The organism is Nonomuraea sp. NEAU-A123, assembly GCF_018603905.1.
Lineage (GTDB): Bacteria > Actinomycetota > Actinomycetes > Streptosporangiales > Streptosporangiaceae > Nonomuraea.
The window spans coordinates 228,000-338,878 of sequence record NZ_JAHFZZ010000002.1; the positions used below are offsets into that span (position 1 = coordinate 228,000).

The window sequence follows — 110,879 nt, forward strand, 5'->3', positions numbered from 1 at the left end:
GCGGCTCGGCCAGCGCCGTGAGCTCGGGGGAGACGTCCTGGCGTACGGGATGGACCGCGCCGGCCCGTACGGCGACGAACTCGGCGAGACCACCGGGCTCGTCCACCCCGTACAGGCCGAGCGAGCGGCAGACGTGCGCGTTGCCCGACGCGCAGGCCCGGCACGGCGGGACGGTGCCGCGGTCGGCGCAGGCGATCAGCGGGCGGACCGCGACCTGGCTGCCCACGGGCGGGCCGCCCGGCGCCCTGGACTCCGCGACCGTGCCGGCGAACTCGTGGCCGAGGATCACCCCCGTCTCGGCGCGGGCGTGCTGGCCCCGCAGGATTGCCAGATCGGATCCGCAGATGCCGACCCTGGAGACCCTGACCAGCACCTCCCCGTCCGAGATCTCCGGGATCGGGGTCTCCTGCTGGGCGAGCCGATCCACCCCCGCCCATGTGACCACCCGCATGGAACACTCCTCGTTGCAAATGTCGCAATAGCTATGCTGCATTTGCAATATATCCGAAGCTTCCGCTTACCATGGCACAGGGTCTGGACCTTGAAGGAGTGGCAGATGGAGATCATCCGGGTTGAAGCGCGGCACGTCGGCCGGTCGATGTGGGGCGACTTCTGGCAGCAGCAGAAGAGCGTCCGCGGGCCGAGCCCGATGAACGGCTTCCCGCGGCGTGGTGACGGATGGTCCTGGTACACCTGGCCACAAGGCATCGTCGTGGTCCGGGTCACGCTCGCCGACGGCACGACCGGGCTCGGCTACAGCGAGGACGGCATCGGGGCGGCGACCACCATGGTCAACGAGCACCTGGGCCGCATCGCGACCGGGCTGGACGCGCGGGCGAGCGAGCAGATCTGGGAGCAGCTCTACCGCTCGTCCATCGTGTACGGCCGCAAGGGCGCCGCCATCGAGGCGATCAGCGCGATCGACATCGCGATCTGGGACGCGGTCGGCAAATCGCTCGGCCAGCCGGTGTACCGGCTGCTCGGCGGCCCGCACGGCAAGCAGGTCCGCGCGTACGCCAGCAAGGTGCAGCCCGACGACGACCTGGCGCAGGTGCGGCGCATGGCCCGCGACTACGCCGAACGCGGCTACACCGGAGTGAAGGCCAACTGGCCGTACGGCCCGGCGGACGGGCGGCGGGGACTGCTCGCCAACCTCCGCTACATCGAGGCGATCCGCGACGAACTGGACGACGACATCGAGCTGATGAGCGACGCCTACATGGGCTGGGATCGGCCCTTCGCCGTCGAGATGCTCCGCGGCCTGGTGGGTCTGGGCCTGCGATGGGTGGAGGAGCCGCTGATCCCCGACGACGTCGCGGGGCACGCCATGCTCCGCGGCCTGGGTCTCGTGCCGATCGCGACGGGCGAGCACGAGTTCACCAGGTACGGCTTCCAGCACCTCATCGACGCCGGCGCCGCGGACGTGCTGCAGCCCGACGTGCACCGCGTGGGCGGCATCACCGAGCTGCGGCGGGTGTGCCAGATGGCCTCGGGTTCCAGCATCGAGGTCGTCCCGCACGTCTACTCCGCCGCCACCCTCCACGTGGTGCTCTCCCAGCCCGACTGCACCTGGATCGAGCACCTCACCAACCCGTCCTTCTGGGGCCTCGACCAGCGGGTCGAGCCGCTGTTCCTGGGCGAGCCCGAGGTCGTCGGCGGGATTCCAGAGCTGCCGACGGAGCCCGGGATCGGGTTGCGGGTCAACGAGAAGGCGCTCCCCGAGCTGGCCGACTGGGTGGACTGATTGCTAAGTGGGGACTTCCCCATTTAGTCTGTCCCGCATGACACTAGACGCCGACGATCGCGCGGCCATCACAGAGCTGATCTCCCTGCACGGGCACCTGTTCGACGACGGCGAGCTGGACCGGCTGGACGAGCTGTTCACCGCCGACGTCGTTTACGACGCCTCGGACTTCGGCGTCGGATCACTGGAGGGCGTGGCGGCGATCAGGGAGGCCGCGCTCACACTGGGCGCGGCGAACCCCGTCGGCCACCACGTCACGAACGTCGTGCTCACCGAGATCGCCGACGGTCAGGTCCGCGCCCGATCCAAGGGGATCAGCATCATGGCGGGCGGCGGCGCCGGAAGCGTGATCTACGACGACGTCATCTCGTACGGCGACCAGGGGTGGCGGATAAGCCACCGCAAGATCATCGCCCGCCGGGCGCCCCTCGGCGGGCTCACGGCCCCCTGAGCGTGGCGGAACGAAAACGTCCGCGCCCGCTCACCGGACAAATCTGGTCATACCGGGTGGCAGGGTCGAACCAGGACTCTATAGGATCCGCGAAAGCGCTTTCCCATACCCGGGGACAACTGGTCGGTCCTGCTCGGGGCGTCGGTCCTGTCCATGATCCCCCTTGTCGCGATCTACCTGATCTTCCAGAAGTACGTGATGAACGCCAACCTCGGCGCGGGCCTGAAGGACTAGGGAGCCGTCACCGGCCCTGCAGCCGGAGCAGCGCCCGATACATCGCGGTAGGCGTCGGCGGGTCGGGGAGCGGCTCCGCACCCGGCCCGGCGAAGGCTTGGAGCAGGTATCCCAGCAGCCGCCGGTAGGTGCCGGGCGCCGCGTCGGCCGTGGCGGTGATGACACCCGCGCAGGCCATCAGCAACATCACGAGGTCCTCGGGCACGAAGTCGGCGCGCAGCCGGCCGGTCGCCTTGGCCCGGTCGATCAGCTCGACGAAGCCGTGATAGGCGCGGGCGCGCTCGGCCTCGAACTCCTTGGCCGTCGGCAGGCTCAACGTCAGCAGGTCGGCGAAGCCGCGATCGCTGGCCTGCATGGCGCACACCGCCTCCAGGTAGCCGCAGAAGCCGTGCCAGGGATCCGGGTCGGCCAGGGCGACGCCGACCGCGTCGGCGTAGGCGGCCATCTTGTTGTCGAACGCGGCCGCGATCAGCTCGTCCCGGGTGGGGAAGCGCCGGTAGAGGGTGGCGATGCCGACCCCGGCCTGGCGGGCGACCTCCTCGATGGGCGCGTCCAATCCCTGCTCGGCGAAGACACGGCGGGCGGCGGCGATGAGGCGTTCGCGGTTGCGGGCCGCGTCCGCGCGCAGCGATGGCGGGGTAGTCACCTCCCCAGCATACAAGTGGAGCGAGCCCTCCGATTATGCTGTTACGCTGATTCATAAATGGAGGGAACCCTTCATTTACTTCTGGAGGAAGGACCGCCCATGCGCGCTCTCGCCGTTACCGCCGTTCCCGGCAGCCCCACACTGACCGAACTGCCCACCCCGGCTCCCGAGGCCGGCGAGTTGCTGGTACGCGTCGCCGCCACCTCCGTCAACGGCTTCGACGCGGCCACCGCCGCCGGGATGCTGCAGGGGATGATGGAGCACCGCTTCCCGCTGGTGCTCGGCAAGGACTTCGCCGGCACCGTCGAGGCCGTCGGCTCGGACGTGACCGGTTTCACGGCCGGTGACGTGGTGTTCGGGGTGGTGATGAAGCCGTTCCTGGGCACCGGCTCGCTCGGCGAGTACGTCACCGTCGCAGCCGGCTACGGCGTCACGCGCGTCCCCGGCAAGCTCGGCGTCGCCGAGGCAGGCGCGCTGGGCCTGGCCGGCACGGCAGCGCTGACCGCCGTCGAGGCCCTCGACCCCCGGGGCGGGGAGAGCGTGCTGATCGTGGGCGCGACCGGCGGGGTCGGCGCGCTCGCGCTCCAGTACGCCCAGGCCCGCGGCGCCCAGGTGATCGCCACCGCGCGACCGGGCGCCGAGACCGACTTCGTCCGCGACCTGGCCGGGGACGGCATCGAGGTGGTGGACCACAGCGGCGACCTGGCGGCCCAGGTCCGCGCCCTCGCGCCCGGCGGGGTGTCCGCCGCCCTGCACCTCGCCGGTGACGGCGCCCTGGTGGCCGACCTGGTGACCGACGGCGGGCGGTTCGCCTCCACGTTGGGGTTCGCACCCGAAGGCGACCGGCTCACCGCGACCGCGGTCATGGCCGACCCCACCGTCGCCATCCTGGACCGGCTGGCCGCCGACGCCGTGGACGGTGCCATCCGGGTGCCCGTCACCCGTTCCTACCCGCTGGCGGAGGCGGCCCAGGCGTTCGACGACTTCGGCGCGGGCGCCATCGGCAAGCTCGCCATCACCCTGAGCTGAGGACCTTGCGCCTGCCTACGCAGGCAGAGCCGGTCCGCACCGACTGATGTACGAAGAGTCCCTCTCTGATCACGATGGGTGACGGTAGATTTCCCGTGTGGCGAACGGAGCGGATTTTCGCGAGGCCGGGATCGGAGCCGGGCGGCGGCGGCGTTTCGGCGGCCCCGCCGCCGGCTGCCCCTATCCCGGACTGATGTCCTTCCGCACGGAGGACGCGCGCTGGTTCTTCGGCCGTGATCGGGCGGTGGCCGACCTGGTGGGCCTGCTGGCCGATCCCGAAACGGCAGGCCATCCGGCGATCGTGATCGGCCCTTCGGGAGTGGGCAAGTCCTCGCTGCTGCGAGCCGGTCTGGCCCCGGCCGTGCTGCGAGGAGCGCTTCCCGGCCGCCGGCCCGGCCGGCCGAGTGTGGCGTACCTGACGCCCACGGCCCGGCCGATGCGCGAGCTGGGCGGCGTCGACTCCCGCACGCTGGTGATCGTCGACCAGTTCGAGGAGCTGTTCACGCTCTGCGAGGACGAGGCCGCGCGGCAGGCGTTCATCGCCGAGCTGTGCCACCGGTCGGCGGCCGGGCTCGCGGTGGTCCTGGGCGTGCGCGCCGACTTCTACGGCCACTGCCTGGCCCACCCGCCGCTGCTGGCGGCGCTGCGGGCGCGCTGCCTGCCGCTCGCCCCGATGGCGGCCGGGCAGCTCCGGCAGGCGATCAGCGAACCCGCCGCCGTGGCGCGGCTGGCCCTCGAACCCGGCCTGGTCGAGCTGCTGCTGCGCGACGTCGGCGCCAGGACCAGCGGCGCCTGTGACGCCGGGGCGCTGCCGCTGCTGTCCCACGCCCTGCGCGCCACCTGGCAGCAGCGGACCGGCAGCCTGCTCACGGTCGCCGGTTACGAACGCACCGGCGGCATCCGGGGCGCCATCGAGGTCACCGCCGAGCACGCGTACGCGCAGCTCGACGCGGCGCGGCAGCAGGTGGCCAGGCACACGCTGCTGCGCCTGGTCCACGTCGGCGACGGGGTGGCCGACAGCCGCCGCCGGCTCGCCCGCCACGCGCTGACCGGCGACGAGGCTGTGGAGGTCGTCGTCGAGGCGTTCATCCGGGCCCGGCTGCTGACGGCCGACGCCGAGTGGGTCGAGATCAGCCACGAAGTGCTGCTCGACGCCTGGCCCCGGCTGAAAGGCTGGATCGACACCGACCGGGCGGGGCTCCGGATCAGGCAGCAGCTCACCGATGCCGCCGAGGCGTGGGATCACGCGGAACGCGACGACTACCTCCTGCTGCGCGGCCCCCACCTGACCACGCTGCGCGAATGGGCCGACGCAGCGCCCGCCGGCGCCCTCACCCCTGTCGAGTGCGCCTTCCTCACCGCCAGTTGGGAGGGGCAGGAGTCCGAGCGGCTGGAGACGCTGAGGCGTAACCGCAGGCTGCGCCGCCTGGTCTGCGGCCTCGCGGTCACGCTGGCGCTGACCGTGGCCTGCGCTGTCGTGGTGGTCGGGCAGACGGGACAGGCACAACGGAGTTCCCTCGCCGGGCGGCTGTCCGTCGAGGCGGCTCGGCTGGCCGCATCCCGGCCGGAGGTGTCGGCGCTGCTCGCCGCGGCGGCCGTCGAGCAGGACCGCACGCCGCAGTCGCTCGGCGCGCTGATGAGCACGCAGGCAGGGGGGTTCGTGGCGCGCCTGGCCGGGCACAAGGCTCCTCTCTGGGGAGCGTCCTTCAGCGCTGACGGCTCGACGCTCGCCACCGTCGACCACGGTGGCCGCGCCTTGCTGTGGGATGCCCGCCGGCGGACCGTGCTCCATACGCTGGAAGACCTCTCCGCACGCCTCACCGCCATCGCCATCAGCCCGGACGGCCGCCTGGTCGCCGGGGCGGGAGACGACCGACGGCTGAGGATGTGGGACGCCGGGACGGGCCGGGTGCTGGCGACCCGCCCGCTGCCGGGCGGCGCGGCGATGGGCGGGCTCTCCTTCGATCAGAAGGGCGCGACCCTGGCCGTGGCCGGGACCGGAGTGGGGTTGTGGCGGGCCGGCGACCTGCGGGCGCTGCCGTCTCCGCCGTGGGGGGCCGACTCCATCGAAGGGACCGCGTTCAGCCCCGACGGCACCCTGCTGGCCGCCGCGGGCCACGACGGGAGGCTGCGGCTCTGGCGCACCGACGGCGAGGGCGGGCCGCCGGTGACCCTCAAAGCGGGCGCGCACGCGGTGCGCGACGTCGCCTTCAGCCCGGACGGCACCCGGCTGGCCGCCGCGGGCGACGACGGTGCCGTACGACTCTGGCGCACGTCCGACTGGCACCCGTCGGGCGTGCTGACCGGGCACCGCGGCACCGTGTGGGACCTCGACTTCCGCGGCGACGGCCGGCTACTCGCCACGGCGGGGGAGGACCAGCGGATCCTGCTGTGGGACGTGGCGGCCGGCCGCCGGCTCACCGAGCTGACCGGCCACAGCGCCCCCGTGCACGCGGTCGCCTTCCCGCGCCGGGGCACGCTGCTGGTCAGCGCCGCCGCCGACACGACCGGGGCCATCTGGGACACCGCAGGCTGGGAGGTCCGCGGCTGCCCCGAGCCGGAGTCGGTCGCGGCGGCATGGGGACCCTGGGGGCTGGTCACCGGCGCCGTCGACGGCGTCGTCCGCTATGGCGGACCGGCCGCCGCCACAGGACTGTGCGGGCAACTGCCTCTGCCGTACCCGCCGATCAGCGGCCTGGCCAGGGGCGGGAAGGACGGCGACCTGCTGGCGGTCGGCGCGGACACGGGACGGATCCGCGTCTGGGATCTCCGGCACCGCACCGAGCTCTACCGGCTCGACCACCCCGGCCCCGGAGCCGCGGACCGGAGCCGGGTCGCCATCAACCCCGCCGGCGACCTCGTGGCGGGCGGCTATGGCGAGGAGATCCTGGTGTGGCGCATCACCGCGGGTCAAGCCATCAGGACGGACACGTGGACGGCGTCCGGGACCGTCGGCGCGCTCGCGTTCGACCCCGGCGTGCGGACACTGACGACCGGCGAGGACCGGGCCGTCTACCTGCGGCGGCTCGGCGATCCCGCGTCGCGGCAGCTCCTCGTGGCCGGCACCTCGCCGATCACGGCGCTCGCCTACAACGCGGACGGCACCGTGCTGGCGATCGGCTCCGACGACGGCACGGTGCGGCTCTGGCAGGTCCAGGGGCGGCGCGAGCTGTTCGCGCTGTCCACCCGCCAGGGCGCCATCCGGGCGCTGGGCTTCGCCTCCGGCCGCCTGGCCGTCGTCGGAGCGCACGGCACGCTCCGCTGGTGGGACCTGGACGAAAGCGCGTCGCTCCGCCGCGCCTGCGACATCGCCTCCGTGCCCGAGCCACAGGAGTGGGCGCGGCTCGTCCCCAACATGAAGAGCCTTTCGCCGTGCGATCCCGTCTAGTGTCAGGTCTTCGGGTGGTCGAAGCCGTCCAGGATCGCGGTGAGCAGGTCGGCGAACTCCCGCGGGTGGGTCTGGTACGGGGTGTGCCCGCCGGGGAACTCCTCGCACGGCACCCCGAAGCGCTCGCTCAGGACGTGCGCGGGCCGGTAGTAGGGGCGGCCCACGCTGTCGTGGCCGGTGGCCAGGCACCACGGGATGGTGACCGTCTCCAGTGCCTTCAGGTCGGGCTGGTAGGACAGGAACACGGACAGCTCGCGGGTGAGCAGGATGTCGACGTTGCCCATGAGCCGGAACATCCCGCCCGGCTGCCGGCCGGTCACCCGGCCGGCCAGCGCGGCGCCGCCCATCGCCACCCGCAGAGCGCCGGCGGTCACGGCCCGCCCGGTGGGGTTGGTGAACAGCCGCGGCGCCTTGGGCAGGGTCATGGCCGAGAACGCGGCGAACCCCTGCATGGACCCCTCCCGCTCGGCGATGCCGACCAATTCGTCGAAGGCGCGCTGCTCGGGACTGTCCCGGCCCTCGGGCAGGACTCCGACCAGCGGCGGTTCGTGGACGACCGCGCCGCGCAGCCGGTCGGTGTGGCGGCTCAGGAGCTCCACCGTGATGATCGCCCCGGCGCTGTTGCCGAAGACGAAGGCGCGGTCGATGCCGTAGTGGTCCAGGATGGCGACCACGTCGGCCGCCTGCCGCGACACCGCGAGGGACGCGTCCGGTTCCACCAGCGGGCTGCGTGAGTTGCCCCGCCGGTCGAACGTGATCACCGTGAACCGCTCGGCCAGCGGGGGCACCGCGTCCGCGTACATGCCCGCGTCTCCGCCACCGCCGGAGACCAGCACCAAGGGCGGGCCTTCGCCGGCGACCTCGGTGTGCAGCCGCGCCCCGGGAACCTTTACTGTCTGCACCATAGCCTCCATTTTCTACACTGTAGAAGTGACTCTACGCCGTAGAAAGGCCTTGGGTGGCTGGGACGTCAGCGGGTTGCCCGCCGTGGCCGGTCGGGGACCGACCAGTGGGCCGGGCGGGTGAGGGTGGGCGACAGCTTCGTGGCGCCGTCGCCCTTGGCCGCGTTGAGCTGCGGCTGGGTGAGGAAGATGCTGCCGGTGAGGTCTGCTCCGCCGAGTTCGGTGCCCCGGAGGTCGGCGCCGATCAGGTCGGCCAGCCGCAGGTCGGCTCCCCTGAGGTCGGCGCCGATGAGGTAGGCCCCTCTGAGGTCGGCGGCCCGCAGGTCGGCACCCTTGAGCTTGGCTCCGATGAGGTCGGCGCCTCTGCGGTTCTTGCGGCGCGGGGTTCCGGCCCGGACGAGCTCGCTCGTACGCAGCAGCAGCTTGTTTACCGCCTGCCGGTGCGCGGGCACGTCCACGACCAGGAGGTCGTCGGCGTCGCCGCGGCTGAGACGTGTGGTCTCGTCGAGGGCGGCGCGGAGCTCGTCGTGGAGCTCGCGGGCCGGGTCCAGGGTCAGTGCCTCGGTCAGGTACCACAGCAGCTCGTGGAGCTGCCGCACGACCGGGAACACCGCGAACATCTGAGTGGCCGTCTCCGGAGCCCGCCGCCAGTCCCGCCCGCTGAAGGTGACCTGGGAGACCTTCTGACCGGCGCCGAAGCAGTCGTAGACCGTGCAGCCCGGGAAACCGCGCTTCCGCAGGTCGCGGTGGATGCCGCAGCGGAAGTCAGTCTCCAGGTTGGGGCACGGCTGTCCGGCGTTCTTGTCGATCGCGAAGTCGGCCGAGGCGGCGAACGGCAGCGCCACGCAGCACAGTCCGAAGCAGCTTTCGCAGTCGGCCTTCAGGGAATCGGACAAGGTCAGGCATCTCCTTCTGGGGGCTCAGGGTCCCGAGGGTACCTCAGCCCTCATCAGCGAGCCCTCGGCCATGGCGAGTTCACGACACGTCTGGATCTAGCCACCTTTCCGCGTAGACAACCCCAGATCACGACCACTAGGAATTCGGTAGCTTCTCTTACCAATTCGCTGGAGGTCGTCAATGCTGCGTGGGCGAAAGGCGGTGGCCACCGCCGCGGCGGTGCTGGCCGTCTCCGCGCTGTCGGTGCCCGGCGCGCGAGCCGGCACCGAGCCGGCGACCTCGGGGCTTGTGCGGGGTACGGCCGGCGGTGAGATCACGCTCATCACCGGCGACCAGGTACATGTACGCGCCATCGACGGCGGCCACCAGGCGGTGACGATCACCCCGGCCCCGCGCGCGGACGGCTCCGTGCCGAACTTCCAGGTGCTGGAGGCGGACGGTGAACTGACCGTCATCCCCGACGACGTCGCCGCCCTGGTCCCGCAGCGTCTCGACACCGAGCTGTTCAACGTGTCGGAGCTGGCCGAGGACGGCTACGACACCGCGATCCCGCTCATTTTGACCTACGACGGCAACGTCACCAAGGCCACCATCCCGGCCGTCAAGCAGCTCCGCACCTTGGAGAGCATCGGCGGCGCGGGAGTGTCACTCGCCACCCACGACGCGGCCCGTTTCGGAGCCGCGCTGGCCGGGCTCGCCGCCGGAACCGCAGCCCGTACGGCGAGCCCGCTGGCGGGGGTGTCGAAGATCTGGCTCGACCGCAAGGTGGAGCCAGTGCTGGAGAACAGCGTGCCGCAGATCGGCGCGCCCGAGGCGTGGGCGGCGGGTTTCGACGGTACGGGCACGACCGTAGCCGTGCTCGACACCGGCATCGACGCCGCCCACGCCGACCTGGCCGGGAAGGTCGCCGACCAGCGCGACTTCACCGGCGAGAACGTGACCGGCGACCCCCACGGCCACGGCACCCACGTGGCGAGCACCATCGCGGGCTCCGGCACCGCGTCGGACGGCCGCCGCAAGGGCGTGGCGCCCGGCGCCGGCCTGCTCAACGGCAGGGTTCTGGGCGGCGACGGCACCGGCCAGCTCTCGTGGATCATCGACGGCATGGAGTGGGCGGCGGGGGAGAAGCACGCCCAGATCGTCAACATGAGCCTGGGCAGCCGCGTCGCGGGCGGGCCGCTCACCTCGGCCGTGTCGCGGCTGTCCCAGCAGTACGGCACGTTGTTCGTGGTGGCGGCGGGCAACGACGGCTGTGACGGCTGCGTCGGAGCCCCCGGCGACTCCGCCGACGCGCTGACCGTCGGCGCGGTGGACCGAGACGACAAGCTGGCCGTCTTCTCCAGCAGGGGCCCGATCGCCGCGGACGACTCGGTCAAGCCGGATGTCACCGCGCCGGGCGTGGAGATCACCGCCGCCAGGTCGGGCGGTGGGTACGTCACGATGTCGGGCACCTCGATGGCCACCCCGCACGTCGCGGGCGCCGCGGCGCTGCTGCGGCAGGCGCGCCCCGACCTGACGGGGCCCGAGCTGAAGTCCTTGCTGATGGGGACCGCCAAGCCCACGCCGGGCACGCCCGCGGACGCGCGGGGCACGGGCCGGATCGACGTCGCCGCGGCGCTGAAGGGCGCGGTCATCGCCTCGGCCGGTTCGGTGAACTTCGGCGACCTCGCGGAAGGCGCCGGCAAGAGCGTCACGGTGAAGTACCGCAACCTCGGCAAGGACCCCGTCGAGCTGGATCTGAAGGGCGCCGGCCCGTTCACCGCCGAGCCCGGCACGGTGACCGTGCCCGGCGCCGGGCAGGCCGAGGTGAAGGTGACCCTCAAGGCCGCGACGCCCGGCCTGCTGCGGGAGGAACTGTCGGCGAGCGTTCCCGGCGGCGCCACCGTACGGACCCTGCTGACCGCGAGCGTGGAGCAGCGGCGCGTGGAGCTGAGGGTACGCGGGGTCGCCAGGGACGGCCGCAACGCGCGCGGCGGGTTCACGGTGCTCAACCTGGACGAGGGCACGTTGGTCGGGCGGATTCTGCCCGGCGACCCGGCCCAGCCGTGCACCGAGCAGAAGTCCGGCACCGGCACCTGCCTGCTGGTCAAGCCCGGCACCTACTCCGTGCTCGGCCACATCTTCACCATGCCCGCCACCCAGGACAGCACGGCGTCGGGCAAGCCGCTGAACGAAAGTCTCGTCGGCGACCCCGAGATGAAGATCACCGAGGACACCGAGGTCGTACTCGACGCCCGCAAGGCGGTCGAGGTCGCCATCGAGACCCCCGACCACAAGACCAAGCGGAACATGGGCGCCGCGGCGCAGCTCGCCTGGTACCGCGCCGGCGAGAAGGGCACGGCCCTGCGCGGCGGCACCAACATCTCGCCCGGCGGGCAGGTCGAGGAGCGGCTGTTCATCCAGCCGACCAGGAAGGTCACCAAGGGCACCTTCACCGTCGCCACCCGCTGGCGGCTGGAGGCGCCCGCGATCACCCTGACGGCCCCGGGCCTCGCCCTGAACCCCCAGTACTACGACCCGGTCTCCTTCAGCGACTACGCCACGGAGTATCCGAAGCTGGACGGCACCGAGCTGTTCCTGGCGGTTGACGCCGGGCGCGGCACGGCCGAGGAGATCAAGGCCCGCGACCTGCGCGGCAAGCTGGCGGTCATCCGCCGTACCGACGGCGTGCCGGTCTCCACCCAGTCCAACGCGGCCGCCGCCGCGGGAGCCAGGATGGTGGCGATCTACAGCGACCACCCGGGGGCGGACATCACCTCGGGGGGGACCGGCGTCAAGCTCACGGTCCCGACCGTGCGGCTGACGCAGGAGGAGGGCCTGAAGCTGGTCGAACGGCTGCGGCGGCTGCCCGTGCCCGTCCTGGCCAAGGGGATCGTGGCCAGCCCTTACACCTACGACCTGTACCTGCGTGAGAAGGGCCGGGTGCCGGACTCGCTGCGGTACGTGGTGCGCGACAAGTCGCTGGCCCGCGTCGAGTCGGGCTATCACAGCCAGCTCGCGGACGACGTGACGGTGAACGAGGCGCGGTTCGTCTTCGAGCCGTGGGACACCTCCTCGATCTCCACGAACCGGCCGCTGGCCAAGACGCCGCGTACCCAGGTCCAGTACTTCACCCCCGACCCCGACCTGCGCTGGAGCGCCTCGGCGGGCAGTCCTGAGCGGTTCTACAACACGATGTGGCCGCACGTGGACACCCCGCGCATGGCCCTGTCCTCGCCGGAGTTCCGCAGCTACGAGGCGGGCGAGCGGGTGGAGCGCACCTGGTTCAAGCAGCCGCTGCTGCCGGGCGTCAACCCGCGCAACCCGCTGCGCAGGGAGGGCGACAAGTTGCGCATCTCCATGGAGGGCTTCATCGACGCGGACCGCAACTACGGCGATGCCTACACCAGCCCGTTCGAGCACGGCATGAAGACTGATTTCCGGCTCTACCAGGGCGACAAACTGCTCCAGCAGACCAACTACCTGCCTTCGGGCACGGTGACCCTGCCGGCGGAGAAGTCCGCGTACCGGATCGAGTACGACGTGCGCAACGAGGCCACCTGGGCGAAGCTGTCCACGCGTATCCGGTCGGTGTGGACGTTCGGCTCGGAGCGCACGGCCGCCGCGACCACGGTGATCCCGCTGCTCCTGGCCGGGATCGACGCGCCTGTCGACCTGAAGAACCGGGCCCGCTCGGCCAAGCTCGGCGTGTCCCTCTACCGCCAGGAGGGAGCGGTGCCGAGCGCGGTGAAGCAGGTGTCCCTGGAGGTGTCCTACGACGACGGCGCCACCTGGCGGGCGGCCCGCCTGCGCGCGAAGGGCGGCACGAACTACGAGGCCACGCTGGAGCCGCGCCCGTCGGGCTTCGTCTCGCTGCGACTCAACGCCTCCGACGTCGACGGCAACACCCTCTCCCAGGAAGTCATCCGCGCCTACGCGGCCCGGTGACACACAGACCCGCCGAGCGGATGGGCCACCCCCTCCGGCTCATCCGCTCGGCGTTTCTTTTACCGGCGGGTTCTGGGATCAGCGGCTGGACGCGCTGGCCACCGAGCCGGCGCGCGGCAAACGCGAACGCCGCGCCCCTGGCCCGCCATCGAGAAACGAACACGCATGATCGACATCATCAAGCGGCTCGAACACGTCCACCGCCAACTGGAGGACGGCGACGAGCTCAAGACCCGTCATACTGCGCCGCCACTACGACGCCGGCATCAACGACGTGTGGGACGCCTGCACGTCCGCGGAGCACATCCCCCGCTGGTTCCTGCCCATCGAGGGGGACCTCCGGGCCGGCGGCTGCTACCGGCTCGAAGGCAACGCCGGTGGGGAGGTGCTGGCCTGCGAGCCACCGCGCCACCCGGCATGTGGCAACAGTACGGGCCGGGCGCGGAGCCCGACGCCCGGTGTTCCGCACCCACCGCCGCGGTTCACGGTCAAGCGGGCGGTGGAGCGGTGGTGCCTCGGACGACGAGCCGGGCATCGAGAATGAGCTCGCGGGAGGGGAGCCGGTTGTCGTCCAGACGTTCTACCGCGGAGCGTACGGCAAGCTGGGCCATCTGCTCGGCGTCCTGACGCACGGTGGTGAGGTCGATGTGAGACAGATGAGCTATATGGCTGTCGTCGTAACCGACCACCGAGATGTCTTTCGGGACGTTGACACCCGCGCGGCTGAGCGCGTGCATAAGGCCCATGGCGCACCGGTCGTTGCCGGCCAGCACGGCGGTGGGCAACTGGTGGTCGTGGCGTAAGGTCTCTCCCGCCTTCACCCCGGACTCCTCGGTGTGATCCCCGGGAAGCACCCGGATCTCTTTCTCCAGCCCGTGCTCGCGCATGGCGGCGCGGTACGCGCGACGGCGTTCGGCGGACCCAGGGCCGTTGCCACCGTCGATGTGGACGATGGCGCGATGGCCGAGGCCCACCAGGTGATCAACGGCCTGACGTATGCCCTTGTTCTCGGCGGTGTGGACGCTGTCGACGCCGGCACCCGAAACGCGTCGTCCCACGACAACCGTGGGGGTGTGCTCTCCCACCTCGGCGAGATATTCGGCCTCGGCGTTCGGGCCGAGCAGGATCAATGCCTCGCAGCGGTGGCCCAGCAATGCCTCCACGACCTTCCGCTCGTTCCGAGCCGGACCGAGCGCGCTGAGCAGGACTTCGTAGCCGAGCCGCTCCGCCTCCACATAGATCGCCTCGACAAGGTCGGCATGGAAGGCGTTGCGCACGTTGATCATCACGCCAAGGACCATGCTGCGATTGCGGGCGAGGAGCCGTGCCGCGTTGTCCGGGCGGTAGCCGAGTTCGTCGGCGGCGCGGAGGACCCGGTCACGCGTCTCCTTGCTCGCCCCCGGCTCATTGCGGAACACGAGTGAGACCAGCGCCCGTGATACGCCCACCTGTGCCGCGACATCCGCCATGGTGGGTCGCTTGGTGCGCGTCGAGACCCTTGTAGCGGATGACCCCGTTTGCTCCAACATCAACCCTTTTTCCGATGTGCACGCCTTGTTGCAAGCTGTTGACATTCGGTGTGACCGAGTTCATAGTAACAGCCACTAGAGCGCGCTAGTAGAGCGCGCTCAATGTGAAATCGGATGAAGACATGAAGCCTCGCGAGTCGCCGATGCCTCCTTGGATTACTTGATCGGCAAGAAGGATCATCCCGAAGCGACGGCGAACGGCGGCGTGGTCGCACTTGCCGCGATGCCTGCGAGGCCCCTTCGTCGGCTCGGCTACGAGGACACCACGCAGATCGCCGGACCCTAGCTCGCGCGGCGCACAGACCGTCGAGGCAGTCGGAAGGTTCGATGGGCCGGCGCGCCTATCGCCATCGACCAGGCCGTCAAGGGCATGGCGACCCTAATTGGTCACGTTCTCAGCATGTCCTTATGTCAGGACAAATCTCATCAGCAAAATGTCAAGACATCCTATTGACAGAGCACTTCTTCCGCAGGTTACATCGCTCGAAGCGAAGCCGGTTTCGATGCCGGCCGAACGCACCAAGGGCCCGTTCCAGCCCACCATCGCCCGAGAACATCTCGCTGCACCCCCTGATCCACAAGGACCGTGGTCGCTCCCCGGGAGAGGTAGAACCAAGTGCCGTACTCCATTCGCAGATCCTCGACAAGCTGGCATGTCGCAAACTGGCGCGCTCTAGTGCTCGTCCCGATCATCGTCCTCGCCCTGGCGAGCTGCTCGAATGGTTCGGGCACCGCACAGAACACGCAGTCCACAGAGACCGCGAAGGCCGCCTCGGCGGCAGGGCTGCAGTCCGGGCTCGGCAGCCGGGCCAAGAACCGCAAGATCACGTTCCTGCTTTCCCAGGATCCCGGTGACTCCTTCTGGGGCACCATCTCGCAGGGCGCCAAAGACGCGGCCCAGATGTTCAACCTCGAACTGAACCTGCAGACCAGCCAGGGCGACCCGTCGAAGTACAACGACCTCATCGGCAGTGCCGTCGCTGACAAACCCGCCGCCATCGCGGTGGTGATCGACGACCCGAAGCGCTACACCGAGAACGTCTGCGCGGCCTCGAAGGCCGGCATCTCGGTGCTCGCGTACAACATCACGCAGGAGGGCGAGGTCGCCGCGTGCACCTCGGGCTTCGTCGGCCAGAACTTCGAGGAGGCCGGATACCTCCTGGGCCAGCGCCTGATCTCCGAAGCGAAGCTGCCACGCGGAGCCAAGGTCTTCACCCCGGTCGAGTTCCCCGAACAGGTTTACGCCATCCAGCGCAACGCCGGGGTCCAGAAGGCTCTGGACGCCATCGGCGCGAAGACCGAGATGGTCGCGACCGGCATCGACGACGCAGGAGCCCTGGACAAGATGAGCCAGTACCTGCTCGGCCACAAGAACACCGCGGCGATCGTGCCGCTGGGTGGCACCCCGCATCGCAACGTCGAGGCGGCGATGTCGGACGTCGGGGTCAAGGTCCCGGTGGTCGGCTTCGACCTGTCCAAGCCGGTCATCGACGGAATCAAGAGCGGGGCCATCCTCGCCGCCGCGGACCAGCAGCCCTATGTCCAGGGTTTCCAGACCGTGGCGCAACTGGCGCTGCAGCTCGACTTCGGCCTCAGCCCCGCGACCATCAACTCCGGAGGCAGCGGCCTGGTGGACAAGTCCAACGTCGCGGTCGTCGAGCAGCTGGCAGGCAAGATCCGCTGATCGGATCGGCAACTTGAGGGGCGGGCCCGCACCCGCTGCCGGGCCGCCCACCGGTCACATCCGCGACGGATATGGGAGAGCCAAGCATGAGCAAACCGACCAGCGACGGAGCGCCGTCGCCGACCTTGGGCGGGACCATGGAGGAACATGACCTGGCGGCGGCGCCCGCCGGGGCGGAGCTGACGGCCCCGGTGCAGCGCACCATGGCGGACTCCGTCCCGAAAGGCCGCAGTGAGCAGTTCGGCGGATGGCTGCGGCTGATACGCGGCCGCGGCGCGCTCGAGATCGGCATCATCTTCGTGCTGGTGCAGATCGGTTGCGTCGTCGCCTATCTGATGGCCCCGGACAGCTTTCCCTACCTCTCAGGGGCCAACTTCAACGTACTGAGCCAGTCGATCCCTGTGCTGGCGATCCTGGCGATCGGCGCGGGCGTGCTGATGATCGCGGGCGAGTTCGACCTTTCGCTAGGGATGAACTTCACCCTCTGCGCGCTTGTCTTCATCCATTGGTACTCCGATGGGAACGTGCTCGGCGCGTTCGTCGTGACCTTCGCGATGGGCATCGGCATCGCGCTGCTCAACGGCGTGATCGTGACCAGATTCAAGATCCCGTCGTTCATCGTCACCTTGGGCATGATGCTGTTCTGGGACGGCGCCGCGTTGTTCTACAACGGCAGCTCGGCCGCACGCATGCAGCGCGGCGAGACCCTGCAGACCATCTTCGCCGGGCAGGTGGGCCCCTTCCGCGGTCAGGTCGTATGGCTGGTCCTGGTCGCGGTGTTCTTCTGGGTGCTCATGCACCGGCACAAGCTCGGCAACCACATCTTCGCCGTCGGCGGCAACGAGTCCGCGGCTCGTGCGATATCCATCAACCCGACGCGCATCAAGTTGATCGCCTTCGGGATCCTCGGGCTGTGCGTGGCACTGGCCTCGATCCTGGTCGCGGTGCGGACGCAGTCCGTCCAGCCCGGCACCGGCCGCGGCATGGAGCTGCAGGCCATCGCGGCGGCCGTCGTCGGCGGCGTATCGCTGCGCGGCGGCAAGGGGAGCGTCCTCGGCATGGTGCTCGGTGCGGCACTCATTCTCGTCCTGCAGGACATCCTGCTGCTCTCCGGGGCCCCAGGCTTCTACCTCAACCTGTTCATCGGCGCGATCATCGTTTTCGCCGCCGTCTTCAACCGCCTCATCGAAGGGAAAGCGGAATGAGCATGTCGGCGCCCTCCGGCCAGAACGGAGCGGACATGTCCACCTCCGCCCCGGAGCCGACCGGAGAGGTTCTCCTTGAGTTGTCCGGCATCACCAAGCGATACGGACCGAACGTCTGCCTCAAAGGCGTCGGCTTCCAGATCCGCAAGGGTGAGGTGGTCGGGCTGCTGGGCGACAACGGCGCCGGCAAGTCCACGCTTGTCAAGATCATGTCTGGTGTCGTCAAGGCGGACGGGGGAGACTACGCCTGGCGGGGGAGGAATCTGGCCGCGCCGACCCGTCAGGAGACCGAGAAGCTCGGCGTCGAGACGATCTTCCAGGACTCCGCGCTGGTCCCGTCGCTCACCATCACCCGCAACATCTTCATGGGCCGCGAGCTCACCAACGCTCTTGGCCTGATGAGGCTGCGCAAGATGGACCGCATCGCCGCGGACATCCTCGACAGCGTCGTGACCATCGAGGGCATCAAGAGTCCCCGCCAGCTTGTCGGCTCGCTCTCCGGCGGGCAGCAGCAGGCGGTGGCGATCGCCCGGGCCGTGCACTTCAAGCGCAGCCTGCTCATTCTCGACGAGCCCACCAGCGCACTCGCGGTCCGTGCCACCGAAGCCCTGCTGGCCTACCTCACCCGGCTCAAGGGCGAGGGCGTCAGCTCGCTGCTGGTCACGCACAACCTCCACCATGCCTACGAGGTGTGTGACCGGCACATCGTGATGAACCACGGACGCAAGATCCTTGACACCACTCGCGAGCAGACCTCTGTCAAGGAGCTCACCGCCGCAGTGGTCGAGGGGGAGCTCGGCCTGCAGCGCTACCGCCAGTCGCCTACCTGATCACCGATTCGCTTCCCACCTCTGGAGATGATGTTGAGCACTGCCGCCGACACCAGCCCCCTGTCCCGGATCCGGCTGGGCACGGCCCCCGATTCCTGGGGCGTATGGTTCCCCGATGCCCCGAACCAGGTTCCCTGGTACCGCTTTCTCGACGAAGTGGCAGCGGCCGGTTACCGCTGGATCGAACTCGGCCCGTACGGCTACCTGCCGACAGACCCCGAGCTGCTCCGCGAGGAGCTCGGCCGACGCGGTCTGCGGCTGTCGGGAGGCGCGGTCTTCTCCGGTCTCCACCGCGGCCGGGAGGCACTGAAGGACGCCATCCAGGAGTGCCGCGCGGAGGCCAGGCTGCTCGCCGCGCTCGGCGCGAAACACCTGGTCTCGCTGCCCGAGGGCTACACCGACCTGGACGGGAAGATCACGCAGCCGGTGGACCTGACACCCGGCCAGTGGAAGGACCTCACCTCGGGGATGTCCGAGCTGGCTCGCGTGCTCCGCGAGGAAACCGGCGTGGAGCTGGTCTTCCACCCTCACGCCGACAGCCATGTCGACACCCAGGAGCGCGTGCTGCGGTTCCTGGAGGACACCGACCCCGAATTCGTCTCGCTCTGCCTCGACACCGGCCACATCTCCTACTGCGGCGGGGACAACATCGAGATCATCCGGGCGTTCCCCGAGCGGATCGGCTACGTGCACCTCAAGCAGGTGGACCCCGAGATCGTCCGGCAGGTCCGCGAAGAGGACCTGTGCTTCGCCGAGGCCGTCCGCCGTGGAGCCATGATCGAGCCTCCCACCGGTATTCCCGACATGGAGCCGCTGCTGGCCGAGCTCGGCCGGCTGGACGCCGACCTGTTCGCGATCGTCGAGCAGGACCTCTATCCGTGCCCGCCGGACACTCCGTTCCCCATCGCGACCCGCACCCGGAAGTACTTCAACGGCTGCGGCCTCGGACCGCGTACCTGACCGGCATCTCTCCACGAACTCGAACACGCAAGGAGCCAATGTGGCAATCAAGGTCGGTGTCATCGGGACCGGCAACATCGGGACCGACCACGTGACACGTCTGGCGTCCCAGGTCGTCGGGTCGAAGGTCGTCGCCGTGTTCGACGTCGACACCGCCCGCGCGGAGCGGGTCGGCGCGGGGGTGGGCGCCGTGACGCGCGCGACCGCGCTGGAGGTCATCGAGGACCCCGTGGTCGACGCGGTGGTCATCGCCTCGCCCGGCGATCTCCACGCCGAGCAGGTCCTGGCCTGCATCGCGGCGGGCAAGCCCGTGCTGTGCGAGAAGCCGCTCGCCACCACGACGGCGGATTGCCTCAAGGTCGTCGAAGCCGAGGTCTCATCCGGCCGACGGCTGATCCAGGTCGGCTTCATGCGCCGCTACGACCCCGGTTACAAGGTCGTCAAGGACGCGATCGACAACGGCACCATCGGCGAGGCGCTCCTCGCCCACATGGTCCACCGCAACGCCGTCGTGCCCGATTCCTTCACTAGTTCGATGGCGATGACCGACTCGGTCATCCATGAGATCGACACCACCCGCTGGCTGTTCGGCCAGGAGATCGTGCGCACCACGGTCGTCGCCACCAAGCCGAGCCCGCTGGCCGCGGCCCACCTGCGCGACCCGCAGATCGTGCTACTGGAGCTGGCCGGCGGCGGCGTGGTCACCGTCGAGGTGTTCGTCAACTGCCAGTACGGCTACGACGTGCGCTGCGAGGTCGTGGGGTCCGCGGGCGTTGTGGCATTGGAGACCCCGGGCGCCAATGCGTTGATCCGCGATGGACGGCGCATCGAGACGGTCCCGGCCGACTGGCGGGTCCGGTTCGGCGCGACCTACTTGGCGGAACTGCAGGAGTGGATCAGCGGATTGCTCGCCGGTGCCGTCGCAGGGCCGAGCACGTGGGACGGCTACGCGGCCACCGCGGTCGCGGAAAGCGCTGTCGCCTCACTTGAGTCGGGCGCGCCCGTCCCGGTCGGTCTGGTCGAGCGGCCCGGCCTCTACACCTGAGAGGAAACCGACAATGAAGATCGCTCTTGACCCGTACATGATGCGCCGTACGCCGCTGCTGGAGCTGCCCATGCTCGTCGCGGAGCTGGGCTACGAGCACATCGAGCTCTCGCCCCGCGAGGACTTCATGCCCTTCTTCCTGCACCCAAGGGCCGACAGCCACACCATCGCCGCCTTCAAATCCGCCCTCGCCACAGCGGATGTCAAGCTCGCCTCGGTGCTACCGCTGTACCGCTGGTCCGGACCCGACGAGGAGGAGCGCCAGGCGGCCGTGCGCTATTGGAAGCGGGCCATCGAGATCACGGTCGAGCTCGGCTGCAACGTCATGAACTCGGAGTTCAACGGCCGTCCCGAGCAGGCGTCTCGGAGCGAGGCCATGTTCTGGAGGTCGATGGAGGAACTGCTTCCCGTCTTCGAGCGCGAGGGAGTGGAACTGCGCCTGGAGCCGCATCCCGACGACTTCGTCGAGGACGGCAAGACCGCCGTCGACATGGTGCGGGGGATCAACTCTCCGCTCGTGTCGTTCCTCTACTGCGCGCCGCACACCTTCCACCAGGGCGGCAACATGACCGAGATCATGGAGTACGCCGGCGATCTGCTCACCCACCTGCACGTCGCCGACTCCTTCGACCATCGCGCGTCATCCGGCCTGCGCTACATCGTCAACCCGCCGGGCTCGACCGCCCGGGTCCACCAGCACCTGGACATCGGTCAGGGTGAGGTCGACTGGGACGCATTCTTCGGCACCCTGGGGCGCCTCGGATTCGACGGCACGATGACCGCATGCGTCTTCGCCTGGGAGGACCGGGCGCGGGAGTCGAGCGTGTTCATGCTCCAGGAGATGGCCAAGCGGACTTCCTCCTGGTGAAGGAGCATCTGGAGGTCCTCGCCGTGGTGGAAGATCTACTCTGTCCTCTAGCATGCGACACGTGGCTGAAGGACAGTACCTACCACACGGCATCCCCCCAACGGTGCCCAACGTCGCCCGCATGTACGACTACTACCTGGGCGGCAAGGACAACTTCGCGGTCGACCGGGAAGCAGCGGACAAGATCATCTCGATTGTTCCCAGCGTCCGCTCCACCACCAAGGCCAACCGCGCCTTCCTCGGCAAGGCCGTGTCACTGCTGGCCAGGGCGGGTGTGCGGCAGTTCGTCGACATCGGCGCGGGGCTGCCCACCCAGGACAACGTCCACCAAGTCGTCCAGCGCGTCGCGGCCGACGCCAGGACGGTGTACGTCGACAACGACCCGGTCGTCCTCGTCCACGCCAGGGCGCTGCTGGAGGACAACCCCGAGACCAAGGTCATCGGCGGCGACCTGAGGCGACCCAAGGAGCTCCTCGCCGATCCGGACCTGCGCGAGCACATCGACTTCGGCCGGCCCGTCGCCGTCCTGATGTTGGCCGTCCTGCACTTCATCCCCGACCACGACGAGGTGGACGCGATCGTCGAGACGGTCCGCCGCGCGCTCGTCCCCGGCAGCTATCTGCTGCTGTCGCATTTCTACACTCCCGACGACGAGCAGGACACCGTACGGGCGGGCGCGAAGGCCTACTCGTCCACCAACGCCGGCTCCCTGACCGCCCGCTCGCTGACCCGCATCAACGGCTACCTGTCTGGGCTCGACCTGATCGAACCCGGACTGGTGCCGGTGCGGACCTGGCGACCGGCCTGGGAGGAGGAGGCCGTCGTCGACCTGTCTGTACCGGACCTGCTGGGCGCCGTGGGCCGCGTCCCCTGAGCCGGAGATGAGCGAAGGGAGGCTTCGGCCGTGGCAAGGGACGAGCGGGTGCTTCGGCACTACGCGTTGAACGACGAGGCCGGTCGCCTCTGGGCCACCGCCCGTGGCGAGCTCACCCGCCGACGTACCTGGGACATCTTCGCGCGGTTCCTGCCTGAGCGCGGGCGGGTCGCCGACATCGGAGGCGGTCCGGGGACGCACGCGTCGCATCTCGTCGGACTCGGCTATGAGGTGGTGCTGGTCGATCCGGTGCCACGGCACATCGACCAGGCCGCCGCCGATGCCGGCTTCGCATGCCGTCTCGGAGATGCTCGTGATCTTCCGCTGCCCGACGCGAGTTTCGACGCGGCGCTGCTGATGGGCCCGCTGTATCACCTTGCCGACGCCGCGGACCGGCAGTTGGCGCTGCGGGAGGCCTTCCGGGTGCTGTGACCTGGAGGCCGGCTGCTGGCCGAGGTCATCAGCCGGTACGCGTGGATCATCGACGCCACCGCCCAGGGCCGTCTGACTGATCACGGTATCTGGGACACGTTCGATCTGAATCTGCGTACGGGGGCGAGCAACACCCCGGACCGGCCTGACGAGGTCTTCTGGGCGTACTTCCACCGGATCGAGGAAGTGGTACCTGAAGTGGAGCAGGCCGGGTTCATCCACGAACGCCTCCTGGCCGTGGAGGGGTTCGCATCGTCGCTGGGCAACCTCAAGGAATCGCTCCAGGAGCCGGAACATCTGCTGCGAGCCCTTCGGCTGATCGAGTCCGAGCCATCCATGTTGGGGGTCAGCGCTCATCTGATGACGGTGGCGTCGAAGCCTGGTTCAGTCCGTGCCGGACACCAGTCCCACCCGGTAGGCGAGGACGACCGCCTGTACGCGGTCGCGCAGCTCGAGTTTCGTCAGGATCCGTGACACGTAGGTCTTCACGGTTTCGGGAGTGATGAACAACGTCGCGGCGATCTCCGCGTTCGACAGACCGGCGGCGATCTGTTCGAGCACCTCGAGTTCGCGGCGGGTCAGCGCTCGCACGATCTCGTCCCTGGCCGGGCGGGAGGTGTCGGCGGGGCGGAGCCGTTCGGCGAAGTGGCCGATGAGAGTGCGGGTGACGGCGGGCGCCAGCAAGGAGTCGCCGCGGGCGATGGTCCGGACGCCGTTGACCAGCTCCGCGGGTGGCGCGTCTTTGAGCAGGAAGCCGCCGGCTCCGGCCTTGAGGGCTTCGTAGACGTACTCGTCGACGTTGAAGGTGGTGACGACCAGGACTTTCGCCGGGTCGGCGGTGTCGGGGCCGGTCAGTTGCCGGGTGGCTTCGATGCCGTCCAGGATGGGCATCCGGATGTCCATCACGACGACGTCTGGGCGCAGCCGCCGGGCGGCCTCGACTGCCGCGCGGCCGTCCGCGGCCTCCCCGATGACGTCCATGTCGGGCTGGGCGGAGAAGATGGTGATGTAGCCGGCGCGTACCAGTGCCTGGTCCTCGCAGATGAGCACCCGGATCGGCGGGTCCGTCATGGGTTGCTCCCGAAGGGGATGAGGGCGCGGACGCTGAACCCGCCGCCGGGCCGGGCCGTGGCCACCAGTACGCCATCGAGCAGGCGTACCCGTTCGCGCAGCCCGTCCAGACCTCGTCCGCCCGACGGCACCATGGATGCGGCATCGGTGGGTCCGTCGGTGGTCACCTCGATTTCGAGGTGATCGTCGTGGTGGTGGACCGTGACCGTCGTGGACCGTCCTGTCGCGTGCTTGATCGCGTTGGTGAGTGCCTCCTGCACGACCCGGTAGGCGGCCAGTTCCACGTCGACGGCCTGCGGTCGCGGGTCTCCGTGTTCGGTCAGCTCGACGGGCTGGCCGGACAGCCGGGCCTGTTCGACCAGATCGCCGATCCGGCCCAGCGTCGGCGTACGGTGCGCGACCGCCGAATCGCCGGTCGCCTCCAGCACGCCGAGCAGGTGCCGGAGTTCCGTCAGTGCTCGGCGGCCGGTGTCGCTGATGGCGGCCAGTCCGTCCGCGGCGCGCTCCGGGGCGCCGCTGATCAGGAACTGTGCCGCGTCGGCCTGGACCACCATGGCGGTCACATGGTGGGTGACCACGTCATGGAGTTCGCGGGCGATACGCGCGCGCTCGGCGGCCGTGGCCACGTCCGCGCTGAGCCGCCGGAGCTCGGCCTCTTCAGCCCGCCACCGGCGCATCCCGGCACCAGCCAACCAGCTCACCGCCAACGCCAGATAGAACGCGAGGAAGTCCTGGGCTCGATCGGGTGACCCCAGGCTGTGCAGCACGACCACCAGCACGCCATAGCCCGCGGTCGACACCGCTACGAGGCCGCGACGGAACCGGGCCTGATGGGCTCCGGCGGCGTACAGGGACAGATAGAGCCCGATGCTGGCGAACGTCGGCGGATAGGCCAGCGCCTGATGCAGGGCGAAGGCGGTGCCGATGACCGCCAGACAGGCCGCGGGCCAGCGGCTGCGCATCGCCAGCGGCGCGGACTGAGCCAGGGTCAGCGTCACGGCCAGCGCGTCCGATGGGCGCCTGGGCAGGTCGCCGAGCTGCGCCGAGATGGTGGACAGTGTCGGCTCGAACGCCAGGAGCGTGAGCACCGCCGCGAGCACACCATCCTTCACGGACATCGGGTGGGCTCGCCACCAACCTGGCCAGGAACGGACAGAACGTGTGGCGTTCGCGAACACCGCGCAAGCTTAACGGCCGCCACGGCGCATCGGCACCAGGTCGCCGCGTCGGCGGGCGCGGCGGAGCATCGGGACGGCGAGCAGCACGCTCACGACGACGGGCACGATCGACGCCTCGAGCCCGAACTCACCACCGGTCAGCAGCGCCGGGCCTGTGACGTGCGTGGTCAGCAGCCCGGGTGCCACATGGCCGGAGACCGGGATGCCGAGCAGTCCCTCGGCGGCGTTCCAGGCGAAGTGGAGTCCCGCGACGAACCAGATGCTGCGCCGCCAGAGGTAGGCGGCACCGAGCAGGACGCCCGCCTCGAGGGCGATCGCCAGCGAGCTCCACGCCGTGGCGCCCGGGTTGGCCAGGTGCATGCCGCCGAACGCCAACGCGGTGATCGCCACGGCCGCCCGGCTGCCGCACAGCCGTTCCAGGGCCTGCAGCGCCAGACCACGGAACATCAGTTCCTCGGTGACCGCCGCGCCCACGGACACCGCGGCCATCGCGAACACGACCGGCAGGACGTCCCCGGACGCCCAGGTGAACGAATAACCGCCGAAGGCCGCGATCAGCAGCGCGGAGACCAGGACGAACCCCAGGCCGATCCCGGCGCCGGACAACGCCTCCCGCCCGGCCCGGCCTCTGGCGATCTCCGGCGTGGGCCGTCCCGCGACGAAGCGCATGACCGCCCAGTAGACGGCGACCGCGGCGCCCGCGCCCAGCACGGCGAGCACCGGCGGTCCGCTCGCGGCCACGGCCGACACCGCGCCGACGCCGAGCAGTCCGGCTAACAGCCAAGTGAGGGGAAACCGGGCGATCCTCCGCATCCGGCCGCCGCCCGGGTGCGCGGGGTGCGGGGTGGCTGTCGTGCTCATGGTGACCTCCGTTGATGGTGGTCGCGCGGTCGGCGACCCAGCGGAAACGTTATGAGCGCGACAGGCGTCAGCGGATCACCAGCGAGTGGACGATTCCGGTAGCTCTCACGGGGGATGCGAGACCCCGTCGGGATTCGCTAGCTCACCAGCGCCGACGGGTCGCGTTCCGGTGGGCCGGCGGGCCACCACTGGCCGTCGCGGTCGGTGAACGGATACCAGCGGCCGTCGCGGCCGTAACGCAGTTGCCGGGCGCCGATGGTCCAGCGGTTGCGCCATGCCTCGACCTCCGGTGGGTGCTCGCCCTCCCAGCCGGCCCGGAGCAGCGTCCGGGCCCTGGCCAGGTCCTGCTTGGGCGGGGTCCAGGCCGATTCGAGCGCCTCCAGTCCGTCGGCGCCGCCGTACCGCCAGGCCTGGACGGCCGCTTCCAGGCCGAGGTCGAGGCCGTGGGCGGCGGCCAGCCGTACCCGGTCCTGATATTCGGTCAGTACGGCCAGCCGCCCGGTGAGCAGCAGCTCGCGGGCCCGGTCGGCGGCTGAGGCGGCGAGCACCTCCAGGGCGGCCACGTCGACGCCGGGTGCGGGCTCCAGCCCGAGCGGCGCGAACGCGACGTCGAACGGCGGCGGACCCGGCAACGGCGGCACGCCCAGCCCGAACGCCACCGCGGCGGGAGTGCCGGCCTCCTCGGGTGCGGGGACGTCGCGGCCCTGCAGCGCCTCGATCAGCTCCCGCTCGCCCCGCCCGCGCATGAGCAGCAGGACGAACGGGTCGGCGTCGAGCAGCCATGACGCCTGGTAGCACAGGGCGGCGGCGTGCTTGCACGGGTGCCCCCAGTCGGGACAGGAGCATTCCGGTTCGAGTTCGCCGACCGTCGGCAGCAGCGGGACTCCGGCGTCCTCGGCGTCCTCGACCAGGTCGTGGGGCATGTCGCCGTCGAGCAGCGCCGCGATGTGCCCCGCCTTGGCGGCCACCTGGTCGAGGAAGCGCTCCCAGTCGGGGGCGGCGAGCTGCTCGACGTGGACGACGGTGTCGTACTCGCTCTCGCTGACGGCGGCGATGCGACCCGGACTGACGGTGATGGGACCGACCTGTCCGGCCTTGGCGTACGTGCGGCCCTTGCGCAGGAGGGTCTGGTCGAGGGAGGTGTCCTCGATGGCCTGGATCCAGGCGCGGCCCCACCAGGAGGTGGCGAAGCGGGCGCCGGCCCGTTGCGAGGGGAATGCCGGAAATCCTCGGACAGCGTTCATCTCAACTCCACCAGGGCGGCGAGTTCCGTGTCGGTCAGTTCGGTGAAGGCGGCCTCGCCCGAGGCCAGGACGGCGTCGGCCAGCGAGCGCTTGGCCGCCAGCATCTGGGCGATGCGGTCCTCGATCGTGCCCTCCGCGATCAGCCGGTGCACCTGGACGGGCTTGTCCTGGCCGATGCGGTAGGCGCGGTCGGTGGCCTGGTCTTCGACGGCCGGGTTCCACCAGCGGTCGTAGTGGATGACGTGGTCGGCCCGGGTGAGGTTCAGTCCGGTGCCGGCCGCCTTGAGCGACAGCAGGAACACCGGCGCCGCCCCCTCCTGGAAGCGCCGCACCATCTCCTCCCGCTTCGGCACCGGGGTGCCGCCGTGCAGGAACTGGGTGGCGACCCCTCGATCCGTCAGGTGCCGGTCGAGCAGCCGGGCCATGGCCACGTACTGGGTGAAGACCAGCACCGCGCCGTCCTCGGCGACGATGGTGTCGACGAGTTCGTCGAGGAGTTCGAGCTTGCCGGAGCGGCCGGTCAGCCTGGGCGCGGCCTCGTGCAGGTAATGGGCCGGGTGGTTGCAGATCTGCTTGAGCCCGGTCAGCAGCTTGACGATCAGGCCGCGCCTGGCCATGCCCTGGGCGCTCTCGATCTGCCGCATGATCTCGCGTACCACCGCCTCGTACAGCCCGGCCTGCTCGATGGTGAGCGCCACCGGGCGGTCGGTCTCGGTCTTGGGCGGCAGTTCGGGCGCGATGCCGGGGTCGGACTTGCGGCGGCGCAGCAGGAACGGCCCCACGAGCCTGGCCAGCCGCTCGGCCGCCACAGAGTCGCCTGACTCGACCGGTTTGGCCCAGCGTGAGCGGAACCTGCCCAGCGAGCCGAGCAGCCCCGGCGTCGTCCAGTCGAGGATGGCCCACAGCTCGGACAGGTTGTTCTCCACGGGGGTGCCGGTCAGCGCGACGCGGGCGGCCGCCGGGATCTCGCGCAGCGCCTTGGCCGTGCCCGAGGAGGGGTTCTTGACGTGCTGGGCCTCGTCGGCCACCAGCAGGTCCCACGGGTGCGCGGCGAGCCGCTCGGCGTCCATCCGCATCGTGCCGTATGTCGTCAGTACGAAGCCCTCATCAGCCAATGTCCGGCTATTTCCGTGAAATCGGCGGACAGGGACGCCCGGAGCGAACCTGGAGATCTCCCGCTCCCAGTTCCCCAGCAGCGAGGCGGGGCAGACGACCAGCGTGGGACCGCCGCCCCGGTGCAGGTGCAGGGCGATCAGCGTGATCGTCTTGCCCAGGCCCATGTCGTCGGCCAGGCAGGCGCCGAGCCCGAGCGACGTCATCCTGGCCAGCCAGCGCAGGCCCTGGAGCTGGTAGTCGCGCAGCCGCGCGTCCAGACCTTCCGGCGCGGCGATCTCCTCGGGCTCGGACAGCCGGTCGCGCAGCTCGCGCAGCCAGGCGCTCGGCTCGACCGGCACCTGCTCGCCGTCGACCTCCACGGTGCCGGTCAGCGCGGCGCCGAGGGCGTCGAGGCCGGTCAGCGGCTTGAGGTCGCGCTGGCGGGCCTTGCGGGCCAGGTCCGGCTCGATGAGCACCCATTGGTCGCGCAGCCGTACGACGGGCCGGTGCGCCTCGGCGAGCCGGTCCATCTCGGCCGCGGTCAGCCGCTCGCCGCCCAGGGCGAGCTGCCAGTCGAAGCTGGTCAGGTGATGGCCGCCGAGGAAGGACGGCAGGTCGGACGGGGCACTGTCGCGCTCGCCGACGACGGCGCGGGCGCTCAGGCCGCGTACCAGCTCCCTTGGCCAGTGGACCTCGACACCGGCCGCGCCCAGGCGTTCGGCGGCGCCGGCCAGCAGGTCCTCCACGTCGCCGCCGGACAGGGTCAGCTCGTCGGGGACGGCGCTGTCGAGCAGGCGTTCCAGCCGGGCCCAGGCGCGGGCGGCCCGTCTGATGGCCAGCGTGGCGTCGATCCTGGCACGGGGGCCGAACCCCGGGTCCCTGCCCTCCCACAGGTCGGCGGCGTCCACCACCAGGGACGGGTCGGCCAGGCTGTGCAGCTGGACCACCGCCCGGAACTCCGCCTGCTCCAGGCTGTCGGCCTCCAGGCGCAGCGACAGGCGTACGCCGGAGTCCAGTCCCGCGGACACCTCGTCGGCCCAGGAACGCAGCCGGGGCACTCTGACCGGTTTGACGGCTGCGAACGCCGAGGTGCCGGTGGCGCGGACGGCGCCGGGGGAGCGCGGCATCGCGTCGGCCACCGCGTCCAGGAACGCCCGCACCAGCGACTCCGCGTCCCTCAACCGCAACCCTTCCGCGCCGTCGCGGGTGGGCCGTTCAGCGCCTTCGGGCCGCCCGCCGTCGTCGGTGGTCCACCCCTCGAGGGGTACGGACCGCGCCGCGGCGGGCATGGCGTCGGCCAGCTCCCGGATGCGCTGTACGTCGGCCGTGTCGAACGGCCCCGCCCGCCAGGAGTCGAAGTCGCCCGCCGAAACCCCCGGCAGGATCCGCCCCCTGGCGACCAGTTGCAGCGCGACCAGCGCCACCGCGCCCCAGAACCGCGCCGCCGGATGGGCACCCGCGTCACTCCTGGCCCTGGCCAGCGCGGCCACGGCGTCGGCGACCGGGACGCGGGTGGCCCCGGCCTCCAGAACCCGCAGCTCACCACTGTGCTCCTCGACCACGGTCACCGTGGCGTCCCCGTCCGGGGAGAGGAAGGCCATCCGCCCCTCCCTGGGCGGGTCGCCGGGCTCGAAGACGACCGCCTGCCGTACCAGATCCGTCATTGGGCTCACGGCCGTACAGTGTACGGTACAAAGCACCTGTGGTTTACCACAGGCGAGATCTGCCGCCCACCTCATTACCGCCATATTGGATCTTGATTAGCCTCTACAACATGACTGATTGGCTCATCGCACTGATGGAGACTCTGGGCGCCCCCGGGGCGGGCCTGGCGATCGCGCTGGAAAACCTGTTCCCACCGCTGCCGAGCGAGGTGATCCTGCCGCTGTCGGGGTTCACCGCGAGCAGGGGCGAGATGGACCTGCTCGACGTGCTGGTGTGGACCACGGCGGGGTCGGTGTTCGGGGCGCTGGCGCTCTACTGGGTGGGTGCGCTGCTCGGCCGCCGCCGCACGCTGGCGATCGCCGCCAAGCTGCCGCTGGTGAAGGTCTCCGACATCGAGAAGACCGAGGCGTGGTTCCTCAAGCACGGCAAGAAGACGGTGTTCTTCGGGCGGATGATCCCCATTTTCCGCAGCCTCATCTCCATCCCGGCAGGGGTGGAGCGGATGCCGCTGCTCACCTTCACTTTGCTCACAACCGCCGGCAGCCTCATCTGGAACTCCATCTTTGTGCTCGCCGGCTACTACCTCGGCGAGAACTGGTCGCTGGTGGAGGCCTACGTGGGAGTCGGCACGAACGTGGTGATCGGCGTGGTCGTGCTGGCGGTGCTCGTCTTCATCGGGGTACGAGTGGCCGAGCGACGCAAGGGACGACATGCGTCCCGTCGCTGAGGGGCTGCGGCTGCTGGTGGCGGTGTCGCTGGGCGCGGCCACCGCCCTGGCCGATCTGGCGTTCCTGCTGGTGGCGCTGCCTTTCCTGGGCTATCCCAACACGCGGGCGATGGCCAGGCGGCTGGTCCTGCTGGAGACGCGGCGACTGCGCCTCGACCCGGCGGACTTCGACGTGGGCGGGCGGGCCACGCGCTATCTCGCGCTGCGCGTTCCGGTCGGGGTGCTGGGCGGGCTGGTGGTGGGGCTGCTGCTGATCGGAGTGGTAACGGGGGTCCGCGTCACCTGGGCCTGGGGGACCGGAGGCACCTTCGACGACATCGAGCCCACCTGGCCGATCCTCATCTATTTCGCCACGATCGGGCTGCTGCTGCTCTTCCTGACCCTCTCGGGCGTGGTGGGCGTACACGCGCTCGAGCAGCGGCTGGCCCGCCGCGTGCTCGGCCCCGACCCGACCGAGAGACTCGAGCGCAGGATCGTCGAGCTGGCCGAGAGCCGGGCCGGGATCGTGGCGGCGGTCGACTCAGAGCGCCGCCGGATCGAACGCGACCTGCACGACGGCCTCCAGCAGCGCCTGGTCGCCCTGTCGATGCTGATCGGCCGATCCCGGCGCGGCCGTCCCGAGCTGCTGGACCAGGCGCACGAGGAGGCGCAGCAGGCGCTGGCCGAGCTGCGCGAGGTGGCTTGGCGGGTCTACCCGAGCGGCCTCGACTCCCTTGGCCTCGGCGAGGCGCTGGCGGGGGTGGCCGAGCGATCGAGCGTGCCGGTCAAGGTCTCCTGCGACCTGGCCGCGCGCCCGCCGATGGGGGTGGAGACGGCCGCCTACTTCGTCGTCTGCGAGGCGGTGACCAACGCCGCCAAGCACGCGGGAGCCACACTCATCACCGTTGACGTGCACCGGGAGGGCACAATGATCGTCGTGCGGGTCATCGATGACGGCCGGGGCGGCGCGACCGCCTCGGGCAGCGGCCTGTCGGGGCTGGCGCGCCGGGTAGCGGCACTCGACGGCGGATTCCAGCTGGTCAGCCCGGCGGGCGGCCCGACGACGATCGTGGCGGAGCTGCCGTGCGGGTGATCCTGGCCGAAGACTCGACGCTGCTGCGCGAGGGCCTGCTACGGCTGCTCGTGGAGGAGGGCCACGAGGTGCCCGCCGCCGTGGGCGACGGTCCCGCCCTGGTCGAGGCGGTGGCCGCCCACGGGCCCGACATCGTGGTGGTCGACGTACGGATGCCGCCGACCCACACCGACGAGGGCCTGCGCGCCGCGCTGGAGATCAGGCGACGCTGGCCCACCGTCAAGGTGCTGGTCCTGTCGCAGTACGTGGAGAAGAAGTACGCGACAGAGCTGATGAGCGGTGATGTGGAAGGTGTCGGATATCTGCTGAAAGACCGGGTGGCGCAGGTGGCCGACTTCCTCGACGCGCTCGACCGGGTGGGCGCCGGGGGAGCGGCGTTCGATCCGGAGGTCGTACGCCAGTTGCTGGCCCGCACCACCCAGATCGATCCGCTGGCCCGGCTCACCCCGCGCGAGCGCGACGTCCTCGAACGCATGGCCCAGGGACTGACCAACGCCTCGATCGCCCAGGCCATGCACGTGTCGCAGAGCGCCGTGGAAAAGCACGTCAACTCACTGTTCGACAAGCTCCATCTCTCACACCAGACCGGCTACAGCCGCCGCGTGCTGGCCGTGCTCCGCTTCCTGGAGTCGTGACCGGTGTGTTCCGGCGTCGAGGTCAGGTCCCCGGGCGATGACCGCATCGCCGCAGGGCACGATCGCCCATGGCGGGGCCTGTCACGAGAGCTGACGGTTGCTGAGCCGGCAGCCGCTCGGGCGCTCGGGACGGTCGCTGGTCCAGCCGGCCTCAGCTGCCCATGCCTGATAGTCCATGAACGTCCCCTTGGCGAGCCCCTCCGCGCTCTCGGCCGCGATCGCGACATTAGCCGCCAGAACGGTCCCGGTCCGCGGGTCGAGGACGGTGGCGAACCGCTGCGCCACCTCGTCGTCGGTGCCGAACTCACCGGCGAAACCCTCGCTCTTGATGAAGGTGACCTCGATGCCCGGACGTCCCAGCGGATCGACGATCGAGCCGTGCACCTTGGTCGTCGGCAGTCCGGCGAGGAGACGCAGGGCGGCTGCCCTGACCGCGGGCCTGACCGGGAGCTCCAGCAGAACGGAGGAGGTGGCGAGAAACGCCTCGAAGCTGGTCTTGGATCGGCTGTCCTTACGGGCTTCCCAGAAGGTTCGCAGTTTCTCCCGGAGCTGTCCGGGGTCGCTGGGCAGCGCCGCGAGGTCGGCGAGCGTGAGTTCATCCAATCGTGAATCACCGAGCACGCCGCTGGGCTTGGCCGCGCGTGTGTACACGCACTGCGAGGGCTTGGACCGCAACCGGATCTTCCTGCAGTCGCCCGCGGAGGTGCCCGGCGTGCACACTCGCTGGACCGTCACCGGAGAACCCGCCGTCCGCCACGCGCGCTCGTCGGCCTTGGTCGCGGGACGGACGAACTGCTGCCGCTGCTCCGCCTGGACCGGGTCGTGGGGATCGCGCGGCTGCCAAAGGTCGATCCGCGACGAGATGAGGACATTGAACGTCTCGCCGCCCGCCCGGACCCTTGTCAGCCCATTGTTGAGCAGTGGCCTACGCCAGTAGGCGCCGCCCTCGTCCGGCTGTTTCGCGACCAGGTCCGCCAGCCGGAGCAGGACATCGTTGCCGCTGGCCGGCACGAGCATCGGCGTGGGCGCGGCGATCACGTTCGACACCAGCGTGACGACGGCCATGACGATGGCGACCGTGGCCGCGGCCGCTCCGAGGGTCCATCCCCAGACGAGGCCGCGCCGATGCGCTCTGCCTGGCCGTACCGGCTCCTGCTGGGCGGCGGACAGCCGGGCGTGGGCCTGCTTGACCACCTCCGCCGAGGGTGGCGGAGCGTCCGGCAGTGATCTCGCCAGGAGGCGCAGCTCATCCATGGGTCTCCTCCAAAGGGTTGACGTCGCCGAGTGCCTTGCGGAGCTGCTTGCGCGCCCGGTTGAGCCGGGAGGCGACCGTCCCCGCCGGGATCTGAAGGGCGGCGGCGACCTCGGCGTGGCTGAGTTCGCCCAGCGAGCTCAGCAGCACGACGTCGCGGTCCCCGCGGTTGAGCCCGGCCAGCGCCCCCGCCAGCTTGCCGGTCAGCTCGCCCGCGGCCACGCGGGCCAGCGCGGCGTCCTCGTCGCTGCGCTCGGCGCGCCCGGCCATCCGGCTGAGCGCCTTCCATCTGCGGATCTCGGTACGGCGGTGCCGTGCGATGAGGTGGGTGGCGATGCCGTACAGCCACGGACGGACCCCGCCACGCGAGGCGTCGTAGCCGCCCCGATAGGCCGCCAGGAACACCTCGGCCGCCAGGTCGTCGGCGGTGTCGTCGGACAACCGCCTGGCGATGTAGCGGTGGATCTCGGTGAAGTGCGCGTTGAAGATCTGCTCGATGTCCACCCGCAGATCGGGTGGGTCGGCCAGGTCAGGTGGAACGGCCATGCAGGCGTCTCCGCTGAGTCAGGTGAACGATGGACGCCCCTTCTTGCCCGAAGTGCCGCGATGCTTTCACGGGCCTCTCACCCATGTCTGCCGGATCCGTTCAGGTCACCGCCTGCCGAGAAGGACAGGCGGCATGACGTCTGTGCGGCTGCCTGGTTTCGCCATTGAGGAGTGTCAGCGTTTGTCGGCCGTTTGAACAGCACCTACCTCGGCGACGTCGGGGCGGGGCTGGGGTCAGCTTCGTGGGCTAGCGGCCGGTTCCGTGCGGAGGTGGTTGCCGGGAAGGGAACAAGATCGCGCTGAGGAGGTACGGCGTGCGGCCGGGTGCGGGCGTGTTGGCCAGCCGGTTGCGCAGTACCGCGAGCAGGTCGGCCAACATGGCGGTGAGCTCGTCCGGGCTGAGCCACAGGGTGCCCTGCCGGTAGGAGACCGAGTCGGCGACCGGGTTGGCGCCGTCGTGGTCCAGGTAGGCGTTGAACTCGGCGATCAGGACGGCCATGGCCGTGGCGAATCCCCGGCGGTGGTCGTCGAGCGACAGTAGGTCTTCTGATTTTTTCTGCGGGGATGTCGAATGGCGTCGAGCCCGTTCGTAGCCAAGGTGAGAGGCCGGCAACGAGCCGGTCACCACTCACCGGAGGTACACGATGTCCGCCATCACCGTCGCTCCCGCGAAGCCACTGATCATCGGTGGCCTGACCGCCGCGGCCGTCGCCGCCGCGGCGACCGCGACCGTCGCCGCGGCGGGTGAGTTCGCCGGGATCAGCCTCGTTGTCGGCGGCGCGCCGATCCCGGTGTCCGGGTTCGCCGTGCTGACCGTCATCTTCTCCGTGATGGGCCTGGTGCTGGCCCTGGTCCTGGCTCGCTCGGCCCGCCGTCCGCGCACGGCGTTCGTCCGCACCACGATGGTGCTCACCGCGTTGTCGCTGGTACCGGATGTGCTCGCGGACGCGTCCGCGGCCACGAAGGTGCTGCTGATGCTGACGCACGTGGTCGCCGCCGCGATCGTGGTCCCGGTCATCGCCCGCCGCCTGTCCGCCTGATCCTTTCCAAGGAGCACACCATGAATCAGGAGAACGTGAGCGCCACCCTGACCGTCGCCGTGCCCGCCGCGAGGGTGTTCGCGGTGCTGGCGGACCCGACGACCCATTCCGCGATCGATGGCACCGGCTGGGTCAACGAATCTGTCGACCAGGCGCCGCTGACCGAGGTGGGGCAGATTTTCCGGATGGACATGTATCACGCCAAGCATCCAGACGGTGACTACCAGGTGGTCAACAAGGTCCAGGTGCTCGACCCGCCGCGCGCCATTGGCTGGCTGACGGGGTATGAGAAGGACGACGGTCACCTGGAGTTCGGCGGCTGGATCTGGCGTTACGACCTTGCGCCGCTCGGTCCGTCCGAGACTGAGGTCACGCTCACCTACGACTGGTCGGCGGTGCCGCAGTTCAGACGGGAGTACATCCAGTTCCCGCCGTTCGGCCCTGACCACCTCACCAACTCGCTGCACCACTTGGCCGAGCTTGTCTCCGGCAGGTGATGTCGTCGGCCAAGATGACCAAGGAAGCGAGGAGGCGACGCTCTTCGGGGGTCCAGGCGTCCATGATCTCCTCTAGGCCGCCGACGATCGCCTCGCGTTCGTCGTCGAGGCGGGCTCGCCTTCGTCGGTGATGCGGAACTTGCGGGCGATGCCCCCGTCGGGGTCGGGGATGCGTTCGACCAGTTCGTCGCGGAGCATGGCGGCGGTCTGCCGGTTGAGGGTGGAGGCGTCCAGGCCGAAGGCCTCGCTGAGCTGGCGGATGGACATCGGGCCCTCCACCCGGATGCAGCTGAGCAGGATGTAGGCGCTGCGATCCAGGAGGCCGCCCTCACGCCGGGAGCGGGCGGTCAGATTGTGCCGTCCGAGGAGCATGGTCTCGTATTCGACCAAGTGGGTGGGCTTGTCCGGCCTGCTCATCGGCGGCGGCACCGCCCTCCTCGCCGCTAACAGAAAGTGATGCAGTCGGGATTTGGAATGGGCATTGACGTTCCGGTGTCAGTCAGCTTCCCAGACCGTCGGTCGATACTGAAAAGGTTGACGGTGCTGCTCGCTTCGTTTGCGACGAGCAGCCACCGCCCGCTCCGATGAATCGAGAAGCTCCAAGGCTTCTGACCCCCGCAAGGGGTTCGCTGGACAAGCGCAAGCAGGCCGGTTTTCTGGTCGACCGAAAAGACGATCAGGGTGTTTTCACCTCGATTTGAGGCATAGACGAAGCGGCCATCGCGGCTCATTGCCAGCTCGGCGGCGCTCTTGGTCCCCGCGTAATCGGGCGTATCAGTGGACAGGCTCTGGCGGTGCGTCAGCAGCCCCTCCCGCGGATTCCAGTCAAGGGTCTGGATGTCCGCCGTCAACTCGTTCAGCAGGTAGACGGTCCGGCCGTTGGGGTGGAACACGATGCGCCGCGGACCCGAGCCCGCCTGCGTCGCGTAAGGGGTCATCCCGTCAGAAGACAGAGCGCGGGTTGCGCGATCGAAGCCATAGACGAAGACGCGGTCGGCGCCGAAATCCGCGACCAGCGCGAACCTGCCGCTTGGATCGATGACCACGTCATGGGGGTGCGGGCCTGCCTGCCGCGCGTTAGGACCGGAACCCGTGTCCTTCATGACGGACACCGGCGAGCCGAGTCCCCCGTCCTTCCCGATCGGGAGGGTCGCGGCGAGGCCCGCCTCGAAGTTCGCGACCAACAGCGTGTCCGAGGGCCTGTCCACGCCGATATACGACAGGCCGCCGCCGCCCGTGCCCCCCGCATCCGTCTTCACCGCACCGCTCTGGCTCAGCGCGCCGGTCGCTCGATCGATCGTGAAGACGTAGACGGTCCCGCCGTCTTCTCCACTGGCGACGTAGAGGACCGGACGGGTCGGGTGCATGGTCGCCCAGTTTGAGGTGGCCTCACCCACGGGGCCGATCAGCGCCATGATCCCGCGATCGGAGTCGAACCTGGCCCCATAGATCTGGGTACCCTTCCAGGTACTGATGAAGAGGAGCTCCGGTGTCCCCTTCGCCGCCGCCTCCGCGGTCGGTATGTCGGCGAGCAGTGGTACGGCAGCCGCGGCGGCAGAGGCCGCCACCACCGCACCCAGCACTCCCCTGCGGGACGGCCCGGTCGTTCCGTCCGTCATGGCCTCGTTGGAATCCGACATCGATGACAACCTCTTTCCTTCTCGACGACAAAAGCCGAGGGCCGGCGTTGTGCAACCGGCACAGGCTCGCCGGCCCTCGGACTGAAGAGATGCACCCCGCGAGACTCAGGCCCGCTTCTCCGCCGGACGGCGGGCGGCGAGACCGAGGTGCTTCAGAGCGAACTTGTCCAGCCAGGACAGCAGTCCGTTCAGGATGAGCGTCATGACCACGAGGACGATCAGGCCGGCGAATTCGGCCGGAGCGTCGAGGTTCGTGGCAGAGGTGAACAGTTCGTGGCCCACGCCGTTGGAAGATGCGATGAACTCGCCGCCGATGACGCCCAGGATGGTCATCGGCCCGCCCAGCTTGAGCGCCGCGAAGAACGGCGAGGCCAGTGTCGGAATCGTCACATAGCTGAGCACGTGGTGCCTGCGTCCGCCCATCACCTGGACGATCTGGACGAGTTCCCGCTCCCGCAGCCGCAGGCCGAGGTAGAGGTTGTAGAACACGATGAAGGCCACGCCGGTAGCGGCAATGGCGATCTTCGACCAGACGCCGATGCCGAAGAACAGCAGGAACAGCGGGGCGAGAGCGATCTTGGGGATGCCGTTGACCGCCGCGATCAGAGGCTCCAGCACCTGGCCGGCGAAGCTGAAAGAGCCGAGCACCAGGCCGGCCACCGTCCCGAGCGCCACCCCGATGCCGAACCCCACCCCCACCTCGAACGCCGTCGTCTGGATGTCGGTCCACCCGGACGACGAGCCGAGGAACGTCCACAAGGCCTTGGCGACCTCGGTGGGCTTACTGACCGCGTACTCCGGCAGGACCGGCCCGCTCAGCCCCTGCCAGAGGCCCACGGTGACCGCGATCACCGCGATGCGGAGCGCCACCACGGTGCCCATGCCCCGCCACCGGTCGCCGTTTCGCCGGGGCGTCGTCGAGACCTCGGTCTTGCTCTCCGCGTTTCCGGTAGCAGTCACCATGGTCTCCTCCTTCTCAGTCGTCGCTGACCGCATCACGGCAGGTATTCGTTGGTCCAGTTGCTCGACGTGATCTTCGCCCCGTCCTTGATCGTCCCCAGCGAGTTGAGGAACGCGATGGTGGTGCTCCAATCGGCGTCGGACATCTTGCCGCTCTGCGCCCAGTCGACCAGCTCAAGGCTGTTCTTCAGCACGTCGGCCGGGACGTTCGGCAGCGTCTTCTGGACCACGCCCAGCACCGTGGCGTCCCCCGGGTGGGTGGCCATGTAGTTCGTGGCGTCCTGGATCGCGGCGACGAACTTCTTGGCGACGTCGGAGTGCTGTGCGGCGTAACTAGTCTTCGCCACGACGAACAGGCTGTATCCGGAGGCCTTGGCGTTCCACTGCGGAACGGTCAGCGGGTCGGCCACCACGACGCCGTCCCCGGAGTGCTGGATCTGGAGCGGCAGCGGCTCGGACGTGATGAACCAGTCGATCTGGTTGTTCTTGAGCGCGGCTTGGTCGGCGACCGGGCTCGGCAGCGACACCCACTTGAGCTTCTCGGGGTCGACGCCGTACGCCTTGAGGAAGATCCCTGCCTCAGCCTTGGTGTTGGGCGAGCTGTAGCCGGGAGTCGATGAGGCCAGCGCCTTGGCCACCTGCGCCACCGGGGTCGTGGAGGTCAGCCCGTGTGCTTGGGCGAACTTCGTGCTGACGACGAGACCGAGCGGTTGACCGAAACCGACGGCGGAGATCGCCGACATCGGGAGCTTCTTGGCGATGGCGGACAGCAGGTCGTTCGGGCTGGTGGTGAGGAACTGTACGGAGCCTGACTGGAGCGTCGAGATGCCGGTCGCCGAGGTCAGGGTCACGTAATTGAGCTTGATGCCGCGCTTGCTGAAATAGCCGTTGGCGTCGGCCACCTTCAGGGGAGTGTCGAAGATGTTGCCGCCGACCCCGACGGTGACCGTGGTGGTCCCGTCCGAGCCTGCGGAGGAGGAGCCGCCGCAAGCGGTCAGCAGAGCCGAACTGAGCGCCAGGGCAGTCGCCAGCGTGAGGGAGTTGCGGTGTTTCAAGGGGTGGTCTCCTGTCACCATGCTTGCTGGGTGTTGAAGAAGCGCTTCCAGAAATCGATTCGGGACGGTTCTGCTACGGGAATCAGCCCGAAGCCGTCGCCGACCTCCATCACCGCATCCGAGTCCGGCGAGTACGCCGGCCAGTGCGGAAGTTCGGGGCCGTTGGGGTCGCCGGTGGCGACGAAGTTGGCCCAGTAACCGGACATGATCTGTGCTATCTCGCGGTCCTCGTCGGTCCACTCGGCGCTGCCGGGATCGAGGTTGCCGAACACGAACTCGATCTCGGAGCTGTGGAACGCGCGGCGGGGGTTCTGCCCCTGCGCCGGAGAAGCGTGGGTCCAGAAGTAGGTGTACGCGGGGTGGGTGGCGTGCCGGGCCCAGTCCGCTGCCCAGAGGAAGGTGGAGATCCGCGCGTTGTCGCGCACCGCCGCGTTGCTGGCCCGGGCCGCCTCGTCGTCCGTGCCGGCCGGGTACAGCCGCAGGAACTCCTCCGCCATCGGGCCGAACTTCTGCTCGGCCGCGGCGCGATAGTCCTCCAGCGTCACGTGGACCGGGGGCATGCCCGGCCGGAATGCCTTCTTCCCGGCCGTCTGGTAGGCCGCGAACGTGCTCTCCGGCACCGCCCCGCTCTCGTCGAGGTTGTTTCCGGCGATGTAGCAGACGTCGTTCTGCAGGCCCTTCGCGTAGGTCTCCTCGTAGCCGCCGGGGATCACCCAGCCGTCGACGACCGGGCGGAACAGCGGCGGCTTGGCCGAGCTCAAGGTCTCGACGGCGGCGTCGATGGCGTCCCCGTCGACCAGCTTCTGCCAGGGCAGCGATCGCAGGTGGGCCAGCGACCGCGCCCCGCGCTCCTGCGCGTACTGCGCGCCCGCGCGCTCGGCGTCGGCCAGGGCCCGATAGGACGTTGCCAGGTACCGGAGTTCGGGGTCCTTGGAGTAGCGGGCGTGACTCTGCGCGATGGCCCGCTGGAAGAGCCCCTTGGTCAGCGGCGACATGGCCAGGAAGTTCACCGACCCCGCGCCGGCCGACTGCCCTGCGATCGTCACCCGGTCCGGGTCGCCACCGAAGCCCGCGATGTTGTCCTGCACCCACCGCAAGGCCGCGGCGCTGTCGAGCAGCCCGTAGTTGCCGGAGGCGTGGTGCTCGGACTCCTCGCTCAGCTCGGGCGTGGCCAGGAATCCGAAGGCACCCAGGCGGTAGTTGAAGGTCACCACGACCAGGCCCTTGCGCGCCAGGTTCTCGCCGTCGTAGCGCGGGCTCGCGCCGGTGCCCACGCGGAAGCCGCCGCCGTAGATCCAGACCAGCACCGGTCGCCGCTCCTCGGCGGAGTCCGCCCCCGTCCAGACGTTGAGGTAGAGGCAGTCCTCGCTCATCGGCAGGTCGAGGCCGGCGATCTCGGGGTTCGGCGCCTGCGGGCACATCGGGCCGAAGCTCTGGGTCTTGCGTACGCCCGGCCACGGCGCCGGCGGCTGGGGGGGCCGCCAGCGGAGCTCCCCGACCGGGGGAGCCGCATACGGGATGCCCCGGAAGACGGTGAGCGAGCGGTCCCGGCCCGGGATGCCCTCCACCAGTCCCGATTCGGTTTCCACTGGATTGCGCATGAAGACTCTCTCTGGTCGGTAGCGAATGATTCGTCAATCAGCTGAGGAACTCAGGCCGCGCGGATAACTCGGTGTGTTCGTCGCGGGCCGACCGGAGCATCAGCGCCTGCCGGGCGGAGGCGACGTGGTGGCGCATCGCGGCGACGGCCGCCTCCGGGTTGCGGGTGACGATCGCCAGGAGAATGGCCTGGTGCTCCTCGAGCGATCCGGCCCGCGGGTGCTGCGCGGAGACGTTGCGGTACTGGCGCATCACGAGCGGGTAGAGCAGGGTGTCGTACGCCCGGGCCAGGGTCTGCTGATGGGAGGCCTCTTTCACCTGCTGGTGGAATCTCCGGTTCCCCTGCGAATAACCCGCCTGGTCCCCGCGGGACTTGCAGTCCTCCATCGCCTCCAGCGTGCGGCGCAGTTCGCGGATCTCCTCCGCTGTCGCCCGCTCCGCGGCCTTGCCGGCCAGGGCGGATTCCAGCGTCTCGCGCGCCTCCAGAATGTCCGCGGCCTCCTCGACCGAGAAACTTCTCGTCCGCACCCCGCGATTGACCTCGCTGGTGACGTAGCCCTCCTGGGTCAGCCGGACCAGGACCGCCCGCATGGTGCTCCGGGAGACGTTGAACATCCTGGTCAGGTCCGCCTCGGTGAGCCGCGTGCCCGGCGCCATGCTTCCCGACAGCAGCAGCGTGCGCAGTCCTTCGTACGCCTGGCTGTGCCGGGTCGGCGACGTGCTGCCCACATCCACGACGTCGTCGTAGCCGCTGATTTCCACCATGATCACCTGTATGTGTAGGGAGAGATGACGACTCAGTCCTGTGCTGTGGCGAGCCCCGGGTACAGGCGCCGCGCCGTGCCCGCGAAGATCTCCCCGCGGGCGTCCACCGTCAGCACCGCGAGGACGTCCTGGGCGAGCTGGAGCAGTTTCGGCAGCGACTGCTCGGCGGCCGGGCAGTTCGAACCCCAGGCGATCCGCTCGGCGCCGAATGCCTCGACCACGGGCTCGAGGAAGTCGACCGCCTCCGTTCCGGCGTCGCGCAGCCGCTCCAGGTTCCGGTGGGTGAGCTTGAGGTGCAGGCCCGGGTGCCTGGCGAGCTCCGCCACCTCGCTCCCGGCGCGCGCGGGCGAAGCGGCGATGTCGGGGTAGCCGATGTGGTCGAGGAGCACCCGGACGCCGGGGAACCGTTCCAGGAGCGACTCCAGCTGCTTCGTCGCGGCCCCGAGGCGCATCTGGAGGCAGACGGGGATGTCCAGTTCCCCCGCCTTCTCCCAGAACCCGTACGTCTCGGGAGCGGCGAACCACTCGCCCTGGGTCGGCATGGTGCTGCCGCTGGTGAAAAGCCGTACCCCGGCCAGGCCACCGTCGCCGACCGCGGCCGCCAGGCCGGCGGCGGCGTCCGGCCGCAGCGGATCGACGGTGCCCACGGCGACGAACCGCCCGGGCAGGCGCCGGCAGCTGTCCAGGACGTACGAGTTGTCATAGCCGTATGCCGTGGTGGCCTGCACCAGGACCGCCTGCCTGATGCCCGTCTCGTCCATGCGGCCGACCATTCCCTCCGCGGTCACCGGCCGGGACGAGGCCCAGTCCGACTGCTTCCCGCCGAGCGGCGCCCGCGGGTACGCGGTCAGGTCCTCCGAGATGATGTGGCAGTGCGCGTCGACCACGTCCACGTTCCAACTCCCTTGCTTTGTCAGCTGTTTCACAACCACGCCCGGTGCTCAGGCGTCCGGGTAGTCGCCTTCGGCGAAGAGCGCCTGCGGGTCTGCGGAGAAGTCCGGGTCGAGCAGGCCCTGGTCCTGGGAGTACCGCACGATCGCGGTCAAGCTCGGTTCGTTGACCCGGATGCCGTACGGGACGGGGTCGCCGTTGATCTGCCGCCCCTGCCGGGCGAATCGAGGAAGTGCGGACCACTCCGGATCCGCGGCGAGCTGCCTGCGCTTGCTCTCGACCAGCGCCGTGTAGAGCGCGGTCGGCAGGTCCGGGTTCCGCTCGACCAGGTCGGAGCGGAGCGCGACCAGCGAGTGCAGCGGATAGATCCCGGTACGCAGGTACCAGTCCGCGCCGAGAGAATCGACCTCGGCAAAGAGTGGGTAGGGGCCCTCGCCGTCGCCGGCGGCAGCCGGGGCGTCGACGGCCGCCGTCCAGCCGGCCCGGGGCGCGCCGGCCCGCCCGGTCCCGGCGTTGCCGGTGAACGCGGCGTCGATCTCCCCGGCCCGCAGCAGCTCGCCGAGGGAGCGCCCGTCCGTCACCCGCTCGACGTTGGCCGGGGCGCGGCCCTCGACGTGGTCGTCGTCGTCCACCACCCACGTGATCTTCTCGATGTCCACGCCGTACTCGTCGCGGAGGATGCCGCGCACCCACACGCCGGTGCTCACCGAGTACGCGCGGACGCCGACCCGCCGTCCCTCCAGGTCCTGCGGCACCCGGATGCCCGAGCGCGCGGCGCACTGCACGTCACCGTGGTGGAAGCGCCGGTTGAGGAACACCGGTATCGCGGTGAGCGGCACCCCCTCCTGGCGGGCCATCAGATAGGACACCGGCGCCAGTTCGCACACGTCGAACTCGAGGTCGCGGATCATCCGCCGGTAGGCGCCGATGATCGGCCTGACCTCCACCGGCTCGATCCGGTACCCGTCCACCTCGACGTCGCCGTCGAGCAGTGCCTGCCCGTGGGGGTACTCCCCGAGGGCCACCGTGAGCTTGTCCATTCCCTGCCTTCCGATCCGAACCTGCGAGTGTCTTGCGGGCGGCGCCGTGCCTCAGCCTCCGAGCCGGGACGGCGGCACGCCCAGGGCCGCACAGGACCGCGCCACCAGGTCGTCGAACTCCACCGGCCGCGGCAGCACGCCCTGCTCCAGCGCGAACGCCGCTGCCTGCGAGACCGGGCCGCGCAGCGCCTCGAAGCCCACCGGGTTCAGGTCCACCGGACCCGGTGCCGGGGCAGCTGCGACCACGGCACGCATCGCGTCGTACGCGGCGCAGACGGCGGCGGAGTGCTCCCGCGCGGCCGCCTCGCTCACGCCCACGACATGGTTGACCGGGGCGAACCCCTTGCCGCGCGACCACTCCGCGGCGACCTCGTGCGCGTCCGCGATGGCGGTGCGGATGCGGTCGTCGGCCGGGAGCTCGTTGCCCATGATCCCGAAATCGAGGCGGCCCTCGAGGAAGTCCGCCTGCAGACGGGAGCCCTCCGGCGCCCGCTTCACCCACGCCGGGTCCTCGTACCCCTCAACGTGGCTGTCCTCGTACACCACCCAGTCCACCTTCTGCAGGTCGACCCCGTACTGCTCGGTGAGGAAGCCACGCATCCACACCCCGGTGGTCTGGCTCCACGACCGGACGCCGGCATTCCTGCCCTCGATCTCGCCGACCGTCAGCTCGCCGCAGGTCACCAGGGTCTGGTGCTGAAAGCGGCCGAGCGTGGTGATCGGGAGCAGCACCACCGGCTTCCCGTAGGCGGCCGCCTGCAGCAACGTCACGACCGCAAGCTCGCAGACGTCCATGGACGCCTGGTTCACGAAACCCCGCGAGGCTTTATGCACCGGCCGCACATCGAGCCGCTCCAGCTCCGTCCCGGTCTCCCGGACGGCCGACGCCGCGGCGGCCGCGAGATCGTCGCGTCCCAGAACCATCTTCATCCCGTGCTCCTTCTCAGTCAGGACCGCTGCGCCGCATCCACGGCGGCCTGCCGGTGGAACCGCTCGTGGTGCTGGCGCAGCAGGTCGATTCCGTAGTCGTTGCCGTTCGGCGTGCGGACGACGGTGTGGATGTGCTTGCGCAACGGCACGTCGTTGTCGAACATCACGCCTATCTGGTGCTCGAACTCGACGAGGATCACCGGGCTGTGGATGCGGTAGTAGAAGACCCCGTCCGGGCTTCCGTCGCCGACCCAGGCGAAGTAGGTGTCGGGCTCATGGGCGCGGACCTCCTCCATGCGGACCCGGGCGTGCTCGTCGCCAGCCCGGTTGACGTACAGGCCGATGAGCTCCGAGGCGATCGCGCGCTGACCCGGCGTCAGTTCACCGAGCGGCAGGCCCTCGTAGTTGAGTTCGAAGTTGTCCCGGAAAGCGCCGACGAACAGGCCGCGCGGCAGCTCCTCCGCGATCACCGCCAGCTCCCGCTGGCGGCCGGTCAGGCTGTGGAACAGCTGCTGGCCCACGGCCTCCTCACGCCGGAAGGCCGCAGTCCCCGCGTACTTCCCGCCCTCGGCGATCACCGGCTCGGCGCCGAGGAAGGTCGGCGTGAGGATCATCTGGTCCCCGACGAAGACGCAGTTGACGTTCACGTGGTGGCCGTCCAGCTGCCAGCCCCAGGGCCCGCCGTTCTCGGGCTCCCCGTAGAGGCTGAACCAGTACAGCCACTCGTGGAGCAGGTGCTCCTCACCGCGCAGCTCGCCGATCGTCAAGTTGAGGTGCATCAGGTCCACAATCTGCTGGAACCCATACGGGCTGAGGCTCTGGCGAAGGATGGCGAGGACCCGGAGCCGCTTCTCCTCGTCGAAGTCCTCCAGGCACAGACCGTGGCGCAGGAAGTACCGCGCCCCGTTCGACCAGTGCCGCCATGACACGTCGTCCATCGAGAACCGGCCCTCCGCCAGCTCCTGCGGCGAGAGCGCGGCCAGATAGTCCTCCGCCGCCTTGCGCACCCCGCTGACGTCCACGCCGGTGCTGCGCAGCGGGAACAGGCCCGGCCGCACGCCCGCGGACGTGGCCAGTCCGCGGAAGGGCTCCGCCGCCGCCTCCCGCCGCCACTCAACCTTCTCGAGCAGCGCCGGCGTCCACTCGGCGGGACGCCGGGTGCCGTCGTTGACCCGGTGTCGCAGTCCGGTCATAGCTGCCCCCCTAGCTGCTTGACGAGGGCCGCTTCCTTCTCGATCGCGCCGACGTCGACCGGCGAGCGCACGAGTCTCTGCTCGAGGGCGTAACGCCCGGCTATCTCAAAGCACTTGGCCAGTGGCTGCTTCCAGCCGGCCGCGACCGCGCGCCCGGCCGGGGTGTCGCCGCGTTCCCCTGCGGTGGCAGCGATCGCGCCCTTCAGTGCGCTATAGAGCGCCCACACCGCCTCAGGGGCGGAGCGCAGCACGTCATCACGCACGACGACCACGTGGTTGGCCGGTACGGTGCCGTGCCGTTCGATCCAGGCGAGGCCGGCGTCCTCCGCGTCCGGGATGACCGGGACCAGCCCCTGGCCCTGGCCGCCGATCGCCCTCGGCCCGAGCACGGCCGCCGCCACGTCCCCGTCGAGCAGCAGGTCCGCGACCCGCCCGGCCGGGGACCGCGTCACGTACGCCGGCTCGCGGTACTGCGCGACATGGGGCTCCTCGGTGGTGACCCAGGTGACGTCCGAGGCCTCGACCCCGTACTCCTCGCGCAGGATGCCGCGCACCCACATGCCAGTGGTCTGGCTGTAGGAGCGCACGCCGACCCGCTGTCCGACAAGTTGCCGTGGCGACAGGTCCGCGCCATCCGGCAGGCGGGTCAGCGACTGGTGGTGGGTGTTCCCGATCAGGACCACCGGCAACAGCGTGACCGGGACGCCGGCCTCCCGGGCCTGCAGGTACGTCGCCAACGCCATCTCGCAGACGTCGTACTCCAGATTCCGGACCATCCGGGCGAAGGCCGGGTAGAGCGGGGCGGACTCCGCGAAGTGGCAGTCGACCCCCGCCACCGGAGTCGTGCCGTGCTTGAGCGGCCGGGTGTGCGGGTAGTCCCCCAGCAGGATCGTGAGTGATGTCATGTCACACGTCCTCGCCGTACTGGAGCCGCCGGTAGGGCACGCTCAGCACGCTGCGGGTGATTCGGATGTCGATCACGGTCGGCCGGGGGGCGCGTACGTACTCCGCCAGCGCCGCGCGAAGTTCCTCGATCGTCCGGACCGTGGCCCCGCCGCCGCCGAGCGCCACCGCGACCTGGCCCAGCTCCGGCGTCGGGATCAGCGCGAGCTCCGGGTCCAGGCCCTTGGCCGCCGACTTGTGGAACTCGGCGCCCAGTCCCTCGTCGTTCATGACGACGACCAGGAGCGGCAGCTCGTACCGGCAGGCCGTCTCGAACTCCGGCAGGTGCATCAGGAAGCTGGCGTCGCCCTCCACCACGAACCCGGGCTTGCCGCCGTTGGCCACGACCTGGCCGATGGCCAGCAGCGGGGCCTGGCCGATGGCCCCGAACATGCCGTAGTTGGACAGCACTTCCCGGGACCGCTGGAAAAGCATGGTGCCGAAGTCGACCTGGTGGCCGCTGCCCAGCACCAGCCCGATCTCGCCCGGGAGCTCGGCGTCCAGGACCCGGATCGCCTCGCGCGGGTCGATCAGGCCCAGCTCGCTCAGGTACTCCGCCGGGGCCTGCAGCGGCTCGGTCAGCCGGTGCAGCACCTCCTCGGTGTGGAAGCCCTCGATCCTTACGGCCCGCTGCTCCAGGGCCCGGTCGAGCTCGGTGACCCCGGTGACCGCATCGGCCTGGATGTAGCAGTCCGCCACCGAGCCGTTGCCCATCACCAGGTGCGGGGAGGTGTCGATCTGTATGTACTTGGCGTCCGGGTAGAGGTACCCCGCCTCGGTCGTGTAGCTGTTCAGGCTGGCGCCGACCCCGATCACGCAGTCGGCCTCCTGCAGCAGCTCCATCGCCAGCTTGCTGCCGAACAGCCCGGACAGCCCGACGTGGAACTCGGTGCGGTCACACAGCCAGTTCTTCGCCTGCAGCGTGGTGGCCAGCAGGGCACCGGTCCGCTGCTGAAGGCCGAGGATCTGCTCACCGACGCCCGCACGGCGCGCCCCGCGCCCCGCGATGATCACCACGCGCTTGCTCAACGCGATAATGTCGCAGGCCGCCGCGATCCGGGACGGGTCCGGCAGCAGCCGTGGGCGGTCGAGGAGTGCGGTCGAGGGGACGTACTCGTCGGCGTCCTCGACCGTCCCCTGCTGGATGTCCATGGGGGCGCTCAGCATCACCGGCCGGGACTCGGTCCGCGCCAGGTAGAAGGCCCGCTGCACCGCCTCCTCGGCCTGGTCTGGCCGGGAGAGGTGGACGAATTCGCACTCGATCGCGGCGGCGAAGCGTCGCTGGTCGAGGTACTGCGTGGCACCCTCGTCGCCCCAGGCCGTCTCGCCGCAGAAGGCGACCAGTGGGGTTCGTGCCCGGCTCGCGCACACCATGGAAGTGGCCAGTTGCGAGACGCCCGGTCCGCTGGTCGTCGTGACGACGCCCGGCTGCCCGGTCGTGCGCGCCCAGCCGTCGGCCATGCCCAGGCCCGACCCCTCGTGGCGCACCTCGTACAGTCGCACCCCGCGCTGGGCGAGCGCGTTCATCCAGTGCATGTTGGCGTCGCCCATCATGCCGAAGACGTCGCTCGTGCCCTCCTTGACGAACGCCTCGGCGAGCGCTTCATATGCCTTCAATTTCGGTACCCCTTCGGATTTGTCACGTACGTCGAGAGCCGGCTCACGCCTCGGCCGGCACACGGCCCCGGGACTTCAGCACGCCCTCCAGTCGCCCGAACGCCCGCAGCGCGTTGCCCCCGTACACTGCCTGCCGGTCGGCGTCGCTCAGCGTCTCGATGGAGTCCAGGAGGTACTTCGTGTCGTCGAACCGGTGCCCGGTCTCCGGGTCCACCCCGCGAACGGCGCCGATCATCTCCGAGGCGAACAGGACGTTCTCCACGGGGATGACGTCCACCAGCAGCTCCATCCCGCGCTGGTGGTACACGCAGGTGTCAAAGAAGACGTTCTGCAGGATCGACTCCTCCAGCGGCGGCCGGCCCTGGTCCTGCATGACCCCCCGGTACCGGCCCCAGTGGTACGGGACCGCGCCGCCGCCGTGCGGCAGGATGAACTTCAGGGTCGGGAAGTCTCGGAACAGATCCGACATGCACAGCTGCATGAACACCGCGGTGTCGCCGTTCAGATAGTGCGCGCAGGTGCCCTGCAAGGCAGGGTTCCGCGACATCGCCACATGGACCATCGCGGGAACGTTCAGCTCCACCATCTTCTCGTAGAGCGGGTAGTAGACCTTGTCCGTCAGCGGCGGCGCCTGCCAGTACCCGTCCGAGGGGTCGGGGTTGAGCAGGCAGCCGACGAAGCCCAGCTCCTCGACGCAGCGCTCCAGCTCGGCGACGGAGTTGCGCACCGAGGCGGCCAGGCCGTCCCCTGGGGACTGCGGGAGCTGGCACACCCCCACGAACCGGTCCGGGAACAGCCCGCACACCCGGCTGATCAGGTCGTTGCTGACCTGGGACCAGGCCAGGCTGGTCTGCTCGTCGCCGTAGTGGTGGGCCATCTTCCCCGCGCCCGGGGAGAAGAGCGCGAGGTCCGTGCCGCGCTCCAGCTGCAGCTTCAGCTGCCCCTGCTCGACGGCGGCCTGGATCTCCTCGTCGGTGATGCGGAGTTCGGCGGGCGACACCCGTGCGCCCGACTCCTCGAACGCCTTGATCTGCCGTTCCCGCCACTTCCCGAGCGCGGCCGGGGCCGTGGTGAAGTGACCATGGCAGTCGATGATCATGAAATAGTCTCCGATATGTGCGTAGGTCAGGCGCGGCCGGTCAACGTGCGGCCCAGGTCGAGGCCCGGGTACGACTTGACCGGGGCGCTCATCAGGAACCGGTAGCCGTCGTCGAGCACCTGCTTGAGGTTGTCGGCCGTCACGTGCGGATGGCCGACGGCGACCCCGCGCTCGGTGCAGATGTCGAGGATGCGGCGCTTGCACTCCAGGACGCGCGGGTGCTCGTACTGGCGGGGCACTCCCAGCTCCTGGCTCATGTCGCCCTCGCCGATGATGACCAGGCCGATCCCCGGCACCTGATCGAGGATGTCCGGCAGGTTCTCGATGCCGAGCTGGTCCTCGATCATGATGGCCACGAGGATCTCGCCATCCGGATCGAGCGGCCAGACGTCGGCTCTGGCGTAGTACTCGGTGTTCGGGATGCCCCAGTAACGCACCGCCGCGTGCGGGCCGTCCCCGCGCAGCCCGGCGGGCTCGTAGCTGGGGCTGTCGGGCAGCCGCGGGTAGCGGCAGGCCGCGACGGCGTTGTAGGCCTCCTCCACCGTGGCGATGTGCGGCCACACGATCCCGTACGCGCCCAGGTCCAGGGCCTGCTTCGCATGCCACTGCCCCTTCTCTGCGCCGTTGACCGGGATCCGCACGAGCGGGGTGACCGCGGGCGCCAGGCTGGCCGCCCCGAAGATCTGCCGCCGGTTCAGCAGGAACTGGAAGCTGTCCCGGAGCGCGTTGACGTCCCAGGGCTTGTGCTCCATCTCGAAGACCAGGCCGTCGTAGTCCGTGGTGCTGAACTCGACGGCGGTCGCCGGGTCGGCCGACGCGAAGGCCGTGAAAACGTGCTGCCCCGCTTCCAGCGCGCCGATCACTCTATTGAGCCTGGAGGCTGTCACGACCGGCCTCCTTCCTCGGCTGCTCCGCCGACTGGTTCCTGACGTACGTTCCGCAGCCGCGCCCACCAGGCGCGCAACCGGCTCAGCAGGCCGGTCGGCGGTGGTGCCGCTGTCGGCGGGGTGTCCAGCTCGGCAGGTTCAGCGCAGCGCTGGACCAACTCCGCTGAGAACTCCTTGGTCATCCTCGAGACCACGACCCCGGCACCCGACTCGATCAACGAGGCGAGCTTTCCAGTGAGCTGGATCTCGCCGTCTACGGTCACCCGCGAGTCGCTGGGGCCCTCGCCCTCCGCCACGCGGAACGTGGCGTTTCCACTGAAGCGCGTGGCCCCCTGCCCGTCCCGGCCGCGGGCCGAGAGGCGCCCCTCGAGCTCGGACTCCGTCAGCTCCAGGGTGACGCGGGCGGCGAACCTGACCCGCAACGCCCCGAACTTGACGACCAGGGTCCCGTCGAAGGAACCGTCGTCGTGGGCCGCCCCGAGCTCGGCGCCGCCGATGCAGGACACGACGTCCGAGGGGCTCGACAACACCTCCCAGACGCGTTTCGGCGGACTTGGAACGGCGATCGTTTCGGTGATGGATATCAACGCTGTGAACCTCGTTTTGGCAGCTGGGCGGTCTTCTACGCGGTGGCGTCCGACATCTGCAGCTCGGACTTGAACAGACCCCAGAGGTCGTTGTAGAGCTCCGCGAACTCGGGCGACTCGACGAGGGAGCCGATGCTGCGGGGGCGCTCGAAGGGCACGGGAAGAACACGGCGGATCGTGCCGGGCCCGCTGGACATCACAATGACCTCGTCGGCGAGGTAGATCGCCTCGTTGAGGTCGTGCGTGACGAAAATGAGCGTGCCGTTCTGCTCTTCCCAGAGGTTGAGCAGCTCCTGTTGGAGCTTGAGCCGGGTGATGGCGTCCAGCGGCCCGAAGGGCTCGTCCATCAGCACGATGGAGGGGTTGTAGATCAGCGCCCGCGCGATCGCGACGCGCTTCTGCATGCCGCCGGAGAGCTCCCGGGGATAGTGGTCCTCGAATCCCGTGAGGCCGACGACTCTGACCCAGTGGGCGATCCGTTCGTCCCGCTCGTCCTTCGGAACCTTGCGGAACTTCAGCGCCAGGCCGATGTTGGCCTTGACGCTCAGCCAGGGAAGCAGATTGGCCTGCTGAGTCACGTACGCCGCTTCGGAGTTGACGGAAGTGACGCGCTCCCCGTCGAAGTAGACCTCCCCCCGGGTCGGGGAGAGCAGCCCGGCGGCGAGATTGAGGATGGTGCTCTTGCCGCATCCGCTGGGCCCGATCACGGCGACGAACTTGCCCCGCCCGACCTGGAACGAGACGTCCTCGATGGCCGGCTGGTGGCTGCCCGGGAACTCCAGGGTGACGTGCTCGAGGCGGAGGGCCTCCGCATGGGGGTCGTGCTGATTGGTCGACATCGTTGCCTCCTTGACCGGCCTACCGGCCGGGTAGGGCGGTCCTGCGCCTGCGCGGTGTTCGAATGCGCCCGTGCAGTTGATCTTCTCGACAGTTGTGCGGCTCGTGCGCGCATGCGCAGGAGCCGTGCTGTGTTCGTCTTTGTGCTCGCGTGCCACGTGGTCGACGCGGAGATTGTCCGACAAGCGGTGCGTGGAACTTAACACCACCGACTCATAGCTGCAAGTGTTCGCAGCTAAGCAATCATTTCGGAAACACCTCAGAGCCATACCGCTTGGGATTGTTAGACAATTTTAAGCAAGCTCTCAGGTCGGCGAGGTCTCGCTCCGGCTAGCGCGACGGGCTGTCCGACCCGCATCCGCAGGCATGGCAACGGGGGCCGTCGGGCAGTTGGAGGAACCTGCAGACTCGCCCCGCGAGGGCCCGCTTGGCCACACCCCGCCGCTCCTGTCAGCGACTCGGGAAACCGACCTCCACGGCAAGGCCGCCTTCTGGTCGTGCGCGCGCGGTGAAGGTGGCGTCGTGGACGGTGGCGATGGCGCGGACGATCGAGAAACCGAGGCGGTGGTGACCGTCGTTGCGGGCGGTGCGGTCAAGTCGCTGGAAGGGCTCGAACAGCCGGTCGACCTGCGCCGGTGGAATGACCGGTCCGGTGTTGGCCACGGAGAGGAAAGCGCGCTCGCCTCTGGTCTCGGTCGCGACTTCTACTCGCCCGCCTGCGATGTTGTAGCGGATGGCGTTGTCGAGGAGGTTGGCCACCAGGCGCTCGACGAGAGCAGGGGCGCCCGAGCCGGCAGACGGCGTCGCGCCAGCGACTCGGCCGCTCAGGCCAGCACCAGCGGGCGACTCTCCTCGTGCCGGCAGGCCGCCGCTGAGATCGTGGCGACATCATCCCGTAACGAGCGATCGCAAGATCAGCTCATTTGCCGGCGGGCTGGGCGCGGACGTGGAGACGTTCGCCCTGAGGTCCGAAGAGGGAGAGGATCTCGACCGGCTCGGGACCGGCGTTGCCGAACCAGTGCGGGATATGGGTGTCGAACTCGGCGACCTCGCCGGGCGTGAGAATCACATCGTGCTCGCCGAGGACCAGGCGCAGCCGACCGGCCAGTACGTAGAGCCACTCGTAGCCCTCGTGCACCCGGGGGTCGGGCTCGGTTCCGGGCCAGTTCGGTGGCATGACCTGCTTGAACGCCTGGAGCCCGCCGGGCCGGCGGGTGAGCGGGATGAAGACGGAGCCACGGCGATTGAACGAGCGCAACTGCACACGCGGGTCACCGGTGGGCGGCGCGTCGACCAGCTCGTCCAGCGTCACCTGGTGGGCGCGCGCCAGGGGCAGCAACAGCTCCAAGGTCGGCCGCCGCTGCCCGGACTCCAGGCGCGACAGGGTGCTGATCGAGATGCCGGTGGACTCCGACAGCTCGGTCAGCGTGGCGCCGCGCTGCTGGCGCAGGGTCCGCAGCCGTGGCCCGACGGCATGCAGAACGTCGTCCAGAACAATCTCGTCATCGTCCATAGACGCACTTTGCCACAACGGCAAGCGCTTTTGTCAATGTCAGCGGGTGGTGAGTGCCGTCACGACAGCCGCGTACATGGTCGACTTGATCGTGCCGAGGGTGGTGCCGATTCGCTTTCATGGTGAGCGGGGGCATGAGGCGTTCTTGAGTCGTTCTGGCCGCCGTACGCGCGCGGACGGAGCCTACGGTTTTGTGTCAGGGGTCACACGCCCTGTCCCACATCCCGGCCGATCGTCGCGGGGTGTGCCATCAGAACTTCCTGGGGGAGCCAGTCATGCCTCAGCTCAGCGACGCCTTGCTCGACGGCAGGGTCGTCCTCGTCAGCGGTGGGACGCAAGGCTTGGGTGCGGCGATCGCCATCGCCGCGGTGCGGAACGGCGCCGACGTCGTGGTCACCGGCCGGCGGAAGGACGTCGGTGAGCAGTTCGCGACCGATCTCGCCGAACGGTCGGGGCGGCAGGTTCGCTACGTCCAGGCCGATGCCAGTGACGTCGGCCAGGGCCAGGCCGCGGTCGCGGAGACGATCGACCGGTTCGGCCGGATCGACTGCATGGTGAACTGCGCCGGCCTCACCACCCGCGGCACGATGCTCGACACCACGCCGGAGCTCTTCGACGAGCACATCGCCGTCAATCTGCGTGGTCCGTTCTTCCTCATGCAGGCGGCGATCAAGGACATGGTCGCCCGAGGCAAAGGGGGTTCCATCGTCAACATCATCACGATGTCGTCCCACGGCGGTCAGCCGTACCTGGCGCCGTACGTCGCATCAAAGTCCGGCCTGGTCGGACTCACCCGCAATGCCGCGTTCGCTCATCGCTGGGACCGGATCCGGATCAACGGCGTGAACATCGGGTGGACCGAGACCGAGGGCGAGGACGCCACCCAGCGCCGTTGGCACGACGCCGACGACGACTGGCTCGAGAAGGCCGCGGCCCAGCAGCCCATGGGGAAGCTGGGGCAGGTCGACGAGATCGCCGACTTCGTGATCTTCCTGCTCTCAGACCGCAGCGGTGTGGTCACCGGGTCCGTCATCGACTGGGACCAGATCATCCCAGGCGCCCACGAGTAGTCGTCACCACCTCAGGAGAAGTTACGCCATGCGCATCGGACTGATCGGCGTGGGACGCATCGGCGCGTTCCACGCGCAGACGCTCACGGACCTCCCGGCGGTCGACGAGATCATCATCACTGACGCCGCCCCCGACCTCGCGCGACGGGTCGGGGAGCGGCTTGACGTCCGCGTCGCCCCGGAGCCCGCCGACGTGCTGACCTCAGGCGTCGACGGCATCATCATCGCGTCCTCGACCGCCACTCACCCCGACTTCATCCGAGCCTGCGTTCGGGCGGGGATCCCCACCTTCTGCGAGAAACCCGTCGCCGCGCTGTCGGAGGAGGCCGTCGCGCTGCGGGACGAGCTGGCCGGCAACGACACCCCGATCCAGATCGGCTTCCCACGCCGCTTCGACGCCGCCTACATGGCGGCCAGGGCAGACGTGGTCGCGGGCACCCTGGGGTACGTCCACACCGTACGCTCGACGACGCTGGACCCGGCGCCTCCGCCGGAGGCCTACATCCGCGGGTCGGGCGGCATCTTCAACGACTGCGCGATCCACGACTTCGACGCCGTCCGGTACGTCACCGGCCAGGAGGTCGTCGAGGTGTACGCCGCCGGCACCAACCAGGGCGTCGACTACATCGAGGCCGCCGGTGACGCCGAGTCCGTCACCTCCATCCTGACCATGACCGGTGGCACGCTCGCCGTCGTCTCCAACAGCCGTTCCAACGGCCGCGGCCACGACGTCCGCCTCGAGGTGCTGGGCAGCAAGGATTCGGTGGCCGCGGGCCTGGACGACCGCCTGCCGCTGCGGTCCGCCGATCCGGCGGTCGCCTTTCCGTCCGGCACACCGTGGAACTTCTTCATGGACCGCTTCGCGGACGCCTTCCGCGCCGAGCTGACCGCCTTCACCCAGGTCGTGGCCGGCGCCCTTCCCTCGCCCTGCACCCTCCACGACGGCGTCGAGGCGTCGCTCATCGCCGAGGCCGCCACCCGATCCTGGCGCGAGCATCGGCCGGTGCGCCTCGACGACGTCCGCTGACCTCCTTCAGAAAGGCAGGCGGAGCCATCCGCCGCAGGTGGACCCCAATGTCGCAACATGTCAACGTCGGTATCGTCGGCTTCGGCTGGATGGGCCAGGTCCATGCCAAGGCCCTGACCCGCGTCCTGCAGCACTACCGTGATCTGGGCGCGACCCCGCGCCTGGTCGGGGTCGCGGACCCCGCCGACGACGACCGCCTCGACTACGCCCGCAAGGTCTTCGGCGTCTCCTGGACCACCCCGGACTGGACCGACCTCGTCAGCCGCGACGACATCGACCTGGTGTGTGTCGCGGGCCCGAACTTCACCCACCGCGACGTGGCCGTGACCGCCGCCAAGGCGGGCAAGCACATCTGGATCGAGAAGCCCGCCGGTCGCAACCTGGCCGAGACCCAGGAGATCGCCGACGCGATCGCGGCCGCCGGCGTCGCTTCCGCCGTCGGCTTCAACTACCGCAACGCCCCCGCCGTCGAAGTCGCCCGCGACCTGGTCGCCTCCGGCCGGATCGGCGAGGTCCGCCACGTCCGGGTGCAGATGCTCGGCGACTACTGCGCCCACCCCGACGGCGCCCTGACCTGGCGTTTCGTACAGGACCAGGCCGGCAGCGGCGTCATCGGCGACCTCGCCTCGCACGGCCTCGACCTCGCCCAGTACGTTGTCGGCCCGATCACCGCCTTGCTCGCCGAGACATCGACGTTCATCACCCAGCGTCCCCAGGCCATCGGCGCCTCGTCGCACTTCTCGCGTGGCGCGGACGGCCCGCTGCTGCCGGTCGAGAACGAGGACCACGTCCTCACCATGCTGCGGTTCGCGTCGGGGGCCAAGGGCTTCCTGGAGGCCAGCCGCGCCTCCGTCGGCGAGCAGAACTCCTACGGGTTCGAGGTGCACGGCAGCACCGGTGCTCTCGCCTGGGACTTCCGGCGGATGGGCGAGCTGCAGGTGTGCCTCGGCCAGGACTACCAGGGCGCGTCGTGGACCACCCACCGCGTCGGGCCGAACGACGGCGAGGCCGGGGCGTTCCAGCCGGACACCGCTATCCCGCTCAGCTTCGACGACCTCAAGGTGATCGAGGCCCAGCGCCTGCTCACCTCGATCGTCACCCATACACCCGACGGCGCGACCATCGCCGACATGGTGCTGGCCGCTCGGCTCGTCGACGCGATGCTTCGCTCGGACGCCGAGAAGCGCTGGATCACCGTCTGAACAGGAAGGCCCACACCATGACCGACGGTCAGCTCCTCATCGCCGGCGAATGGGTTCCGAGCGCCGGTGGGCGGGTCGAGGAGGTCCGCTCCCCGTACGACGGGCACGTCGTCGGGCAGGCGGCCATCGCCGACACCTCCGACGTCGACAAGGCTCTGGCCGCCGCCGAGCACGGCGCGGCGGTGTGGCGCGAGTTGCCCGCCCACGCCCGTCTCACCATCCTGATGCGCGCTGCCGCGCTCGTCGACGAGCGCGCCGAGGAGATCGCCGCGCTGTTGTCCGCCGAGAACGGCAAGACCATCACCGAGGCACGCGGCGAGGTCGGCCGCGCCGGCGACATGATCCGGCTCGCCGGGTACGAGGGCACCCAGCTCTACGGCCAGACCCTGCCGCTGGACGCCCACCGGGGCACCGGCCTGGACAAGGTGGGCTTCACCCTGCGCCAGCCGTGCGGCGTGGTCGTCGCGATCACCCCGTTCAACTACCCGTCGCTGCTGGTGTTGCACAAGGTCGCGCCCGCACTGGCCGCCGGCAACGCCGTCGTCCTGAAGCCGGCCAGGACCACCCCGCTGACCGCGCTGGCCCTGGCCCGGGCGTTCACCGACGCCGGGCTGCCTCCAGGTGTGCTCAACGTCATCACCGGCCCGGGCGGCCGGCTCGGTGACGCGCTCGTCTCCGACGCCAGGGTCCGCAAGATCTCCTTCACCGGCTCCACCGCGGTCGGCGAGCACATTGCACGCACCGCCGGGGTGAAGAAGCTGTCCCTCGAACTCGGCGCCTCGTGCCCGGTCGTGATCCTTCCGGACGCGGATGTCGAGGCCGCGGCCAGCGCTATCGCGGCCGGCGGCTACATCAACGCCGGCCAGGTGTGTATCTCCGTCCAGCGCGTCATCGCCCACCCACGGGTGCACGGCGACCTCCTGGACGCCCTCGTTCCCCTGGTCGAGGCGATCCCTTACGGCGACCCGTCCCAGGACGGCACCCGACTGGGGACCCTGATCAGCGAGGCCGAGGCGCGGCGCGTCGAGGGGGCGCTCCGCGCCTCGGTCGACGGTGGAGCCAAGCTCCTCACCGGCGGGCAGCGCGAGGGCGCCATCGTCACCCCGGCTGTCGTCGATGACGTGGCCCCGGACGCCCCGCTGAACCAGGAGGAGCTCTTCGGCCCCGCGGTCGCGATATCCACCGCCGAGGACTGGGCCACCGCCATCGCGTACGCCAACTCCACCGCCTACGGGCTGGGCGCCGGCGTGTTCACCAAGGACGTCAGCGCCGCCGTGCGTGCCATGCGTCAGATCGACGCCGGCGTCATCCACATCAACTGGACCCCGCTGTGGCGCGCCGACCTCATGCCCTACGGCGGCCTCAAGGCCTCCGGCATCGGCAAGGAAGGCTTCCGCGCCGCCGTCGCCGAGATGACCGAGGAGAAGACCATCATCCTGCACGGCCAGCCCTGGTGACCCGCCCCTCAGTCAGTGCGGATCCCGTGCGTCCCAAGGAGAACAAGGACATGACAAGCAACCGGACGCTGCGCCTCACCACGGCCCAGGCACTGGTCCTGTACCTATCCCGGCAGTACAGCGTCGCCGACGGCGACCGCCGTCGGATGATCCCCGCCGCGCTGGGCATCTTCGGTCACGGCAACGTCGCCGGACTCGGCCAGGCGCTCGACCAGTACGCCGACGACCTGCCGTTCATCCAGGGCCGCAACGAGCAGGGCCTGGTCCACATCGCCAGCGGGTTCGCCAAGGCCTCCCGGCGACGCGCGGCGCTGGCCGTCACCGCGTCCATCGGGCCCGGCGCGCTCAACATGGTCACCGGCGCCGCCCTGGCGACGGTCAACCGGCTGCCCGTCCTGCTGCTGCCCGGCGACTCCTACGCGACCCGCCGTCAGGGACCGGTCCTGCAGCAGCTGCAACACCCGATCGAGGCCGATGCCAGCGTCAACGACGCCTTCCGCCCGGTGTCCCGGTTCTTCGACCGGATCACCCGCCCCGAGCAGCTTCTCACCGCGCTCCCGGCCGCCATGAGGGTGCTCGTGGACCCGGTCAACACCGGAGCCGCCGTCCTGTCCCTGCCGCAGGACATCCAGTCTCACGCCTACGACTTCCCGCTGGAGTTCTTCGCCGAGCGCGACTGGGCCATCCGCAGGCCGGTCCCTGAGCAGGACGAGATCGCCGCCCTCGCCGAACTGTTCGCGACGGCCTCCCGGCCGCTCATCATCGCCGGCGGCGGTGTCCTCTACGCAGGCGCCGGCACCGAGCTCGAGCGGCTCGCCGACACCGTCGGCATCCCGGTCGCCGAGACCTTCGCCGGCAAGGGCGCCGTCCAGGCCGACGCCTGGTGGCAGTTGGGGGGCATCGGCCTCGAGGGCAACCCCGCGACCAACGAGGTGGCCCGCGCCGCCGACCTCGTGCTCACCGTCGGGTCCCGGCTGACCGACTTCGCCACCGCCTCCCACTCGCTGTTCACCACCGCCGACGTGCGGTTCGCCAGCATCAACGTCGACCCGCGTGACGGCGACCGGCTCGGCGCCACCTCGGTCCTCGGCGACGCCAAGCTCGCCCTGCGAGCCCTGGCCGACGCCCTCGTGGCCGCCGGGGTCACGACCAGCAATGCCTGGCGGGACACCGTGACCACCGCCAAGGCAGGCTGGCTGCCCGTACGCGCGGCGGCCCTGGACGCCGACACCCCCGTCGACGTGGACGCGCTGCGCGAACAGGCCACCGACGCCATCCCGGACACCGATGCCGTCCTCACCCAAGGCCAGCTCATCGGGCTGCTCCAGGAGCACGCCCATCAGGGCGACACCATCGTGGCCGCCGCGGGCGGACCGCCCGGTGACCTGCTGAAGGTCTGGGACGCCACTGACGGACGCACCTGCCACCTGGAGTTCGGGTTCTCCTGCATGGGCTACGAGATCCCGGCCGCGATCGGCACCCGGCTCGCCGACGCCGACCCAGAGCACCGCGTCACCGCCTTCATCGGGGACGGTACGTTCCTCATGGCACCCACCGAGCTCGCCACGGCCGCCCAGGAGGGCCTGGCCGTCACCGTGGTGGTCCCCGAGAACCACGGCTACCAGGTCATTCACCGGCTGCAGATGTTCACGATGGGCCGCGAGTTCGGCAACGAGTTCCGATACCGCACGGAGCCGCTCACTCTTGAGGCGGGCAAGGACGCCGCACTGACCGGCGACTACCTCCAGGTCGACCTCGTGCAGGTCGCCGCCGGCCTGGGCGCTCGGGCCCTGCGGGCGACGACTGCCGGCGAGATCCGGCGGGCGCTCCAGGAGACCCGGTCGGAGACCCGTCCGGTCCTCATCGTCGTCCCGGTCATCCCGCACGCCGACCTTCCGTCGGCGGGTTGCTGGTGGGACGTCGCGCCCGCCGAGGTGTCCGAGTCCGACACGGTCCGCGCCGCCCGAAGCCAGTACGAGTCCGGCCTGGCCACCCAGCGGTGGCACGGATGACCCACAACCCGTACGCCTTGGACCGCGGCGACCTGCGACGACGCCTCGCCCGCGGCGACGTCACCTACGGCACCTTCCTCGGCGCCGCCACACCGGTCACCGCCGAAGTGTGCGCGGCGGCCGGCGTCGACTGGGTCCTGCTCGACCTCGAGCACGGCGCCGGCGGCGAGGAGCAGGCCCGCGACGTCATCGCCGCCGCCGCGTCGTACTCGGTGCCGACGGTCGTCCGGGTGGAGTCCACCGAGCGCATCCGCGCCGGCCGCCTGCTCGACCTGGGCGCGGCCGGGGTCATGTTCCCCCGGGTCAACACCGCCGACGAGGCCGCCGCCTGTGTGCGGCACCTGCGCTACCCGCCGGCGGGGGACAGGGGAGTGGCCACCTACAACCGCATGTGCCGGTACGGGCTGGACCCGGCCGCCCTCGACCGCTCGGACGGCGATGTCCTCGGCGTGGTCCAGATCGAGACCCTCCCGGCCCTGGACGCCGTCGAGGACATCGCCGCCCTCGACGGCGTCGACGTCCTGTTCGTCGGCCCCCGCGACCTCAGCCACGCCCTCGACGTCCCCGGCCAGACCCAGGCACCGGTGTACGTCGCCGCCCTCGACCGGGTCCTCGCCGCGGCCAAAGGGAACGGCAAGGCCGCCGGACAGCTCGTGTCGGACGGCGCCGCGGCAGCCAGACTGGCCGCGGCAGGCTGGCAGTTCCTGGCCATCGGCTCCGACACGACCCTGCTCGCCGGCGCCGTCGTCGCCGAGCTGCGCAAGGCCGGTGGGACGCCGTGAGGACCGTCATCGCCGAGCTGCGCGGGGCCGGTGAGAGGCCGTGAAGACCGCCGTCGGCCGGCAGATCGTCGTGACCCTGGGTGACGTCGAACCCGGCCTCGTCACCGGGCACCTGCCGCCGGACGTGCGATTCGTGGCCGACCCCGGCCCCGAGGACCTTCGTGGAGCCGCAGGAGCGATCGTGCGGGCCGACGCCCTCGTCGACACCGCGATGCTCGACCGGATGCCCAACCTCCGGGTGCTCGCCCGCACCGGCGTCGGCGTGGAACGGGTCGACGTCGCCGAAGCCACCCGCCGCGGCATCGCCGTCGTCGTCACACCAGGCGCCGGCACCCACGCCGTCGCCGAAGGAGCCCTGGCGATGATCCTCCATCTGGTGAAACGGCTGGGCGTCACGACCGAATGCGTCGCCCGAGGCCGCTGGTCAGAACGTGGCACGATCACCCTCGGGGACCTCGAGGGAGCGACGATCGGCATCGTCGGCTACGGCCGGATCGGCCGCCGCGTCGGCCACCTGGCCCGCGCGTTCGGCATGACCGTCCTCGCCCACGACCCCTACCTCACGCAGCCGGAGGACGGCGACGGCGACGGCCGCGCCGAGCTCGTCGGTCTGGCGGAACTGCGTTCCCGTTCGCAGGTCGTCACGCTGCACCTGCCGCTCACGCCGCAGACCCACCACCTCGTCGACTCGGCCTTCCTGGCCGCCATGCCGGTCGGGTCGATCCTGGTGAACTGCGGTCGCGGCGGCCTGCTCGACCTCGACGCCGCCGCGCACGCCCTCGCCGACGGCCGGCTCGCCGGTCTCGGCCTGGACGTCTTCGACCCCGAACCACCGACCCACCATCCGGTCTTCGACCACGCCGGCGTCGTGCTGTCGCCTCATCTCATGGGACTCAGCGCCGGCGCCACCCGCGCCACGTTCACCGCTGCCGCACAGGGTGTCGCGGACGTCCTCGCGGGCCGACGACCAGCCGCTCTCGCCAACCCCATGCCTGTACAGGAGGAACAATGACCGACGCCGTCCACCGCATCGCAGGAGCCCCCATCAGCTGGGGTGTCTGCGAAGTCCCCGACTGGGGCTACCAGTTGCCCGCCGACCAGGTCCTCAGCCAGATGAGCGAGATCGGCCTGTCGGCCACCGAGCTCGGCCCGGACGGCTTCCTGCCGGCCGACCCCGACGAGCTCGCCAAGACCCTCGCGGCGCACGACCTGCACGCCGTCGGCGGCTTCACCCCGTTCGTCCTTCATCGCGATGACATCGACCCCATGATCGAGCTCGACCGGCTCCTGCCCGGCTTCATAGCCGCGACGGCCGACGTCATGGTCCTGTCCGCCGACTCCGGCCAGACCGGCTACGACTCCAGGCCCGACCTGGACGAGGCGGGCTGGCACCGGTTGCTGCACAACCTGGACCGGGTCGCCGCCCACGCCGCCGAGCACGGCATCCGTGCCGTGCTCCACCCGCACGTCGGCACCATGGTCGAGACCGGACCGGAGGTGCAGCGGGTCCTCGACGGCTCGGCCGTCTCCTTGTGCCTGGACACCGGCCACCTGCTCATCGGCGGCACCGACCCGGCCGTCCTGGCCGGCCAGGTGCCCGACCGGATCGCGCACACCCACTTCAAGGACGTCGACCTGACGTACGCCCGCAAGGTCCGGGCGGGCCGCCTCACCTACACCGAGGCGGTCCGAGAGGGCATGTACCGGCCGCTGGGCACGGGTGACGTCGACGTCGCCGCCATCGTCGGGCACCTGCGCGGCAACGGCTACGACGGCTGGTACACCCTCGAACAGGACACCATCCTCACCGAGCCGCCCACCGGCGAAGGCCCGGTCGCGGACGTCAGGACCAGCGTGGACTACCTGCGGAGCCTGCTCGCCGGGTGAAGAACAACCCGGCTCCGAGCTGTGGTTCGTCAGAGCTCGGAACCGCCGTAGATCGACGCGGGCTCGTTGTACGGGGTGACGACCTGCACCTGGGACGGGATGCTCACCGGCTTGCCCGGCAGAACTCCGCGCGCCTGTAGCAGCAGACGACAGGCGCGCCGCATGTCCGCCCGCATGTCATGGTGCAGAACCGCGGAGATCTTCCGCGTGCGCAGCAGCGCCTGGTTGTCGCCGTCGAGATCATGCGCGACGAAGACCTTCGGCGTCACCGCGACCTCCTCGAACGCCTTGAGTATGGCGACGTTCCCACCGCCCGCGGAGTAGACCGCGTTGATCGACGGGTGCAGCGCCAACGCGCCACGGACCGCCACGAGGATCGTCCGATCCAGGCCGTCGGTGTCCTTCACCTCGTGCACCGCCCGCCCGGGGGCGAGCTCGGCCAGCGTGCGCCGGAAGCCGGCGTCCCGCTCTTCCTCGCCGCGGAACGACGAGTGGCTGACGGTCACCAGGACGGCTCCGCAAGGCCCTGCCCACTGGGTGATGAGATACGCGGCCGTCGCGCCGGCGGCCACGTTGTCCATGCCCACGTAAGCCGTCCGCCGACTGTCCGGAACGTCGGTCACGAACGTCACGGTCGGGATGCCGCGGTCAGCCAGTCGCCGCACCGCGTCGACCACCAGAGGATGGTCGGGCGCCTTGAGGATGACCCCGTGCGACCCCCTGTGACCCACCGCGTCGAGCAGCGCCGCCGCGGAGGCGGCGTCGCTGTGCTCGCTCAGATGCGACCGGGCCCGGAGCGTCGCCGGGCGCAACGACCGTAGTGCGGCCTCCAGCGCGTCCCGGGAGGCGATGGCGAAACGCTCCGGCGTCTGCATCACCAAGTCCACGATGAGCGTGCGCCCCGACAGATGCACCTGCTCCCGCTGCCGCTCCAGCTCGTCGATCGCCTGGTTCACCTGTGCGACCGTCTCCGGCCGGACCCCCTCGCGGCCGTGCAGCACCCGATCCACCGTCGCCCGGCTCAACCCGGCCTGAGCTGCGATGTCGACCACCCGGTGCTCGCGACGAGCGCCCATCCGTCTTCCTCCACGTGTCCACGCCGACGTCCCGGGCTCTGAGGCGTTCTTGAGGCACTTCACTAAGTTCGGGAGCCGATTATGCGTACTAGTGTGACACGCGTCACTCCCCCTCTCGGGGGTAGGGCAGCACAGGAGACGCCGCCCGGCCAGTCCGCTGTGCCAGACGTTCCTCAGCACGTCGAATCCATAGGCAATCACCGGTCCCGGGCCACCGTTTGGGCCGTCGCCGTCCACCACATGTCATTCATCCAGTCACCGCATCGAGGCGGTGATGTCCGAAAGGCAGCCGATCATGATTCGCTCCAAGCCTGCCGCCAGCGCAGTCCTCGCGCTCTCCGCGGCACTTGCCCTGACGGCCTGCTCATCGTCGGGCGGCAAGCAGGAGACCTCGCCCTCGAGCGGCGGTGGCACCGCTGCGGCGTCCACCCCGAAGATGACCATCGCCATGATCACCCACGCGGCACCGGGCGACACGTTCTGGGACATCATTCGCAAGGGAGCCGCCGCTGCCGCGGCCAAGGACAACGCCGAGGTGCAGTACTCCTCCGACCCGGACGCGGCCAAGCAGGCGCAGCTCATCCAGGCCGCGATCGACAAGAAGGTCGACGGCATCGCGGTGACCGACCCGAACACGCCGGCACTCGGCGCCACCATCAAGAAGGCGATCGCGGCGGGGATCCCGGTGACGATGTTCAACGCCGGCGGCGCGGACGCGCTCAGCCTCGGCGCGCTGGGCTACTTCGGCCAGGGCGAGAAGGAGGCCGGCGTCGCGGTGGGCAAAAAGGCGGTGGCCGACAGCGCCAAGAACATCCTGTGCGTGAACCAGACCCAGGGCCAGCAGCAGCTCGTCGACCGCTGCGACGGGGTCAAGGAGGGAGCGGCCGGCGCCAAGGTCACCCAGATCTACGTCAACGGCACGGACGACTCGGCCGTGACGACGACCATCCAGGCGAAGCTGACGCAGGACACGGGCATCGACTACGTCGTCACCCTCGGCGCGCCGATCGCCCTCGACGCGGTGAAGTCCGTCAAGGGTGCCAACAGCTCGGCGAAGATCGGGACCTTCGACACGAACAAGGAGCTCGTCGCCGCCATTCAGAACGGTTCCATCCAGTGGGCGGTCGACCAGCAGCCGTACATGCAGGGCTATCTCGCGATCGACGGGATCTGGTGGTACCGGACGAACGGCAACACCCTCGGAGGCGGCCAGAACGTGGCCACCGGTCCGGCGTTCATCGATAAGACCAACATCGAGGCCGTGGCCAAGTTCGCCGCCAACGGCACTCGATGATCAGGAGAGTGATCTGAGATGACGATCGTCATGGCCACACCCACCGACGACCGCGTCGCAACGCGGTCCGCGGCGGCCATGTTCCTCGGACGTCCGGAGGTGGGGGCGCTCATCGCCGCCGGCGCCGTCGCCGTGCTCTTCCTCGCGGTGGCACCGGCGTTCCGGCACGCCGCCAACATCGGGACGATCCTGTACGGCTCCTCGACGATCGGCATCATGGCCGTCGCCGTGGCACTGCTCATGATCGGCGGGGAGTTCGACCTGTCGGCCGGTGTGGCCGTGACGTCGTCCGGTCTCGCCGCCGCGCACACCGCGTGGTACCTCGGTCTGAACGTCTGGGTCGGCGTCCTGTTCGCTCTGGTGTTCTCGCTGGCCATCGGAGCCTTCAACGGGTGGCTGCTGCACCGCACCGGCCTGCCGAGCTTCCTGGTCACTCTGGGCTCGTTCTTCGTGCTCCAGGGGGTCAACCTCGCGATGACCCGGGTCATCGCCGGCGGCGTCTCGTCGAACTCGCTCAACGACATGGACGGATTCGACAGCGCCAAGACGGTGTTCGCCTCCAGTTTCACCATCGGGCCGGTCACCGTCGAGATCCCGGTGATCTACTGGGTGGTCCTCACGGCGATCGCCTCCGTGCTGCTGCTGCGCACCAGGTACGGCAACTGGATCTTCTCGGCCGGGGGAGACCCGGCGGCCGCCCGCGCCGTCGGCGTCCCGGTCAAGGCCACGAAGATCGCCCTGTTCATGGGGGTGGGCTTCTGCGCCTGGCTGCTGGGCATGCACAACCTGTTCATGTACAACAACGTGCAGTCCGGTCAAGGCGTCGGCAACGAGTTCATCTACATCATCGCGGCCGTCATCGGCGGCTGCCTGCTCACAGGGGGCTACGGCTCTGTCGTCGGGGCCTCGGTGGGCGCCCTCATCTTCGGCATGACGCAGCTGGGCATCTCCTACGCCGGCTGGGACCCCGACTGGTTCAAGACCTTCCTCGGGATCATGCTCATCGCCGCCACGTTGGTGAACCTTTACGTGAAGAAGAAGGCTGATGCCCGATGACGGCGGAGAATGAGACACAGTCGCAGAACGGCCCAGTCCTGCAGCTCGAGAACATCGGCATGCACTATGGCAACATCCATGCGCTGCGCGGGGTCAACATCACCGTCAGGCAGGGCGAGGTGACCTGCGTCCTCGGTGACAACGGCGCCGGCAAGTCCACCCTCATCAAGATCGTCGCGGGCCTGCACGACCACACCGAGGGCAGCATGTCGCTGCGCGGCATCATCCGTCGCTTCGGCTCCCCGCGCATCGCCCAGGCCTTCGGCATCGCGACGGTCTACCAGGACCTCGCACTCGCGCCGCTGATGTCGGTGTGGCGGAACTTCTTCCTGGCCAACGAGATCCGCAAAGGGCCGTTCCTCGACATCCCTACGATGAAGCGGATCTGCCAGGAGGAGCTCACCAAGATGGGGATCGTCATCCCCGACCTCGACCGCTCCGTCGGCAGCCTCTCCGGCGGCCAGCGCCAGGTGATCGCGATCGCCCGGGCGATCTACTTCGGCGCCAGCGTCATCATTCTCGACGAACCCACCGCCGCGCTCGGCGTCAAACAATCCGGTGTCGTCCTGAAGTACATCGCCAAGGCGCGCGACGCCGGCCTCGGGGTCATTTTCATCACCCACAACCCCCACCATGCCTACCTCGTCGGCAATCACTTCATCATCCTCAAACTCGGCCATGTCGTCCTCGACGCCCACCGCGACGAACTCACCCTCGAACAACTCACCGCCGAGATGGCCGGCGGCCAGGAACTCACCGAACTCAGCCACGAACTGCGCGGCGCCCAACCCGGCAAGGTCGTCCCCCCGCACACCGTCGAGCACGGCGGCATCCCCGCCCCCGACAGCATCCCGACGGGCGAGGCGTGAGCATGGAGGAGCACGAGCTGCGGGTCGGCATCATCGGCGTCGGCGTGATGGGGGCCGACCATGCCCACCGGATCGCCCGGCTGGTGGGCAACGCCCGGCTGGTGGCGGTCTCGGACCCCGACACCGCCCGGGCGCAGGCGGTCGCGGGGCAGTACGACGGAGTGCGGGCGATCAGTGGCCCCCTCGACCTCGTCGCCGCCGACGACGTGGACGCCGTCGTCATCGCGTCGCCGGGGTCGGTCCACGAGGAGCAAATCCTGGCCTGTCTGGAGGCCGGCAAGTACACCCTGTGCGAGAAGCCGCTGACGATGGACAGCGCCTCGTCGCTGCGCCTGGTCCGCGCCGAGCGCGAGCGTGGCCGACCGCTGGTCCAGCTCGGGTTCATGCGCCGCTTCGACCCCGAGTACGCCCGGATGAAGGAACTGCTCTCCTCGGGACGGCTCGGGCGGACGCTGCTCGTGCACAACACCCACCGCAACAAGGACGTCCCGGACTCGTTCCGCTCGGAGATGATCGTCCGTGACAGCCTGGTGCACGAGGTCGACGTCGCGCGCTTCGTCTTCGACGAGGAGATCGAGGAGATCACCGTCCTGTCTCCCGCGCCGTCCGGCCACTCACCCGAGGGAGTCGTCGATCCACAGATCGCCATCTTCCGGATGGCGGGCGGCGGCATCGTCACCAACGAGGTGTTCGTGCGCAGCCAGGTCGGCTACGAGGTCCGCTGCGAGGTCGTCTGCGAACGCGGAACAGTCATCGCCGGTCGCCCCTGGGGAGACCTCTACTCGACGGCCGTAGGGGACGCCGGCGGCTCATGGGGCGGCACCGTCCCCGCGGACTTCCGGGCCCGCTTCGCGCGCGCGTACGATCTGGAGCTCCAGGCCTGGGTCGACGCCTGCCGCCGTGGCGAGGTCGTCGGACCCACCACGTGGGACGGCTACGCCGCGAGCGCGGTCTGCGAAGCGGGGCTGAAGTCCTTGGCCACCGGTGCCCCCGTGCCCGTCGACCTCGCGGACGCCGCCACACTGGGGTAGCCGAAGCACGGGGCACCGCCGGGACGCACATCCCAGTCCATCGGGACGCACGTCCCGATCCGCCGCGGCGGCCGAGCCCGGGCCGCCGCTCACAAGAGACACGAACTACGCCTGAGGAGGCCACCAGCTATGTCCCCCCTGCAAGAACCGCTCCGCATCGGCGTCCTAGGGGCGGCGAGGATCTCCGGCCAGGCCATCGTGGCGCCTGCCGCCGCGATGGGGCACCGGCTGGTGGCGGTGGCGGCGAGGGACCCGCGCCGCGCCGAGGCGTTCGCCCAGGAGCACGGAGTCGAGCGCGTCGTCGGCAGCTACGCCGACCTGGTCGCCGACCCCGAGGTCGACGTCGTCTACAACCCGTTGCCCAACGGCCTCCACGGCCCCTGGAACAGCCAGGCTCTTCAAGCGGGCAAGCACGTCCTCAGCGAGAAGCCGTCCGCTAGTAACGCCGAGGAGGCCGCCGCGGTCGACGATGCGGTCCGCAAGGCCGGCACCACGTTCATGGAGGCGTTCCACTACCTGTTCCACCCCGTGACCCAGCGCCTGCTCGCCATCGCGGAGTCCGGCGAACTCGGCCGGATCGAGCACGTCGCCACCATGGTGGCCATCCCCCCGCCGTCGGATGCCGACCCGCGCTGGTCCCTCGCGCTCGCCGGCGGCGCGATGATGGACCTCGGCTGCTACGGCCTGCACGCCCAACGCATGCTGGGCAGATTCGCCGGCGGCCCGCCCGAGCTCGTGTCGGCCCAGGCCGGCATACACCGGGATGTGACGGACGTCGACGAGTGGCTGAACGCCGAGCTCGCCTTCCCCAGCGGAGCCACCGGGTCCGCCCGTTGCCACATGGCGTACGGGGAAGTGGAGATGACCCTCCGCGTCGTGGGGATGGAGGGCGAAGCCGTGGCGCACAACTTCGTCCTGCCGCACGTGGACGACCGGCTCAGCATCACCACCCGCTCCGGCTCACGCGTCGAGACGCTCGGCAAGCGGTCGTCGTACACCTACCAATTGGAGGCGTTCGCCTCCGCGGTCCGCATGGGCACGCCTCTCCCGATCGACTCGGACGACGCCGTGTCGAACATGCGACTCATCGACGCCTGCTACCAGGCCGCGGGCCTGCCGCCCAGACCAGCGAGCGCCCATTGAGAGGTCAGTTCGATTGGGCGTTCACCAGGACCTCCCCGGCTTCCGTACGGTCGTAGAACACCGACCGCCCGGCCCGTCGGCGGCGGATCAGCCGGGAGTCGAGCAGGACCTTGAGGTGGCGGCCCACGGAGCCCAGGCCCTGGCCGGTCAGCGCCACGAGCTGCGTCGTGCTCTTCGGGGTGTCGAGCAGCATGAGGGCGTTCGCCCGCGCGGGCCCGAGCAGCCTGCCCAGCGCCTCGGGCACCGGCACGCGGCCGGCGTCGGCCAGCGCGCCCGAGCACGGGTACACCACGGCGTGCCGGTGCGCCTCGTCCCACGAGACCCACGTCTGGCTCGGTGTGACGGGGACGAACATCAGCCGCGCCCCGGAGAGCTCTCGCGGCGGGTAGTCGTGCGTGCTGATCTGCAGCCGGCTCTCGCCGAGCCAGCGCATGCCGGGGCGCATGTCGTCGAGGGTCGCCGCCCAGCCGCCCTGGCTCAGCCGCGCGGTGCGGGCGATGACGTCGGCCTCGATGACCCGGCGGCGGCGCGGCCAGTAGGGGAGGACCGTTTCCTGCCACACCCATTCCAGCAGGTCGGCGGTGCGTTCCGGCAGGTCGCCGCGGTGCAGTCGGGCGGGGAGCGGACCGCCGAGCGACACGGTCAGGTCGGCGCGGGCGGCCTCGGGCGGGGTCTCGCGGATGCGCGCCACCTCCTGCTCGAAGGCGGGTTCGGCGTCCTCGAAGGGGGTGGGGGTGAGGAAGTCGGCGTTCCAGGTGCGGCCCAGGGCGGCCCGGATGAGCAGTGCGGTGATCGGATCGCGGGCCTGCCGTTCGCGGTAGGCGGGCAGGTGGGCGTCGAGCCACGCGCGCTCGCCCGGATGCGCGGCCGTGCCTCGTTCGAGGGTCTTCAGGCTCGCCGTGGCCTCAGCCAAAGGTGAGACGACGAACCGGCTGTCCGCCAGCGTGTCCGCGTTGACCTGCCACCAGCCCATGGTTTCGCCTCCCCGCGAAACATTAACGCCCTGGTGGCAGGGCCACTGACACTTTCGGCCATGCGCACCTATCGCGAACTTTTCCGGACGCCGGAGTTCACGCCGCTCTTTCTGGCGTGCGCCGGGCAGGTGGCCGGCCACACGGTGAGCGGGCTGGCCCTGGGCACGCTGGTCTACTCGGCGACGGGGTCGCCGCTGCTGTCGGCTCTGGCCATGTTCGGTCCCGCCCTCGTGCAGGTGATCGGGGCGGCCACGCTGCTGTCGGCGGCCGACCGGTTACCGCCGCGTGCCGCGCTGACGGGCCTGATGCTGGTCTTCGCCCTCGCCACCGCCGCGCAGGCCATCCCGGGGCTGGCGGTGTGGGCGGTCTTCGCCGTCCTGCTGGTGCAGGGGTTGATCACCTCGCTGGGCGGGGGAGTGCGTTACGGGCTGCTCAACGAGATTCTCACGCGGGATGGGTACCTGCTCGGCCGCTCGATGTTCAACATGTCCGACGGCTTCGTGCAGATCTGCGGGTTCGCGACCGGCGGCGTGCTCATCGCCGTCCTGTCGCCGCGCGGCGCGCTCCTGACCGGGGCCGGCCTGTACCTCGCCGCGGCGGCCGTCGCCCGCTTCGGCCTCAGCCGCCGGGCGCCGCGGGCCGCCGGGCGGCCGTCGATCGCCGAGACCTGGCGGGACAACGCCCGGCTGTGGTCGGCCAGACCTCGCCGGTACGTCTACCTCGCCCTCTGGGTGCCCAACGGGTTGATCGTCGGCTGCGAGTCGCTTTTCGTGCCGTACGCGCCCGGGCAGGCGGGGCTGCTGTTCGCCTGTGCGGCGCTTGGAATGCTGGCCGGTGACGTCGTGACCGGCCGGTTCGTGTCGCCGCTGTGGAGGGAGCGGCTCAGGGTGCCGCTGTGCCTGCTGCTCGCCACGCCGTACGTGATCTTCGTGCTGCACCCGGCGCTGCCCGTCGTGGTGGCGGCCGTCGCGCTCGCCTCGGCCGGGTACTCGGCGAGCCTGGTGCTCCAGGAGCGCCTGATGTCGCTGACGCCGGACGAGCTGAGCGGGCACGCCCTAGGGCTGCACTCCTCAGGGATGCTGACCATGCAGGGGGTGGGGGCCGCGCTCGCGGGTGCCGCCGCGCAGCTGACCTCGCCCGCGACGGCGATAGCGGTGATGGCGGTGGCCTCGGTCACCGTCACCCTGACTCTGGCGCCCGGGCTGCGGGAACCGGTACCCGCGTGACCGCCGTCAGGCGGCGTTGATACCCGGCGGATACACGGCTGAGCGCCGGGCTGGCCACGCGCACCGTGCCGTCGTCGCCGACGACCACGGCGGTCACCAGCCAGTGGCCGAGCACCACCCCCAGGATGGCCAGAGCACGCAGCGCGTCGACGGCCCGGTCGCGGCCGGGCGGGGTCGCCGACTCGATCCGCTGGATGAGCTGGGGGGATGCCATGGCGGATGGGTCCTTCCGGATGCCGGTGGTTGCGGCACCGAAGCTACGGATCCCACCCTGTGGTCGGCCTCCCGCCGGAGAGTGCACCTTTCGCGTAGCTCTGAGGTATGAGGTCCGGGCGTAGACAGTGTCTACGCTCGCCTGGTAGACACTGTCTATGGAACAGGGGAGCTCTCTTCGAGACCGGCTGATCGACGCCGGAGTGGACCTCGTGATGACCGACGGAGCCGCCTCACTGGGGCTGCGGGAGATCGCCCGCCGAGCGGGGGTGTCGCACGGGGCGCCGCGCCGTTACTTCCCCACGCATCACGCGCTGCTGTCCGCGATCGCCCGGCGCGGCTTCGCCGACCTCACGGCCCGGTTCGTGGCGGCGGCCGACGGTGAGGCGGCGCCGCGCGGCCAGTTGCGGGCGCTGGCGCGGGTGTACGTCGGGTACGCGCTGGAGTGCCGTGGCATGTTCGAGTTGATGTTCCGGCACGACGTGCTCGACAGCGAACAGCACTCCGCCGACCCGCCGCGGCTTCGGGAGTCGACCCTGCCGCTGTTCGAGCACGTCGTCGCCCTCGTCACCCGGCACCGGTCGGACGATCCCGGCCTTCGCGGCGAGGCCGGGCCGCCCCCGGAAGTGGCGGCGGCCGCCCTCTGGGCGAACCTGCACGGCCTCGCCCAGCTATGGGCCTGGGGCAGCCTGCCGCTCGCCCTCGGCGCCCCGCCACCGGGCGACGCGCCTGGTGGTGACCGGCTCGACGCGCTGGTGGCGGCGGCTCTGGACGCCCATCTCGGCCCGGTGGGCTCATGACCGAGTCCGTACGGCATCGCCTGGCGCTCCTGGCCAGTGTGGGCGGCGCGATGATCGTCGCGCTGGACGGCACGGTGCTGATCGTGGCGCAGCCCAGCCTGCAACGCGGCCTGGGCGCGAGCATGGCGCAGGTCCAGTGGACCAACACCGGCTACCTGCTCGCGGTGGCCGCGCTGCTCGTCATCGCCGGGCGCCTGGGCGACCGGTACGGGCACCGGCGGCTGCTGTTCGTCGGCGTGCTCGGCTTCGCCGCCGCGTCGGCCGGCATCGCGCTCGCGCCCGGAGTCGGCTGGGTGATCGCCCTGCGCGTCGTGCAGGGCGTGTTCGGCGCGCTCCTGCAGCCGGCCACGCTCGCCCTGCTGCGGCTGGCCTACCCGGCCGAGCGGCTCGGCCGGGCGATCGCCGTTCGTACCAGCGCCATCGGCGTGGCCGCGGCGACCGGCCCGCTGCTCGGCGGCGTTCTCGTCACCCAGTTGGGCTGGCGGGCCGTGTTCGTGGTCAACATCCCCATCGCCCTGGCGATCGCCGCGCTCACCCTCGCCGTACGGGTGCCGCCGCCGGACCGCACCGGATCCCAGCGGCTCGACCTCACCGGCGCGGCGCTGCTCGCGGGCACGCTCACGCTCCTGGTGCACACTCTGGTCGCCCTGCCGGCACGCGGATGGACCGCGCCGACGCTGCTCGAACTCACCGCCACGGCGGCCGTCGCCGCCGCACTCGTCGTGCGCGAACGCCGTAGCGCGCATCCGATCGTGCCGCCCGCCGTGGCCCGGTCCTTACCGGTGACCGCGTCGATGGCGATCCTACTCCTCGTCACCGGTGGCCTGTTCGGCGCGCTGTTCGTGGCCACGTTCTACCTCCAGGACACGCTCGGGCTGGATCCGCTCGCCGGCGGCCTGCTGGTGCTTCCGATGACCGCGCTCATGGTCGTCGGCGCGCCCGTCGCCGCCGCCGCGCTGCGCCGCTACGGCCCGCGCCACACCGCGATCGCCGGTACGGTCCTGCTCGTCCTGGGCATCGCGGCCCTGTCCCGGCTCGGTCCGGCCGGTGCGTCGGTGGCGACCGGCGTGAGCTTCGCGGTGCTCGGCGCGGGGTTCGCCACCGTCATGGTCACCGCCACCGGCACCGTCGTCGGCGACGCGCCGCCCGGGTACGCCGGAGTCGTCGGCGGCCTCAAGCAGACCGCCATGAACATCGGCCCGACCCTCGGCATCGCCGTCGCCACCAGCGTCATGCTGATCAGTTCGCCCGCCCCCGCGATGGGGCCCGCCCTGCTGGTCCTGGCCGCTCTGGCCGCCCTCGCCCTGCTACCGGCCTCTCTGCTGCCCCGTCTCAGCCCACGTACGGGGCAGCAGCCCTCGAAGGTGATCCACCCCAGCCCCTAGCCTGACCCGCATGAGCGAGGAAACCGACCTGGTCCGGCACGGCTACAACGAACTGTCCTACCTCTACCGGGGCGACGAGGACGACGACGGCGAATACGCCCCGTGGCTCGAAGAGCTCCATGCGCGCCTGCCAGCACGGGCCTCCGTGCTGGATCTCGGCTGCGGCTGCGGGGTCCCCGTCGCCCGCTCGCTGGCCGCGGCCGGGCACGACGTGACGGGCGTCGACCTCAGCGACGTCCAGATCGAGCGGGCCCGTCGACTCGTGCCCGCCGCCACCTTCATCCGGGGCGACGCCACGGCCCTGGTCCTGCCGGACGACTCCTTCGACGCGGTCGTCTGCCTGTACACCCTCATCCACCTGCCGCTGGAGCGTCAGCCCCGGCTCATCGAGAGCGTCGCCGCCTGGCTGCGGCCCTCGGGCCTGCTGCTGGCCACCGCCGGCTGGGAGCCCTGGACCGGTACCGAAAACGGCTGGCTCGGTGGCGCCACGCCCATGTGGTGGAGCCACACCGACGTGGCCACCTACCGATCGTGGCTGCGGGAGGCCGGGCTGGAGGTCATCTCGGAGGGATTCGTCCCGGAGGGGGACAGCGGGCACGCCCTGTTCTGGGCCCGCAAGATTCCGGGTGGGGTGCGGTAATCCCGGAGCGGTTGGAGGGACTACTGGGTGTGGACGATCCTCAAGAACGATTCACCGAACTCTATGACCGGCACTACCGGAGCGTTCTGGGCTACGCGCTGCTGCGTGCCGAGCGTGACGCGGCCGAGGACGTCTCCAGCGAGACGTTCCTCGTCGCCTGGCGGCGGCTGGACGACCTGCCGGAACCGCCACTGCCGTGGTTGCTCGGCGTGGCGCGCAACCTGCTGGCCAAGCAGCGCGACTCACGCCATCGGCGGCAGGCCCTGGTCGACCGGATAACAGCACTGACCACCTCGCGCGAACACGTGAGCTGGGACGTGGCCGACCACGTCATCGACAGGGAGAGCGCGCTGGCCGCGCTGTCGGCCCTGCCGGAGCAGGACGTGGAGGCGATGGTGTTCGCCACCTGGTACGGGCTGCCGCCCGAGCAGGCCGCCGCCGTCATGGGCTGTTCGGTCAGGACGTACAACGTCAGGCTCCACCGCGCGCGTAAACGGCTGGCCAGCGCGCTGCGCCTGGAACCGGGCGGCACTCGCCCTCAGGCCCGTACGGTCCGCGGCCGGTTCCAAGAGACCTCAGAGACCTGATGCCCGCAGCACCCCACCCGGAGGATGACATGACCGACCGCTTGTTCGCCCAGCTCAAGCCCACGGAGCTGGACGAGATGACAGAAGAGGCCCACCGGCGGCGCCGCTCGGCCGACCTGGCCCGCGCCTTCCAGACCCCCCGCTCCGCACGCCCCTCCCGAAACCGGTTCCGGACCCCGTTCCTGCTGGTCGCGGGCGCGGCCGCGGCCGGAGTGGCCGCGGCGGCGGTGATCGTCGTGTCCGGCGAACCCACGCCCCCGGCCACCACACCTCCCACCGCGCGGACCGCGATCGCGGCCAAGCCCGTGGACGCGCGCTCGTTCCTGCTCGCGGCGGCCGCGACCGCGGTGCGCGAGCCGGCCAGGTCCGGCCGCTACTGGTACGTCCGCGAGCGCACCTTCCAGCGGGTGCACGTGGCGCCGGGCGAGTACATGGCCGCCATGCAGACCCTGATAGCGGAGGAGAAGCGGAAGGAGAAGGAGCTCAAGGACAAGCCGGACGAGCTCGCCGCCCAACGCAAGGACATCTCACGCAAGATGGGCGAGCTCAAGAACTCCGAACTGCCGTACCAGGCGTTCACCGCCGACACCCAGGAATCCTGGCGCGCGATGAAACCGGGCGAGGCCAGCCGCTTCGCCGGACACCAGGACGTGAGCGTAACCTTCGGCTCCCCGCAGGACGAAGCCGACTGGAAGGCCGCGGGCTCGCCCATCCTGGCCGAGAAGAGGCCCGCCACACGCGACGACAGCAGCGAGCGGATCCTGTCGATCGACAACCCGAGCCTGACGATCCAGAACATCTCGCGGCTGCCCACCAGCCAGGACGCGTTGAAGCGCCGCCTGGACACCCTGTTCAAGCAGAGCCCCAACAGCGCCCAGGCCGGCATGACCGTCTACCTGTGGCAGACGGGCGTGGACCTGATGACCGCGCCGATCAAGCCCGGCACCCGGTCGGCCCTGTTCAAGGTGCTGGCCGACCAGAACGGCATCACCTCGCAGGGGCAGGTCACCGACGCGGTGGGGCGTACCGGGGTCGCCCTGTCGACGACGGGGGACGACGGGATCGAGTTCCGGATGATCATCAACGAGGAGACGGCCGAGCTGCTGCAGTACGAGGTCGTGCAGAAAGGCCAGCCGCTCCTGCGGGTGGCCCTGGAGCAGATGGGCTGGGCCGACCGCCTGGGTGACCTCCCAGCCTAGGATTCATCATCCTCCGCCGGAGGTCCGATCGGCGTCGAAGCCCGTCCGCCAGGTCGGGTGGACCGGCCGCCAGCCGAGGGTGGCGCGGGCCAGGCCATTGTCGGCGCCACGCTCCCACCCGGCGCGCCCGGCCCGCCCGTCCGGGCCGGGTACGGGCGCGCCGACCGCCTTGGCCAGCACCGGAAGCCACTCGAAGGCCGGCGCGGGCTCGTCGTCGACGACGTTGACCGGACCGCTCGGCCAATCGAGAGCGGCGACGGCCGCCCGAGCCGCGTCCGCCACGTGCAGGAACGAGGTGACGGCGTCGTTGGCCACCAGCTTCCCCGGGAAGCCCGCCGCCGGCTCGCCACGCAGCCTCGCCGCGGCCAGGCCGTCGGGGGAGTACCAGGTGCCCGGGCCGTAGAACATGCCGTAGCGCAAGATGACGTGGTGTTCCAGCTCGGCGGACGCCTCCTCCAGCGCGTGAACGCCACCGACCATCCCCGCCCGGGGCTCGGGCGCGCCGACGTCGAGCGGGACGCTCTCGGTGGCCGGCGCGTCTCCCGGCGCGTACGCCCAGGCGATGGACTGGGCGACGATGCGGCCAACGCCCGCTTCCTTGGCGGCGTCGACGAGGTTGCGGGTACCCACCCGGCGGATGCGGCTGTTCTCGGCGAGCGCGCCACCGCTCAGCGCGGTGAGCTGGTGGATGATCGCGTCGGGGGCCACGTCGGCGAGGGCGCGCCGTGTGCCGGCGGCGTCGAAGACGTCCAGCCGTACTGGGGTTGCCCCCTGGGCGCGCAGTGACTCCAGGCCCGCGTCGGAGCGGGACCCTCCGGTGACCCGGTGCCCGGCGCCGATCAGCAGCGGGACGAGCAGCCGGCCGACGGCGCCCGAAGCGCCCGCGACGAAGACGTGCATAGGGGGAGATTATTGCTGAACGCCCCCGGCCACGGCTCCTCAGCCCCGCCCCTCCGCACATCCGCTCGTCAGCCCGGCCGCTCCGCATGTCGGCTCGTCAGCCCCGCCGCATCGTGCGGCGGCTCGTCAGCCCGGCCGCTTCGCGCGGGCAATCTCGGCCCCGCGGGCGCGCGGCACGCTATCTCGGCCCGCGGGAGCGCGGCACGACCAGTCCCGTCTCGTACGCGGTGACGACCGCCTGCGTCCTGTCGCGTAGCCCGAGCTTGCTCAGCACCCGGCTCACGTGCGTTTTGACGGTCTCCTCCGTGACCGTCAACCGGTCGGCTATCTCCGGATTGGACAGCCCTTCGGCGATGAGCCGCAGGACCTGCGTTTCGCGGGGGGTGAGCGCGGAGGTGGAGGAGGCGTCGGGTTTCGGCCGCAACTGGGCGAACTCGCTGATGAGGCGACGGGTGACCGCCGGGGCCAGCAGCGCTTCGCCGGCGGCGATGACCCGTACCGCGTCGAAGAGCCGTTCGGCGGTGACGTCCTTGAGCAGGAACCCGCTGGCCCCGGCACGCAGCGCGTCGTAGACGTACTCGTCCAGGTCGAACGTCGTCAGGATGAGGACGCGCGGCCCGGCAGCGGTGGAGCCGGCCAGTCGCCTGGTCGCTTCGATGCCGTCCATGCCCGGCATGCGGACGTCCATGAGGACGACGTCGGGGGACAGCTCGCGGCAGATCCGTACGGCCTCGGCGCCGTCGGCGGCCGTACCGACGACCTCGAAGTCCGGTTGGGTGGCGAGCAGCTCAGCGAAGCCGGTGCGGACCACCGGATGATCGTCGACGACGGCGATCCGGACCGCCGGCGGCTCGGCACCCATCGGGCCATCCGCCGGGAGCTCAGCATTCATCCGGCCATCTCCTCCTTTCCCGGCAGGCGGGCCTCGACGAGGAAGCCGCCGCATTCGGCGGGGCCGGTGCGCAGGGCGCCGCCGACGGCCGCGGCGCGTTCGCGCATGCCGGACAGCCCGTGACCGCCGCCGGGCGTCACGGTGGACAGCCCGGGTCCGTTGTCGCGGATGAGCAGCCGCAGGTCGTCGCCGGTGTAGTGCAGCTCGACGTCGACGGCGGCGCCGGGGGCGTGCCGCCGGGCGTTGGTGAGGGCCTCCTGGACGATGCGGTAGGCCGCGAGTTCGACGCCGGGGTCGAGCGTGACCGGCGGGCCGCGGAGGATGAGGCGTGTCCCCGTCCCCGACGCGTCCCGTGACTCGTCGAGCAGCTCGTTGAGCTCCCGCAGGCGCAGTCCCGGCTGGGGCCGCCGGACCGCCGGATCCGCCTCCGCGTCCTCGCGCAGCACCCCGAGCAGCCGCCGCATCTCGGTCAGCGCCGCCCGCGCGGTGTCGCCGATGGCGGACAGCCGCTCGGCGCCGGCGGACGGCATGCCGGGAGTGGTCAGCCGGGCGGTCTCCGCCTGTACGGCGACCATGGAGATGTGGTGGGCGACGACATCGTGCAGTTCGCGGGCGATGCGGGCGCGTTCGCCGCGCGCCGTGTGCTCGATCAGGGTGTCGGCGATGGCCTGCCGGGCGGTGGTGTTGGCCAGGGCCTCGCTGCGCGCCCGCCGGGCCGTTCCGGCCAGGGCCGCCGCCGGGGTCAGGCAGGCCAGCAGCAGGATGAGAATCCGCACCTCACTGCCTGCCGCAGAGCAGATCGACGAGCCCGCGACGGCACCGGCCAGGGCCAGCACCAGGTACGGCGCGGCGAGAACCAGCGCCAGCCGCTGCGAACCCGCCCGTCCGAGCCGGTATCCGGCGATCAGCTGCGCGCCCACGCCCGCCACGGTCAGCGTCTGGAAGGCCACGAGTGACAGCCCCATCGTCGCGAAGACGCCCACCCCGGCCCCGGGCGGGTGCCCCCGCAAGAACGCGATCGGCAGCGTGGTGGCCAGGCCGATCAGGGGGAGTATCACCAGGTACAGCGGGGCGGCGGCGCTCTCGGGCGGCGGCGTACTCGCGGCGTGCCCGATCGTCGCGCCCACCGGCGAGGTGTCGGCGAACCCGATCACCGGGGCCAGCCGCGGGCTTACGGCCTGCGCGATCGACTCGGCCACCGCGAACAGCGCCAGCAGCACGCCCACCCCGACGGGCGCGTAGGGGGCCGCGGCGATCCGCCGTCCCCTGTCCGCCCACCCGGCCGCCCGCTCCACGCAGGTCATTGTTCCGTTTATGCGGTGTTCTGACATCCCTCACGTGGGGGACGGGAGATCCCTCGAGTCAGCGACGGTGAAGATGGCTCGGCGGCGTGACGACCGGTGGCGGGCCGCTGCCTAGTGTGCCTTGGCATGCAAGCAACCATCGAGGTCGCCGGAGCCACGCGATGAGCACCATCACCGCGACCTCCATGACCGGTCAGATCCATGTGTCCGATCCCGACCCGCGAGTTCGCCTGCAGCCATGGGCCGGGTTGGCCGTGTTCTGCGGTTATGCGGCGCTCGCCCTCGGCTTGGCCATGTTCCGGCTGCGTGGGAGGGACGCATGAGGCGGGAACTCCACGCGGAGTGGACGAAGCTGCGTACCGTCGCGAGTCCCGCCTGGCTGCTGCTCACCGCCATCACACTGACCGCGGCGATGAGCGCCGCGGCCGCCGCGGCCGTGTCCTGCCCGTCGGCGGGATGCGATCAGGACATCACCAAAGTCAGTCTCATGGGCGTCCAGGCGGGCCAGGCGGTCGTCGCCATCCTGGCGGTGCTGGCGATCAGCGGCGAATACAGCACCGGCATGATCCGCACCACCCTCACCGCGATGCCGCGCCGGGTCACCGTCCTGACCGCCAAGGCGAGCATCGTCACCGGGCTGACGCTGGCCGCGGCGACCATCGCGGTGCTCGCGTCCGTGCTGGCCGGACGGCTCATCCTGCCCGGCAACGGCTTCACCGCCGCACACGGCTACGCGCCGCTGTCCCTGGCCGACGGACCCACCCTGCGTGCGGCCTTCGGCTCGGTCCTCTACCTCGGGCTGATCGCCCTGCTCAGCCTCGGCTTCGCGGCCATGGTACGGGACTCGGCAGCGGCCATCGGGATCGTGTTCGGGCTGCTCTACGTTCTCTCGATCCTGCCCGTCATGATCTCCGACCCGGACTGGCAGCGGCTCCTCTGGCGGATCTCGCCGATGAGCGCCGGGCTCGCCGTCCAGGCCACCACCCACCTGTCGAGCCTGCCCCTCAGCCCGTGGGCGGGGCTCGGCGTACTCGCCGTATGGGCCGCCGCCGCGCTCCTGGGCGGCGGGCTGGCGCTACGGCTGCGCGACACCTGACGCTCTGCCGACCATTGCGGAAGTCTTGACAACTATATTTTTCGGTGGGAGGCTGAAGGAACCTCAGACAAGGAGCACAGCGATGAGAAAGATCGTGGCGGGCCTGTTCATCTCCCTGGACGGCGTCGTGGAGTCACCCGAGAAGTGGCACTTCCCCTACTTCAACGATGAGATGGGGCAGATCGTCGGCTCGCAGATGGAGCAGGCCGACGTCATGCTGCTCGGCCGGCGGACCTACGAGGAGTTCGCCGCCCACTGGCCGCACGAGGACCCGGCTGCCAACCCGTTCGCCGACCGCATGAACAACACGCCCAAGTACGTCGTCACCACCACCCTCGACACCGCCGAGTGGCAGAACACCACGATCATCAAGGGCGACGTCGCGGCCCAGCTGACCGAGCTCAAGCAGCAGCCGGGCAAGGACATCGGCATGACCGGCAGCGCCACTCTGGTCAGGTCACTGCTGGCCGACGGCCTGCTCGACGAGCTGCGCCTGCTGGTCCACCCGATCGTGATCGGCACCGGCAAGCGCCTGTTCGAGGAGGGCACCGGGCAGATCCCGCTCCAGCTCCTCGACTCCCAGACCCTCAGCACCGGCGTCCTCTCCCTCACCTACGGGAAGGCGTGACGTGACAGCCAAGACCGTCGCCGACAAGCTGCTGGTCAAGCCGCAGACCGCCGTCTGGATCTCCGACGACGAGCACCGCTCACGCGTCGAGCCGCTGCCCGAGGGCGCGCGGCACATCGACGACCTGGGCGAGGCGGGCGTGGCGGTGCTGTTCGCCGCCGACGCCGCCGCGGCCCGGCAACTCCTCGACAAGCACCGCGACCAGCTCACCCAGCCCGCGACCCTGTGGGTGGCCTACCCGAAGGGCAACAAGGCCGACATCAATCGCGACACACTCTGGCCCATCGTCGCCGAGTACGGCCTGCGGCCGAACGGGCAGGTCGCGGTGGACGAGATCTGGTCGGCGCTACGCTTCCGCCCGCTCAAGGAGGGCGAGCCGCCCTTCACCGGCGGACGCTAGCCCGGAGGCGGCCTCGCCACCGCGTAGGTGAGGCACAAAGCCGTTCGAAACGATCTACGTGTGCGGCGCCCGCGCCACCGAGGTGTGCGGCCTGGAGCCGCACGCCGCCCGGAAGTCCTCGACCCGGACGGCATCAGCCTGTCACTCGCGGAAGCGCCGCCCAGTAAGCCGCCTTGCCGGCCGATGGTCTGCGGATGCTCAACGTCACCTCCTCCAGCGGGGGTGGGACCGGAACCCTGCCACGGCACCCGGTAGCTGCTGGTCAGCCGCGTCGGCGTGGGCTGGACAGCGTCTCGGTTCCCCGGTACGAGGTCCGAGGCCGAGGCGTTCATTCGGTGACGGGCCGGGCCTCGGTGGGGGCGTCGGTGTTGTGCGCGGCCCAGGCGGCCAGGAGTTGCAGGCCGTCGCCGGAGGGGGTGCCGGGTCCGGCGGAGTAGGTCAGGAGGGTGAGGGGCTGTTCGCCGGGCAGCTCGAAGGCTTCGTAGTCGAGGTCGAGGTCGCCGATGGCGGGGTGGTGGAAGCGTTTGGTGCCGTGCTGGTGGACATAGACGTCTTGGGCGGCCCACCAGGTGCGGAAGGGATCGCTACGCATGGACAGTTCACCGATGAGGTTGACCAGGTGCTGGTCGTGGGGGTTGCGGGCGGCGGCGATGCGCAGCGCGGCGACGGCGGAGCGGGCGACTTGCGCCCAGTCGGGGTAGAAGGCCTGGGCGTGGGGGTTGAGGAAGGTGAACCGCATCGAGTTCACCGGCAAGCCCTCACCGGCGGCGAACATGGGCGCATACAGGGCCATGGCGAGGGGGTTGGCGGCCAGAATGTCGAAGCGATGGTCGCGCACGAGCGCGGGCACCCCGGTCATCGCCTCCAGGACCCGGCGGACCGGCGCCCGGACTTCGGGGGTATTGACGCGGCGGGTGCGGGCGGGCGGGGTGGCGGCGGCGCGTGCCAGGTGGTGCAGATGCGCGGTCTCGGTGTCGTCCAGGCGCAGGGCGCGGGCGATGGCGTTCAAGAAGCTGTCAGAGGCGCCGGCGAGGTTCCCGCGTTCCAGGCGCGTGTAGTACTCGACGCTGACCCCGGCCAGCGCGGCGACCTCGCCGCGGCGCAGTCCCTCAACTCGGCGGCGGCCGTGGAAGAGGATCCCGGCCTGCTGCGGGCTGACCTTGGCCCGGCGTGAGGCGAGGAATGCCCGGACCTCGCTGCGGTTGTCCATATTCCCAGGTTAGGCACCCCACCGGCGGTGAGGGGGTCTCTGCCGGTACCCCTTTAGCCGGTGACTGTCTCCCGCCGCCGGTGAGGGATTGGCTGGAAGCACAAGGACCGCACAGCACGATCACCCGGGTCCTCGGCCATACAAGGGGGAACCATCATGAAGCATGTGAAGCTTGGCGAGCTCGACGTGGCCAGGATTGGGCTGGGCGCGATGGGTATGTCCCACGGTTACACCGACTCGGGGACCGATGAGGCCGAGTCGATCGCCACGCTGCACCGCGCTCTGGACCTGGGCGTCACTTTGATCGACACCGCCGAGATCTACGGCCCCTACACCAACGAGGAGCTCCTCGGCCGGGCGCTGAAGGGCCGCCGTGACCAGGTGGTGCTGGCGACGAAGTTCGGGCTGGTGTCCCACTCCGGGGCGGGGCCGTGGACGCTGGACTCCCACCCCGCGAAGGGAGACGCGGCCGCGATCAGCTTGAGATGGACCAACGCCAGGTCGGGTCTTGGCCAACCCACCCTGGCGAGGCCGCTATTGCCGTAGTGGCAAGCGCGTCAAAGAAGCGTCAGCGCCTTGGCCACGCCCGGGTCGCGGCCGGTGGCCAGGTCGAGGGCGGTCATGGGGGCGTAGTGGTCGACCGGCACGCCGATCGTGTCGATGATTTCGCGGCCGGGCCCAAGATGCCGGACCCTGGGCAAGAGCAGGACGCTGCCGTCGTCGAGGAGGTATCCCTCGCTGGGGCCGGAGACGGCCCCAGCGGTGCGGGTCCCGATGAGGGTGCCCAGGCCGTTGTCCTTGACCGCCGCGCTGAAGTCCTCGCAGGCCGAGGCGCATCCGCGGTCGGTGAGGACGACCAGGCGCGAGCCGAGCAGCGGGACACTGTCGTCGGTCCGGTTGGGCACGCAGTCGCCCTTGAGCGGGCAGAAGTAGCTGGTGACCTTGCCGTGCGCGAACGCGCCGAGCAGCCGCGTCACCTCGCGCGGCGACCCGCCGCCGTTGCCGCGCAGATCGAGGACCACCGCCTTCGGCTTGTCCTGCAGCTTGGCGATGACCTGGTCGGCGGCGCCTTCGTAGAATCCGGGCAGTTGGACGTACGCGACGCCGTCGGCGAGCTTCTTTGACGTCACCGCCGGAGGCTGCTGCGTGATAGGGCCCTCTTTGAGGTCGACGACGCGGATCCGTCCCGTCGTAGGACGCTTGAGCGTGAGCCGTACCGTGCCGGAGGCGAAGGCGTCGAGGATGCTCTGATTCACGGTGTCCCCGATGAACGCCGGCACGCCGTTGACCTTGACGATGATGTCACCTGCTCTGATGTCGGCCTTGGCGGCGGGGCTGCCGGGCAGAACGCGGGTGACGAACAGCGGCGGCCGGGCCGCGGGGTCGAGCTGCGGTCCCTGCTGGGCCGACACGCCCACGATGCCCGTTCCGGTTGGCCCGCCCTCCGGCGACGGGGTCGGCCTGACCCAGCGGGCGTGGTTGTCGTGCAGTCCGGCGACCATGCCGGTGATCGCGGCGCGCAGGGCGGCGGGGTCGCCGGCGCCGAGGACTTTCGCGAAGGCGGCCCAGTCGGTGCCGCGGTTCCCGGTCAGGGCGGGCAGGCGAAGGTCGGCCCGGTCGGCGCCGCGCCGCATCAGGTTCTGGGTGTAGGCGGCTAAGGCGCTCTTCAGCAGCGCCTTCGAATCCATGTCCGGGCCGCTGTAGTAGTTGTCCAGCACGCAGAAGTACGCCTGCCGGAGCGTGTTCACCGAAGTCGGCGGTGCCGATTGCGGCGGTGGCGCCGTGATGGCGGTGCAGCCCCCGCTGGGGGAGGCCGGCTGGGGCGTCGGGGTCGATGCGAGCGCGGACGCGGGTGCGGACATGGAGCAGGCCGTCACCAGGACGGCGGCGCAGAGGGCTCTGATCATGGCCGCCAGCGTGGCCTGAAGCGGGTTGCACGGTCGTGAACGGATCCGTTAACGCCATTGTTACCCCGGTTCGGGTACGAACGTCGGCATGCGGGTTCTGGTGGCCGAGGACGAACGCGACCTGGCCGATCTCGTGGCGGTGGGGTTGCGCCGCCAGGCCATGGCCGTTGACGTGGTGTACGGCGGGGCCGCCGCGGTGGAGCGGCTGGCGGTGCACGACTACGACGTTCTCGTGCTGGATCGGGACCTGCCCGAGATGCACGGCGACCTCGTGTGCCGTGAGCTGGTGGACGCGGATTCTGATGATGACGGCGGCGGCGTCGGTGCCGGAGCGGGTCGCGGGGCTCGGGATGGGGGCCGACGACTACCTGCCCAAACCGTTCGACTACGCCGAGCTGGTCGCACGGGTGCGGGCGCTGGGGCGGCGCAGCCGGTCGCAGGTGCCTCCGGTGCTGATGCGGCACGGAATCGTGCTCGACGCTCACCGGCTGCAAGCCTCGCGGGACGGCCGGCACCTGCACTTGTCGCTCAAGGAGTTCGCCGTCCTTGAGGTGCTGATGAGGGCGGACGGCGCGGTCGTGAGCTCCGAACGGCTGCTTGAAGAGGCATGGGACGAGAACGCCGATCCGTTCACCACGGTGGTGCGGGTCCTGGTCAGCCGCCTACGGGCCAAGCTGGGCGACCCACCGTGCATTCAGACGATTCCCGGTGCGGGATACCTGCTGTGACGACGATCCGGGTACGGCTCACGCTGATCTACTCCGGACTGTTCCTGCTGACCTCGGTCGTGTTGCTGGTCACGGTCAACCTCCTGCTGCGCCAGTCGCTGGACATGCGGATCGCCCGGCTGCCCGGTGGAGCAGTGGCGCCGATGCTGGGGGTGCGGGTCGATGGGTCGCCGCCGCTGCCGCAGTTGGTGAACGACGTGATCGGCTACCAGTGGGAGGTGACCGCGTTGACGGTCGGGATCCTGGCGCTGGTCTCGTTGGTCGTCGGATGGCTGGTCGCCGGGCGGATCCTGCGGCCCATCCACCGGATCACCGCCACCGCGCAGCGGCTGTCCCTGTCGACCCTGCACGAACGGATCGCGCTCGCCGGGCCGAAGGATGAGCTGAAGGAACTGGCCGACACCTTCGACGCGATGCTCGACCGGCTCGAACTCTCCGTCGCGGGGCAGCGGCGGTTCATCGCGAACGCCTCCCACGAGTTGCGGACCCCGCTGGCCGTCCAGCGGGCGGCGATCGAGATCGGGCTCCCCGAGGACGTCGGCCAGATCCGTGGCACGCTCCTGCTCCACAACCACCGCGCGGAGAACCTCATCGACGCCCTGCTGGTCCTGGCCCAGGCGGAACACGGCCTGGACGACAGGAGCCCGGTGGCCCTGGACCAGGTGGTACGGCTCGTTCTGGCGGAAAGAGGTTCGGACGGCGTCACCGTGACGGAGCGGGCAGAGCCGTTCGTCGTCGATGGGGACCCTGTCCTGCTGAACCGGCTCGTCACCAACCTCCTCGACAACGCGGTTCGCTACAACCATCCCGGCGGAACCGTTGAGGTAACGCTCTCCCGTGGAGTCTTGACGGTCCGCAACACCGGCCCGCACGTGCCCCAGGAGCGTTTCGGCGATCTTTTCGAGCCCTTCCGGCGGCTGCAGACGACCCGTGGACAGGGCGCCGGGCTCGGGTTGTCGATCGTCGCGTCGATCGCGAAGGCTCACGGGGCCGACGTGCGAGCGAGCCCCAACCCGGGGGGCGGGTTGGAGCTCGTCGTGGTTTTCGCGGGAGCACCGTCCCCACGGCCTCGATGTGATCGCCCACGGCAGGCGCCAGGAGATTGATCTTGTACTCGACCGTGAGGACCGAAGTGTTCTCAGGGGCCAGCGTGAGCGCCGCATAGCCGCCCGCGCTGTCTGCGATGGCGCTGGTGGCTCCCGCGTGGATGTAGCACCTGCTGCTGTTGCGTCTGGTCTTCCATGGCCTCTCTCATCCCGCACGCCCCGACCCCGTATCCGACTATTTGATCTTCCCGGGCTTGATTGCCGGACTTCCTGAAGCGGAGGAGCGGGGGTCGTCATAGGTGCTTCCTGAGGTCGGCCACATCCAGCAGGGGCAGGCCCCAGCGCAGGGCGGCGATCTCCAGGTCGGCGGCCTGCGCCATGGTCCCGTCGGGATTCATGACCTCGCAGCACACTCCGACGGGAGGCAGCCCGGCCGCCACGCACATGGCGACGGTGGCCTCGGTGTGACCGGCGCGTTCGACGAGCCCTCCGGGGCGCGCGGCGAGCGGGAAGACGTGTCCTGGCCGCAGGAAGTCGTCCGGCCGGGCCTCCGGATGAGCCAGGCGGCGCACGGTCGCGGCACGTTCGGCGGCCGACACCCCGGTGCCGGTCCCGGTGACCAGATCAACCGGGATGTGCGGGCGGGTGCCGTGCCGGTCGCCGGGGCCCGGGACGGGGTCGATGTCCAGTCACCACGGCTCCGCCAGCGGCGAGTTGCGCGAGCGCCTGCTGCACGCCGCGCCCGCCGGAGAGCCGGCCGGCCCACGGAAGCGCCGCGACCACCTCGGTCACCGCCTGCGCCAGGTCGGGTGACCGGCGCCGCACCAGGCGGATGATCAGGTCGGGTTCCAGATTCACCCGATCGCCGACGGACAGCCCCGACAGCGTGCTGGCCTGCAGAGTCAGCGGGATCAGCGTCACCGAGAACCGGTCGCGGGACACCTCGGCGACGCTCAGGCTCACCCCGTCGACCGCGATCTGACCCTTCGCGACGACCAGCGAGAGGAAGCGCTCAGGCGGTTTGATCCACAGGTGACGTGCGGCTCCCTCGTCATCGATCCGCACGATCTTGCCCACGGCGTCCACGTTGCCCTGGACCAGGTGGCCGGCGAGCGGGTCACCCAGCGCCAGAGGAGTCTCCACGTTGACCCGTGTGCCCGGCCGGATCTGGTCAAAGGTCGATCTGCGCCGGGTTTCGGCCGACAGTCTGGCTTCCAGTACCTGCGTCTCGTACGCGGTCTGGAGAACGGTCAGGCCTACGCCGTTCAGGCAGATCGACCCTGGCGCGCCCGCGGCGGCCTTGGGAGCGCTGACCGCGATGCGCGCCTCATCGACGGCCACCACCGTGCCGATTTCCTGGACGTTGCCGGTGAACATGCGACCCACCTCTCGACAGCAGGAGGACGAGCCTCACTGCACGAAGAACCAGGGGCCGGAACAGGCCCGAGAGGTGGCGGGGTGTCACCGCGTGGCCCGGATTCGCACCGAGTCGTCCCGCCGAAGTCAGCGGAACCGGCGGGCTGTCACCGCCGCACCTTGGAATCGCACCGATCAACGTTTATCACTCAACAGCCTGATGGGTCAAAGATTGCCGGTGAATCTGACAGGCCTCCGACCGCCATCGGAGCGGGTGTAGATGTCGATCTACCGGCCGCCAATGGGCATCGGCCGCCAAGCCCGACCGTCGGACGAACCGGCTCAGCTTTTGGCGAGTGCTTCGCCGCGGATCCACTGGAGCAAGGTGGGGTTGTCGACGGTGGTGATGACGCCGACGGTGGCGCGGAGGTAGCGGTCGTCGTCCAGCAGGGCCAGCATGCTCGCGGCCAGGTCCGCACGGGCGGTGAACCTGCCGTCGGCGTGGCTCTCGACGAGGGTGTAGTCGGTGACCGACGGCAGGTGGTAGAGCCCGCTCGGGCGTACGATCGTCCAGTCCAGATCGCTGGCGCGGACCAGCGCTTCCATCCGCCGCATGTCGTCGTACAGCGTCTTGCCCAGCACCCGCGTCACGTACGGCAGCAAGACCCGGTTGAACAGGAACCCGCCATCGGAGTACGGGTGCGGGTCGACCCCGCTCGAGCTCACCACGGCGAGCCGACGCACCCGATGCCGTCGCATCGCGGCGACAATGTTCGCCACACCCCGCGAATAGGTGCTGATCGGTTCCTTCCCAGCGGGTACCCCGAGCGTCGACAGCACCGCATCCCGCTCCGCCACGGCGGCGTCGACGGCCGCCGGATCGAGCACGTCGGCGCCGACCACCTCGAGCCGATCATGGCGCAGCGGAAACGAGTCCGGTTGCCGGGTGATCGCGGCGACCTGATGTCCGGCGGCGAGTGCCTGGTCGGTGAGCAGGCGGCCGGTGGGGCCATTGGCTCCGAAGACTGCGATACGCATGACGGCTGTCCTTCCCTGGTGTTCGTCAGAAGCTGGAGGCGGCCCGCGCGGGCGGTGGGAACGGGCTTGGTGCACGTTTCCCCGTACTCCGAGGGCCGAGCTTGTCTGCCCCGAGACGAGATAGCCCGGCCGTTCTGTGACACGGGGGGAAAGACAGCCGAGCCAGAGCTCTTCTCGAGCGACGGCCAGCAGCCGCGAACGATCCTTCCCCGGCTGTCCTACCTGCCGTGTCACAGAATGGCCGGGCTATCTCGTCTCGGGTTTGGAAGACAGGTTGGGGAATCGGGAAGGCGATAATCATGCGGGTGTTCGTGGCTGGTGGGGCCGGGGTGTTGGGGCGGCGGCTGGTGCCGCAGCTTGTGGCGCGTGGCCACCAGGTGACGGCGACGACGACGAGCGCGGCGAAGCTGGGCTTGGTGGAGCGGTTGGGCGCCGAGGCGGTCGTGATGGACGGGCTGGATGCGGGGTCGGTCGGTGAGGCGGTGGCCACGGCCCGGCCGGAGGTGATCGTGCACCAGATGACCGCCATCTCCGGCAAGCCAGATATCAAACACTTCGACCGCTGGTTCGCCACCACCAACCGGCTGCGTACCGAGGGGACGGACCACCTGCTGGCCGCCGCGGAGGCGACCGGCGTATCCCACTTCGTCGCGCAGAGCTACGGCTCTTGGAACGGCATCCGCGAGGGCGGATGGGTGAAGACCGAGGAGGACCCGCTGGACCCGACGAGCACGGGCAAGGGGGCGGAGGCGATCCGTCACCTTGAGGACGCGGTCGTCAAAGCAGGTGGCGCGGTCTTGCGGTACGGCGCGTTCTACGGGCCGGGCGCCACCGACGATCAGGTCGAACTCGTGCGCAAGCGGCAGTACCCGGTCGTCGGAAACGGCGGCGGCTACAGCTCGTGGGTACATCTCGAGGACGCGGCCGGCGCCACCGTCCTGGCCGTGGAGCACCGGGCGAGGGGCGTGTTCAACATCGTCGACGACGAGCCGGCCCCGGCTCGTGAGTGGCTGACCTACCTGGCCGAGTGCGCGGGGGCGAAGCCGCCGATGCGGGTTCCCACCTGGCTGGCCCGGCCGCTGGCCGGGAAGACCGCGGTGGCCATGATGACCGAGGGGCGCGGCTTCTCCAACGCCAAGGCCAAGCGGGAGCTCGGCTGGCAGCTGCGCTACCCCTCCTGGCGGCAGGGTTTCAAGGAGGAGCTGGCGTGAGCAGGGCCGAGGAGTTCGAGGAACTGCGGCCGCTGCTGTTCTCGATCGCCTACCGGATTCTCAGCAGTGTCAGCGAGGCCGAGGACGCGGTTCAGGAGACGTGGCTGCGCTACGAGGCCTCCCCGACACAACCCGCGTCGGCCAAGGCGTTCCTGTCGGCCGTGGTCACCCGGATCGCGATCGACGTGCTGCGCTCGGCGCGCGTCCGGCGGGAGGAGTACGCCGGGCTGTGGTTTCCCGAGCCGCTGCTGACCGATCCGTATGAGGACCCGGAGCGGTCGGCGGAGCTGGCCGACTCGGTGTCGATGGCGGCCCTGCTGCTGCTGGAGCGGCTCAGCCCGCTCGAGCGGGCGGTCTTCGTGCTGCGGGAGGTGTTCGGGTTCGGCTTCGGTGAGGTCGCATCGGCGGTGGGGCGCTCGGAGGCGGCGTGCCGCCAGCTCGCCGTGCGGGCGCGCCGCCACATGGATGCCGGCGGCGCCCGGTTCGAGGCCGACCGCCGGGAGCGAGAAGAACTCGCCGGGCGATTCTTCGAGGCCTTCCGGGAAGGCGACGTGGACGGGCTGCGGGAGCTGCTGGCCGCCGACGTGCAGATGGTCGGCGACAGCGGGGGCAAGGCCCCGCTGTGGGGCAAGGGCGTCGTCGGCGCCGAGAACGTGGCCCGGATGCTGGCCGCGATGGTCGCGCCGTTCATCGCGATCGGCGGGGTCGTGGAGTCGCACGAGGTGAACGGCCAGCCGGGCGCGATCTTCCGCGACCAGGACGGCAAGGTCGTCAACACCTGGACGCTCGACGTCCTCGACGGGCAGATTCAGATGATCCGCGCGGTGATCAACCCCGACAAGCTCGGACACCTGGGCCCGGTGGCGGACGCCTGGGCGGTCGTTCGCGACACGAACCAGGCTCGCCGGTCCACGGATTGACCGCAGGCGCTGACCTGCGCAAGCAGTTGATGTGGCGGCGTCACGGACGACTGCCGCCAGGCACGACGGTGTCACTCATCGCATTGCTGGAACCACCACCACTGAAAGAACGGAATGGCATCATGAGCAAGGTCTGGTTCGTCACCGGTTCGTCGCGCGGCTTGGGCCGCAGCTTCGTCGAGGCCGCCCTGTCTCGCGGCGACAAGGTGGCCGCGACCGCCCGCAACACCGAAAGCCTCGATGAGCTGGTCGCCACCTATGGCGACGCGGTGCTTCCGCTGGAGTTGGACGTGACCGACAAGGCCGCCGTCTTCGACAGCGTCAAGCGGGCCAAGGAGTACTTCGGCCGCCTGGACGTCATCGTGAACAACGCGGGTCATGGCCTGTCCGGCGCTGTGGAGGAGCTGACCGAGCAGCAACTGCGCGACCAGTTGGAGACCAACCTGTTCGGCCCGGTGTGGGTCGTCCAGGCAGCGCTGCCCCACCTGCGCGAGCAGGGCGCAGGGCACATCATCCAGATCTCCTCGGTCGCCGGCGTCTCCGCGTTTCCGCTCGGCGGCGCCTACTGCGCCTCCAAGTGGGCTCTGGAAGGTCTGAGCGAATCCCTCGCCCAAGAGGTCGCCGGCTTCGGCGTCAAGGTGACCGTGGTCGAGCCCGGCTCCTACGCCACCGGCGCGAGCGCCGGCGCCGTCCAGGCCGAGCCCGACCCGCTGTACGACGGTCTGCGCGAGGGCTTCGCCGCGTACGCCGAGACGCTGGACGTCGGCGACCCGGCCGCCGCGGGCCGGGCACTGCTCAAGCTCGCCGACACCGACGACCCGCCGCTGAGGGTGTTCTTCGGCACCCAGGGCAACCCGATCCTCCAGCAGGTCTACGCCGACCGGCTCAAGACCTGGGCCGACTGGCAGGACCTCTCGGTGGAAGCACACGGGCACACCCCTGCGGCTCCGGCGGTCTGACCCAGCCTGTGGGAAGCGCAGACCACGTCCCTTTTGAGCACAAGTAGGAGATCTTCACCGTGATTCTGGTAACGGGTGGCACCGGTAACGTCGGCGCCAACGTCGTAGGCCAACTGCTCGACGCGGGTGAGAAGGTACGCATCATCACCCGCGACCCCGGCGGCCGTTCCTTTCCCGACGGCGTCGAGGTCGTGCCCGGCGACCTGACCCGGCCCGACACCCTGACGGAAGCCCTGTCCGGCGTCGAGCGGGCATTCCTGTTCCCCGTCTTCAACGCCGTCGACGGGTTCCTCGATGCGGCGCGGAAGGCCGGTCTGCGGCATGTCGTGCTGCTGTCCTCATCGACCGTCACGTTCCCCACGCCCGGGTGGATCGGCGAACAACACCTGCGGCTGGAACGGGCCGTCGAAGCGTCCGGGCTGCCGTGGACCTTCGTGCGCCCCGGCGCGTTCATGACCAACGACCTCGTCTGGGCGCCTCAGATCGCGGGCGGCGAGGTCGTCCGCGGGGTGTACGGCAGTGCCGCACTGGCTCCGATCGACCCGCGCGACATCGCCGCGGTCGCCGTCCACGCTCTGCTCGATCCGCGTGCCGGTGAGGCGCACCTCCTCACCGGGCCGCAGTCGCTGACCCAGATCGACCGGGTGCGGATCATCGCGGAAACGATCGGACGGCCGTTGCGGTTCGAGGAGCAACCCCGAGAACAATTCCTGGAGCAGATGCTCCACCACGGAATGCCCGCACCGGTGATCACCGAGCTCGTCGACGGGCTCGCGGCAAGGGTCGGCAAGACCGACCCAGTACTGCCGACGGTCGAGGAAGTCACCGGACGACCGGCTTTCACCTATGCCCAATGGGTGGCCCACCGCGCCGCGGACTTCGGCTCGACGCCGGCCTGACGGCGAGCGCCCCGGCTGTGCGTCTCCGAGCGCATGGTCGGGGTATCAGCTGAGGGTGAGTTCGTACTCAACCTGCTCGATCGGGTTGCCGTCCCCGAAATCGTGCCCGCGCACCGTACCCGACTCGGTGAAGCCGCTCTTGGCGTAGAAGCGGCGTGATTGGGGGGTGTCGCGCAGCGTCCACAGATGCACCCCGCCGAAGCCGTCCTCGCGCAGCCTGCTCAAGGAAGCGACCATCAGGGCGCCCGCGCTGCCGGTACCCCACGCGTCCGGGTGGCTGTAGAAACCGAAGAGTTCCGCCCATCCCGGCCGCGTCGGCGAGGAACCGAAGTAGGAGAAGGTCAGCGGTCGTCCGGCTAGCGCGGCGAGCAGGAGGGTGTCCTTCCTGTTGGCGAGCATGTCGTGCCACTTCCCGCGCCGGTTTCGTACCGCTTCGGCGAAGAACGTCGGGTCGAAGAAGTCGATGTAGGCCGCCTTCCAGGACTCCGCGTGGATCTCGCCCACCACATCCCCATCACCCGTGGAGGCTTGAAATATCGCGAAGTTCTCTGCCACAAGATCGGTCTTTCTCGTTGAGATGCGGAGCTGAGTCAGCCCTCTAATGCATTTATCCCGCAATAGCGATACATATGCAACTAGGTGAGGGGCTGCGCGCGTACGAGGGCGGTGGCGAGCTCGGTGAGCTGGGTGCGCTGGGCGGCGGTGAGGCGGCGCTCGATGAGCCCGGTGATGCGGCGGCTCATCTCGGCGGCGCCACGTTCGGTGAGCTGCCTGCCGAGAGGAGTGAGCGAGACCAGGACGGCGCGGCCATCGTGAGGCGAGGGCGAGCGCTGGACCAGGCCGCGCTTCTCGGCGCGGCCGACCAGGCCGGTCATGGAGGATTTGTCCAGGCCGAGGTGGCCGCCGAGTTCGAGCATGCCGGCCTGCCGGTCGCGCAGGATGCCCAGCAGCCTGATCTGGATGATCGACAGATCGTACTCGGCACCGACGGCGGACATGATGCCCTGGGTCAGGAAGGACAGCTGCACCAGGGCGTCCACCGTGTTCAGGGGCTGGTCGTCGGTGAGCCCTGCCGGGGTGGAGTCGGTGGTCATGGGACCAGCTTACTTGACCTAGTACGTGCCACAAACTACATTCAAAAGTAGTACGTGCCACAAACCAGATCTTCACCCCCGGGAGAACCCCCATGCACGCCGCAGTCGTCCGCTCCTTCGACACCCCGCCCCGCTTCGACACCTTCCCGACCCCCACCGCCTCGGGAGAGCACGAGATCCTGGTCGACGTTCTGGCGGCGGGCCTGCACCCGCGGGTACGCTCGGCCGCCGACGGCAGCCACTACACCTCCGACGGCACCCTGCCGATGATCCCCGGCGTCGACGCGGTCGGGCGCACCCCAGAGGGCGAGCTGCTTTACTTCGTCGCCCCTGACACCGCGCTGGGCACCATGGCCGAGCAAGCCGTCGTCGACCGCCGCCGGGCCATCACCCTGCCGCCCGGCACCGACCCGGCCGCAGTGGCCGCAGCCATGAACCCCGGCATGTCCTCCTGGGTCGCGCTGCGCCGCCGTGTCTCCTTCCAGCCCGGTGGCTCCGTCCTGGTCATGGGTGCCACCGGCAACGCCGGACAACTCGCCGTACAGATCGCCAAACACCTCGGTGCCGCCCGGGTGGTCGGCGCCGGCCGCGACCCGCGACGCCTCGATCTGCTGAAGAGCCTCGGAGCCGACGAGGTGGTCAGTCTGGACAGTGACGATGACGACGTCGCCGACCGGCTCGGGCGGGCGGCCGCGGACGTCGACGTCGTCATCGACTATCTGTGGGGCCGACCCACCGAGCAGGCCATGCGCGCGCTGCTGACCGCCCGCGCCGACCGTTCGAAGGCCCTGGCCTGGGTTCAGATCGGCTCCATGGCCGGCCAGGACATCACCCTGCCCTCGTTCCTGCTACGCGCCGCGAACCTGACCATCATGGGCAGCGGCCAGGGCTCCGTGACCACCGCCGGCATCCTCGCCGAACTGCCGTCCCTCGCCGAGGAGATCGCCTCCGGCAGCCTGGCCGTGGACCCCCTGCCCGTGCCGCTGGACCAGGTCGAGCAGGCATGGAACACCCCGGCCGCCCCCGGCCAGCGCGTCGTGCTGACGCCCTGACTACGCCCCAGCGGCACTCAACCAGCGAGTAGCCGTGCTCGCGGGCCGGACGCCCTCGTCGCCGGTCGGTGTGCAGGGCAGGCGCATCAGCAGGCCGTCGCAGTGGCAGGGCGAGCCGCACCGGTGGCAGTGGCAGTCGCCCGCGACTGAAGCCTGTTCCCAGTATCGGCGGACGGTGGCCACCGGCTCCCACCCGGCGGTCTTCAGCACGCCGTCGCCGCATGCCGGACGGTCGCGCAGCCACACCATGGCGTACGCCTCGGTACACCGCTCCCTCAGCCAGGCCGTGCGCTGGACGGCAAGGGCGGTGCCGAGGCCGCCACGGCGCATCGACGGCACCACGGCCATGGCGCTCAGGATGCCGACCCGGCGTCCGTCGGCCGACGGCGGCGCGGGGGAGAGGGTTCCGTCCGGCATCGGGGCGATGAACGCGCGATATCCCTCGTCGTCGACCACCCGGGCCAGGGCCGCCCCCACCGGCGTCATCGATCCCGGCGGGAAGGCCGCCAGGAACTGCACCGTCTGGTCATCGCGCATGTGCCGCAGGAGCCAGCCGACGGTGAGCACGCCATGGCCGAGAGCGGCGTTGACGACGGCGGCGGCCGCCGCCACCCCCCGCTCGTCGCCGGGATGAAGCCGGGCGACGAACCACGCGGGATCCGTCGACGGCGAAGGAATGCGAGTCACGTTCCTCGTTATATCCGGCTGCCGTGCTCGAATTCAGGTGAACGGAATTCACGTATCTCCAACATAGTACTATGATTAGAGTGGTTTGAATTCTGATTCGGGAGAGATGCGATGCGGCAGAACCCGGCACGACGGGCGGCACTCCTCGACGCGGCCATCGAGGTGCTGGCCCGCGAGGGAGCGCGCGGGCTGACCTTCCGTGCCGTGGACGTCGAGGCGCAGGTGCCCAACGGCACGGCCTCCAACTACTTCAACAACCGCGACGACCTGTTCACCCAGGTCGGCCACCGCTTCTACGAACGGCTGGAGCCCGAGGCGGGCAGGGTGGCCGCCGCGCTGGAAGGGCCGCGCGACCGCGACCGGGTCACCGAGCTCATGCATGAGCTGGTGGAGCGCGTCAGCCACTTCCGCTCCGGCTTCCTGGCCCTGCTGGAACTCCGGCTGGAGGCCACCCGCCGCCCGGAGCTGCGCCGCCTGCTCACCGAGCGCATCCGCGCCGACGTCGACGCCAACATCAGCTACCACACGCAGTCCGGCCTGCCCGGTGACGCGACCACGGTGGTCCTGCTCTACCTTGCGCTGAACTGGCTGATCCTGGAACGGCTCACGCTGCCCGACGTCTTTCCCGAGAGCCAGATCCACGATCTGGTCACCGACGTGGTCGAACGCGTCCTGCCGGGCCCCGGGCGTTAGCCGATCACCATCACCTGCGGGCCACTGGCAGACTGAGAGCGGCGGGCCCGATGACGAGGAGGACCGATGCGTTACGTGCTGATGCTGTGCAGCGACGTCTCCGACGAGACGGTCGCCGGCCAGGATCCGGACATGGTCGGGTGCGGCGGCTGGACCGAGGACATGGAGCGCCGCGGGATCCTGCGGGGCGCGACGGGACTGCGGCCCAGCAGCGACGCGACCACCTTGCGCGTACGGCGTGACGAGGTGCTGCTGACCGACGGGCCGTTCGCCGAGACCAAGGATCAGATCGGCGGGTTCAGCGTGATCGACTGCGCCGACCTCGACGAGGCCATCGAGCTGGCCGCCGCCCATCCGTGGGCGCGCGTGGGACAGATCGAGATCAGGCCGGTCTGGCAACCGTGACGGACCAGGTCGCCGCGGCGGTCGCGACCGCGTTCCGGGCGGAGTGGGGGCAGGTCGTCGCCACGCTCATCCGGATGACCGGCGACTGGGACCTGGCCGAGGAGTGCGCGCAGGACGCGTTCGCCGCCGCGCTGGAACGCTGGCCGCGCGACGGGGTGCCACGGCGGCCGGGCGCGTGGCTGACCACGACGGCCCGCAACCGCGCGCTCGACCGGCTGCGCCGCGAGGCCGTCGGGGCCGAGAAGCTGCGGCGCCTGGCGGTGCTCGACGCCCCCGACAGCGAGGAGGGCGGCGACGAGAACGGGGTGGGCGATGACCGGCTGCGGTTGATGTTCACCTGCTGCCATCCCGCGCTCGGCCTGGAGGCGCAGGTCGCGCTGACGCTGCGGACACTGGCGGGGCTGACGACGGCCGAGATCGCGCGGGCGTTCCTGGTCACGGAGCAGACGATGTCCAGGCGCCTGGTCAGGGCCAAGACGAAGATCCGCAACGCGGGCATCCCCTACCGGGTGCCGCCCGCCCACCTGCTGCCCGAGCGTACGACGGCCGTGCTGGGCGTGCTGTACCTGCTGTTCAACGAGGGGTACGCAGCCAGCGAGGGCGCCGACCTGGTACGACGGAACCTGTGCGGTGAGGCGATCCGCCTGGCCAGGGTCCTGGCGGCGCTGATGCCCGGCGAGCCGGAGATACGGGGGCTGCTGGCGCTGATGCTGCTGCACGACGCCCGGCGAGCCACCCGGGTGGACGCCTCCGGCGTGCTGGTGACCCTCGAACACCAGGATCGCACCCGCTGGGACCCCGGCGAGATCGCGGAGGGCACCGAGATCCTCGAGCGGGCGCTGCTCGAGGGCCGTCCCGGCGCGTACCAGGTGCAGGCGGCCATCGCGGCCTGCCACGCGAGCGCGGCCAAGGCCGCCGACACCGACTGGGCGCAGATCGTCGCCCTGTACGACCGGCTCGCGCTGCTGGTCCCCTCACCGGTGGTACACCTCAACCGGGCGGTGGCCGTGGGCATGGCCGAGGGGCCGCCGGCCGGGCTGGCGCTGGTGGACGCCTTGGCGGAGTCGGGCGAGCTGGACGGCTACCACCTGCTGCCGGCGACGCGCGCCGACCTGCTGCGCCGCATGGGGCGCGACGGCGAGGCGGCCGACGCCTACCGGCAGGCGCTCACCCTCGCCGCCAACGACTCCGAACGCCGCTACCTGGCCGGACGGCTCGCCGAGGTCACCTGACGATCCTGGGGGGTCGAGCATGTGCCTGCCGGTGGGTGTCCGTTCTGGCCCGCCCCGTTCGTCGGTGCAGTGAGATGACCGGCAACGGAAAGAAGGACCCTCATGCACACCGTGCTCTCAGCCGACGGCACCCACATCGCCTACGACCGATCGGGCAGCGGCCCGGCGCTGATCCACGTGACCGGCGCGCTGTGCGACCGCTCGACGGGTGCGCCGCTGGCCGCGCTGCTGGCGCCGTACTTCACCGTCTTCACCTATGACCGGCGCGGCCGTGGAGACAGCGGCGACACGGCGCCGTACCAGGTCGAACGCGAGGTGGAGGACCTGGCGGCGGTCATCGCCGAGGCCGGCGGGTCCGCGTCGGTGTACGGCATGTCCTCGGGCGCGGCGCTGGCGCTCCACGCGGCGGCCCAGGGGGCGGCGATCACCAGGCTGGCGCTGTTCGAGCCGCCCTACAGCCCCGACGACGAGGAGCGGCCGGCGCAGGCCCGCGCCTATGCGGCCAAGCTGGGCGAACTGCTGGCGGCGGGGCGGCGTGGGGACGCGGTCGAGCTGTTCATGACGATGGTGGGGCTGCCGGCGGAGTTGATCGGCCAGATGCGGAACGCGCCGATGTGGCCCGCATTCGAGGCGCTGGCGCCCACCCTCGCCTACGACGCGGCCGTCATGGGCAACGCTTCGACGGGCAGCGCGCTGCCCGTCGAGCTGGTGGCCAAGGTGGGCGTGCCCGCCCTGGTGGCCGACGGCGGCGCGAGCCCGGCGTGGCTGCGCGCCATGGCGAGCCGCCTGGCCGACGCGCTTCCGGAGGGGCGGCATCGCACACTGATGGGCCAGACGCACGACGTGGACCCGCAGGCGCTGGCCCCGCTCCTGCGGGAGTTCCTCAGCGATCCCACACCGGCTCGGCCGCCTCGCGAACCCGGCCGTCGGCCGTGAAGACCAGGTAGCGGTTCCAGTACTAGAGCGTTGATCCGGTGCCGGAACACCGTATTGTCGCCTGGTGTCCCACGACAGCCGCGGCCTGGGCCACCTCCTCGACGGGATGGACCGATGATCACTGCCAGAGAGCTCAACCGGGCCACGCTGGCCAGGCAACTCCTGCTTCAGCGGCACGCGATGCCCGCCTTACAGGCGGTGGAGCGGTTGGTCGGGTTGCAGGCGCAGGCGCCGTTCCCGCCGTACTTCGGGCTCTGGTCGCGGCTGGAGGGGTTCCGGCCCGAGGAGCTGGCGGGGCTGCTGACCGGGCGCGAGGTGGTCAGGATCGTGCTCATGCGCGGCACCGTCCATCTGGTCAGCGCCGCCGACTGCCTGACGTTGCGGCCGCTGACGCAGCCGCCGCTCACCAGATACCTGCACAGCGCGTACGGCGCGCAGCTCGCGGGCCTGGACCTGGCGGCGGTCGTCGAGGCGGGCCGCGCGGCACTGACCGATGGACCGCTGACCGCGGCCAAGCTCGGAACGCTGCTGGCCGGGCGCTTCCCCGGCACGGCCGCGGCCGACCTGGCACAGGTCATGCGCATCCTGGCGCCGCTGGTGCAGGTGCCGCCCAGGGCGGTGTGGGGCAAGGCGGGGCAGACCGCGTACGCGACCGCGGAGTCGTGGCTGGGCCGCGAGCTGCACCCCTCGCCGTCGCTGGAGGACCTGGTGGTGCGCTACCTGGCCGCCTTCGGGCCCGCCACCGTGGCCGACGTACAAGCGTGGTCGGGGCTGACCGGGCTGCGCGAGGTGGTCGAACGGCTGCGCCCGCGGCTGGTGGAGCTGGACAGGGGGCTGTTCGACCTGCCGGAGGCGCCACGGCCCGGCCCGGACGTGGACGTGCCGGTGCGGCTGCTGGCGCCGTTCGACAACGTGCTGCTCAGCCATGCCGACCGGACCCGGATCATCTCCGACGAGCACCGCAAGCGGGTCATCACCGTCAACGGGCAGGTGCTCGGGACGGTCCTGGTCGACGGGTTCGTGCAGGGGGTGTGGAAGCGGGACAAGCGGGTGGTGAGCGTCGAGATGTTCGGGCCGGTGTCGCCGGCGCGGGCTCGGGAGATCAGGGACGAGGCGGCCGGGCTGCTCGCCTTCGCCGAACCGGGCAAGGACGGCGAGGTCAGGGGGATCTGATGGCGGTTTTCCGCAGTGCAGGTTGAGGGCTTTCCGCAATGTGCCGGCGCGGCGCGGTGCCTAGCGTTGACCCGTGCTCTTGAACACCCTCGCTGCGCTCTGCCTGGCCGTACTCCCCGCGCCTGGCGGCCCCGCTCCCACCCCGGCGACGATCGACGGATATATCGCCCAGTACCGTGAAGCGACCGGGCTGCCGGGTGTGGCGGTGGCGGTCACCAAGGGAAAGGAGGTCATTCACGCCGCAGGCTACGGCCGGACCGCGACAGGCGATCCCATGACCGCCGACACGCCCATGGCGCTCGCGTCGGTCAGCAAGTCCTTCACCTCACTGGCCGTCCTGCAACTGGTGGAGAAAGGCCAGGTCGAGCTGGACAAACCAGTACATGGTTACCTGCCCGAGTTCCAGCTTGCCGATCCCCGGGCGGCCGGCATCACCGTGCGCCAGTTGCTCAACCAGACCTCGGGCATGGCCGACTCGGCGTTCCACGAGAAAAGCCTGCCCCAGCCCGGCTCGCTCCAGGGTGCGGTGAGACGCCTCAGAGACGCGCGGCTCGCCACGGCGCCGGGGACCGCCTTCAGCTACCACAACACCAACTACCAGGTCGCCGCCCGGCTGGTCGAGGTGGTGAGCGGCGAGCCGTTCGCGGCCTATCTCCAGGCCCACGTGTTCACGCCGCTCGGCCTGCGCCACAGCACCACGATCGACACCGACCGGGACCTGCCCGGCAGCGCTCGGGGCCACCTCTACATCCTCGGCCAGGCGATCGCCGTACCGGAGCCGCCCGGGTTCGGCAACGGCTCCGGCGGCGTGCTCAGCAGCGCGAACGACATGGCCCGCTGGCTGATCGCCCAGAACACCGGCATCCTGTCTCCCGCGAGCGTCAAGGAGATGCGCACACCCTCCGCCCAGAACCCGGAGTACGCCCTCGGCTGGGAGCTCGGCAAGACCGAGCGCGGCACTCCGGTCGTACGGCATGGCGGCGACCTGTTCACCTCCACGGCCCAGCAACTCCTGATACCCGGCTCCGGATACGGCGTGGCGGTCATGGCCAACACCGGCATGGCCTTCGCCGACAGCGCCGCCCTCATGGACGGCCTGGTCGCCCTGATCGAGGGGCGACAACCGGCCGCGCCCTCCTCACCCTTCCTGGCCACCGACCTGGTGTTCACACTGCTGACCCTGGCGACCGTCGCACTGGCGGCACGCGGCGTGGCCCGCTCCCGGCGCTGGGCCGCCCGCCGGACGGGCCGGCAGCGGTGGCGACTGCTGCCGTATCTACTGCCGCTCGCCCTGTGCACGGTGATCGCGCCGATCTTCCGGGTGCTCGCCCGAGGCAGCGACATCATGTGGATCCAGGTGGGCTACCTCTATCCGACCTTCATGATCTGGCTGGTGACGGCTGCGGCGGTGGGGTTGGTGCTGGTGGTCGCGCGCCTTTGGAGGAGAGCCTCCAAGTAGACATAACGACTACCGTTATGACTGCGAAGTGGCTCAACCGACTCGAAATCCTGCTGACCTTCTGCCTGATCCTCAGCTGCCTGGGCGCGCTGTGGCTGCTGGTCTCCACCGTCTTGATCGCCTCCGTCGGCGGCGCCAACGGCCTCGGCGTCCCACTGCACCTGTACGACGTGCCGGTCGCGGGCATGGCGGCGCCCGATGCCGCGATCTCCCACGCGACCGCCGACGTCCAGGTCAGCCCGCAGGGATCCGCGCCGCTCGTCGCCCTGCTCTATCTGCTCCTGTGGGCACCGGGCGTCGCGACCATGCTGCTCGCCCTGTTCACCGTCGTCCGCGCGGTGCGCCGGGCCAGATCGGGAGACAGAGCGCTGTCCTCCGCCGTCACCGCCGCCCACCTGCGCCGCCTCGGCTGGATCCTGATCATCGGCTCACTCGCCACGGGCTTGCTCGGCGCGGTTGGCGCTTCTCGAAGAGGTCGAGGCCACCATCTGATGGCCGAGCCGTTCATCCGCGTACGGCTGGACGAAGTACTCGACTGCCAGCCGGGAGACCTGGCCGTGTCCAGGATGCCGGCCGCCCCCTCGGAGCGGCCAAGTATGTCTCACCGCCCGAGGTGGCGCCGCACGTGGCCGGCGGAGCGGTCGACGTCACGCTCTGCACCGAGGACAGGACCGAACTGCCGATGGGCACGGAGGTCAACGCCACGCCGCCGACCGCTACTGGGCGTTCGTCGCGGGAAGGCCCCATGCGCAGTACGGCCCGGCAATCCTCAACGGCGGGCTTCCCGCCGAGTAGCCCCGCATCGGGACTACTCGGCGGACGTTTGCGGAGGGGGCGCGGCAGGTCGCTACGAGGTGCGGACGTGCTCAGGTCGGACACCCAAGCCGATGAAGCGGCCCATGAGGTGGCGCAGCGGTGGCAGCGCGCGGAAGACGGTGAAGATGGGCGGCACGTGCGCGGCCGTGTCGTCGGCCAGGTGCTTCGGGTAGAGGTCGCGCAGGATGCCCAGCTGGAAGGCCTGGGTCACCCTGGTCGGCAGTTGCCTGCGGGCCTGTACCTTGGCCAGGTCGCTGTCGTTCGGTGCGCCGCGGAGCAAGACCGGGCCGAGCAGGTTGGCTGTGGCCACCGCGTCCTGGACGGCGAGGTTGATGCCGACGCCGCCCGCCGGTGACATCGCATGGGCGGCGTCGCCGATGAGCAGCAGCCCGGGCAGGTGCCAGCGCCGTAGCCGGTCGACTCTGACGGTGAGCTGGTGCACCTCATCCCAGCTGTCGATCAGGGCCACGCGGTCGCGCAGGGCGGGTGCCAGTGTCGCGATCCGCTCACCGAACGCGGGCAGCCCGCCGGCGCGCAACTCAGGATAGGCGGAGGTGGGGATGGCATAGGCCAGCTGCCAGTAGTCGCCACGGTCGATGGAGATCAGTGCGCCCTGCCCGCCCTGGAAGAACGGCACTTCGTCGGGCGGGTGCCGGGGCAGGCGTAACCACAGTACGTCCATGGGCGCGGAGGCGGCAGCCGGGACGAGCCCGGCCTGAGCGCGGACGGTGGAGTGACGGCCGTCGGCGGCCACCACCAGTTCGGCCCGCACCTCCAGCGGTCCTTCCGCGGTGTCGGCTCGCACACCGACGGTCCGCCCGTCCTCGCTCACCAGCTCGGTCACCTCCGCGCCGCGCAGCAGCCGGAACCCCGGGTACGCCGCAGCCTTGGCCGCCAGGAAGTCCAGCACGTCCCACTGCGGCAGGAACGCGATGTAGGGGCAGCGCACCTTCAAACGGCTGAAGTCGGCGAAGGTGACCGCCTTGCCGCCGATGCTGACCGTGACCTCGCGCATCTTGGCGTGCGGCAGCTCCAGGAACTCCTCGACCCAGCCGAGTTCGGCGATGAGCTCGAGCGTGGAGGGATGCACGGTGTCGCCGCGGAAGTCCCTCAGGAAGTCCGCGTGCTTCTCCAGCACGATCACCTCGACGCCCTGGCGGGCCAGCAGCAGGCCCAGCATGATGCCGGCCGGACCGCCGCCGACCACGCAGCACCGCACGGATTCTGTACGCATTCTCGGTCACTTCTTCCGGAGGTCGAACTCGATGGGGTACAGCAGCTCGACCAGCCCGGCCACGTCGACAGGCGATCCGGTCGTACGGCCGATGGCGACGGTCGCGAACAGTGCCGTCGCGGCTGTGCGGGTGTCATGCGGGCGCAGCTCGCCGGCCGCGACGCGGGCGGCGAGGAAGTCGCCGATCAGCAACTGTCCCTCGGCGGCCAGTTCGCCCAGCGCAGTGCGGGCTTGGCCGGCGCTGAAGAACAGCGCCACCAACCGGGCGTTGTCGGCCAGCAGCTGGTCGAAGGCGCCCAGCAGCTCGGTCAGCACCTCGGCAGCGGCCCGGCCGCCGGTGTCGAGGGCCAGCAGCTCGCGTAGCTGCGGCAGAAACCCCCGCTCGGCCAGCAGGGCGTGGACCAGCGCATCCTTGCTGTCGAAGTAGTGATAGAGGAGCCCGGGCGTCACGCCTGCCGCCTGCGCGAGGTCCTTGACGGACGCACCGTCCACACCCTTGTCCGCGAAGACGTCAAGCGCCGCGTCCAGCAGCTTCTCGCGCCGCCATTCCGCTTGCTCCCGCCGTGTCTTGGCCATCACACCATCCATTGATTAAACGTTTATTCAATCTATGGATATCATGCGATCAGTACCACCACAACCACGGTGAGAGCGGACGAGGCGACCGCGACTGCCGCTGCAGTGCGCGACGGACACGGCCAAAGGTCCCGAGGTCGCAGGGCCGCTACCTCGTCTACGTCGGCCGGTTCGCGCAGGTCGGGGTCGGCGGGCAGGTGGGGCCGGGGAGGGAGCCGAGCGGCGCGCCGGTCCGCAGGTTTGGCTTCCCGTGGAGCCGTCCGAAGTCCACGGTGTTGACGTCGGTGTGACCGCCCGCCCCGACCTCCCGAGGTCCGGAGATCGTGAGCGGTCGTGCCTTCGTCTCCGAGCAGGTGGACGGCGCGGCCCACGACGGGGCGGCCGATGGCGAAGCGCTCGCGGTGGACGGTGGGACGCCGGTGGATGCCGGCCGAACACCCGCGGACTCCTCGGCGCAGGCGGCGAGAACGAGGCCCGCGGCAGCGGCGGCCGCCATGCGAGGCGTGATCACCTGGGTACCGAAGTCGCCTCTATGGCGACAGTTCCGTGTTTACCGACACGTACTCCTCATCGACCGCGTCAGCCTGGCCGCCTAAGGCAGGCTGCAGGTGAGGTCGCGTTCCAGGGTGCGGGCGTAGGACTCGACGGTGGCGACGATGTCGACGGCGTCGGGGTCGAGCAGCCACTGGGTCTGCAGGCCGTCGAGGGTGGCGAGGATTTCGATGGCCTTGACCATCGGGTCGACGTCCAGGCGGGCGAGACCGGCGGCCTGGGCGGAGCGGATGTTGTCGGCGACGATGGCGCGCATCGAGCGATAGCGGTCGACGAAGTGCTCATGGCCCGGCGAGCCCGGTTCGAGGCTCTCCGCCACCAGTACGGTGAACAGTTTGGCCAGTCCGGCCCGCTGCTTGTTGCGGCGCGCGAACTCCGGCAGGGCCCGTAGCCGCCCGGAGGGTTCCATGCCGAGCAGTTCCAGCGCGAAGGCCTCGCTGTCCAGGTCGCGCCGCTCGATCACCGCCAGCAGCAGGCCCGCCTTGTTGCCGAAGTGGTGCAGGAGCCCGGGTTCGGTGATGCCGGCCCGGGCTGCGACGTCGGCGAGCGAGGTGCCGCGGTAACCGCTGCGGGCGAACATCTCGCCGGCCGCCGTGATGATCTCTTCTCGCCGCTGGCGAGCGCGTTCCTGTCTGCCAGGTACTTGCCTGCTGGTGGTCACGGTGTTAAACCTAACCCATTCACTTACCGAGTACTTAGTAAGTGAACCACCCTCGGACGAAGAGCGAGGTGCGACGATGTCGCCGAGCCCACACCGCATCCGGCCATTACTGATCATCGCTGTGGCCTTGCTGGCCGGGGTCTGCACCGGTTCGCCGGCCCAGGGGGCGCAGCGGGAGCCGGTCGTCCTGGTGCACGGCTGGAACGGATCCCCCACCGAGTTCGCCCAGATGCAGACGGCCTTGGAGCAAGCCGGGTATCCGACGTACGCGATCGACCTGCCCGGCGAGGAGAACGTCGCCAACGCCCAAGCCATCAGCGGCCTCGTGGAGCAGGCGCGGCAAGAACACGACGGCAGCAAGGTCAGCATCGTCGGGCACAGCATGGGCGGGCTGTCCGCGCGCCACTACCTGAAATTCCTCGGCGGCGCCGGCAAGACGCTCAGCTACATCTCGATGGGCACCGGGCAGCTCGGCTACTGGCCCGCGTGCCTGCTGCCGGCCGGGCAAGGCGGGCAGATGTGCCCCACCAACAGCTTCATCACCCAGCTCAACAGCGGCGACCCCACGCCGGATCCGGTCACGTACACGTTGCTGGCGAGCTCGCTGGACGACACGCGTAACGACGTCATCGCCGGTGTGTGGTGCAGGGCCGAATTCGCCGGTGTGGCGCATGCCGACGAGCCGTCGTCACAGGTGTTCATCGACGCCGTCCTCAGCGCCCTTGACGGGCGATGCCCGGCCTGAACGCAGGAGAAATGCGATCGCCGATCGCAGGTGCGGCCTACTACTGTCGCGCGGATGAGAAGCGATCCTCTGCCGTTGCTGTGGCTGTGCGGGCCGTCAGGTGTCGGGAAATCCTCGGTCGGCTGGGAGCTGTTCGCGCGGCTGAGCCAAAGCGGCATCAAGACGGCGTTCCTCGACGCCGACCAGATCAGCCTGTGTTATCCCCTCCCGCAGAGCGGCACCCATCGGATCCGGGCCCAGAGCCTCGCCGCGATCTGGCCCCACTTCCGGGAGGAAGGGGCGCAGTGCATGGTGCTGTCGGGCTTTGTCGACAGCCCCGAGGAGGTTCGTGAGTACACAGACCTCCTCCCGGACGCCGCGTTGACCGTGTGCCGGCTGCGGGTGGACACCGTTGAGCTCAAGGAACGGTTCATGGCCCGAGGGTGGCGTCCGGATCTGGTGGCGGAGGCCGTCGCCGAGGCGGAACTGCTGGACCTCAGCGACTTCGCCGACATCTGCCTGGATACCGACGGGTGCACCGTGTCCGAGGTGGCCCGGATGGTCCGTGAGCGAGCCGGTGGATGGCCGCGCACCGGTCCGGCCGCGATGCCCGGCGGCTCCGTGTCCCGCCCATCGGCGCCACCTGCTTCCGGCCCGGTCCCCGTGCTGTGGCTCTCCGGCGCCGACGCGGTCGGGAAGTCGACTGTCGGGTATGAGGTCTTCACGCAGATCATCCAGACCGGCGTACGGGCTGCTTACGTCGATCTGAAGCAGATCGGCGCGCTGCGGCCCGCCGCGGACGACGACCCGGACGGCCATCGCCTCAAGGCGCGCAACCTCGCGGCCCTGTGGGCCGGATACGGCGCGGCCGGGGCCCGGTGCCTGATCGTCTCCGGGCACGCCGACCGCGATGACACCGTCCGCGGCTACGCCGACCTGCTTTTCGGAACGGCGCTGACGGTGTGCCGCCTGCACGCCGGGCCCGCCACGCTGGCCGAGCGCGTCGCGCGGCGCGGCGGGGGAGGCGGCCCGGCGATTCCGGGGGACGAGATGAAGGGGCTGGACTCCGGCGCCCTGCACCGCGTCGCCGAACGGGCCGCAGGGGAGGCCGCGGCGCTCGAACGCGTCAAGGCGGGTGACCTGTGCGTGGACACCGACGGCCGGTCGGTGCGCGAGGTGGCCGGAGAAGTGCGGGCCCTCCTCGGCGACTGGCCGAACTGAACGACCCCGCGCTATACCGCTTGACACCGCGACACCCTTTGGGATAGTTGTGCTATCCAACATTAGATAGTGCAACTACCCAATAGGGAGTCTGTCGTGGAAACGATCATCGTGTTGATGGTGGCCCTGCTGGGCTTCCGGGCGCTGGGGGCCTTCGGGGTCGGCCGGTTCGCCTCGTGGCCGGTCAGTGCGGCGCACGGGCTGGCCGTCATGCTTTTCATGACGGCCAGCGCGCACTTCGTCCCGGACGGCGTCACGGTCATGCCCAACCATGGGGATCTCGTACGCATGGTGCCGCCCTTCGTGCCCTTCGCCGACGCGATGGTCTACCTGACCGGCGTGCTGGAGCTCATGGGCGCGGTGGGGCTGATCATCACCGGGACGCGCCGACCGGCCGGGATCGCGCTGGCCGCGCTCTTCGTGCTCCTGCTGCCGGCCAACATCTACGCCGCGGTCGCCGACGTGCCGTTCAACGGCGGCGAGGCGTCGCCTCTGTGGCTGCGGGTGCCCGAGCAGGTCCTGTACATCGCCGTCGCGCTCTGGGCGATCCGCCCGGCGCCGCTGCCGGAGCCGGCCTTGGCCGGGGTTACGGCACGCCGTAGGTGATGGCGTACTTGGCGGCGATGGGGTTGAGTTTGACCGGGTCGAGCCGGCCGCCGGTGGTGATGTGCGGCCTGGCCTCGATCAGGTCCTCGATGAAACACTCCCAGCCGCCCGGCGAGGAGATCTGGATGACCCGCGGGGGAGGGGTGGACCCGCAGCGCAGCGCGTGCGGGACCCCGTGAGGCAGCAGCACGAACTGCCCCTTACCCACCTTGTCCGTCCGGTCGTCGTACTCGACGACGAGCTCCCCGTCGAATACGTAGATGCCTTCGTCCGCCTCGTGGTGGATGTGGCGGGGAATGTCCTGAGCCACCACCATCTCGAGAAGCGACAGCCTGCCGTCGGTGTCGGTGGCGCGGGCCTTGGTGGCGAACGCGGGCGGGACCTTGATGCGCCCCGGGCGCACGTCGCCGCGCTGGAGGAGATAGAAGCGGCCTTTGTCGCCGTTCTCCGCCGCCTGCCCAGGCTCGGCCACGCCCTGGACGCCCGGCGTAGACAGGTGCAGCGTGTGGACCGGAGCCTCCGACAAGGTGCGCATGGCGTAGGTGACGCCGCGCGGCAGCAGCGCGCACATGCCCGCGGTCAGGCGATGCGTCCGGCCGTCGAAGTCGATGCCCAACTCCCCGTCCAGGACGAAGACCAGCTCGTCGGCGTCGTGGACCTGCGGCGGGAGGTCATGGTGGCCCCGATTCTCGATGAGGGAGAACCGGCCCTCGGTGTCGGCGGCCCCGGCCTTGAGCGTCGTCGGCGGCGGCATGGGGAGGCGTGACTCTCCGGCGTTCAGGAGGATGAAGCGATCCTTGGACATGAGGTAGCCTTTCCATAGACGGATTCGGAATCCGATTCCGCTTAGAGTCTAGACAGGGGACCGCGAGGGATGTCAAAACCCACCACCCGCAAGCCCCGTACCGACGCCGAACGCAACCGCGGCCGCGTGCTGGAGGTGGCCTGCGAGCTGTTCGCCGAGCGGGGGGATGAGGTGCAGATGGCGGAGGTGGCCAAGGCGGCCGGGGTCGGCGTGGGCACCGTCTACCGACATTTCCCGACACGTCAGGCGTTGATCGAGGCGGTGACGGAGCAGCGGTTCGCCGAGATCCTGGCGTACGCCCGGACCGCATGCCTGCCCAACCCCGACACCCGGCAGGCCCTGACCTGCTTCCTGACCCGCATCGGCGAGGTGCACGACGAGGGCCGCGGGGTCTCCAGCGCGATCGAGGCGGCCCTGGGCTCGACCGAGCCGCGCGGCGAGGTAGGCACCGACCTCCTCGCCCTCGGCGAGACCCTGCTCGACCGGGGCCGGGCCGACGGCACCCTCCGCGCCGACGTCAAGGTCGCGGACCTCTACATGATCGCCGGAGCGGTGGCCGCGATCAGCCGCGACGCCATCGGCGACTGGCGGCGCTTCATCGACATCGCCCTCGACGGTCTACGCCCACGATGACCCATCGCCACCCGCCCGCTTCGAGTCCACAGCAAGCGCACTGACGCCGGCGGCAGACAGCGGCAACTGAGGGCGGATCGGCAGCCGTCGTGGGACTTTCGTCCCTAACCCCGCAGGTAGGGGCGGCGGCAGGCTGAAAGGTATGAAACTCGACTCAGCCGGCCTGCAGGTGCTCTCCCACGAGGAGTGCATGCGCCTGCTGCCCTCATGCCCGATCGGGCGGATCGTCTTCACCGATCGCGCCCTGCCGGCTGTGCAGCCGGTCAACTTCTGCCTGGACGGCGACGACATCGTCATCCGCACGACGGCCGGTTCGAAGCTGGCCGCCGCCACTCGCCGTGCGGTCGTCGCCTTCGAGGTCGACGACTTCCACCCGGTGGAGCGGACCGGCTGGTCGGTTACCGTCGTAGGGCTGGCTCACGTCGCCGACGAGCCCGCGGAGATCGCCCGGTTGGAAAGACTGCCGCTGACGCCGTGGGCGCGCAGCCGCGACCAGTTCATCGTCATCACCACGGTGGAGGCCACCGGCCGGCGCCTCCAGCAGTGAGCACCAGGCATGATGCCGGGGCATTTCACCGAAGTGCACCTGCTAGACATAGGGTCAACCCAAGGGAGCCCGTATGGATCAGCTCAGTCTCGGCGTCGTGTCGCATTCACGCAAGGAGAACGAGCACCGGCTGGCAATCCACCCGCTGCACTTTGAGCGGATCGAAGCCGATCTTCAGCACCTCATCTACCTCGAACGCGGCTACGGCGAGCGTTTCGGCATCTCTGATGAGCAATTGGCGCCGCACGTCGCCGGGTTGCTGTCACGGGAGGAACTGGTGGCGCGCTGCGATGTCATCCTGCTCCCCAAACCCCTGGCCCAGGACCTCAAGGAGTTGCGCGACGGACAGATCCTGTGGGGCTGGCCGCACTGCGTACAGGATGAGGAGGTGACCCAGCTCGCGATCGAGCGGCGGCTCACCCTGATCGCCTTCGAGGCGATGAACCACTGGAACAGTGACGGCACCTTCAACCTGCACGTCCTGCACAAGAACAACGAGATGGCCGGCTACTGCTCGGTTCTGCACGCCCTGGCGCTCACCGGGACGACCGGCGACTACGGGCGGCGGCTGCGGGCGGTCGTCATCAGCTTCGGCGCGACCGGCCGGGGCGCGGTGACGGCCCTGAACGCGCACGGCGTGAACGACATCGATCTGCTCACCTTCCGCGACGTCACCGCGGTCGCCTCGCCCATCCACTCGGCGCGCATCGTGCGCTTCGAGCACGAGGCCGACGACCCCAACCGCAGTTACGCGCTCACCGACAGCGGCCGGATACCGCTCGCCTCGTTCATCGCCGACCATGACATCGTCGTCAACTGCGTGCTGCAGAACACCGACAATCCGCTGATGTTCGTCACCGAGGACGATCTTGGCGCCTTCGCGCCGGGCACGCTCATCGTGGACGTGTCGTGCGATGAGGGGATGGGCTTCAGCTGGGCGCGGCCCACGTCGTTCACGCAGCCGATGTTCGAGGTGGGGAACAAGGTCCATTACTACGCCGTCGACCACAGCCCGTCCTACCTGTGGGACTCGGCCACCTGGGAGATCAGCGAGTCCCTGCTGCCGCATCTGCGCACGGTGCTCACCGGCCCCAAGGCCTGGGACGAGGGCGACACCATCCGGCGGGCCATCGAGATCCGTGACGGCGTCATCCAGAACCCCGCCATCCTCTCCTTCCAGCACCGCTCACCGCACTACCCGCATCCGCACGTAGCCCCCTCTGCGTAGCGGAGCACGTCGCGGTATCCGATTGCGCGATCATTTCG

At 70.2% G+C, this 110,879-nt stretch carries 113 protein-coding genes and 2 pseudogenes (1 of these 115 only partly in view); 63 read left to right on the forward strand and 52 right to left on the reverse strand.

Annotated features, from left to right (window positions below):
• Positions 1-451 carry the 5' end (the start) of a zinc-binding dehydrogenase gene (locus KLK06_RS05140; protein ID WP_214634134.1) on the reverse strand. Its footprint begins 596 nt before the window's first position, so only the first 451 of its 1,047 coding nucleotides appear in the window; it begins with the start codon at positions 449-451; its stop codon lies beyond the left edge, outside the window.
• A gap of 105 nt (positions 452-556) precedes the next feature.
• On the opposite strand from KLK06_RS05140, the gene KLK06_RS05145 reads away from it, so the two are divergent.
• Both KLK06_RS05145 and KLK06_RS05150 read left to right on the forward strand, forming a co-directional pair.
• A complete protein-coding gene (locus tag KLK06_RS05145; protein WP_214634135.1) occupies positions 557-1,744 on the forward strand; it encodes an enolase C-terminal domain-like protein in 1,188 nt (395 codons plus the stop codon).
• Positions 1,745-1,781: 37 nt separating this feature from the next.
• Positions 1,782-2,195: a nuclear transport factor 2 family protein gene (locus KLK06_RS05150; protein ID WP_214634136.1), complete on the forward strand. Its 414-nt coding sequence runs from the start codon at positions 1,782-1,784 to the stop codon at positions 2,193-2,195.
• 241 nt (positions 2,196-2,436) lie between these two features.
• Here the strand turns inward: KLK06_RS05150 and KLK06_RS05155 are convergent, their stop codons facing one another.
• Positions 2,437-3,075 carry a helix-turn-helix domain-containing protein gene (locus tag KLK06_RS05155; RefSeq protein ID WP_308168106.1) on the reverse strand — a complete coding sequence of 213 codons (639 nt, stop codon included), beginning with the start codon at positions 3,073-3,075 and terminating at the stop codon, positions 2,437-2,439.
• A gap of 99 nt (positions 3,076-3,174) precedes the next feature.
• On the opposite strand from KLK06_RS05155, the gene KLK06_RS05160 reads away from it, so the two are divergent.
• Together KLK06_RS05160 and KLK06_RS62210 are read left to right on the forward strand one after the other, a co-directional pair.
• Positions 3,175-4,104, forward strand: a complete 930-nt coding sequence (locus KLK06_RS05160) for an NADP-dependent oxidoreductase (RefSeq protein WP_214634138.1) — start codon at positions 3,175-3,177, stop codon at positions 4,102-4,104.
• Positions 4,105-4,201: 97 nt separating this feature from the next.
• A complete protein-coding gene (locus tag KLK06_RS62210; protein ID WP_214634139.1) occupies positions 4,202-7,492 on the forward strand; it encodes a WD40 repeat domain-containing protein in 3,291 nt (1,096 codons plus the stop codon).
• A 2-nt stretch (positions 7,493-7,494) separates the two neighbouring features.
• Here KLK06_RS62210 and KLK06_RS05170 read toward each other — a convergent pair whose 3' ends face one another.
• Positions 7,495-8,397 carry an alpha/beta fold hydrolase gene (locus KLK06_RS05170; RefSeq protein WP_214634140.1) on the reverse strand — a complete coding sequence of 301 codons (903 nt, stop codon included), beginning with the start codon at positions 8,395-8,397 and terminating at the stop codon, positions 7,495-7,497.
• A gap of 65 nt (positions 8,398-8,462) precedes the next feature.
• Positions 8,463-9,296: a pentapeptide repeat-containing protein gene (locus KLK06_RS05175; RefSeq protein WP_374197099.1), complete on the reverse strand. Its 834-nt coding sequence runs from the start codon at positions 9,294-9,296 to the stop codon at positions 8,463-8,465.
• Positions 9,297-9,471: 175 nt separating this feature from the next.
• On the opposite strand from KLK06_RS05175, the gene KLK06_RS05180 reads away from it, so the two are divergent.
• Positions 9,472-13,218, forward strand: a complete 3,747-nt coding sequence (locus KLK06_RS05180) for a S8 family serine peptidase (RefSeq protein WP_214634141.1) — start codon at positions 9,472-9,474, stop codon at positions 13,216-13,218.
• 78 nt (positions 13,219-13,296) lie between these two features.
• Here KLK06_RS05180 and KLK06_RS05185 read toward each other — a convergent pair whose 3' ends face one another.
• Positions 13,297-13,458 carry a hypothetical protein gene (locus KLK06_RS05185; protein WP_214634142.1) on the reverse strand — a complete coding sequence of 54 codons (162 nt, stop codon included), beginning with the start codon at positions 13,456-13,458 and terminating at the stop codon, positions 13,297-13,299.
• Between the two features lie 34 nt (positions 13,459-13,492).
• Here KLK06_RS05185 and KLK06_RS05190 point away from each other — a divergent pair, with 34 nt between their 5' ends.
• The gene (locus KLK06_RS05190) at positions 13,493-13,762 is read left to right on the forward strand and encodes a hypothetical protein (RefSeq protein ID WP_308168107.1); all 270 of its coding nucleotides are present in this window, start codon (positions 13,493-13,495) and stop codon (positions 13,760-13,762) included.
• Here KLK06_RS05190 and KLK06_RS05195 read toward each other — a convergent pair.
• Positions 13,707-14,687, reverse strand: coding sequence for a LacI family DNA-binding transcriptional regulator (locus KLK06_RS05195; protein ID WP_214634143.1), 981 nt, complete (start codon positions 14,685-14,687; stop codon positions 13,707-13,709). The two genes, KLK06_RS05190 and KLK06_RS05195, sit on opposite strands and share 56 nt — an antisense overlap.
• 736 nt (positions 14,688-15,423) lie before the next feature.
• On the opposite strand from KLK06_RS05195, the gene KLK06_RS05200 reads away from it, so the two are divergent.
• From KLK06_RS05200 to KLK06_RS05235, 8 genes are all read left to right on the forward strand, one after another.
• Positions 15,424-16,431 carry a substrate-binding domain-containing protein gene (locus tag KLK06_RS05200; RefSeq protein ID WP_214634144.1) on the forward strand — a complete coding sequence of 336 codons (1,008 nt, stop codon included), beginning with the start codon at positions 15,424-15,426 and terminating at the stop codon, positions 16,429-16,431.
• A gap of 86 nt (positions 16,432-16,517) precedes the next feature.
• Positions 16,518-17,636, forward strand: coding sequence for an ABC transporter permease (locus KLK06_RS05205; protein WP_214634145.1), 1,119 nt, complete (start codon positions 16,518-16,520; stop codon positions 17,634-17,636).
• 35 nt (positions 17,637-17,671) lie between these two features.
• On the forward strand, positions 17,672-18,466 hold the full coding sequence (locus tag KLK06_RS05210) for an ATP-binding cassette domain-containing protein (protein WP_214634146.1): 795 nt from the start codon (positions 17,672-17,674) through the stop codon (positions 18,464-18,466).
• 27 nt (positions 18,467-18,493) lie between these two features.
• On the forward strand, positions 18,494-19,426 hold the full coding sequence (locus tag KLK06_RS05215; RefSeq protein ID WP_250904930.1) for a TIM barrel protein: 933 nt from the start codon (positions 18,494-18,496) through the stop codon (positions 19,424-19,426).
• A gap of 40 nt (positions 19,427-19,466) precedes the next feature.
• On the forward strand, positions 19,467-20,471 hold the full coding sequence (locus KLK06_RS62215) for a Gfo/Idh/MocA family protein (protein WP_214634147.1): 1,005 nt from the start codon (positions 19,467-19,469) through the stop codon (positions 20,469-20,471).
• Between the two features lie 13 nt (positions 20,472-20,484).
• Positions 20,485-21,339 (forward strand): sugar phosphate isomerase/epimerase, encoded by an 855-nt coding sequence (locus KLK06_RS05225; protein ID WP_214634148.1) that lies wholly within the window; start codon positions 20,485-20,487, stop codon positions 21,337-21,339.
• Between the two features lie 61 nt (positions 21,340-21,400).
• Entirely contained in the window at positions 21,401-22,213 is an 813-nt protein-coding gene (locus tag KLK06_RS05230) for an SAM-dependent methyltransferase (RefSeq protein WP_308168108.1), read from the forward strand.
• 30 nt (positions 22,214-22,243) lie between these two features.
• Positions 22,244-22,645 carry a bifunctional 2-polyprenyl-6-hydroxyphenol methylase/3-demethylubiquinol 3-O-methyltransferase UbiG gene (locus KLK06_RS05235; RefSeq protein ID WP_214634150.1) on the forward strand — a complete coding sequence of 134 codons (402 nt, stop codon included), beginning with the start codon at positions 22,244-22,246 and terminating at the stop codon, positions 22,643-22,645.
• 384 nt (positions 22,646-23,029) lie between these two features.
• Here the strand turns inward: KLK06_RS05235 and KLK06_RS05240 are convergent, their stop codons facing one another.
• From KLK06_RS05240 to KLK06_RS05260, 5 genes are all read right to left on the reverse strand, one after another.
• A complete protein-coding gene (locus tag KLK06_RS05240) occupies positions 23,030-23,716 on the reverse strand; it encodes a response regulator transcription factor (RefSeq protein WP_214634151.1) in 687 nt (228 codons plus the stop codon).
• Positions 23,713-24,834, reverse strand: coding sequence for a sensor histidine kinase (locus KLK06_RS05245; protein ID WP_214634152.1), 1,122 nt, complete (start codon positions 24,832-24,834; stop codon positions 23,713-23,715). Before KLK06_RS05245 ends, KLK06_RS05240 begins: the two co-directional genes overlap by 4 nt.
• A 69-nt stretch (positions 24,835-24,903) precedes the next feature.
• Entirely contained in the window at positions 24,904-25,755 is an 852-nt protein-coding gene (locus KLK06_RS05250; RefSeq protein ID WP_214634153.1) for a CPBP family intramembrane glutamic endopeptidase, read from the reverse strand.
• Positions 25,756-25,892: 137 nt separating this feature from the next.
• Entirely contained in the window at positions 25,893-26,999 is a 1,107-nt protein-coding gene (locus KLK06_RS05255) for an SWIM zinc finger family protein (protein ID WP_214634154.1), read from the reverse strand.
• Complete coding sequence (locus KLK06_RS05260) at positions 26,996-29,758, reverse strand: DEAD/DEAH box helicase (protein WP_214634701.1); 2,763 nt, start codon at positions 29,756-29,758, stop codon at positions 26,996-26,998. Before KLK06_RS05260 ends, KLK06_RS05255 begins: the two co-directional genes overlap by 4 nt.
• A gap of 110 nt (positions 29,759-29,868) precedes the next feature.
• Here KLK06_RS05260 and KLK06_RS05265 point away from each other — a divergent pair, with 110 nt between their 5' ends.
• Genes KLK06_RS05265 through KLK06_RS05275 form a run of 3 tightly spaced genes read left to right on the forward strand, consistent with a single transcriptional unit; the run spans position 29,869 to position 32,193 of the window.
• The gene (locus KLK06_RS05265) at positions 29,869-30,486 is read left to right on the forward strand and encodes a DedA family protein (RefSeq protein WP_214634155.1); all 618 of its coding nucleotides are present in this window, start codon (positions 29,869-29,871) and stop codon (positions 30,484-30,486) included.
• Positions 30,470-31,558 (forward strand): sensor histidine kinase, encoded by a 1,089-nt coding sequence (locus KLK06_RS05270; RefSeq protein WP_214634156.1) that lies wholly within the window; start codon positions 30,470-30,472, stop codon positions 31,556-31,558. Before KLK06_RS05265 ends, KLK06_RS05270 begins: the two co-directional genes overlap by 17 nt.
• A complete protein-coding gene (locus KLK06_RS05275) occupies positions 31,549-32,193 on the forward strand; it encodes a response regulator transcription factor (protein ID WP_214634157.1) in 645 nt (214 codons plus the stop codon). Before KLK06_RS05270 ends, KLK06_RS05275 begins: the two co-directional genes overlap by 10 nt.
• Before the next feature lie 81 nt (positions 32,194-32,274).
• On the opposite strand, the gene KLK06_RS05280 is transcribed toward KLK06_RS05275, so the two are convergent.
• The 3 genes from KLK06_RS05280 to KLK06_RS05290 form a co-directional block, all read right to left on the reverse strand.
• Positions 32,275-33,447, reverse strand: coding sequence for a CU044_5270 family protein (locus KLK06_RS05280; RefSeq protein WP_214634158.1), 1,173 nt, complete (start codon positions 33,445-33,447; stop codon positions 32,275-32,277).
• The gene (locus KLK06_RS05285; protein ID WP_214634159.1) at positions 33,440-33,991 is read right to left on the reverse strand and encodes an RNA polymerase sigma factor; all 552 of its coding nucleotides are present in this window, start codon (positions 33,989-33,991) and stop codon (positions 33,440-33,442) included. Before KLK06_RS05285 ends, KLK06_RS05280 begins: the two co-directional genes overlap by 8 nt.
• Before the next feature lie 247 nt (positions 33,992-34,238).
• Positions 34,239-34,490: a hypothetical protein gene (locus KLK06_RS05290; RefSeq protein WP_214634160.1), complete on the reverse strand. Its 252-nt coding sequence runs from the start codon at positions 34,488-34,490 to the stop codon at positions 34,239-34,241.
• Between the two features lie 145 nt (positions 34,491-34,635).
• On the opposite strand from KLK06_RS05290, the gene KLK06_RS05295 reads away from it, so the two are divergent.
• Entirely contained in the window at positions 34,636-35,031 is a 396-nt protein-coding gene (locus KLK06_RS05295; protein ID WP_214634161.1) for a DUF6069 family protein, read from the forward strand.
• 20 nt (positions 35,032-35,051) lie between these two features.
• Positions 35,052-35,528: an SRPBCC family protein gene (locus tag KLK06_RS05300; protein ID WP_214634162.1), complete on the forward strand. Its 477-nt coding sequence runs from the start codon at positions 35,052-35,054 to the stop codon at positions 35,526-35,528.
• A 72-nt stretch (positions 35,529-35,600) separates the two neighbouring features.
• On the opposite strand, the gene KLK06_RS62220 is transcribed toward KLK06_RS05300, so the two are convergent.
• The 18 genes from KLK06_RS62220 to KLK06_RS05390 form a co-directional block, all read right to left on the reverse strand.
• A complete protein-coding gene (locus tag KLK06_RS62220) occupies positions 35,601-35,957 on the reverse strand; it encodes a MarR family transcriptional regulator (protein ID WP_308168109.1) in 357 nt (118 codons plus the stop codon).
• A gap of 14 nt (positions 35,958-35,971) precedes the next feature.
• On the reverse strand, positions 35,972-37,168 hold the full coding sequence (locus KLK06_RS05310) for a lactonase family protein (RefSeq protein WP_214634163.1): 1,197 nt from the start codon (positions 37,166-37,168) through the stop codon (positions 35,972-35,974).
• A gap of 105 nt (positions 37,169-37,273) precedes the next feature.
• Positions 37,274-38,131: an ABC transporter permease gene (locus KLK06_RS05315; RefSeq protein ID WP_214634164.1), complete on the reverse strand. Its 858-nt coding sequence runs from the start codon at positions 38,129-38,131 to the stop codon at positions 37,274-37,276.
• Between the two features lie 32 nt (positions 38,132-38,163).
• On the reverse strand, positions 38,164-39,183 hold the full coding sequence (locus tag KLK06_RS05320; RefSeq protein ID WP_214634165.1) for an ABC transporter substrate-binding protein: 1,020 nt from the start codon (positions 39,181-39,183) through the stop codon (positions 38,164-38,166).
• Positions 39,184-39,197: 14 nt separating this feature from the next.
• Complete coding sequence (locus tag KLK06_RS05325; RefSeq protein WP_214634166.1) at positions 39,198-40,784, reverse strand: carboxylesterase/lipase family protein; 1,587 nt, start codon at positions 40,782-40,784, stop codon at positions 39,198-39,200.
• Positions 40,785-40,821: 37 nt separating this feature from the next.
• Positions 40,822-41,547 (reverse strand): GntR family transcriptional regulator, encoded by a 726-nt coding sequence (locus tag KLK06_RS05330; RefSeq protein WP_214634167.1) that lies wholly within the window; start codon positions 41,545-41,547, stop codon positions 40,822-40,824.
• A gap of 32 nt (positions 41,548-41,579) precedes the next feature.
• Positions 41,580-42,440 carry an amidohydrolase gene (locus tag KLK06_RS05335; RefSeq protein ID WP_214634168.1) on the reverse strand — a complete coding sequence of 287 codons (861 nt, stop codon included), beginning with the start codon at positions 42,438-42,440 and terminating at the stop codon, positions 41,580-41,582.
• 48 nt (positions 42,441-42,488) lie between these two features.
• The gene (locus KLK06_RS05340) at positions 42,489-43,478 is read right to left on the reverse strand and encodes an ABC transporter substrate-binding protein (protein ID WP_214634169.1); all 990 of its coding nucleotides are present in this window, start codon (positions 43,476-43,478) and stop codon (positions 42,489-42,491) included.
• A gap of 51 nt (positions 43,479-43,529) precedes the next feature.
• Positions 43,530-44,408: a hypothetical protein gene (locus tag KLK06_RS05345; protein ID WP_214634170.1), complete on the reverse strand. Its 879-nt coding sequence runs from the start codon at positions 44,406-44,408 to the stop codon at positions 43,530-43,532.
• Positions 44,409-44,425: 17 nt separating this feature from the next.
• Positions 44,426-45,601, reverse strand: a complete 1,176-nt coding sequence (locus KLK06_RS05350) for a DUF3500 domain-containing protein (protein WP_214634171.1) — start codon at positions 45,599-45,601, stop codon at positions 44,426-44,428.
• Complete coding sequence (locus tag KLK06_RS05355; protein WP_214634172.1) at positions 45,598-46,506, reverse strand: hypothetical protein; 909 nt, start codon at positions 46,504-46,506, stop codon at positions 45,598-45,600. The genes KLK06_RS05350 and KLK06_RS05355 overlap by 4 nt, the downstream gene beginning before the upstream one ends.
• A 1-nt stretch (position 46,507) precedes the next feature.
• Positions 46,508-48,160, reverse strand: coding sequence for a thiamine pyrophosphate-binding protein (locus KLK06_RS05360; protein ID WP_214634173.1), 1,653 nt, complete (start codon positions 48,158-48,160; stop codon positions 46,508-46,510).
• A gap of 43 nt (positions 48,161-48,203) precedes the next feature.
• Positions 48,204-49,259 carry an amidohydrolase family protein gene (locus KLK06_RS05365; RefSeq protein ID WP_214634174.1) on the reverse strand — a complete coding sequence of 352 codons (1,056 nt, stop codon included), beginning with the start codon at positions 49,257-49,259 and terminating at the stop codon, positions 48,204-48,206.
• A gap of 26 nt (positions 49,260-49,285) precedes the next feature.
• The gene (locus KLK06_RS05370) at positions 49,286-50,146 is read right to left on the reverse strand and encodes an HpcH/HpaI aldolase/citrate lyase family protein (protein ID WP_214634175.1); all 861 of its coding nucleotides are present in this window, start codon (positions 50,144-50,146) and stop codon (positions 49,286-49,288) included.
• A complete protein-coding gene (locus KLK06_RS05375) occupies positions 50,143-50,733 on the reverse strand; it encodes an SRPBCC family protein (RefSeq protein ID WP_284734895.1) in 591 nt (196 codons plus the stop codon). The genes KLK06_RS05370 and KLK06_RS05375 overlap by 4 nt, the downstream gene beginning before the upstream one ends.
• 35 nt (positions 50,734-50,768) lie before the next feature.
• Positions 50,769-51,572, reverse strand: a complete 804-nt coding sequence (locus tag KLK06_RS05380; RefSeq protein ID WP_214634177.1) for an ABC transporter ATP-binding protein — start codon at positions 51,570-51,572, stop codon at positions 50,769-50,771.
• Positions 51,573-52,020: 448 nt separating this feature from the next.
• Positions 52,021-52,434, reverse strand: a complete 414-nt coding sequence (locus KLK06_RS05385; RefSeq protein WP_374197100.1) for a sensor histidine kinase — start codon at positions 52,432-52,434, stop codon at positions 52,021-52,023.
• A 55-nt stretch (positions 52,435-52,489) separates the two neighbouring features.
• On the reverse strand, positions 52,490-53,083 hold the full coding sequence (locus KLK06_RS05390; RefSeq protein ID WP_214634179.1) for a helix-turn-helix domain-containing protein: 594 nt from the start codon (positions 53,081-53,083) through the stop codon (positions 52,490-52,492).
• Positions 53,084-53,358: 275 nt separating this feature from the next.
• Here KLK06_RS05390 and KLK06_RS05395 point away from each other — a divergent pair, with 275 nt between their 5' ends.
• The 8 genes from KLK06_RS05395 to KLK06_RS05430 are packed head-to-tail and all read left to right on the forward strand — an operon-like array spanning position 53,359 to position 62,520.
• The gene (locus KLK06_RS05395; RefSeq protein ID WP_214634180.1) at positions 53,359-54,153 is read left to right on the forward strand and encodes an SDR family oxidoreductase; all 795 of its coding nucleotides are present in this window, start codon (positions 53,359-53,361) and stop codon (positions 54,151-54,153) included.
• Between the two features lie 28 nt (positions 54,154-54,181).
• Positions 54,182-55,180 (forward strand): Gfo/Idh/MocA family oxidoreductase, encoded by a 999-nt coding sequence (locus KLK06_RS05400; protein ID WP_214634181.1) that lies wholly within the window; start codon positions 54,182-54,184, stop codon positions 55,178-55,180.
• Between the two features lie 47 nt (positions 55,181-55,227).
• A complete protein-coding gene (locus KLK06_RS05405; RefSeq protein ID WP_214634182.1) occupies positions 55,228-56,382 on the forward strand; it encodes a Gfo/Idh/MocA family protein in 1,155 nt (384 codons plus the stop codon).
• Between the two features lie 17 nt (positions 56,383-56,399).
• Positions 56,400-57,839, forward strand: a complete 1,440-nt coding sequence (locus KLK06_RS05410; RefSeq protein WP_214634183.1) for an aldehyde dehydrogenase family protein — start codon at positions 56,400-56,402, stop codon at positions 57,837-57,839.
• 50 nt (positions 57,840-57,889) lie between these two features.
• A complete protein-coding gene (gene iolD, locus KLK06_RS05415) occupies positions 57,890-59,851 on the forward strand; it encodes a 3D-(3,5/4)-trihydroxycyclohexane-1,2-dione acylhydrolase (decyclizing) (RefSeq protein ID WP_214634184.1) in 1,962 nt (653 codons plus the stop codon).
• Positions 59,848-60,633 (forward strand): HpcH/HpaI aldolase/citrate lyase family protein, encoded by a 786-nt coding sequence (locus tag KLK06_RS05420; RefSeq protein ID WP_214634185.1) that lies wholly within the window; start codon positions 59,848-59,850, stop codon positions 60,631-60,633. Before iolD ends, KLK06_RS05420 begins: the two co-directional genes overlap by 4 nt.
• A 40-nt stretch (positions 60,634-60,673) precedes the next feature.
• The gene (locus KLK06_RS05425) at positions 60,674-61,645 is read left to right on the forward strand and encodes an NAD(P)-dependent oxidoreductase (protein WP_214634186.1); all 972 of its coding nucleotides are present in this window, start codon (positions 60,674-60,676) and stop codon (positions 61,643-61,645) included.
• Positions 61,642-62,520 carry a TIM barrel protein gene (locus KLK06_RS05430; protein WP_214634187.1) on the forward strand — a complete coding sequence of 293 codons (879 nt, stop codon included), beginning with the start codon at positions 61,642-61,644 and terminating at the stop codon, positions 62,518-62,520. The genes KLK06_RS05425 and KLK06_RS05430 overlap by 4 nt, the downstream gene beginning before the upstream one ends.
• Before the next feature lie 29 nt (positions 62,521-62,549).
• Here KLK06_RS05430 and KLK06_RS05435 read toward each other — a convergent pair whose 3' ends face one another.
• Positions 62,550-63,596 (reverse strand): LacI family DNA-binding transcriptional regulator, encoded by a 1,047-nt coding sequence (locus tag KLK06_RS05435; RefSeq protein WP_214634188.1) that lies wholly within the window; start codon positions 63,594-63,596, stop codon positions 62,550-62,552.
• 295 nt (positions 63,597-63,891) lie between these two features.
• On the opposite strand from KLK06_RS05435, the gene KLK06_RS05440 reads away from it, so the two are divergent.
• From KLK06_RS05440 to KLK06_RS05460, 5 genes are all read left to right on the forward strand, one after another.
• A complete protein-coding gene (locus KLK06_RS05440) occupies positions 63,892-64,890 on the forward strand; it encodes a substrate-binding domain-containing protein (protein WP_214634189.1) in 999 nt (332 codons plus the stop codon).
• An 18-nt stretch (positions 64,891-64,908) separates the two neighbouring features.
• Positions 64,909-65,946 carry an ABC transporter permease gene (locus tag KLK06_RS05445; protein WP_250904931.1) on the forward strand — a complete coding sequence of 346 codons (1,038 nt, stop codon included), beginning with the start codon at positions 64,909-64,911 and terminating at the stop codon, positions 65,944-65,946.
• On the forward strand, positions 65,943-66,815 hold the full coding sequence (locus tag KLK06_RS05450) for an ATP-binding cassette domain-containing protein (protein ID WP_214634190.1): 873 nt from the start codon (positions 65,943-65,945) through the stop codon (positions 66,813-66,815). Before KLK06_RS05445 ends, KLK06_RS05450 begins: the two co-directional genes overlap by 4 nt.
• 2 nt (positions 66,816-66,817) lie before the next feature.
• Positions 66,818-67,846 carry a Gfo/Idh/MocA family protein gene (locus KLK06_RS05455; protein WP_214634191.1) on the forward strand — a complete coding sequence of 343 codons (1,029 nt, stop codon included), beginning with the start codon at positions 66,818-66,820 and terminating at the stop codon, positions 67,844-67,846.
• A gap of 129 nt (positions 67,847-67,975) precedes the next feature.
• Complete coding sequence (locus KLK06_RS05460; RefSeq protein WP_214634192.1) at positions 67,976-68,989, forward strand: Gfo/Idh/MocA family protein; 1,014 nt, start codon at positions 67,976-67,978, stop codon at positions 68,987-68,989.
• A gap of 4 nt (positions 68,990-68,993) precedes the next feature.
• Here the strand turns inward: KLK06_RS05460 and KLK06_RS05465 are convergent, their stop codons facing one another.
• A complete protein-coding gene (locus KLK06_RS05465; protein WP_214634193.1) occupies positions 68,994-69,962 on the reverse strand; it encodes a transcriptional regulator in 969 nt (322 codons plus the stop codon).
• A 60-nt stretch (positions 69,963-70,022) separates the two neighbouring features.
• On the opposite strand from KLK06_RS05465, the gene KLK06_RS05470 reads away from it, so the two are divergent.
• Positions 70,023-71,189 (forward strand): MFS transporter, encoded by a 1,167-nt coding sequence (locus tag KLK06_RS05470; protein ID WP_214634194.1) that lies wholly within the window; start codon positions 70,023-70,025, stop codon positions 71,187-71,189.
• Here KLK06_RS05470 and KLK06_RS05475 read toward each other — a convergent pair.
• On the reverse strand, positions 71,143-71,403 hold the full coding sequence (locus tag KLK06_RS05475; protein ID WP_214634195.1) for an acyltransferase: 261 nt from the start codon (positions 71,401-71,403) through the stop codon (positions 71,143-71,145). The two genes, KLK06_RS05470 and KLK06_RS05475, sit on opposite strands and share 47 nt — an antisense overlap.
• A gap of 157 nt (positions 71,404-71,560) precedes the next feature.
• On the opposite strand from KLK06_RS05475, the gene KLK06_RS05480 reads away from it, so the two are divergent.
• From KLK06_RS05480 to KLK06_RS05500, 5 genes are read left to right on the forward strand one after another with little or no spacing between them, the layout of a single operon-like run.
• Positions 71,561-72,202 (forward strand): TetR/AcrR family transcriptional regulator, encoded by a 642-nt coding sequence (locus KLK06_RS05480; protein WP_214634196.1) that lies wholly within the window; start codon positions 71,561-71,563, stop codon positions 72,200-72,202.
• Positions 72,199-73,587: an MFS transporter gene (locus KLK06_RS05485; protein ID WP_214634197.1), complete on the forward strand. Its 1,389-nt coding sequence runs from the start codon at positions 72,199-72,201 to the stop codon at positions 73,585-73,587. Before KLK06_RS05480 ends, KLK06_RS05485 begins: the two co-directional genes overlap by 4 nt.
• Before the next feature lie 10 nt (positions 73,588-73,597).
• Positions 73,598-74,227 (forward strand): bifunctional 2-polyprenyl-6-hydroxyphenol methylase/3-demethylubiquinol 3-O-methyltransferase UbiG, encoded by a 630-nt coding sequence (locus tag KLK06_RS05490; RefSeq protein WP_214634198.1) that lies wholly within the window; start codon positions 73,598-73,600, stop codon positions 74,225-74,227.
• Positions 74,228-74,256: 29 nt separating this feature from the next.
• Positions 74,257-74,814, forward strand: a complete 558-nt coding sequence (locus KLK06_RS05495) for an RNA polymerase sigma factor (protein WP_214634199.1) — start codon at positions 74,257-74,259, stop codon at positions 74,812-74,814.
• 29 nt (positions 74,815-74,843) lie between these two features.
• Positions 74,844-76,013, forward strand: a complete 1,170-nt coding sequence (locus KLK06_RS05500; protein WP_214634200.1) for a CU044_5270 family protein — start codon at positions 74,844-74,846, stop codon at positions 76,011-76,013.
• Between the two features lie 6 nt (positions 76,014-76,019).
• On the opposite strand, the gene KLK06_RS05505 is transcribed toward KLK06_RS05500, so the two are convergent.
• The 3 genes from KLK06_RS05505 to KLK06_RS05515 all read right to left on the reverse strand — a co-directional run bounded on the left by KLK06_RS05505 (position 76,020) and on the right by KLK06_RS05515 (position 79,109).
• Positions 76,020-76,913, reverse strand: coding sequence for an NAD(P)-dependent oxidoreductase (locus KLK06_RS05505; RefSeq protein ID WP_214634201.1), 894 nt, complete (start codon positions 76,911-76,913; stop codon positions 76,020-76,022).
• A 178-nt stretch (positions 76,914-77,091) separates the two neighbouring features.
• Positions 77,092-77,805 (reverse strand): response regulator transcription factor, encoded by a 714-nt coding sequence (locus KLK06_RS05510; RefSeq protein WP_250904933.1) that lies wholly within the window; start codon positions 77,803-77,805, stop codon positions 77,092-77,094.
• Positions 77,802-79,109, reverse strand: a complete 1,308-nt coding sequence (locus KLK06_RS05515; RefSeq protein WP_250904934.1) for a sensor histidine kinase — start codon at positions 79,107-79,109, stop codon at positions 77,802-77,804. The genes KLK06_RS05510 and KLK06_RS05515 overlap by 4 nt, the downstream gene beginning before the upstream one ends.
• 161 nt (positions 79,110-79,270) lie before the next feature.
• On the opposite strand from KLK06_RS05515, the gene KLK06_RS05520 reads away from it, so the two are divergent.
• The 4 genes from KLK06_RS05520 to KLK06_RS05535 all read left to right on the forward strand — a co-directional run bounded on the left by KLK06_RS05520 (position 79,271) and on the right by KLK06_RS05535 (position 81,233).
• Complete coding sequence (locus KLK06_RS05520; RefSeq protein ID WP_214634203.1) at positions 79,271-79,432, forward strand: hypothetical protein; 162 nt, start codon at positions 79,271-79,273, stop codon at positions 79,430-79,432.
• Positions 79,429-80,205, forward strand: a complete 777-nt coding sequence (locus KLK06_RS05525; protein WP_214634204.1) for an ABC transporter permease subunit — start codon at positions 79,429-79,431, stop codon at positions 80,203-80,205. The genes KLK06_RS05520 and KLK06_RS05525 overlap by 4 nt, the downstream gene beginning before the upstream one ends.
• Positions 80,206-80,287: 82 nt before the next feature.
• Complete coding sequence (locus tag KLK06_RS05530) at positions 80,288-80,833, forward strand: dihydrofolate reductase family protein (protein ID WP_214634205.1); 546 nt, start codon at positions 80,288-80,290, stop codon at positions 80,831-80,833.
• 1 nt (position 80,834) lies between these two features.
• Positions 80,835-81,233: a hypothetical protein gene (locus KLK06_RS05535; RefSeq protein ID WP_214634206.1), complete on the forward strand. Its 399-nt coding sequence runs from the start codon at positions 80,835-80,837 to the stop codon at positions 81,231-81,233.
• A 328-nt stretch (positions 81,234-81,561) separates the two neighbouring features.
• On the opposite strand, the gene KLK06_RS05540 is transcribed toward KLK06_RS05535, so the two are convergent.
• Positions 81,562-82,443 carry a helix-turn-helix transcriptional regulator gene (locus KLK06_RS05540; RefSeq protein WP_214634207.1) on the reverse strand — a complete coding sequence of 294 codons (882 nt, stop codon included), beginning with the start codon at positions 82,441-82,443 and terminating at the stop codon, positions 81,562-81,564.
• Positions 82,444-82,599: 156 nt separating this feature from the next.
• Here KLK06_RS05540 and KLK06_RS05545 point away from each other — a divergent pair, with 156 nt between their 5' ends.
• A complete protein-coding gene (locus KLK06_RS05545; RefSeq protein WP_214634208.1) occupies positions 82,600-82,989 on the forward strand; it encodes an aldo/keto reductase in 390 nt (129 codons plus the stop codon).
• An 11-nt stretch (positions 82,990-83,000) separates the two neighbouring features.
• Here KLK06_RS05545 and KLK06_RS05550 read toward each other — a convergent pair whose 3' ends face one another.
• Positions 83,001-84,191 (reverse strand): S41 family peptidase, encoded by a 1,191-nt coding sequence (locus KLK06_RS05550; protein ID WP_214634209.1) that lies wholly within the window; start codon positions 84,189-84,191, stop codon positions 83,001-83,003.
• 37 nt (positions 84,192-84,228) lie between these two features.
• On the opposite strand from KLK06_RS05550, the gene KLK06_RS05555 reads away from it, so the two are divergent.
• From KLK06_RS05555 to KLK06_RS61305, 3 genes and pseudogenes are all read left to right on the forward strand, one after another.
• A complete protein-coding gene (locus KLK06_RS05555) occupies positions 84,229-84,369 on the forward strand; it encodes a hypothetical protein (protein ID WP_214634210.1) in 141 nt (46 codons plus the stop codon).
• 69 nt (positions 84,370-84,438) lie between these two features.
• A pseudogene (locus tag KLK06_RS05560) lies at positions 84,439-85,078 on the forward strand (response regulator transcription factor).
• Entirely contained in the window at positions 85,075-86,184 is a 1,110-nt protein-coding gene (locus tag KLK06_RS61305) for a HAMP domain-containing sensor histidine kinase (protein WP_214634211.1), read from the forward strand. Before KLK06_RS05560 ends, KLK06_RS61305 begins: the two are co-directional and overlap by 4 nt.
• 4 nt (positions 86,185-86,188) lie before the next feature.
• On the opposite strand, the pseudogene KLK06_RS62965 reads toward KLK06_RS61305, so the two are convergent.
• From KLK06_RS62965 to KLK06_RS05585, 4 genes and pseudogenes are all read right to left on the reverse strand, one after another.
• A pseudogene (locus KLK06_RS62965) lies at positions 86,189-86,287 on the reverse strand (DUF4442 domain-containing protein); the annotation flags it as partial.
• 130 nt (positions 86,288-86,417) lie between these two features.
• Positions 86,418-86,813, reverse strand: a complete 396-nt coding sequence (locus KLK06_RS05575; protein ID WP_214634704.1) for a 3,4-dihydroxy-2-butanone-4-phosphate synthase — start codon at positions 86,811-86,813, stop codon at positions 86,418-86,420.
• Positions 86,749-87,501: a riboflavin synthase gene (locus tag KLK06_RS05580; protein WP_214634212.1), complete on the reverse strand. Its 753-nt coding sequence runs from the start codon at positions 87,499-87,501 to the stop codon at positions 86,749-86,751. Before KLK06_RS05580 ends, KLK06_RS05575 begins: the two co-directional genes overlap by 65 nt.
• Positions 87,502-87,822: 321 nt before the next feature.
• Positions 87,823-88,518 carry an NAD(P)-dependent oxidoreductase gene (locus KLK06_RS05585; RefSeq protein ID WP_214634213.1) on the reverse strand — a complete coding sequence of 232 codons (696 nt, stop codon included), beginning with the start codon at positions 88,516-88,518 and terminating at the stop codon, positions 87,823-87,825.
• A 299-nt stretch (positions 88,519-88,817) separates the two neighbouring features.
• Between KLK06_RS05585 and KLK06_RS05590 the strand changes: the two genes are divergently transcribed.
• The 4 genes from KLK06_RS05590 to KLK06_RS05605 all read left to right on the forward strand — a co-directional run bounded on the left by KLK06_RS05590 (position 88,818) and on the right by KLK06_RS05605 (position 92,507).
• Positions 88,818-89,729, forward strand: coding sequence for an NAD(P)-dependent oxidoreductase (locus tag KLK06_RS05590; protein ID WP_214634214.1), 912 nt, complete (start codon positions 88,818-88,820; stop codon positions 89,727-89,729).
• A complete protein-coding gene (locus KLK06_RS05595; protein WP_214634215.1) occupies positions 89,726-90,649 on the forward strand; it encodes an RNA polymerase sigma-70 factor in 924 nt (307 codons plus the stop codon). The genes KLK06_RS05590 and KLK06_RS05595 overlap by 4 nt, the downstream gene beginning before the upstream one ends.
• Before the next feature lie 122 nt (positions 90,650-90,771).
• A complete protein-coding gene (locus KLK06_RS05600; protein WP_214634216.1) occupies positions 90,772-91,608 on the forward strand; it encodes an SDR family NAD(P)-dependent oxidoreductase in 837 nt (278 codons plus the stop codon).
• A 59-nt stretch (positions 91,609-91,667) separates the two neighbouring features.
• Entirely contained in the window at positions 91,668-92,507 is an 840-nt protein-coding gene (locus KLK06_RS05605; RefSeq protein WP_214634217.1) for an NAD(P)H-binding protein, read from the forward strand.
• A gap of 45 nt (positions 92,508-92,552) precedes the next feature.
• Here the strand turns inward: KLK06_RS05605 and KLK06_RS05610 are convergent, their stop codons facing one another.
• Entirely contained in the window at positions 92,553-93,062 is a 510-nt protein-coding gene (locus KLK06_RS05610; RefSeq protein ID WP_308168110.1) for a GNAT family N-acetyltransferase, read from the reverse strand.
• Between the two features lie 80 nt (positions 93,063-93,142).
• On the reverse strand, positions 93,143-93,601 hold the full coding sequence (locus KLK06_RS05615) for a MarR family winged helix-turn-helix transcriptional regulator (RefSeq protein ID WP_214634218.1): 459 nt from the start codon (positions 93,599-93,601) through the stop codon (positions 93,143-93,145).
• 92 nt (positions 93,602-93,693) lie between these two features.
• Between KLK06_RS05615 and KLK06_RS05620 the strand changes: the two genes are divergently transcribed.
• Entirely contained in the window at positions 93,694-94,653 is a 960-nt protein-coding gene (locus tag KLK06_RS05620; protein ID WP_214634219.1) for a zinc-binding alcohol dehydrogenase family protein, read from the forward strand.
• On the opposite strand, the gene KLK06_RS05625 is transcribed toward KLK06_RS05620, so the two are convergent.
• Complete coding sequence (locus KLK06_RS05625) at positions 94,654-95,340, reverse strand: hypothetical protein (RefSeq protein WP_214634220.1); 687 nt, start codon at positions 95,338-95,340, stop codon at positions 94,654-94,656.
• Between the two features lie 111 nt (positions 95,341-95,451).
• Between KLK06_RS05625 and KLK06_RS05630 the strand changes: the two genes are divergently transcribed.
• The 6 genes from KLK06_RS05630 to KLK06_RS05655 all read left to right on the forward strand — a co-directional run bounded on the left by KLK06_RS05630 (position 95,452) and on the right by KLK06_RS05655 (position 101,238).
• Positions 95,452-96,033: a TetR/AcrR family transcriptional regulator gene (locus tag KLK06_RS05630; RefSeq protein ID WP_214634221.1), complete on the forward strand. Its 582-nt coding sequence runs from the start codon at positions 95,452-95,454 to the stop codon at positions 96,031-96,033.
• A 66-nt stretch (positions 96,034-96,099) separates the two neighbouring features.
• Positions 96,100-96,438: a YciI family protein gene (locus KLK06_RS05635; protein WP_214634222.1), complete on the forward strand. Its 339-nt coding sequence runs from the start codon at positions 96,100-96,102 to the stop codon at positions 96,436-96,438.
• Entirely contained in the window at positions 96,435-97,670 is a 1,236-nt protein-coding gene (locus KLK06_RS05640; RefSeq protein WP_308168111.1) for an RNA polymerase sigma factor, read from the forward strand. Before KLK06_RS05635 ends, KLK06_RS05640 begins: the two co-directional genes overlap by 4 nt.
• A 102-nt stretch (positions 97,671-97,772) precedes the next feature.
• Complete coding sequence (locus tag KLK06_RS05645) at positions 97,773-98,606, forward strand: alpha/beta fold hydrolase (protein ID WP_214634223.1); 834 nt, start codon at positions 97,773-97,775, stop codon at positions 98,604-98,606.
• A gap of 114 nt (positions 98,607-98,720) precedes the next feature.
• The gene (locus tag KLK06_RS05650) at positions 98,721-99,779 is read left to right on the forward strand and encodes a winged helix DNA-binding domain-containing protein (protein WP_214634224.1); all 1,059 of its coding nucleotides are present in this window, start codon (positions 98,721-98,723) and stop codon (positions 99,777-99,779) included.
• A gap of 73 nt (positions 99,780-99,852) precedes the next feature.
• Positions 99,853-101,238 carry a serine hydrolase gene (locus KLK06_RS05655; RefSeq protein ID WP_214634225.1) on the forward strand — a complete coding sequence of 462 codons (1,386 nt, stop codon included), beginning with the start codon at positions 99,853-99,855 and terminating at the stop codon, positions 101,236-101,238.
• A gap of 847 nt (positions 101,239-102,085) precedes the next feature.
• Here the strand turns inward: KLK06_RS05655 and KLK06_RS05660 are convergent.
• From KLK06_RS05660 to KLK06_RS05675, 4 genes are all read right to left on the reverse strand, one after another.
• The gene (locus KLK06_RS05660; protein ID WP_214634226.1) at positions 102,086-103,288 is read right to left on the reverse strand and encodes an FAD-dependent oxidoreductase; all 1,203 of its coding nucleotides are present in this window, start codon (positions 103,286-103,288) and stop codon (positions 102,086-102,088) included.
• A 6-nt stretch (positions 103,289-103,294) separates the two neighbouring features.
• Positions 103,295-103,864: a TetR/AcrR family transcriptional regulator gene (locus KLK06_RS05665; protein WP_214634227.1), complete on the reverse strand. Its 570-nt coding sequence runs from the start codon at positions 103,862-103,864 to the stop codon at positions 103,295-103,297.
• Between the two features lie 157 nt (positions 103,865-104,021).
• Positions 104,022-104,375 (reverse strand): hypothetical protein, encoded by a 354-nt coding sequence (locus tag KLK06_RS05670; RefSeq protein WP_214634228.1) that lies wholly within the window; start codon positions 104,373-104,375, stop codon positions 104,022-104,024.
• An 81-nt stretch (positions 104,376-104,456) separates the two neighbouring features.
• On the reverse strand, positions 104,457-105,077 hold the full coding sequence (locus KLK06_RS05675; protein ID WP_214634229.1) for a TetR/AcrR family transcriptional regulator: 621 nt from the start codon (positions 105,075-105,077) through the stop codon (positions 104,457-104,459).
• A 76-nt stretch (positions 105,078-105,153) separates the two neighbouring features.
• Here KLK06_RS05675 and KLK06_RS05680 point away from each other — a divergent pair, with 76 nt between their 5' ends.
• The 3 genes from KLK06_RS05680 to KLK06_RS05690 all read left to right on the forward strand — a co-directional run bounded on the left by KLK06_RS05680 (position 105,154) and on the right by KLK06_RS05690 (position 107,628).
• Complete coding sequence (locus KLK06_RS05680) at positions 105,154-105,822, forward strand: triacylglycerol lipase (RefSeq protein ID WP_214634230.1); 669 nt, start codon at positions 105,154-105,156, stop codon at positions 105,820-105,822.
• Positions 105,823-105,876: 54 nt separating this feature from the next.
• Entirely contained in the window at positions 105,877-107,022 is a 1,146-nt protein-coding gene (locus KLK06_RS05685; RefSeq protein WP_214634231.1) for an adenylyl-sulfate kinase, read from the forward strand.
• Between the two features lie 96 nt (positions 107,023-107,118).
• Positions 107,119-107,628 carry a hypothetical protein gene (locus KLK06_RS05690; RefSeq protein WP_308168112.1) on the forward strand — a complete coding sequence of 170 codons (510 nt, stop codon included), beginning with the start codon at positions 107,119-107,121 and terminating at the stop codon, positions 107,626-107,628.
• Here the strand turns inward: KLK06_RS05690 and KLK06_RS05695 are convergent.
• Positions 107,609-108,433 (reverse strand): cupin domain-containing protein, encoded by an 825-nt coding sequence (locus KLK06_RS05695; RefSeq protein ID WP_250904935.1) that lies wholly within the window; start codon positions 108,431-108,433, stop codon positions 107,609-107,611. The genes KLK06_RS05690 and KLK06_RS05695 overlap by 20 nt on opposite strands.
• A 69-nt stretch (positions 108,434-108,502) precedes the next feature.
• Between KLK06_RS05695 and KLK06_RS05700 the strand changes: the two genes are divergently transcribed.
• From KLK06_RS05700 to KLK06_RS05710, 3 genes are all read left to right on the forward strand, one after another.
• The gene (locus KLK06_RS05700; protein WP_214634232.1) at positions 108,503-109,066 is read left to right on the forward strand and encodes a TetR/AcrR family transcriptional regulator; all 564 of its coding nucleotides are present in this window, start codon (positions 108,503-108,505) and stop codon (positions 109,064-109,066) included.
• A 142-nt stretch (positions 109,067-109,208) separates the two neighbouring features.
• Positions 109,209-109,613 carry a pyridoxamine 5'-phosphate oxidase family protein gene (locus tag KLK06_RS05705; protein WP_214634233.1) on the forward strand — a complete coding sequence of 135 codons (405 nt, stop codon included), beginning with the start codon at positions 109,209-109,211 and terminating at the stop codon, positions 109,611-109,613.
• A 73-nt stretch (positions 109,614-109,686) separates the two neighbouring features.
• Positions 109,687-110,841: a N(5)-(carboxyethyl)ornithine synthase gene (locus KLK06_RS05710; protein WP_214634234.1), complete on the forward strand. Its 1,155-nt coding sequence runs from the start codon at positions 109,687-109,689 to the stop codon at positions 110,839-110,841.
• The last annotated feature ends 38 nt before the right edge of the window (positions 110,842-110,879 follow it).

What these genes read in the sequence shown, in the direction of transcription:
- KLK06_RS05145 (WP_214634135.1), top strand. Translation starts at nt 557, where the DNA reads ATGGAGATCATCCGGGTTGAAGCGCGGCACGTCGGCCGGTCGATGTGG.
- KLK06_RS05150 (WP_214634136.1), top strand. Translation starts at nt 1,782, where the DNA reads ATGACACTAGACGCCGACGATCGCGCGGCCATCACAGAGCTGATCTCC.
- KLK06_RS05160 (WP_214634138.1), top strand. Translation starts at nt 3,175, where the DNA reads ATGCGCGCTCTCGCCGTTACCGCCGTTCCCGGCAGCCCCACACTGACC.
- KLK06_RS05170 (WP_214634140.1), bottom strand. Translation starts at nt 8,397, where the DNA reads ATGGTGCAGACAGTAAAGGTTCCCGGGGCGCGGCTGCACACCGAGGTC.
- KLK06_RS05180 (WP_214634141.1), top strand. Translation starts at nt 9,472, where the DNA reads ATGCTGCGTGGGCGAAAGGCGGTGGCCACCGCCGCGGCGGTGCTGGCC.
- KLK06_RS05185 (WP_214634142.1), bottom strand. Translation starts at nt 13,458, where the DNA reads ATGACGGGTCTTGAGCTCGTCGCCGTCCTCCAGTTGGCGGTGGACGTG.
- KLK06_RS05195 (WP_214634143.1), bottom strand. Translation starts at nt 14,687, where the DNA reads ATGGCGGATGTCGCGGCACAGGTGGGCGTATCACGGGCGCTGGTCTCA.
- KLK06_RS05205 (WP_214634145.1), top strand. Translation starts at nt 16,518, where the DNA reads ATGAGCAAACCGACCAGCGACGGAGCGCCGTCGCCGACCTTGGGCGGG.
- KLK06_RS05210 (WP_214634146.1), top strand. Translation starts at nt 17,672, where the DNA reads ATGTCCACCTCCGCCCCGGAGCCGACCGGAGAGGTTCTCCTTGAGTTG.
- KLK06_RS05215 (WP_250904930.1), top strand. Translation starts at nt 18,494, where the DNA reads ATGATGTTGAGCACTGCCGCCGACACCAGCCCCCTGTCCCGGATCCGG.
- KLK06_RS05225 (WP_214634148.1), top strand. Translation starts at nt 20,485, where the DNA reads ATGAAGATCGCTCTTGACCCGTACATGATGCGCCGTACGCCGCTGCTG.
- KLK06_RS05240 (WP_214634151.1), bottom strand. Translation starts at nt 23,716, where the DNA reads ATGACGGACCCGCCGATCCGGGTGCTCATCTGCGAGGACCAGGCACTG.
- KLK06_RS05245 (WP_214634152.1), bottom strand. Translation starts at nt 24,834, where the DNA reads ATGTCCGTGAAGGATGGTGTGCTCGCGGCGGTGCTCACGCTCCTGGCG.
- KLK06_RS05250 (WP_214634153.1), bottom strand. Translation starts at nt 25,755, where the DNA reads ATGAGCACGACAGCCACCCCGCACCCCGCGCACCCGGGCGGCGGCCGG.
- KLK06_RS05255 (WP_214634154.1), bottom strand. Translation starts at nt 26,999, where the DNA reads ATGAACGCTGTCCGAGGATTTCCGGCATTCCCCTCGCAACGGGCCGGC.
- KLK06_RS05260 (WP_214634701.1), bottom strand. Translation starts at nt 29,758, where the DNA reads ATGACGGATCTGGTACGGCAGGCGGTCGTCTTCGAGCCCGGCGACCCG.
- KLK06_RS05265 (WP_214634155.1), top strand. Translation starts at nt 29,869, where the DNA reads ATGACTGATTGGCTCATCGCACTGATGGAGACTCTGGGCGCCCCCGGG.
- KLK06_RS05270 (WP_214634156.1), top strand. Translation starts at nt 30,470, where the DNA reads ATGCGTCCCGTCGCTGAGGGGCTGCGGCTGCTGGTGGCGGTGTCGCTG.
- KLK06_RS05280 (WP_214634158.1), bottom strand. Translation starts at nt 33,447, where the DNA reads ATGGATGAGCTGCGCCTCCTGGCGAGATCACTGCCGGACGCTCCGCCA.
- KLK06_RS05285 (WP_214634159.1), bottom strand. Translation starts at nt 33,991, where the DNA reads ATGGCCGTTCCACCTGACCTGGCCGACCCACCCGATCTGCGGGTGGAC.
- KLK06_RS05290 (WP_214634160.1), bottom strand. Translation starts at nt 34,490, where the DNA reads ATGGCCGTCCTGATCGCCGAGTTCAACGCCTACCTGGACCACGACGGC.
- KLK06_RS05295 (WP_214634161.1), top strand. Translation starts at nt 34,636, where the DNA reads ATGTCCGCCATCACCGTCGCTCCCGCGAAGCCACTGATCATCGGTGGC.
- KLK06_RS05300 (WP_214634162.1), top strand. Translation starts at nt 35,052, where the DNA reads ATGAATCAGGAGAACGTGAGCGCCACCCTGACCGTCGCCGTGCCCGCC.
- KLK06_RS05310 (WP_214634163.1), bottom strand. Translation starts at nt 37,168, where the DNA reads ATGTCGGATTCCAACGAGGCCATGACGGACGGAACGACCGGGCCGTCC.
- KLK06_RS05315 (WP_214634164.1), bottom strand. Translation starts at nt 38,131, where the DNA reads ATGGTGACTGCTACCGGAAACGCGGAGAGCAAGACCGAGGTCTCGACG.
- KLK06_RS05325 (WP_214634166.1), bottom strand. Translation starts at nt 40,784, where the DNA reads ATGCGCAATCCAGTGGAAACCGAATCGGGACTGGTGGAGGGCATCCCG.
- KLK06_RS05330 (WP_214634167.1), bottom strand. Translation starts at nt 41,547, where the DNA reads ATGGTGGAAATCAGCGGCTACGACGACGTCGTGGATGTGGGCAGCACG.
- KLK06_RS05340 (WP_214634169.1), bottom strand. Translation starts at nt 43,478, where the DNA reads ATGGACAAGCTCACGGTGGCCCTCGGGGAGTACCCCCACGGGCAGGCA.
- KLK06_RS05345 (WP_214634170.1), bottom strand. Translation starts at nt 44,408, where the DNA reads ATGAAGATGGTTCTGGGACGCGACGATCTCGCGGCCGCCGCGGCGTCG.
- KLK06_RS05350 (WP_214634171.1), bottom strand. Translation starts at nt 45,601, where the DNA reads ATGACCGGACTGCGACACCGGGTCAACGACGGCACCCGGCGTCCCGCC.
- KLK06_RS05355 (WP_214634172.1), bottom strand. Translation starts at nt 46,506, where the DNA reads ATGACATCACTCACGATCCTGCTGGGGGACTACCCGCACACCCGGCCG.
- KLK06_RS05365 (WP_214634174.1), bottom strand. Translation starts at nt 49,259, where the DNA reads ATGATCATCGACTGCCATGGTCACTTCACCACGGCCCCGGCCGCGCTC.
- KLK06_RS05380 (WP_214634177.1), bottom strand. Translation starts at nt 51,572, where the DNA reads ATGTCGACCAATCAGCACGACCCCCATGCGGAGGCCCTCCGCCTCGAG.
- KLK06_RS05390 (WP_214634179.1), bottom strand. Translation starts at nt 53,083, where the DNA reads ATGGACGATGACGAGATTGTTCTGGACGACGTTCTGCATGCCGTCGGG.
- KLK06_RS05395 (WP_214634180.1), top strand. Translation starts at nt 53,359, where the DNA reads ATGCCTCAGCTCAGCGACGCCTTGCTCGACGGCAGGGTCGTCCTCGTC.
- KLK06_RS05400 (WP_214634181.1), top strand. Translation starts at nt 54,182, where the DNA reads ATGCGCATCGGACTGATCGGCGTGGGACGCATCGGCGCGTTCCACGCG.
- KLK06_RS05405 (WP_214634182.1), top strand. Translation starts at nt 55,228, where the DNA reads ATGTCGCAACATGTCAACGTCGGTATCGTCGGCTTCGGCTGGATGGGC.
- KLK06_RS05410 (WP_214634183.1), top strand. Translation starts at nt 56,400, where the DNA reads ATGACCGACGGTCAGCTCCTCATCGCCGGCGAATGGGTTCCGAGCGCC.
- iolD (WP_214634184.1), top strand. Translation starts at nt 57,890, where the DNA reads ATGACAAGCAACCGGACGCTGCGCCTCACCACGGCCCAGGCACTGGTC.
- KLK06_RS05420 (WP_214634185.1), top strand. Translation starts at nt 59,848, where the DNA reads ATGACCCACAACCCGTACGCCTTGGACCGCGGCGACCTGCGACGACGC.
- KLK06_RS05430 (WP_214634187.1), top strand. Translation starts at nt 61,642, where the DNA reads ATGACCGACGCCGTCCACCGCATCGCAGGAGCCCCCATCAGCTGGGGT.
- KLK06_RS05435 (WP_214634188.1), bottom strand. Translation starts at nt 63,596, where the DNA reads ATGGGCGCTCGTCGCGAGCACCGGGTGGTCGACATCGCAGCTCAGGCC.
- KLK06_RS05440 (WP_214634189.1), top strand. Translation starts at nt 63,892, where the DNA reads ATGATTCGCTCCAAGCCTGCCGCCAGCGCAGTCCTCGCGCTCTCCGCG.
- KLK06_RS05445 (WP_250904931.1), top strand. Translation starts at nt 64,909, where the DNA reads ATGACGATCGTCATGGCCACACCCACCGACGACCGCGTCGCAACGCGG.
- KLK06_RS05450 (WP_214634190.1), top strand. Translation starts at nt 65,943, where the DNA reads ATGACGGCGGAGAATGAGACACAGTCGCAGAACGGCCCAGTCCTGCAG.
- KLK06_RS05455 (WP_214634191.1), top strand. Translation starts at nt 66,818, where the DNA reads ATGGAGGAGCACGAGCTGCGGGTCGGCATCATCGGCGTCGGCGTGATG.
- KLK06_RS05460 (WP_214634192.1), top strand. Translation starts at nt 67,976, where the DNA reads ATGTCCCCCCTGCAAGAACCGCTCCGCATCGGCGTCCTAGGGGCGGCG.
- KLK06_RS05465 (WP_214634193.1), bottom strand. Translation starts at nt 69,962, where the DNA reads ATGGGCTGGTGGCAGGTCAACGCGGACACGCTGGCGGACAGCCGGTTC.
- KLK06_RS05470 (WP_214634194.1), top strand. Translation starts at nt 70,023, where the DNA reads ATGCGCACCTATCGCGAACTTTTCCGGACGCCGGAGTTCACGCCGCTC.
- KLK06_RS05475 (WP_214634195.1), bottom strand. Translation starts at nt 71,403, where the DNA reads ATGGCATCCCCCCAGCTCATCCAGCGGATCGAGTCGGCGACCCCGCCC.
- KLK06_RS05480 (WP_214634196.1), top strand. Translation starts at nt 71,561, where the DNA reads ATGGAACAGGGGAGCTCTCTTCGAGACCGGCTGATCGACGCCGGAGTG.
- KLK06_RS05485 (WP_214634197.1), top strand. Translation starts at nt 72,199, where the DNA reads ATGACCGAGTCCGTACGGCATCGCCTGGCGCTCCTGGCCAGTGTGGGC.
- KLK06_RS05490 (WP_214634198.1), top strand. Translation starts at nt 73,598, where the DNA reads ATGAGCGAGGAAACCGACCTGGTCCGGCACGGCTACAACGAACTGTCC.
- KLK06_RS05500 (WP_214634200.1), top strand. Translation starts at nt 74,844, where the DNA reads ATGACCGACCGCTTGTTCGCCCAGCTCAAGCCCACGGAGCTGGACGAG.
- KLK06_RS05505 (WP_214634201.1), bottom strand. Translation starts at nt 76,913, where the DNA reads ATGCACGTCTTCGTCGCGGGCGCTTCGGGCGCCGTCGGCCGGCTGCTC.
- KLK06_RS05510 (WP_250904933.1), bottom strand. Translation starts at nt 77,805, where the DNA reads ATGAATGCTGAGCTCCCGGCGGATGGCCCGATGGGTGCCGAGCCGCCG.
- KLK06_RS05515 (WP_250904934.1), bottom strand. Translation starts at nt 79,109, where the DNA reads ATGACCTGCGTGGAGCGGGCGGCCGGGTGGGCGGACAGGGGACGGCGG.
- KLK06_RS05520 (WP_214634203.1), top strand. Translation starts at nt 79,271, where the DNA reads ATGAGCACCATCACCGCGACCTCCATGACCGGTCAGATCCATGTGTCC.
- KLK06_RS05525 (WP_214634204.1), top strand. Translation starts at nt 79,429, where the DNA reads ATGAGGCGGGAACTCCACGCGGAGTGGACGAAGCTGCGTACCGTCGCG.
- KLK06_RS05530 (WP_214634205.1), top strand. Translation starts at nt 80,288, where the DNA reads ATGAGAAAGATCGTGGCGGGCCTGTTCATCTCCCTGGACGGCGTCGTG.
- KLK06_RS05540 (WP_214634207.1), bottom strand. Translation starts at nt 82,443, where the DNA reads ATGGACAACCGCAGCGAGGTCCGGGCATTCCTCGCCTCACGCCGGGCC.
- KLK06_RS05545 (WP_214634208.1), top strand. Translation starts at nt 82,600, where the DNA reads ATGAAGCATGTGAAGCTTGGCGAGCTCGACGTGGCCAGGATTGGGCTG.
- KLK06_RS05555 (WP_214634210.1), top strand. Translation starts at nt 84,229, where the DNA reads ATGGCGGTGCAGCCCCCGCTGGGGGAGGCCGGCTGGGGCGTCGGGGTC.
- KLK06_RS05580 (WP_214634212.1), bottom strand. Translation starts at nt 87,501, where the DNA reads ATGTTCACCGGCAACGTCCAGGAAATCGGCACGGTGGTGGCCGTCGAT.
- KLK06_RS05585 (WP_214634213.1), bottom strand. Translation starts at nt 88,518, where the DNA reads ATGCGTATCGCAGTCTTCGGAGCCAATGGCCCCACCGGCCGCCTGCTC.
- KLK06_RS05590 (WP_214634214.1), top strand. Translation starts at nt 88,818, where the DNA reads ATGCGGGTGTTCGTGGCTGGTGGGGCCGGGGTGTTGGGGCGGCGGCTG.
- KLK06_RS05600 (WP_214634216.1), top strand. Translation starts at nt 90,772, where the DNA reads ATGAGCAAGGTCTGGTTCGTCACCGGTTCGTCGCGCGGCTTGGGCCGC.
- KLK06_RS05615 (WP_214634218.1), bottom strand. Translation starts at nt 93,601, where the DNA reads ATGACCACCGACTCCACCCCGGCAGGGCTCACCGACGACCAGCCCCTG.
- KLK06_RS05620 (WP_214634219.1), top strand. Translation starts at nt 93,694, where the DNA reads ATGCACGCCGCAGTCGTCCGCTCCTTCGACACCCCGCCCCGCTTCGAC.
- KLK06_RS05630 (WP_214634221.1), top strand. Translation starts at nt 95,452, where the DNA reads ATGCGGCAGAACCCGGCACGACGGGCGGCACTCCTCGACGCGGCCATC.
- KLK06_RS05635 (WP_214634222.1), top strand. Translation starts at nt 96,100, where the DNA reads ATGCGTTACGTGCTGATGCTGTGCAGCGACGTCTCCGACGAGACGGTC.
- KLK06_RS05645 (WP_214634223.1), top strand. Translation starts at nt 97,773, where the DNA reads ATGCACACCGTGCTCTCAGCCGACGGCACCCACATCGCCTACGACCGA.
- KLK06_RS05650 (WP_214634224.1), top strand. Translation starts at nt 98,721, where the DNA reads ATGATCACTGCCAGAGAGCTCAACCGGGCCACGCTGGCCAGGCAACTC.
- KLK06_RS05660 (WP_214634226.1), bottom strand. Translation starts at nt 103,288, where the DNA reads ATGCGTACAGAATCCGTGCGGTGCTGCGTGGTCGGCGGCGGTCCGGCC.
- KLK06_RS05665 (WP_214634227.1), bottom strand. Translation starts at nt 103,864, where the DNA reads ATGGCCAAGACACGGCGGGAGCAAGCGGAATGGCGGCGCGAGAAGCTG.
- KLK06_RS05680 (WP_214634230.1), top strand. Translation starts at nt 105,154, where the DNA reads ATGTCGCCGAGCCCACACCGCATCCGGCCATTACTGATCATCGCTGTG.
- KLK06_RS05685 (WP_214634231.1), top strand. Translation starts at nt 105,877, where the DNA reads ATGAGAAGCGATCCTCTGCCGTTGCTGTGGCTGTGCGGGCCGTCAGGT.
- KLK06_RS05695 (WP_250904935.1), bottom strand. Translation starts at nt 108,433, where the DNA reads ATGTCCAAGGATCGCTTCATCCTCCTGAACGCCGGAGAGTCACGCCTC.
- KLK06_RS05700 (WP_214634232.1), top strand. Translation starts at nt 108,503, where the DNA reads ATGTCAAAACCCACCACCCGCAAGCCCCGTACCGACGCCGAACGCAAC.
- KLK06_RS05705 (WP_214634233.1), top strand. Translation starts at nt 109,209, where the DNA reads ATGAAACTCGACTCAGCCGGCCTGCAGGTGCTCTCCCACGAGGAGTGC.
- KLK06_RS05710 (WP_214634234.1), top strand. Translation starts at nt 109,687, where the DNA reads ATGGATCAGCTCAGTCTCGGCGTCGTGTCGCATTCACGCAAGGAGAAC.